This window comes from Cyclobacterium salsum, assembly GCF_010119245.1.
Classification (GTDB): Bacteria; Bacteroidota; Bacteroidia; order Cytophagales; family Cyclobacteriaceae; genus Cyclobacterium; species Cyclobacterium salsum.
Genome location: NZ_WNKG01000005.1, coordinates 1 through 115343, shown reverse-complemented (window position 1 = coordinate 115343; position 115343 = coordinate 1). Strand labels below are relative to the sequence as shown.

Below are 115343 nucleotides of genomic sequence, written 5' to 3'. Positions count from 1 at the left end.
AACCGGAAACCAAAAAGCCTGCTTACCCGAAAGGACAAGAAAGGGGGGATATTAAACCTGGAAGATTAGTGACCTTTAACCTCCCTTACACTCCCAACTAAAAAAAGCCACCCTATCGTTACAGGATGGCTTTTTGTATATATAGATTAGATAGGTTTAATTGTAGCCTTCGTTTTGAACCAATTCAGGATTTATATCCAACTCCCTTTGAGGGATTGGTAAGATGGTTTTATTTTGGCCAGCCTGGGATGCTTCGTACTGTTCATCTCCCTGCGGGCGTAACGCCCTGCCATACCGCAGCAAATCCATCCTTCGATGCCCTTCAAACGCCAATTCCTTTCTTCGCTCCTCCAGGATGAAGTCTACAAAATCTTCTTTTCCGGAAAAATCGCTTGCATCCATTGGATCCAAACCGGCCCTTTCTCTCAACTCATTTACTAAATCAAGGGATTCCTGGTTCACGCCATCCAATTGCGCCAGGGCCTCTGCCCGGTTAAGGACCACTTCGGTGGTTCTAATGATGGGTGAATTGTCGGAATGATTTACAGGATCCGGAAATTTAGTAGTGTACGTCCGTTCGTTGTCTCCCTCTTTAGAAAGCTCCGTGTACCGCTGATCATTGGCATCGTATGCTGCCAGTAAATACTCGGAAAAGGGAGCATCGCCTCTGGCTCCGTCTTCAGCAGGATTGTAGTAGGATGCCCAACCTCCAGAGCCGGTTCTACCATTATCAATCTCGGAGTTCTGAATAGAAAAAACATATTCGGAATTATTTTCACCCCAAAAATTATAATTGGAAGCCAGCTCGTACAGGGATTCGTTTTCCAAAACGTCTCCTGCCCTTTCAGCAGCCAGTTGCCACTGTCCCCGGTAAAGGTATACTCTGGAAAGTAAGGCATTCGCCGCCCCCTGTGTCGCCCTTCCGCGGGTAAAGGTAGCAGCTTCATACGAAACGGGTAGATCATCCACAGCATCGGTCAAGTCATCTAAAATGAATGCATGAACTTCTCCTACTGTACTTCTGGGGTATCCAACGATTTCACCGGTAAACGGCTCGGTCACAATTGGGATACCCGGAGTACTCTCACCACCGATTTGTATGGGTTGGGCAAACAGGTTCACCATCTGGAACATCAGAAGTGCACGCATGAATTTAGCTTCTGCCACAAATTGAGCCCGTTCTTCCTGAGTCAGGGATTCATCGGGAGATTCAGGCGTAAATTGGATGACCGCATTTGCCGCCAAAATCGCCCGGTAATGCCGTCTCCAAAGATCTCGGATCGTGGCATTGTCGGATTGTGTGGCATACAGGCGTACATCCTGCAAGGTTGGAAACGAACCAATAAAGTCCACATTGTCGGATTGAAAATCGGCAATTACCTGGGGTAAAGAGCCAAAAACTTCAAACTCCTGGGAAAGAGAGTAGACACCCAGAAGGGAGCCCTCTACGGCCTGCTTATCGGCAAAGGCCAACTCGGTCGAAAGAGATTGCTGCGGATCAATATCCAGATCTTCACAAGAAGACAAGCTTCCTGCCAGCAAGCCCATACAAATTATTATTTTTAAATTTTTCATGTCCATGTTATTTTAAAATCCTAAAGACACACCCAGCGTTACGGATTTCGCCTGGGCAGGAGTAAAAAAGGACTCTCCCTGTCGCTGGTTATTTCCTCCACCATCGTTGACTTCAGGCTCCAGGCCATCTTCAAGGCTGGAAAAGGTCAGAAAGTTTTGCAACATTCCATAGATCCTTGCGCTTCTGATAATCTTCGTATTTGCTAATACGGCGGTAGGAATGGTGTAGCTAAGGGACAAGTTCCGCAACCGGATATGATCTCCTTTTCTTAATTGCTGTGTAGAACGTTGCGCAAAGGTAGACTGCGTATCACCGTTTAATTTAGGGGCAAAACTGTTTCTGTTGTCTTCTGTCCAGTAATCCAGCAACTGAGGGTCCAGATTGAACGAGTTCAGGTTGTTTGGATTGTTTAGGAATCTCAAATCGTCATACATTATGTAGTTTCCTTCGACAAACGTAATTAAAGCCGAAAGCACCAGACCTTTGTACGTAAAGCTATTGGTCAATCCACCTGAAATTCTGGGGATAGCAGAGCCCACTATTACCCGATCATTTGCACTGTAGGTGTTGGTCGTTTCACCATCTTTGGTTAACCACTCTGCTTCACCCGTTTCCGGATTGATTCCATTATACCTCACCAGATAAAACGTGTTTACCGGATGCCCCTCAATGGCTCGCTGACTGGCAGATCCCTCGACAAACCGCCTGCCCTCACTGTCCTCGGAAGCTCCGGGCAATTCCAGCACCTCATTTTTAAGGAATCCGGCATTTAGGATCGTTTTCCATTCAAAATCCGATGTCTGAATATTCGTGGACTGCACCATTAAGTCAATCCCTCTGTTCCTCATGGAGCCCGCATTTTGCGTAAGACTGGCATATCCTGTTGTATAAGGGATGGGCACATCTAGTAAAAGGCCCTCTGTATCTTTATTCCAAACAGAAGCTTCAATATCCAAGCGGTTATCCAAAAGACTGGCATTAACCGTAAAGTCAAACTGTGCAGACTCCTCCCATCCTAGCTGTGGGTTGGCTGGCTGGCTGGGATAAATACCCGGGCTACCCGCATAGTCTCCTAAGGTCCCTGCCTGATAGAGCCCCAGGGATTCGAAGTTACTGATCCGGTCATTCCCTGCGGTACCATAACTTACATTTAACTTAAGGTAATTCAGCAGGCTACTACTCTGCAAAAACCCTTCTTCTGAAATCACCCACCCTCCGGAGAGTGCCCAGAAATTACCGTATCTGTTGTCGGCACCAAATCGGGAAGACCCATCTCTTCTGGCACTTCCTTCAAACAGGTATTTGTCATCATATCGGTAATTTACCCTGGCAAAATAAGAGGCCAGCTTCCAGTTGGTACCGGTAGCACTTGTGATCGTGGGTGTAGCGGCTGAGGCTACGTTGGGAAGCTGGTCACTGACGAATCCTGATCCCTCTACCGTAATGCTGGAAAAGTCGGCCTGTTCATAAGAATAACCCAGCAAACCTCCTATGTAGTGGTCGCCAAAATAGTTCTCGTAATTCAGGGTATTGGTGGACAACCACTTGTAATCCTGAATGATTCGCTTATACCCGCTACCGGTAGGCTCTACGATATCCGGAAACCTAAACGTCTCCTCTGTCTGAATCTGATCGATACCCCAGTCGGTTTTAAACGTCAGGTCGGGAAGAATGTCCACTTCAAAGAAGGTATTGGCAGTCGTCCTTCTGGTGATGTAATCAGTGGTAGCCAACTCTTCGATGGCGAGCAGGTTAGGCACAAATCCCAGTCGGGTATAATTTCCGTTGTCGTCAAAAGGCCTGTTGTAAGGCAAGTGCAAGAAGGCAGAAGTCAAGGGGGCGTACGTGCTATTGTCCGAATAAATCCGGTCATTATCCGTTTTGGCCAACCCTATATTCGCTCCGAACCGGGCCTTTTCAGAAAATTTGTGGGTCATGTTCAGACGACCATTAAATCGGTCCAGTTCGTTTCCAAGGGCATAGGTGTCTTGGTTGAAATACGTTCCGGAGATAAAATAAGTCGTACTTTCACTCCCTCCGGAAGCACTTACGTTCAGGTTCGAAATGGACCCTTGCTGGATCACCGCCTCCGGCCAATCAAATCCCTGTTGCGGAAATTCGGATACCGGCGTTTCAGTCCGTAAAGATCGGTATTGGTTGTACTGCTGAAGGGACATGTAAGGCCGCTCGGTAGTCGGATTCTGAACGCCCTGATAATAGTCCACGTTGATCCTGGACTGTCCACTTTTTCCTTTCTTCGTCTCGATGAGGATGACTCCATTAGCTCCTCGAGATCCATAGATTGCAACTGCAGAAGCGTCCTTGAGCACTGAGATCGATTCAATCTCATTTGGATTGATTTCCATCAACGGATTCAGCGCTACGGCTCCGGAAGTATTGGAGTAATCATCGCTACTGCCATCATTTAAAGGAACACCGTCCACTACAAACAGTGGTGAGCCACCGGCTGTCAGGGAGGCTACTCCACGAATCCGGATATTTTGCTGGGCACCGCCGACACCGGAGGTACCGGTAAGCTGGACTCCTGCCGCCTGCCCTTGCAAGGCTTCCTGGGCTGTAAATATGGGCATCCCTTCAATTTGGGAATTGTCCAGGGTGGAAATACTTTGAACGGATAATTTGGAAGACTGCGTTCCGTAGCCGACCACCACCACTTCTCCCAATGTTTTCACATCAGGTTCCATAAACACATCAATCCGGCTCTGATTTCCTACCGTCTTTTCTTGGGGAATAAACCCCACGAAACTAAACACTAGTACGTTGGATCCTTCTGGAACTGTTAAAGAGTAGGACCCATCAATATCGGTAATGGTCCCTGCCATAGTTCCTTTGATACTTACATTCACGCCAGGTATCCCCCCTGGCTCATCTTCAGAAGTAACCTTTCCGGTCACGGTCCTGCTTTGAGCCTGTAAGGAGATTACCGCCAACAGCATCAATGCGAGGCTAAGTAAAACTCGTTTCATTTTAGTAAATAGATTAAGGTTTTTTAACAATAGTTATAATGCAAAATTCCATTAATTTATTTATAATAACAAAACGAACGCTATTAGATAGTCCAATAGATAAACCTAAAAATTTTGCGTTTTACCTTATATTTAAAATAAACCAAAAAAGAGGACTTAACACCAATAGTATTATTTTTAAGTTTTATTGTTTTATCAATTTATATTTGTTAATATTAAATTTATAAATTATTTAATTGAATTAAACTAATTTAAAATCTATTTTATCAAAATAAAGGCTATTTACTTTATTCCTTAAATTGCTTATTATTAGTATTTTATTTTGCTGTACGGTGCTCCGGTAATCATTTTGCCAACTAGTCGATTTGCAAATCGGAATTCTTAAAAGTGAAAACCAAATTTTTTATAATTGATTATTGATTTTACAAAATTAAAAAAAGTAAGGATTTTTTAAAAATTACATAATTATACCGGAATCGGTTCACATTGAATTAATTGGGATATTTTTTTTCTTTAAAAATTTCATTTCAGTAAATCGAAATTATTCTGAATCTGCCAGGAGAGAGGTGATTTTTTTAATAAAGACACCCGATGTACGGTCATGGATTGCCTCGCAAACCGCGGGCGAAGAAAGGCCATTATATCTGCCAGATGCCCTTTTTTTATATCTCGAAAAGCAACGGTCAGGTGGGGATGGTAATTCATGTCACTCAGCTCAATTTGCTGCCCCAGTTGTCTTTTTCCATAGGTCACCAACCGTTGTTGCAATGCCGGTAATTCAGGCGGGTACTTCACACGCAAAAAGACCACCCTTTCTCTAAAACTACCAACACCCTCAAGTTCCAAAGAAAAACCCATTTCCTCCCCAAAAAACCCTCTCAATCGATTTTCCAGTTGCTTCTCTTTTTGCTCATTATATAAAAATGGCATTTTCAGCGTTATGTGCGGGGGGGATTTGAGGGCATACTTGCAACCAAACCGCTCCTGGATGGCTAGCTTTAGTGTAGTAATTTCCTGGCGCAACGGTTCATCGGGTACGATACCTAGAAAGTATTTTCTCAATGATTTTGCCATTCTTCCGTTATTTTAAGGTTGCTCTTGGTTCCCATTTTTACCGTTTATTTCCGGATAAACGGAAATTGAATAAAAAAACCTTTATTTAAAGTACTTCAAACGTTAATTTCATAATTTTAATCCAAGTTTTACATAATCCCAAGCTACCAAAAAAAGCGAAATACAAATGAATTACTTCAAAAAAGCAATGGTGGGGCTGGACTTGTCCGCTATAGATGAAATCATGATCACCCAGATTAAGGCCTTCGCTCCTATTTTAGGCATAGAAATGGTTTATTTTGTCCACGTCGCAAAAAATCTGATCTTGCCTGAAGAAGTCACGCAGGCCTATCCAGACCTAATCGCACCCGTGGACGAAACCATTGAATCCCAAATTGAGCATGAAATAGCGCATGTAAAACCACCCCTTGATATTCCCTATGAAATCATCGTAAAAGAAGGCAATCCTCAGGAAACCATGTTGCGATGGAGTAAAATCAAAAACATAGATTTACTGGTGATGGGTAGAAAAAAAAGCAAATCCCACTCAGATTCCCTGGTAAATAACCTTTCTCAAAAATACCCCCACCCCGTCTTGTTATTGCCGGAAAACCGTACTCAGGAAACCTTCCAAAGATTACTCCTTCCGATAGATTTTTCAAGACATTCAAAGGTAAGTATTTTACTGGCATCCGAAATTGCTGCTAAAACGGGCGGAGAAATCCTTTGTTGCCACTTGTATGAAGTTCCCAGAGGCTACACCAAAACCGGGAAATCATTTGAGGAATTTTCGGATATTATGCTGAAAAACGCTAAAAAAGATTTTGCTAGGTTTCTTTCTGAGAACAAGTTACCGGAATTGCCCTGTGAATTTATCCTCAAACAAAAAAAAGACGAAGCCGATAACATCATGAAACATGCCAAAAGCTCCGGGGCAGATCTGCTGATCATAGGAAGCCGAGGAAGGACCAAATCGGCCGCCGTTTTATTGGGGAGTGTGGCAGAAAAACTGGTCAATACCAATCACGAAATCCCCATGCTGGTAATGAAAGAGCAGGGTGAAAACATGAGTTTCTTCGAGGCCTTGTTCAAATTATAATCCCAATTGATTTGTCCCTAAGCCTCGATTATCTGGGTTTACGGAAATAAAAAGCCGCCTGATCACCTTTTTGAATGCGATTTAAGGATGCCGCCCTTTTTTCAAATTCTTTTAGAACCTCCGCTGAAGGGCTAAAATCCTGACCGGATTGATGTAAGGAGTGCCCCTTCTGGTACTTCTGGCTCGCCCAAAACTGAAAGGACGTACTATCGAATTCTGTGTGGTAAAGTTCCAACCCATGTCTTTCGGCTAACATTTTCATGCCTGCCACACTGGGTATGAAATAATGGCGGGGGGCATCCAATTGCACCCAATTTTCCCGGTATTCGTTCCAGGCCTCCCCATCCGAAACCGGTACCCTGATCAGGAGTTTGCCTCCTGCCCTCAAGATTTTGGCCAGTTGGGCAAAGGAGGCATCCGGTTGGGGCAGGTGCTCGAAGGCATGATGCAACATCACCGCATGGAAAGTGCCTTGAATTTGATCCAGTTCCATTTTATACAATCGTAGACCCGGTGCGATGGAGCGGGTAGATTCCATAAAAGGATCAAATCCTGATAAATTCCGATAACCGGAGGAATAGAGTTCATACAGCAACTGTCCATTTCCACAACCAATATCAGCAATCGCCTGGTCCTTTTCAATATCCAGTATGCGCAGCCATTTTCCATACACCGGCTGAAACAAGGTAAGCCCAAATTTTCGAAACAGAAAAAATCGAAGCCTTTTCATCCATCTTACCTGCACATTCGATAAGGACAAACCACCTAAGGAGTAATAGGCTTTAGGGTAAAAAGCACTCATGTTCTGAGGAGGATTCAGCTGCTGAATAGTACCGCATTGAGGGCATTGGGTATAGGCAAATGGTTCTCCTGAACCAAACATCATCTCCTTTACCCGGTAGGTGGGGCCCGCTATATCATTGTGGCAGATAAGACAAGAATAGCCCTCCATCAATAGACCTCACTTTTACCGGTGATTAATTTTCCCATGGTTTTGTATACAATAGTTAGGTCCAAAAAAAAGGACCAGTTGCGAATGTAAAAATGATCCAATCGCACGCGCGAACGAATTTGCCAGTGATTGGAAATTTCGCCTCGATATCCCAGCACCTGTGCCAAGCCGGTTATTCCAGGTTTGATCCGATGCCGATTATCGTAGGAGTCGATTTGCTTCTTAAATACCAGATTCATGGGCACCGCATGTGGCCGGGGCCCTACTACCGACATTTCCCCCTTTAGAACATTAATAAACTGTGGCATCTCGTCCAGGGAAAACCGGCGTAAAAATGCCCCAACCCGGGTCACCCTCGGATCATTTTTGGTGGCCTGCAGGGTATCTGACCAAGGATTAGCTACCATGGTTCGAAATTTTATACACCGAAATTCACGGTTGTTAGCACCGGTACGCTTTTGGAGAAAAAAAACCGGTCCTTTGCTTTCCCATTTGATCAACAACGCCAATAGGGGAATCAACCAACTCAGTATAAATAAAATTGCAAAAAGGGAAAAAAAAGTGTCAAAACCCCGTTTTAACACCTTGTTAACTTCTTTGTCTAAAGGGATTTCAGTTAAGCTGACTGCAACAAACAGTAACGGGAAATACTTATTAAAACGTTTTTCCATGGGCCAATCTCAAATCCTAACTGAAAGCACTGCCTTCAAAACCACTTTCCGGATTGACTCCCTTACCCATGCTCCCCTGACAGGTAGACTTGCTTTTTTCGAATTATGTCCAGTCAATTTTTTGATATTCACCTCAAAGTGTACAACTTTGTCGTAAAATTAAAAATTTATTACCATTCAGCCATAAATACCTGGGAAAATACCCCCACAAACCCGGTAGCTATTTTTGCTATGTTGGCTGAAAACATGAAAAATGAAACAAAAAATAAAAACACTTTTTGCTCCTTCAGACGAGCCGCGCTCCATAGGAGGCAGATTCAGGCAGCGTCGTTTTCGATTTTTTGAACAGTGCTTCACGAAAACTTTTGGCGACCAGAAAACGATCAAGATTTTGGATGTTGGGGGAACGGAAAGTTTCTGGGCCAACCATGCCTTTATCCAGCCTGGCAGGATTAGCATAACCTTGCTAAACCTCGAAAAAGAACGTACCCAACTTCCTCATGTGAACAGTTTGGCAGGTACAGCCACCGATTTATCCCAATTTGAAGACCAATCTTTTGACCTGGTTTTTTCCAACTCGGTCATTGAGCATTTGTTCACGTTTACCAATCAGGTAAAAATGGCCGGAGAAATTCGAAGAGTGGGAAAAAATTATTTTGTTCAAACGCCCAATAAGTATTTCTTTCTTGAGCCTCATTACGCGCTTCCATTTTTCCAGTTCTTTCCCTCCTCACTTGCTTTCTTTATTTTGACACGAACCAAGTTTAGCAGGATGCAAAAGTGGGACCCGGAATTTGCTAAAGGCTACCTGAACGAAATACGGCTGCTCTCCCTAAGCGAAATGAAGCAGCTTTTTCCGAAGTCTGAAATCTATTATGAAAAAGTAATGGGATTGAATAAGTCTTTTGTATTTCATACGCTGGAAAAAAAATAACGCCCGGGAAAACCGGGCGTTATTTTTTCAATAGTTTATTTCAACCAAATCTTCTTTGATTTTCCGTTTACAGAGCTCCTTAAATAAGGTTTCATATTCATCGGTTACGGCATCCCAATTGTATTTCTGTGTCAGCCCCTCTCTCGAATGCTTTCTCAAATAATCCATTTTGTCAGGTGAGCCCTCAGCCTTATGGATGATTTCCACTACCGATCCTGAATTTTTATCAAAATACCAGCCGAACTTACCCTTTTGAAGCATCTCCTGATTGAATCGGGTATCCATAGCCAGGATTGCACAGCCAAAGCCCAGTGCTTTCAGCATGGCGGGATTGGTCCCTCCATATTCATGACCGTGAAAATAGGCATAGCAATTATGATACAAAGCTGCTAGCTGCTCCTGGTCCCTTACATAGCCCGTAAAAACGAGGCGTTTATCCGGGATGCTTTTCATCTTTTGTGCAAAACGGTCGTGATACGGAACGTCTCCTACAATTACCAATTTTCGTTTGGAGTCGGAGTTTACGAAACCCTCCACTATCAGGTCTGCATTATTATCTGGGATCAGCCGGCCCACAATCAAATAATACGATTCTTTTTGCAAGCCCCACTCCTCTATTAAGGTGCTGTCGGAAGACAGGTTCGGATTAGCACCATAGGCAATCATCTTAGATGGTGCATTAAATTGTTCCAGGTAGATTTTCTCCATTTCATCGGAGTCGGTAATCAACTGATCGTAGAGCTTGGTAGCCAACCTGGAGGCAAAAAGGTAGTACCTTGCTCCCAATCCTTTCCATTTTGGCCGTAACCATTCCAGGCCATCCACGTTAATCGCCGAAGGCTTCCCGAATATCTTTGTGAGGATTCCAAAAGGACCATTGGCACTATTAACGACAAAGACCACATCCACCTTTGAAAAACATACGTGAATCATCGAAAGAAGCGAATTCGTCAATTGGCTCAGGGATTTGGTCTCCACACAGGGAATGTAAACCAAATTGATTCCATTCACTTTTTTTGGCTTTTGATCAAACAATGGGGCATGACAATAAACGGTCACTTCAATACCCCTTTGAACCAATCGCTCGCCCATTTCTTTTACAAAAGTTTCGTATCCTCCATATACATAAGGATAACCCCTGGTTCCTACAATCGCCACGTGCAACGGCTTGCTGTTTTTTGACATACTGTTCTTATTTACTTATCAAGAAAAAATTCCTACCATAGTCCTACCGTAAGCCGGTAATGAAAAATTTTCTAATACACTATTCCTTGCATTTAACCCAATAACTTCTCTTTGGTTTTTGTTTTTGACAAGATTACCCACTATTTCCGCTGCTTCAGACGCATTGTCCCAGGGAATATGAAAACCCGTTTTCCCGTTGGAAATCATTTCCAATGCTCCTCCCTGTGCTGTCGCCACCACCGGCTTCGCCGAAGCCATTGCCTCTAAAATCACCGTTGGGAAGGGGTCTGGCAATATAGACGGAAGCACAAAAATATCCATGGTGGCCAGTACCGGCGAAATATTCTTCCTAAAACCCAGGTTATGTATGCTATGTCTAAACTTCTTTTCCAATATCTTTTGTTCTAACCCTTCGAATAAGCGTTCTTCACCCGGAAATGCGTCTCCGACCAAAACAAAATGTAAATTTAAAAACTTTTTATTTAATTCTTCTGAAATTTCTAAAAAGTATGTTTGTCCCTTCCAACTGTTTACCCTTCCCACCATTCCGATTACACAGGCATCCTCGGGAATACCCAATTCTTCCCTCAAATCTGTTGTGTTCCAAAGATAGGGATTATAATCTATCCCATTATATACTAAATGGAGTTTATTCCTTTCAATGTACTTTTCCCAGTGCAATTTCACAGCTCCGGATACCACGATCACTTTATCCGAGGCATGTTGTACCATTTTGCCGATCATTTTGGAAAACCACACAGGGCGAAGAATGATTTCATGCAAATGCCAGATATGGACATAGCCCTTCCGTTTCGCTAATGCTGCTCCAACCCATACCGCAGCGGTATTGGAATACACGTGCGTGGCACCCATTTTTTCTGCCAGGGAGGCGAGTTTCCGGTAAGCAGCCATCATTACTTTCAACCGGTTTAACAAACCTCCAGCGCTAAAGTATTTTCTCCGCACAATTCCCAACTTGATCAACTCCACCCGAATCCCCCGTTTACGCAACTCCTTTGCTAAAATCCCCTCTTCAGAAAGTACCACCGCTACAGTAGCACCCGCCTCTTGCAAGAGGGAAGCCGTCAATAAGAAGATTTTGCTTGCTCCATATAAATCCGAGGAGCCGTGTAACATCAATACTTTAGTTTTTTTTATTGACATATACGCAGCTTTAAACGGAAGTGGTTTTTTGAAGCAGGTAAAAAGCTCCTAAGTGACCTCCATGGTCCGTAAACTCCACCTGCACCTCTTTTGAATAATCCGAAAACAGCCTGAATAACTTATCAGGTGAATAGTGATTCATCTGCATGACCGGCTCCTGGCAGAATTTACGGTGTTTTAAAGAGGAGTACAAAAAGTTGTATGGTTGAAACTTTGTCCGTAAAAAGAAATTTGCGTGGACGCTCCAGGGCAAGCGGTGACCAAACGTTACTTGCACCTGAAAAATCCCCCCAACCCGGGTTTGCTCCAGCAATTGGCGCATTAGTCGCATTCCCAGCTTAGGCTCTATGTGTTGAAATACGATATACGAATGGACGAAACCAAAGGAGGGAAGGTGTTTCAATTCCCTTCCGTTGTAAGTGGTGAATTTCAGGTGATCCAGCCCAAACACCTGCTTATGGTCAGTGGCCCGGTCAATAATATCCTCTGAAATATCTATCCCCCAGACTTCCTTTCCAGTCATTTTTGCAAAAGGGATCGCCAACCGCCCCACACCACAGCCAAAATCCAATATGCTTTCCTTCGAAATATCCACTCCAAAGCACCGGAGGACTCTTTTCCTGCTTTCGGAAACATACGATTCTCCTGTTTCAAAAAATTCACCGATGGCCTGGTCTGAAAGGTGCTGCATGCGAAATTTTTCTTCCGACAAGACCCCGTAGTAGGGATCTTTTTTTCCCCATTCTTTCCAATTTCTGATCGATTCAGATTTCATGGTTCTTTCCGGGTTTTAATAATTTTGGCTGGATTACCCCCAACCACACTGTAGGGAGGAACATCTTTGGTCACAATACTACCTGCTGCCACTACGGATCCTTTCCCTATGGTAACGCCTGCCAAAATAACGGCATTCGATGCAATCCAGCAATCGTCTTCAATCTTGACAAAAGACCGACGGACTCCTTGCGTAATCATGGGCTTGGTTACATCTTCAAATACATGGTTTTCGGAGTAAATACTTACCCGGGGCGACATCATCACATTGTTTCCGATTTCTATGTACCCGGAACAGCCTATATAGGCATAAGGGCCAATACTCGAATTGTCTCCAACCTTGAGCCCCAAACCCGGCTCTCCCCCATATAGGTTGGTAGGGCGAATGATCGCATAACTTCCCACCGTGACCTTATCCCCAAACACAATACCTTTCGTGGAAAGGCAATTAATCTCGCAATGATCCTGAGCAACAAAATTCCTGCCTGCACTCAAATAGCCTGCCTGGCGAATGGTGACTCCTTTTCCAATTAAAACCATTCCCTGGGCACTTTTCATCTGCCACTTTAGCCAATACCCGCGGCACCAGCAGGCAACCATTCTTACCAAAACCCAAAAGACCGAAGCCCGATCCCATCCCGGACCAAAACGGTCCGAAAAGTCCATTTTGGTGATATTGGAAATGATGCCTCCCAAACTAGTTGCCATGCACGATTTCTTTAAAATATGCCTGCAAAGATAGAAAAAACTTCTCTCCCCTAAATGCCTGCAGCCGTTTATACCCCAGAGCAATCAGCTTGGTACGCAGATCCGGGTCTCCGGCCACCTGTTTCATCCTTTTGGTAAAATCATCCGGGCCGAAGGAATCGCTTCTTAACACAGCAGCACCTCCCACTTCCATCAGGGCTCCCTGCGGTCCGATAATCACGGGTAAACCATAGGAAAAAGCCTCCAAAACCGGAAGGCCAAAGCCCTCATTTTTGGAAGGAAATACGTATGCGGTTGCAAAATGGTAATACCTTTCCAGGTCTTCGTCGCTTAGGTATCCGGGTAAAATTACCTGCTTCTGTAATCCCAATCGCCGGATCTCGCCCACCACTTCATCGAAGGCATCCAACGTACGTCTGGGACCGCGCTGCCCGACCAACACCAATTTGTATTCTTCATCGCACTGCTCACTAAACAAAGCAAACGCCTGCACCAGCACCGCCAGGTTTTTTCTCTTTTCCATCACCCCTACATGCAAAAAGTAGGGGCAATCCAGCGGAGAATTCTGCGAATCCGGTTTTTTCCGAATCCCCACATCCAACCCGGTAGGTATGGCCTTTATGGGAAAAGGTGTTTTCAAAAATGGTTGGATCTTGCTTTTAGCATAGTTGCTAACGGTAAGCACCCTCGTTCCCCTTTGAATACTTCCCTTCACAAAGAACAGGTAAATTTTTCTCCATAGCGGATGGTAATGTTCGGGGCTTTCCCAAAAAAACGCATCGTGAATCACCGCAATCCGTCTTCCCCGTGACCACAGCGGGGCAAGTATATCGGGACAAAAGACCAAATCTGTCTGATAGCGGTAGCTCAGCCCGGGTAGTACAATAAGTTTGTGAAAGAAATAACGAAACTGAAACAACCAATTTTTCCAGCGCGCGGTCTTCCCCTTAAAAAAATTCCCACTGCTGATTTTTCTGGGGGAAGGGTAAACAATGAATCGATATTTTGTTCCCTGATAATTTTCTATTTGACGGATCAGACTATCAATGTACGTTTTGATCCCGGTCTGGGCCAGGTGTAGAAAAAAAACATCCACCAATACTACGATAGGCTTTTCCTTCATGAACGCGTGCTAATTAAGGACTTATTTTTAAAGGGCAAAAGCTGGTTATAGATCGAGAGGGAATAACCCATTGCCCACCAGGAAACCAGTGATACGTAAGCGTATAATTCGGCATTTGCTGTAAACAAGGGTAACAGTAAGCCGAATTTGGTGCTGGCGGCTATAAAAGCCACCCGGGCATCAGAGCTGTCGGATGTATGCCGAAAAACCTGTAAAGATCTGTGAATGCCGAATCCCAGCGCTGCGATGTATAACAGCATGCCCAACACGCCCAACTGCACCCCGTAAATGAGAAATTGATTCTCTCCACCTACCCGAACTTCATCTTCCACGCTACCGGTATTACCACTCATCGCCAGGCCCAACCCTTCCGGGTTTGCCACCATCGAATCAAGGGCCAGAAACCACTCTACCAAATGGCCGAGGCTGGAGGCATTCTGAAAGGTCAGCGTGTCGTAGACGAAATAGTAGAACTCTTCGGAGGCAAAATAAAGCACATAAAGTGCAAAGCCCAGAAGCATCAGGGCTCCGAGCTGAAGCAGTCGGTACAATCTGAAAACGAAGGCAATAAAAAAAAGCATCACAAAAAAAGCTCCAAAAGCAGCCCGAGATGCCGAAAAAAACAAACTCCCTAACGCCGCCAACATCACGAGCAGGTAAAACCAGCTTTCTTCTCTTTTACGAGTCAAATACCAGATTAACCCCGTGGCAAAGGCCAATAAGCTGGAGCTGGCCATTTCCAGGGGATCAGAGAAAAAAGATGCCAGTCGCATGCCGGTAGTCTGAGTTTCAAAGGTCCAGGAAAGCCCGTAGTTGCCGGATGGCTCTATGCCATTAATCGCAAAATTAAACAACGCATATCCAGTCAATTGCTGAAAATGAACCCCCAGTCCTTTTTCCAGAATATTTAAACAAAAAGCGGCTATAGCGATGACCATCACCCAGGAAAAAATCCGGTCTATTTGGTCGCTTGCCAATCGGGTATTCCTACCAAGAAAGTAAAAGGCACCAATCAACAAGGTGTTTTTTAAGTACAGCAGCTTATTAACGAACGAGGCCTCGCCCATGGGCAAAAACAAAAACAGGGTAGCCAATCCAAAAAATGACAAGAGTATATAGTCTACCAAATTTAACCGAAACGGGTACGTCCAAAAATCTTTTTGGAACAAAAAAAATCCCCCGATCGCAAGCAGCAATAACAGTTCTTTAATGTACTGAAAAAAGGCAACGGCGACTTCCGACCCGGTAGCCTGGTACACAATGCTCAAAATGGATATGTAAAAGGGAAGGTACAGCACCATAAAAACTATGATAAACTCCCACTTCCCCTGAAAGACAATCTTTTTAACGCTGACCACCAGCAACGTCAATACATACACCACCACCAGAAAAAACAAGAACATGCTAATCATTTTCCTTTCACTATTGGCGTTTTGAACCCGGCAATTATCCCCTCTATCACTGCTTTTCGTTTTGATTTTCTACCTTTCAGGGTAAAGTAAACCAGGTAGAACCCGAATTTAAGGAAATGGAAGGGCCATGCCAGCCAATTTCCGGGTACCCTGCTATATTTTCTAAGTTGAAAGAGTTGATTCCGAACATTCAGGAAATGTACCTTCGGATTCAGAAATCCCTCTTCTCCCTCCTGCTTACTTTTAGAGGCTGCTCCTGCTTCATGGAAAATAATTGATTTAGGAACAACTTTCAGCGTATACCCTTCTTTTCTCATTCGTAAGGACCAATCTACGTCTTCAAAATAAGCAAAATAGTGCTCATCCAGGAGCCCAATTTTCTCCAATACCGATGCCCTGACTAAAATGGCACAGCCGGTAATCCAATCGGTCGGATAGGGATCGTTTGAGTAGGGGTGATGAATCGTCTGAGCCATACCAAGCCAGGATTGGTACTTACCTCCCGCATTCCATATTTTGGATTTGGGATGTAAAAAGTAGATTAATGGCTGCACGGCTGCGGTCTCCGGGTGGCCTTGCATTTCTTCCAGTAGCGGTTTCCAAAAATCCGCACCCACTTCGGTATCATTGTTCAGCAGCATGATATACGCATATCCCTGATCCAAAGCGGCCTTGATGCCCAGGTTATTTCCCCCCGTAAAACCAGCATTGACCGGGTGTAAAATCAGTTGTACCCGGGGAAACTGCTTTTTGATTTTCCGATCAGAACCGTCATCCGATCCATTGTCTACTACTATAATCGCTTCAGCAGAAAACCCGGAACGTTCCAGCGATTTCAGGCAGGCACAGGTAAAGTCCCAGCCATTCCAATTAAGAATGATAATGGCGAGAGAGGAATCCACGATAGTATTCAGTTAAAATGTGGGCTTTCGATTTCCATAATAGAGCCGAAGTAAATAAGTAGGCTGCCAGTTCGGTTGTGAGCAATGCCACGGCCAGCCCGGTCCCACCGTAATAATGGGTTAACAAAACGGAAGCAGCAAGCATGTATACACAAAAGGCCCAGGTGGAATGAAAGAGCGTTTTCTTCTCATCCGTGACTAGAATAATCAACATATTGACAATGTTAAGCCCTGCCAGCAGCGGTAAAAAAGCCAGAATTTTTAAAATGGCAACGGCATCTCCCAGATTTTTCCCGGATACTAACTGAATGATACCGGGAGCGAACAGATTCACCAATACTCCGATCGCGAGTCCCACTGCCAGGGAAGTCCATTGGACCTTACGCAGAAACTGGTAGCATTTTCCAGAATCCTGGTAAAAAAGAACACTGGCTCTGGGGTAAGCCGCCTGGGTAATTAGGGTAGGGGCTATTCGCAAGACCATCGCTACTCGCTCTGCTATCCCGTAAAGTCCCAATACCTGGGCAGATGCAAAAAAACTCAAAATGATCACCCCCCCGTTAACAGCCAGGTGAGCCGTCATGCCAGAAAAAAATAAGAGCAGGTTGTTTTTCCAGGATTGCCAAATGCTTCGGACATCGGGCCAGCGCAGGCGAATGTTTAAACCAAAATGAATGTAACCCAATAGTATGAGATTGGTTAGGATGGCGGTTGCCCCTAGAAAAAAGTTAGCCAGGTAACTACCGGAAGGGTCATTGATCAAGCCTATGATAAGTCCCAGATATAATAGCTTTCCAAAAACATTGGCCAGGGAGGCCCAATGCAAGCTTTCCTTTCCCTGAAAAAACCAGATGGTAGCAGTGGCCTCGCTAAACAACAAAATGGTAGACCAGCCCAAAATGAACAGGTAATCCTCAAAAAAGCCAAAGCCTTTTCCAAGGATAAGAATGAAAACCAGGGCCATAGCGGCTAAGAGGTTTTTACTCCAAATGATTTCCGAAAAGGTCTGGCTTAATACTTCCGAATTGTCCGCTGCCAATGCGATATTCCTGGGGCCACTCAGGTTGTAGCCATAACTAACCAGCACATTGAATAACAAAATTACTGAAAACGAAAGGTTTACCAACCCAAATTCCGAGACGCCAATGGCGCGAACAAGCACCGGCATGGCCAATAAGGAAATCAGGATATTGGAGGATTGGATCAGGAAAAGAAAAATAAAGTTTCTGATCGATTTATTTTGCAATAAATAAAAAAAAGGCAGCCTGGAAATTCTTTCTAACATAGAAACCCGGGCAACTTATTGATTCAGATGCCGAAAGTACAAGGTCTGTAGGTACACCCACACCAGGCCCAAAAGTAAAAAGAGAAATGCACCCAGCACGATTCCGGTGGCTAATTTTATTTCGGAACGCTCCAGAGGGAATCGCGGTCGATCAATGATCTGGATTAGTGGTGTGTTGTTTCGGTGATTAATTTTGGCAATTTCCAGGTTGGTAACGATTTCTTCGTAAACGGCCGCTGCCGCCTGAATATCTACCTGCAGGCTTTTGGAGGCAACGAGTCCCTCCTGTAGCAGCGGGTTTGGGTTGGGAACATTGTCCTGAAACCGGGCTAATTGTTTTATTTTCTCATCCAGGACGCTGCGGACACTATCGGCTTGTTGCTGCAGAACCGCCTGGTTTTCGGCGGTCTTTTTCGTTTTGGTTTTGAGGTAAAAATCATTTACGGTTTCCACCAATTGCTCATTAAAACTTTTCGCAAATCCCTGGTCTTTTGAGGCGACCGTTACTTTGATAATATTCAACTTGCGATCCGGCTTGTCCACAACCAGGCTTTCCTTTCGGATTTCTTTTACCACTTCCCGCAGCACGCTATCCTGTTGAATCGAAAAATCTTCCCTGGGCAGGGAAAAATCCAACGCCCCAAAATCAACTTCACTTTCCCACTTCTCATCAAGATCATGAAAACGTACGTACCGGTTTATTAGCAGTTGTTCCTCTTCTGAATCAAAGGGATCCAGCAAGGCCTGGGAAAGCATGGCATCCGAGCGATACAGTTCGAGAATATTATCTCCTTTAAATAACCCACTCTCCGATCCGATGGATCCCAGGTTCAGACCTAACATGGAAGCGATGCCCGAAATATTCCCGAGCCCTCCCATATCGGATTGTTCCAGTACAAACGTGGTATCCGCATGGTAAACCGGCTTTTTGAGTAGGGAGGCAGCAATTCCCAACAGAATCCCAACGATCACAAAAGCACCCAGAACCCTCCACTTAACTAAAAAAACATTTATCCAGCCGAAAAGCCTTTCAATAAGCTCTTTGAAGGTGATTTTATCGTCAAGTATGTGTTTGTTTTGCTGATTCATCAATTTAGTAGTTGGGTGATTACCAGAGCAAGCGTAGCCAATCCGGTGGTGATCCCCACCAGGTCGCCCGGTCGGATAGGAATTTTGGGGCCTTTGGTAGGTACGATGATTTCTGATCCAGGTGCTACATTTGGATACACATTAAATAAAATAAAATTCTTAGTCCTGGCTACCTCCCCATTGGCATAAACTACATAAGTGCTCCTCTTTTTTGCACGGGAATCAAACCCTCCGGCCCTGTCAATATAATAGGACAATCCTCTGAAATTTTCGTGCCTCACGGTAGTAGGATAAATCACATCCCCCCTCAGCCGGACCGTCTGCAGTTGCCTGGGCACACTTAAAATATCTCCCTCCTCCAGGATCAAATCGTATTTGGATCCCGGATTGGCCAAAATGGCTTCCAAATCAATGGCTATCGCCTCCGTTTCTTTGATTTTTATAGGCGCTACTCCCTCTCTGGAATCGGAAATTTCACTCAGCAACGTTTCCCTTGCCTGAATAATACGGGCTTCTGTTTCCATTTGTGAGGAATCCTTATTCTCAAATAGGTATTCACTGATCCGTTCGATTAGTTGTTGCTGCGATTCGGTGGGTACTAACTCTTCCCGATTCATCCGCTCTAAAAGATTCAGCAGGCTCCGCTCTTTTCGGAGCGTCTCGGACTCTGTTTTATAAAATTCCGTTCTCCGTATAAGCCTGGCTCCTTCGGCATAGGCGAAAGCCGTTAAGCCACCCGCTCTGTTGATCAAGTCTGAAATTCTTTCTTCTGCATGCTTAATGGCAAAGGTGCCAGGAGAATTGACCTGGCCTTCTATACTGGCCATTCTGTCCAGACCAAAATTGGTTTTCCTTCTCACGGTAAGGTGATCAAAAGGCTCCAATTCGATTGGGTTCGCCGATAAACCAAGGTTCTCCTGAACCGAAACAGGTATGATTTGAGAAAACTCCCTTCCTCCCTGGTCGGTCGCTCTTCTGGCAAGTTCCACATTTTCTACTGATGCCGCCTCTTTCAGTCCCCCCGCCATTAAAATAAGGTCTTCGGGTGTCATTTCACCGGAATAGGGATAGGTGCCTGGATAAAGCACTTCGCCCGAAACTTTGACATATACCTCTTCAGCTAATTCGTAAATGGAAGGAATCCGGATCAAATCTTCTCTTTCTAGGGGGATATCCGGCATGCTGCCATTAAAAATTTCTTCCAGATTCACCTGCAACATCCGGGTACTCAAGTCCTCGTTGGTTCTCAAGATACTTATTCTGCTCTGGTAAGCTTCCCCCCGGAGCCCTTCGGCCTTTTGTACCAATTCGGTAAGGGTAAGCCCCTCCTGGTAGGCATAATTTCCCGGCCGGTAGACAGCGCCTCTTATTTGGATCCGATTGGTATAGCGGTCCAGCACTTCCCCCACCTGATAACGATCCCCGCCCTTTACCAAAAACATACGAAACTGATCCTGGTAGATGTCCGATACTGCTTTTTGGGTATCCGTGATGCGGGTTACATTCACCTTTTCTTTAAACGCATGGTCAGTAAAACCTCCTGCAAAGGAAAGAACATCTGCAAACGTCTCCCCTTCCTTCACCTCGAAAATTTTGGGCCTTTTCACCGCTCCCTCTACTATCACTCTCCCCAAATAGGGCGGAACCAAAATAATATCCTGATCTTGCAGCAGGTGGTTTATATTGGGGTCGCCCTTCGTCAAAAAGTCATAAATATCAATTTCTGCAATTTCTTCGTTGTTGCGGATTAACCGAACCCTCCTCATGCTACCGTTTTGATTGGGGCCTCCGGCTGCATATAGTGCGTTGAAAACGGTGCTAAATGCACTAAGCGTGAAGGTACCCGGCAACCTAACCTCACCTACCAAATTCACTTTTACGGTTCGGACATTTCCCAGGTTTAATTGTAAAAAGGTATTGGGATTGTTTCCCCTCAAACCCGTATAGTAAGTCGAGAGCCTGCTTTTAATTACTTGAGTGGCTTCTTCCAAAGAAAGTCCTGATACATTTATAGGACCAATATTTTCCAGTATGATCTGACCTTCGGGACTCACGGATGCCTCGTAATACTTCTCCGACTGCCCGTAAATATCGATATACACTTCATCCCCGGGTCCTAAAATATACGTTCGGGGCGTGGCCATATTCAAATTGGGTTCAAAGGTTAGCCTCCTGTTTTTATTATAAAAGAGGTCCATGCCAAAATAGGGCTGCTCTTCCACCTCATTTTCACCTTCCTCTCCTTGAGGGGGTATGATGCCACTCGTAATCTCGTTGAACCCCATCTGTATTCTGCTATCCCTTTTGCCAAATCCAGAATCTGACCTTGCTCCATCCTGCAAGCCAAAAACCATTCCCTCCAGCCTTTCTTTCAACTTATCAATTTCAGCCGCAGGAACTCCCCTTATCTGGGCCATTTGAAGCAATTCAGTCTCCGACAATCCTGCTTCCGAGGCCCTGCTCATCAATTCCTGCAATTGTTGATCCGATAAATCGTCTACATCCAGAGAAGAAATGTCTTGTAATGATTGGGCTTCCACCATAAACGAGAAAAGAAACGTCATTCCAATAAAAAATAACCGTTTCAGATTCAAATGCCTTAAAGAAATCATGCGACTGATTTTAATGTTTGTACACAGCTTCGCCAGGTCACCCACGGCCTTTTTCAGGTCGGGTTTTTAGGTTTGGATTTCAAAAAATCCGTAAAGCAACCGTAAAGATAAGTATTCCTTTCTTTTTGGAACCGATGTTTGGTGATTAAAGCTAATGTTTAAAAGTCTTGTTCCTTTTCTTTAAAAAGTTACTTTTTAAAGAACCCTACCTTGCCAAACCCTTGTGCATAAATTATGGAACAAAAAAAAACAGGCACTTGTAAAATGCCTGTTTTTTCCACAAAAATCCAATACTATTTATGGTACGATTACCTGATCGACTACGTGAATGACTCCGTTGGTTGCGTGAATATTTAACAGTTCAGGAACCAGGCCGGAAGAATTAATTTCCAAATCTGCAAGGTTGACCGTCAAATCCTCGCCCTCAAGTAAAGTAGGAAGTGTAGCCCCTTCTCTCAGATCTTGCGAAAATGCTCTGGCAGGCACCACATGGTAGGTCAGCACGGAGGTTAATGTTTCTAAAGGAATGTCTTCGTAACCATCCACACCCAAGTCTTCATAAAGTGCTTCAAAAGCGGCATCCGTAGGTGCAAAGACGGTAAGGTTATCGTCTAAACCACCACTCACTGCATCCACTAGTCCTGCTCTTGACAGCGCACCTACAAGTTGCGTAAATTCAGGAGTTTCAGCTTGCGTATATCCCACCGCAATCTCTGCAATCGATTCCGTAGGAGGGGTGATCACATAATCCAATACGTGAATGATCCCATTATCCGCTTCAATATCTGTGTCAACTATTTGTGCATTTCCGTTAATCCAAACGTTATCGTCGGGATCTATGCTTACAAAAAACGGAGGACCTCCAAAACTAGTAACGCTTCCCGCTTCTACAGCGGAGGCTGGCACTTCCCCTTCCACCACGTGGTAACTTAATATAGAAGTTAGATCAGGAGATTGTAGCAATTCCTCAGCTGTGAGACCGTTGTCGGTAAGAAAGGCGGTCATCGCTTCATCGGTAGGCGCAAAAACGGTAAAAGGTCCTTGTTCAAGCAGAGCCTCATCCAAATCTGCTGCTAACACTGCGGCAAGTAATATTGAAAAATTATCATCAGCCATCACAATATCAGCGATAGAATTGCTTTCTTCTTCTGGCATCAGAACTCCACTAATTACATGTATTACCCCATTAGAAGCTTCAAGATCTTCTGTAGTCACCGTGACATCTTCATTAATAGTGATGGTTCCACCACTCACAACTACATTGAGATTAGCTCCCTCAAGTAAGGTTGGCACTTCTCCCGTACTCACCTGATTTGCCAAAACTTGTCCACTAACCACATGGTAAAGTAAAATGTCACGGAGGTCTTCTACCGGAACATCACTCACATCGGTAATTCCGGCGTTGGTAAACGCTTGGTTGGTAGGGGCAAAAACGGTAAATGGACCGGCAGCACTTAATTCGTCTACCAGGTCCGCTCTCTGGATAGCTGCAACGAGCATTGAAAACTGCTCATTTCCTGCCGCAATATCAATGATACTTTCCTCTTCTGGGGGCATGGGTGCCGGATCATCATCCGAACAACCAAAAGAAAAAAGCAAGCTTGCCACTATCAGCAAACTCATTAATTTCCGGTTATTTCTTATTTGGAATTCCATAATAAATATTGGTATAGTTAAAATTTAAAAACACCCACTGAACCGACAGTCCATCAGATAGTTTTGGGTTAAAAGACAAACACCTTTATGTTGTATATTAAAAGCGTCTATTTGTCAACATTTTTAAATGTATATACAAATAGATTCCAGAATGGGGCGTTTTAAACTAAAAACAGTAATTCTTATCCTGAAACCATCTGTTTTGTATCAAAAGCTTATCTTTACATTTATGAACCGATTCACATTTGCGATCTATGCCGGGGTTATTTCATTGATTTTTAGTAGATGCTCGGAATCGAACGACCCTTGTACCCTTCCGGCTGCCTTTTCGGAAATCGAAATGGAGGTGGAGATAAACAGGATGGAGGAACCGTTTTTTGAAGGACTGACAGAGGAGAAGCTTATCTACCATCTGGAAAAATATCCGGAATTTGCTTCGGTCATGTTTGACAACATGGGATTTGAAAACCAGGAACAAATGAGGGAAGAATTACTGCTCATTCACCAGGATACGGGCATGCAGGAGCTGTACCGGGAAGTAAAAGCCCACTTTGAAAACCTTGACACGATCAAAAACGAGTTGGAAAATGCATTTCGGGGTATCAAGCACCACTACCCCGAATTCAAGATTCCTGAGGTATATACTTTTGTAACCGGCTTTGGTACCGATCTGATTGTGGAGGAAGAGATCATCGTGATCGGATTGGACTATTTTCTCCCGGAAGACCACCGGTTTCAGCCCGTTGATTTGCCACAGTACATCGCGAAAAGGTATAATGTGGACCATTTGGTTCCAACCATTGTCACGGCTATATCCGCTCAGTTTAACCACACGGATTTGAGTGACCGTACGCTTTTGGCTGAAATGATTTTCTACGGCAAATCCTATCATTTTACAAAATCAGTACTCCCGTGCACGCCTGATGAATATATTTTAGGCTACGAATCCAAAGAAATACTTGGTAGTTACGCCAATGAAGAAATGATTTGGGGGCATTTTATCGAAAACGAACTGCTTTTTGACACCAACCCTTTTGAAGTCAGGCGGTATACAGGAGAGGCCCCTTTTACGGATGAAATCAGCCCCGATGCTCCCGGAAGGATCGGAAGGTGGCTGGGCTGGAACATCGTGGACGACTACCGGATCAATAACGACTTAAGTCTACGGGAAGTCATGCAGCAAGACGATGCCCGGGAAATTTTCAACTTATCGGGATACAAACCGAGATAGATTGGGATCCTATTTGCGATTCTGAATTTCCAGAATTTCCAGAATATGGCCTACTGCTGCCTCCTTATTAAATTGAGTTTCGGCTAGGAGACGTGCATTTTTCCCCATCTGCTCCAATAGGGCTGGCTGGTATTCGAGCTTTTCCAGGGCTGGAAGTAAAAGGGTACTGTCCTCGTGATAAAGGCCCATTTCATGCTGCTGAATCAACTCTCTGATCCAGCCTTTAAAGTTCACAATAACAGGCATCCCCATAGCCAGGGCATCAAAAAATTTATTGGGACTGCTGACTTCCAAAACGGGAAGGGGCAAAAAGGAAATGTAGGCCAAATCAGCTTTTCTCATTTGAGCTTTCACTTCATTTTTATTTCCGAAGGGAATAAATTCGACTTGGGAAAGTGTACGATTTGCGACCTCTTTTTTCAGGAAAGGCAGGTACTTTCCTTTGCCCATGAGTTTGAACTGCCAATTTTTCCCACTTTTTTCGGCCGCTTCCGCCAGGTCCAGGTACTTATACAGTCCGTTGACTTCTCCGACTGCCCCAGCATATAGAAGAGTCAGCGGCTGCTTTTCTAAACGCCTATTCCGGTATTTGCCGGTTTCCCACTGAAAAAAATCCACATCTGCAAAGTTGGGGATTTGCAGGACCGGTTTGTCTGGAACACGCTGCTGTATATACCGTTGCATCCCGGGAGAAAGTGCCACGATTTTCCAGGCATTTTGGTAGATCAAATACTCCACGCGGTACAATACCTTTTTCAACAGCGGGTTCCGGATCCTTTTTATTTCCAGAGGCGCTTTTGGCCAAAGGTCCCGAACCTCGAAAACATAAGGTATCCCCCATTTTTTCTTCGCCCACCTACCGATCAGCCCGGTGGAAAGGGGAGTTGAGCTGATATAAAACACATCCGGCAACCTCAGGTTGGAAACCAGCTTTTTTGCTTCTTTAACAAACAAATAAAAAGACCGAATACGTTGCCAGGTACTAAAGGTATTGTCATAATACACCGGCAAAAGATGTACTCTTACCTTTCCATCCCACCGAGTATGGTACCTTGCCTGGTTGTGAGCGGAAACCACTTCCACCTCCACTCCGGCAGCAGCCATTCCCTGAGCCAAATGATACGATCGGATGGCACCCCCCTGTTCGGGTGTACAATAATACTGATGGATATAAAGAACTCTCATAGTTGGTTTTCCTTAATCCAGTCTGCTAATACACAAAGGTTGAACAACAATAAAAAATGGCTGGCAATATACCGCTCCGGTCGCTGAACCAGAAGGCTCCATTCCTCCGGTACAATTTCCGGATACTGAATGCCCAAATCAAGGACAGATGATAAAACCCTGTTTCTAAATCCCGCATGATCTAAAAGCCACTCCTTTATCGGTAGGCCGAAACCAAATTTTTTCCGGCGGGCAAAGCCGGTCAATCCTTCGCGTTTCAGCAGTGACTTTATCCAAAATTTTGGCGCGGCATTCCTTGTTTCCATTTCCCCCAAGCTGAGGCTCCAATCCACCACCTGCCAATCCAGAAAAGGCACCCTTCCCTCAATTCCATGTGCCATACAGGCATTGTCATGAATTTTTAATAAATCGTGAACCAAATAAACTGTTCGATCCCATTTCAGCGCATTTTTAAAGGGCTGCTCACCAGGGGTGTACCTGCTTTCGAGCGTATTGGCCAATGAATCGGGTAGGTCAGAAAGGGATGCAAAGTTCATAAACGTTCTTTGAGGGGATGGATGAATGCCTGACAGAAACCGTTGAAAGCTTTTTCCTACAAAAGGAATCCTATTGGAATTGGCAGCGACCCCGTTCCAAAATACCGGATGATGCAAGTATTTTTTATAGGCCAGATGACGGTTATACCCGCCAAACAACTCGTCAGCACCAGCCCCGCTTACCAGGATTTTCACGGAATCCTTCGCTTTTCTAGCCAACGCCCAGGTAAGGTAACTGGCGCTATCGCCTACCGGATGGTCCAGATCACGGATGTAGGCAGGCCAGGTCTCTAAAAACCAATCCGGAGAAATGATCACTTCCTGATGAAAGGACCTCTGTGAGGCTACCAGTTTTGAAGCAAAGTCTGCATCTTTGAATTTTTTTCGATAAGCGTCCTGAAAACCGATTGTAAATGTTGGCAAAACCCTACCTGTCTGCCGGTACCACAACTGATATAATAAGGTACTATCTGCTCCACCACTCAATATTAGTCCAATGGGCACATCCGCATGAATATGTTTCAGGACGGCATCCATCATGATTTCCTCAAAGCCATCTTCGGTCAATGCGGGCTTGGGAGCCGGATTTTCTAAGGGGATTTTCCGGATATCCAAGCACTCTCCCTTGAGATTCCAGGTTTTCAATTCTCCGGGAAGGAGTTCCTGAATTCCTCTTATAAAAGTAGCTCCGGGCAGTACGTGACGAAGGTAAAAATAGGGTGAAAATTGCTCTTGATGTAGCTTTTTTGGAACGAGGTCGGTCCGGAGCAGGCATCTAATTTCTGAGGAGCAGGCAAACCCCTCCTTTTGCTCCGTAAAATACAGGGATTTAACGCCCAGCGGGTCTCTTCCCAGGATTATCTGATTTTTCTTTTTGTGAACGAAAGCAAAAGCGTACATGCCTTGTAGCCGCTTCACGCCTTCTCTTCCTTTTTGAATTAACCATCTCAGGAGCACTTCCCCATCCGAAGTGCTTTCGAACAGCACCCCATCCACTAGCAGCTCGTTTTTTAGCTCCTGGTAATTGTACAAAAAGCCGTTCCAGGACAGGTAGGCTTCTTCCTCTTCATTAACCAAGGGCTGGTTAGCCTGATCCCGGAGATCCAGGGTCTTCAAGCGATTGGCAGCAAGGTATACCCCTTGGGCAACTTCCATCCAGGAAGAATGATCCGGCCCGCGGTGCATACAGGCCTCCATCATGGCCTGTATGTATTCCCCGCCCTTCCCGGTGGAATTCACCAATAGGTGTACGCCACACATGCTATTTTTTTATGGGTTTGGAAACTGCGCCTGACTGCAACTCCAGCGAATCCCCAAATTTCTCAAAATACCGGCAAAGGTGGGTAATGGAACATTCCGCACATTTGGGTTTTCTTGCCAGACAAATGTAGCGTCCATGGAGTATCAGCCAATGATGGGCTTTATGGACCACTTCTTTTGGCAGGTGGCGAATGAGGTGCTTTTCTACTTCCAATGGGGTTTTGGCACTTTGCGGGACCAACCCCAACCTTTTGGAAACTCGGAACACGTGGGTATCAACCGCCATGTTGGGTTGATTCCAAATGACACTGGTAATCACATTGGCCGTTTTTCTTCCCACTCCCGGAAGCTTAACCAGATCGGCAACCGTTTCCGGTACCTCTCCATCGAATTCCTCCACTAACATTTTCCCCAGTCCCAGCAAGTGCCGGGTTTTATTATTTGGGTAGGATACAGAGCGAATATAGGGAAATAGTTGATCAAAATCACTCGCGGCCAGGTGAGCCGGTGTGGGAAAGTCTCTGAAAAGAGCCGGAGTAACCATATTGATCCGCTTATCAGTACATTGAGCACTCAGCACCACTGCCAGCAACAACTGGTAAGGGGTCTCGTACTGGAGCTCTGTTTCTGCCACAGGCATGTTTTCGGTAAAATGATCCACAAAAGCCCGGTACCTGTCCTTTTTTAACATGTTCGCTATCTTTCAATTTCTTTTTCTGTCGACGGGTAATGATACAAACTGTCCGAAGAAAACGATAATACAAAAAAAATCCTACCGCTAAGCTATAGCGGTAGGAAAATTCATTTTTTTGGTTGGTGTTACACTTTTTCCAGTCCTCTGAACCGGGCCTTTTTCTTAATGGCATTAACAATTCTTTCGGAGGGTTCCGTTTGGAGCTGATCTAAATTTTGAACGGTTTCGAGCAAGTCCATGTACTCCTGCATTAAAAAGGGTTGGTGTCGCAGGGCTTGCACCATTTCTTCACGCTCCTCCTCCATCATTTCCTGATAGACATATCGTATCAGGTCACTTTGGGTAAAAGATTTGGTCATAGGCGATATTTATTTGTTTTAGTTTTTTCCTTAAATTAATAAGAGCATAACGCATTCTACCCAAGGCCGTGTTAATGCTTACACCCGTCTGTTCGGCAATCTCCTGAAAACTCAGGTCCATATAGTGTCGCATGATCAATACCTGCTTCTGACTTTCTGGAAGCTCGTCGATCAATTGCCTGACCAAGGCATAGGTCTCATCTTTAACTTTTAATTCCTCTACATTTTCTTCAGCAAAATGCAGGGTGTTAAACACGTTTGAACCATCCTCCATCACCACCGTAGGATGCCGCTTCATTTTCCTGAAATGATCGATTGCCAGGTTGTGGGCAATTCGCATCAACCAGGGTTGGAATTTCCCCTCTTCGTTATACCGATCAGAGTTGAGTGTCTGTACAACTTTTACAAACACGTCCTGTAACAGATCCTCAGCTACTCCCTGCTCTTTCACTATCATCAGAATGGTGGTGTACACTTTGGTTTTGTATTTGTCAACTAACCTTTCGAATGCCACTTCGCTTCCATTCCTATATTGTGAGATTAACTCACTGTCTTTAGGTCCTACCCTTTTACTCATAAAACTGATATTTAGATAACGTAGAGTTTTATCCCATATTGTGGTGTTTAAGGTCAATAAATAAGTATCGCGTCATCAAATGTATAGAATAGGATAAAACAACGCAATCAATTTTGTATTTTTTTATGATAAATAGTATCGTTAAACTGATTGTTCAGAACAATATACTTTTTGTTAAATTTTTAGCCAAATACAATATGGGAATTACGGCTCCTTTTCCGGACTAGATCAATAACAATACCAAAACCGAATAAGGCACTTACTGATTTTCGGCTACGGGTGCCTTGGCAAACCCTTTTGCTAACAGACTGTAAAGGGTACCCACCAGGCCCAATACGCCACTAATATACGCAGATGTTTCATTCAGGATGGTCGGGTCGTAAAAGCTAATCAATGCGACACTGATTAACACAAAGCTGAAAACAGCTGCCTGTATCATTTTGGCGTTACCTGATTTTCTTTCGTCTTGCTTAAACCGTGCTACGTCTTGCTCACTGGCAAAAATGCAAACGAAATTTCTAAAACTATTGGAAAACAGGACCAGACGGTCTCTGTCAGCATTCATCCGGATGATTCCCTTCTGAATCAAAGCTGTCATCGTTTCCTTATTAAAAAAATTAATGAACCCTTCGGTAGCGTAGTTGTACACCATCTTTCGTTCCTTCAAGCTTAATTCCGCCCAAATATTCATGAAATAGGCTTTGTTGTACCGTTGAATGGAAAGAATGCATTTCTCATAGCGCTCCTTTGAAAGGCATTCGTCCCAATCATCTGCGGACAATTCCTCGGTAATCAGATTGGCAATTACCTCTGCATGGGGACTGCTGGCGATTTCAGCCGCCAATTCCTGCGTTTTTTCGTCGTTAAATAACTTGCTTCCCATTTTTCGTTTGAATGCCTCCCGTTCTTCCTTCTCCAATAACTCCCAATCCACTCCTGAGTAAGGAAGGGTGATGGATCGATTTTCAAAATCCAGGGGAACGTATTGAAATAGGTATTCTGAGAAAATCTCAGTAATCAACAAGTGCTTCTGTTTGGGAGTGTCCTGAAGGATGATCTCCTGAAGCGGCTTACCGGAGGTAACCAATAAGTAGACGGGCTTAATGAAATCGTATTTTCCAAAGGCCAGCATGGCTTTGAGCAATCCCTCCACACCATCCAGGCAATGGATATTTTCAAAAACAACCGCCCGATGTGTACTTGCCAATTCCGGCATATTTGCCAAATCTGTTTCCGCATTTACCAACAACATTTCCGGGGCTGAAATACCAAATTGGCTACTGATCCAATGCCGGCTTTGGGCCGCATCTACTCCGATCACAAATGTCTTTCGCTGCTTTTTCGCCTTTGTGGGAAGGGAAGGCATGCCGTGGGTAAAATGGTAATCAATCAAGTAGATTTTATTTCCCAAACGCATGATCATATGAAAAAGCCAGATCAGCACCACTGCGAGCGTCAGTAAAATGAGAAGATTCCTTTTGATTATTTCTCCACCGTTTTTCACGGAAAAAAAATTTGCCAGGTCGAAATTGGGAGGCAAATTAAAAGCGGCAATCATTACTTCGTAAGGTGGTGCTACAAAATTCCGAATCAATTCATCCTCATGATTTGAAAACCTGCCAAAGTAAGTCCTTCTGAATTCTTCATGGATTTCAATCAGGCCTAAAAAGAACTCACTTAAATCATCGACATTTTCTTTTTCAACCAATTCTTTCCGTTCTAAATTATCCCAAATGAATTTCTCCTGATTAAAAATCTGCCGGTGAATAAAATAACCTGGCAAAAAGCCAATGATCATCAACCATAGTAAAAAATTCAGGGCAAAAACCCTCTTGTCTACTTGCACACCGGTAAGTTTGTTCCAGAAATCACTTAGCCTCTTGTGAATACGCTGTAGCCCGGCATGTTGGGTCCAGCTATCCGGTGAAAGAGAGGGCAAATGATTGACCTTGGACAAATACCAACACAGTACCTGAAGCAATCCCAACACCAGCAGAAAAAACAGGGTCAGAAAAGTGTAAATGGTATCAGCTTGCATCCATGACAAATGAATTAACCCATAAGCGGCCAAAAGCCATAATGAAACCGAAATAACGAGGAAAGCCGTACTGTTTTTTAATTGCCGGTCCTTTTCAGTGGTAGAGAGCAGTAGGAAATTACAGGTACCTGATTGAATGGCAAAAAGGGCTGACCAAAGATAGATTTTAAAAATGCCTAAAGGTAAAAACAGGTAGACAGCGACAAATAGTAACAGGTCCAAAAACAAAATGCCGTTTAACCAGAGAAACCGGTTTCGCTTAGCTGAAGAAGGGCTGTACCATTCAAAGGAAAAAGGTTTATAAGCCAGATAGATACTAGATTTGCTTGTCAACAACGTTAATAATGCCAGCAGCACCAAGACCATTAAATAGGGAACAAAAACGGTGGATGCCTCTAAAGAAGACAGGGAGTGCAGGGCATGCTGTAAGTTCTGATTCTCGAGGTACAGTACCCAGTTTTCTGAAACAAATTCCCCGGAGGATATTCTGCTTAACAATGCTTCATATTCATGGCCATTTACATAGATCGGAGTTTTCCAAACCTGCTTTTCATCCGCGTGCTGATTGTTTGCGATAAGGGTTTTGATCTCATCCCATTTTTCTTCCCCTATCCCCTCTTGAAGATAATTGATAGGAATATTTACCTTTTGGCTTTTCAGTAGGACCTTTCCATCGGGTTTGAACACAAAATAGCGTTGGTTCTTACTGATTTTAGGTGCCAGGGAATCCAACCGAAACGTCAATGCGTAACCGGATCCTGCTTCCCTTTTACTGATCACTCCTTCCAGATTTCCAGTAGATTTGGAAAAATGAGCACTGATAAAATGCTTGCTGGTATCCACTGGCAACTCCTTTACATAGTCCCGGTTGGCAATTGACACGAAGGGAAAATCCCCAAAATCAATCGGACCATCCATTGAATTGGTCCCCGGAATAAGCATGGTCAGAATATTTCCATCAGGGTCGAATTCTAAAAATTCGTTGACGTTTTTATCAGGGTTGAGGGAATTCCTTTCGGTGCTGGATTTTAGTTTCCCTAGCTTTAATTCATTGCTAAAACGATCCAGACTAAACGTCAGCCGATCAATCTGTCTGGAAAAAGCCGCTTTCAAGTCATGTACGTATTGATCTCCCGGAGAAGTACTTCGGTAATTCTGAACCAGGGAAAAGGAAAAAAAACCCAGAATTAGCATTACCAGAATTAAAGAAAGGCCTAAGCCTATTACTCGCTTTTTGGTGAGTATATCTCCATTTCCCAGATTAAATATGCTGATGATGGGAATGGACACGAAAATTAATATCAATAAAGTGAGGAAGGTACTGAGGAGTCGGAAGTCTATCCGAAGGGCTACCCGGTCGAATTGTGCTTTTTCCTTAATTCCCAATAAATAAAATCCCTTATTCCCAATCAATGCCGGAGACAAAAAGCCCTGGAAATCCGTTCCTGATAGCTGTAGGTCTAGCTTTCGTTCCCCCACCGAATGCAGCCCTCCCAGTGTATCGGCAGGAATGACCGGCAACCCCGCCATATCTCTGGGGTAAATGGCCGTACCTGTACTATCCAAAACAAAGAGGCGATCAAAAAACATACTTTGGATGTTATTTTCCATTAAGGTATGGATAGGTACCACATGATCTACCTCAAATGCCCGCTCAGCCCTGGGGGCCAAGCCAAGGGTAATCCCCAGGTTTTCACCAATCTTCCGAACCAGTTCGCCTTGATTTAATTCCGGTAGCTTACCTGACTTGGTCGTATCATCCAAAGAAAAACGGAACCCGTTGACCTCGATCAGATAAAGGGAATCCTTTTTTCTCAAAGAGATACTTTGTTGATCCAGGACGGATTGATCAAAGGAGGGACCAGCTTCAAAAGCTTTAATGGATTTAATGCCGAATTTCGGAGTCCGGTCGATCATTTCCACCATTCGGGTAGCTGCATTCTCAGCTTCTCCACCGGCCCAAGTGTAGAAATTTCGTTTAAAATAGCCTTCCAATTGTATGTGGTAATTGTAAAAAGCATCCACAAAATTTTGCCTGGCCAAAAAAATAGCCTTGATACCCTGGGATTCCAGTTGCTTTTGGTTGGTTTTGGAATGTTGGTAAAGGTAGGCACCAATCAATAACATCCCGCCAAATATTAAAATCCAGATACGTAAATCCTTGAATTTCATGGTCGTGAAACCCTGTTTTAGCTAAGAAATCAAGTTAAGGAAATCGAATAACAATAAAAAATTATATTTCGGATTCTAAAAAAAAGCGGGCAGGTCTGATCTTGGTTTATCAGGCCTACCTACTCAAAATATCAAAAAGGCTGTCCTAGACGCTGCATTTATTCCTGGCTAGCGTCCTCCTGTCCTTTGTTCATCCAGGAAGGAGCAGTCACAAACCAAAGAATCGTTCCAGCCAACATGAGCTGTTTACAGGTATCGGGTGTCATCTCAGCGGAAAACACCAACATTGCCGGGACAATATTCAGCCCCAAGCCTATAAAGGAAAGTAGTTTTATCAGAAGTTTTTTCATTTTCGTTGCATGATTTTACTGGCAATGACATATACCAAAACAGCCACGAACCATCCAGGCAGTCCAAGGAAGAAGATTTCCACCCCTACCATCAGGTTGAGTAGCAAACAAAAGGCCAGGGTGACCAGCCAGGTGATGGCCACTGCGCTGTTCAGACGTTTACCACTCACTTGGGCGTAGTTGGATGTAAGCCCCATTTTTTCCAGCAGGTACACGTCAATAAATATAACGGCCCCAACAGGCATCAGGATCAAACCGTAAAGGGCTACAAATTCCAGAAGCATCATCACCAAGGCCGGAAAACAGGCCGCAATAGTGGTAAATAACCCTACAAACAAGGTAACTTTCCAGGTTTTCCAACGAGGATTAATGGATTGAATGGCGAGACCCGCCCGGTATAGCGTGGGATTGGCAGTAGTCCAACCCGCTACCACCACACAGATGGCTCCCGCAACTCCCACCGCACTGTAGGCAATGGGTCCTGGAGCAAAGGTTAGGCTCCCCTCGGATTCGATCAAAAACAAGGAATACAATATCCCGGAAGCTATCCAGGCGATAAAATGCCCCAGAAACACGCCGGTTGCAGACGAGAAGCCATACTGCCATTTTTTGGCGTAGCGCAGCAAGGAAAGGTCCGCCATACCTATGTGCATAGCCATGTTACAAAACCAGGCAAAGAACAAAATGTGCCAGAATCCAAATTTACTTTGCCCTTCTAGCGGAACTCCGGTCCAGATGGTGCTCTCTGCGACTGACCAGAACGAACCCGCATCAGTCACTCCCAACCGGGGCAATACAGCCAGGGCAGCAGCAATGAATACCATGATCATCCAGGGAGCTGCTACCATGGCAAATTTGGACACCTGATCAAAGCCAAACATCGCAATAATGGTGGTGATGGTTCCCACAGCAAAAACCGTAAGCACCCATCCCAAATTGTTGGGATAGACATCGGTCAACTGAGGCATGGCCATATCGAACGGAATTCCCACGGCTGTCGCCGCTACAGCTATCATGGATCCGGCTAAAAAGCAAAACAATCCCGCATTTACCAGATTATAAATGAGGGTAAACCTTTTCCCGGCAATTTTTTCCAGTAGGTAATAAAGGGTGACCCTGGTTTTTACGGCTATTTTCGCTGTCAAAAACGCCCAGCTTAAGACGGCCAGGATATTTCCCAGAATCAACCCCGTAACCAAATCAATGGCACTGGCACCATGTGCCACAAATAAAGGACCGATTACAAATTCGGTACCCGCCGTATGCTCTCCGGCATAGGTCCCCAGAAAGCTCCTCCAACCCTTTAATTTATTGGCGGGTATGGCTTCCTGCTCGTATTCATTTACGGAATTCAGACGCGCTACCAGACTTTTATTTTTTTCCATAGAATTTGGTTACTGAGAGAGTCAAAAGCTTGTTTTGTTACCTTGTTTGGATGTTGATTAAAAATGACATTCGGCCTGTGATAAGTAATCCGGTATAAGACATATACATCTATAACTAAACCCATTAACTACATTGGAATTACTAGTTGATTTTTAAACTGAGCCCCGGTTTATAAATTTGAAAACATTTTTAACCGATTCTTTTTTATTCTTTTTGATCATATAGGCGGCCGTCTCGCCCATTAGCCTAAAATCGGTTGAAATGACGGTAATACCCAAAAGCTCCTTCAAAGGGGTGTCATTGTAGGAAATAATCCCAATATCGACTCCTAATTCAAAATCCTGTTCACGTACCTGTTTTACCAGGTTCACCAAATCGTTTTCCTCAATGACGATGAACGCATCCTTATGCCTCAATTCCATCTCGGCATATACGGTTTCCAGGATCTCAAAATCAAAATCAAAATCACGGCAAAACTTTTTAAAACCCTCCATGATTTCTCTGGGGTAGGGGTAAACGGTATCATTTGGATATACCAACATCAACTTTTCGTAATGCTGCAACTGAAATATTCCCTCACAGAGGGCATTGTAAATATCATTTTTAAAATCCTGGTAAATGGCCGAAACCTCGTCTCCTAGTTCCGGTATTTGATTGTCCATCACAATCAATTTATCCGCAGGAATCTTTCTCAGACACTTCATTACCTCGGTATCCAAATTGTAATGACCCTGGATTTCGTCTTTGAAATGGGGCATCAGTACGTAATAATCGTAGCCTCCCCGATTTTCATTAAGAATATTCATTAGCAATTTAGGGTCGCAATGGTAAATATTTAAATCTACCTGCGCGTCCGCACCCATGCTGTTAATGAAAGAATTGTAGGTTTTTAGCTTGTAGTTGCTGAGCTTATTGAGCAAAAACAAGATGCTCACTTTGGAAGTGGAAATGTTCTTAGCTACATAATAGCCCTTCCCTTTTACAGAAAGAATAATTTTTTTTTCTTTTAATTGATTGTAGGCCTTCTCTACCGTATCCCTGGAAAGGTAATGTTCTTCACTTATTTCGTTGATGGAAGGAATCTTATCCCCTACCTGCAACTGGCAACCTTCAATATCTTCAATAATGGAATTGACAATTTGCTGGTATTTAGGAATTCGCGAATTTTCATCCAGGCGGATGAGGGTCTTTACTTCAATCATGGGATTCAGGTTATTTTAAGCAGCTACAGTCCTACACTTCTCAAACGAAGTACATTTAAAATTAATTAAATATTCCTCAATAGTAACATTTCACCTTATTTAATTGAATTTGGCAATCCGTACAACTACTATTTCTATCAAGGGTGAATTTCGATGTTGACCGGACCTGCGAGACCGGAAGGCATGATGTCCCAGCCAGAAGCATCAAAAGGCCCGTAATCAATGTTCACAAAATTGATTTCATGGTAATTTCGCCAGGTAACTCCCTGCTGGTCCAGGTAACGGATGCGGTTAGCCATAAGATTGGCCACCTCTATTTCAATTTCATTCGTCCCATTTTGAAGGTAATCGCTTACATCCAGCTTAAAGGGTATGCCAAAAGCAAAGCCAACTTCCTGTCCATTGATCCACACCCGCGCGCTTTCCAATACCTTACCCAAATTCAATACGTGTTTTGCGCCTTGACTCAGGTTGAGGTCTAATTTTGTTTCGTATAAAGCCTGTCCCGAAAAATGCAGGACATTTTCATTTTCCAAACTGGTCCAGGGCTGAATTTCCTCTAATTGTTGCGCTTCCGGAAGCGTCGGACCACCCGATGTAAAGGTTAGCGTCCAGGGACCTTCTACCGGGATAAGGTCCGGCTCAGAATGGCTATACTTCCACTCGGAAATCCCTTCGGAATCTTGCTGCAGCAAATGAACGATCAGCGATTTCCCCGGGTCCAGATTTACCCTTACTTCAAATTTCCCATCTTCTCCACGGTTTTGTGCCAACCCTACTTTTCCTTGTTCAGGATCCATCAGTACCGCCTCATTCCCCCCGTACTTCAGCGGGATATAGCTGTCTACTGCTTCAGCGGAATGGTTCACCAGGTAATAGTACCGCTCCCCATTAAGATTTCGACGGATATACTGAAGCCCTTCATCCACCAGCGTTTCCCGTTCCAGGCCCGCCAATTCCATGGCCTGAAGCAGGTCTTCCGAAAGGATTACCTGTCCACTTCCTACTTTTGCCAGTTGTAAACCGGCAGTTGCTTCAAATGCCAACGACTCCCATAATGTATTCAATGCTTCTTCCCTGGAAGTGAAATCGTTAAACCCGGGAACTTCGGTGGGCACCTGCTGAAAAACTACTTTTGCCCCTTCTTCTGCCAGCGATAGGATCCATTCCAGGGTGGCTACCGGCATATACGTAAGCTTTGGAACCACCAAAACCTGAGCGCTGTAAGTTCCATTGGCGGAGGAAAGTTGGCCATCCGAAACCTGTAAATCCCCAACCAAGGCATCGGAGACAAAATCCAATCCGAATCCCTTTTCCATTAACATCTTGGAACCTTTATAAAATGGAGTGGGATGCAACCACTCATCAATCCCATGTACGGTCAACATCTTGGATAAGCCTTCCGGATCCGCCCACACATCATACACCGGCCAGTACATAAGCAGTTCGTTATCCGGCGTTCCGGATTGCAGCACCGACTGAACACGCTGTATATACTCATTAAAGCCTCTAAAATGGGGCCATAGGCTGTTATGTGTATTCAGATTCAAAGAAGCATAAAACAGCCATCCCGGAAAATCCACCTCTTCGGGAGAGTAGGTTACTCCATGGTAAAACATATGGTTAATTCCCGCCAGAAAGGCCTGCTCCAATTCCGGTTTTGCTTGTGAGAAAGCAGATTTAAAATGCTCTCCCAGCCAGGTAAAAGTTTCGGTGGAAATCAGGTTTTTTCCGGTCAAATGTGCTGCAGAGGAGGCAAATTTCAGCATGATGGGATCGGGATCCACGTTTCGGATGTCGGCACTATCTCTTCGAATACCGGGTATGGGAAAATGACTGGAACCGAAGGTTTCCCCCTCGGGTATGTCCACCCGGGCATACAGGTCCAGTAGGTTTCCCGGTGAACCGTGCGCCTGGTTTTTAGTTAGTTTGCCCTGCCTGTTGGCCCAGTCGGTCCATTGTCCGGTAAAATTCTCCAGAAGCATGTCATTGATCGTCTCCCGGTAATCGGACTTTAAGCGGGCACTGCGTTCGTCTGGTTCTTTTGCCAGCAATTCCGGTAAATGATTCCGCAGGTCGTAGCCTCGCTTTTCATGAAAGAACTGAAAAAAATTCTCCGTAAAATCCGCCCCATACACTTCAAAGCTGTCGTTATAAAATGCCCTTATCCCGGGAAAATCCTCCTTAAAAGCCTCTTCAAAATGCGAGAGGTAATTCTTGACGGACTCTTTGGAATAATGGTCCAGGGTAAAACCCTGTCCACCGGGTGCCGCCCTTTTGACCATCTGACCGGTTTGCGCCTTAAATACCGCCACCAACTCCCATGTTCCGGAAGCGTCCCAGGACAATTCTCCGGAATCATCAATTTGGCTGGTAAGGTTTACCGGAGTCTCGTTTTCCTTAAAGGCCATTACCGTGTGCAACCCGTATTCAAAGCGGGTGGCACGGGTGTTTTCAAGCAGGATGGGCCTGTCTAATCCCTCCTGGTCGGAAAAGGTATGCTGTTGGATCACCATTCGCTGGGCGGCCATTTCCGGTTGGACCATCGGTCCGCCAAAGGGCCAGCCAGTGCCTTGCGTCAGGTCAATGCCCATGTTCAGGCTATCGGCTGTAGCCACGGTGTGATGAAGCATTTCCATCCACTCCGGAGAAAGGTAGGTCAAAAAACGGTCTTCAAATCCTTTTGCTCCATAAATCGGGGCGATTTCCAGTCCTCCCAGACCTGCGGCTTCATAGGCTCGGAGCAGGTTTGTCAGGTTTTTCTCGTCCACAGCATTGCCCATCCACCACCATCGCGTCCAGGGTTTTGCGCTGCGGGTCACTTCCGGCCATTCGCCAGCCTTTACGATTGGCGTAAACGGCTCGTCTTGCTGGCAGCCAGCATATCCAAAGAGAAAAGCCAGTAAAAACAGGGAATATAGACTTAATTGTAACGTTTTATATCGTTTCATCATCGGTGGGAGGGATCGCTTTTATTTTATAGGCTGAAGACCTTTTGGAGCGGCTGAACTTTCGGAGACTGGTCTTCATTGGTTTCCATCAAATCGGCCATATAAGCCCACCACTTTTGCATAATGGTATTTTCCGGTAGGCTATCGGTGTTGGCCCCCTGTTCGTTTAGGTTTTGAAAAGCGAAAAGGGTATGACTGCCTGGATCAAGAAAAATATGGTATTCCTGTATCCCGGCTTCCCGCAGAAGAGAAGCCAATTCCGGCCAGATTTCCCGGTGTCTACGTTCGTATTCCGCTTCATTTCCCGGAATCAATTTCATGGTAAAAGCTACCTGCTTCATAGGCTGTTTGGATGTATTGGATGGATTAAAGGTAAAATTAACGCTTAAAATAAGCAAAACTTTCGGAAAAACTTGTGCACGCATTCCTCCCGGCTTCGATGATAGATTTTAATTTCGCCTTATATATCTTACCTTTGCCCCATATATTAAGCATATGAAAATCAACGAAAATACCGTCGTAGGGCTTACCTACGAATTAAAAGTAACCAATGAGGCTTCTGAGGATCCTCCCTTTAGCGTGGAGGTAAGAGATGAATCGGATCCGTTTTATTTTCTTTTTGGCAACAGTGGCCTGCCCGAAGCTTTTGAAAAAAAATTAAAAGAAAAAACCATCGGAGATTCCTTTCAATTTATACTGGAAGTAGCCGAAGCCTATGGAAAAGCCGATGATGAATTGATCGTTTCGGTTCCCAAAGCCCAGTTCAATACCGAAAGAGGATTTCAAGAAGAGATGCTCCAGGAAGGCAATTTCCTGCCGCTGGTAGACGAAGATGGCTATCCCATGCAGGCAAAAATTGTAAAAGATCTGGGGGAAGAGTTGCTGTTGGATTTTAATCACCCGCTAACCGGCATGAACTTGCATTTTGAAGGTGAAGTCTTTGAAGTACGGGAAGCGACGGACAAGGAACGGGATGAGGGATTTATGGCCTAGATTATTTAGGTAAATGGAGCTCGCGGACTTCCTCCCAGGTCAACTGAACCGTATCTCCCTTCGAAAGACCCCGCTCCGGAAAGGCCACCTGCCAGGCTTGTTCGGCACCATCAACCTTGATGGTCAATAAATCAAATTCCGGAAAGTACCGGTTCATAAGTACTTTACCAGTTAATTTCCCATCCCTTTTTTTTACCTGAATGTGTGTAGGGCGCAGGAATTGGTTTTCTTTTCCAGGCAAGGCATTCAGTGGCCCAAAAAAACCGGCCACGTACGCGGAGGGCGGATCCTGATGGATATCCTTGATTTTACCCTTGCTGACCAGCTTTCCTCCGCTGGAAAACACACAGAGCTTGTCCGTGAGTAATAAGGCATCCTGAATGTCATGAGTGACCATCAGCAAGGTAAGCTCCAATTCCTGAAAGATCAGGTTGAGTTCATCCAGCAAGTCTCTTTTCTGCATGCTATCCAGGGAATTGAACGGCTCGTCCAGCAACAGCACCTCCGGCTCCAGGCTCATGGCGCGTGCAATGGCTACTTTTTGTTGTTCTCCTCCTGACAATTGCCGGGGGTATGCCTGCCGTTTGCTCTCAAGGCCGAACAGCTTCAATAAATTTTCCAATCGCTCCCTGGCGTAATCTTTATCGTATTGTAATAGAGGACGTGAGATATTTTCAGCAACGGTGGAATGGGGGAAGAGCCCATTGTCCTGCCTGACCAATTGTAGGGCATCGTAGCCAGCTACCAGCTTTTCCTGAGAATTCAATATTTTTTCTCCGTTCAGATGCACTTTGCCCGTATCCTGAACTTCCAAGCCGGCGATAAGTCTCAGCAGGGTGCTTTTTCCACTACCACTGGAGCCAATCACTGCCCAGCGTTCCCCCTTCCCTATTTCAAGACTTACATCCTGTAAGGCATACACTTCTCCGGGGTAGGTTTTACCCAAGCCCTTGATGCTCAGAAAAGTCATTGGGAAAGTTGCTCTTTTACCTTTTTGGGAAGACCCGCATAGACCAGTTCGTACGAATGATCGACCAATTTCAAAATCAGGGAATCAGCGATGGACCCGTCAAAGGACACTGTATTCCAGTGTTTTTTATTCATATGATAGCCGGGTTTAATCCCCTCGTGTTGCTCCCGGAGTAGCACTGCTCTTTCCGGATCGCATTTCAGATTTACACTTTCAAACAACTCAATATCAATGATCGCAAAAATTTTACCTCCCACCTGAAAACAGAGGGCGTTCTCATCAAAAGGGGTGGATTCGGTAGTGCCTGTTTTCTTCAGACAATAACTTCTGAAAAAATCAATTTTCATTAATACATGATTCGTTTGAAAATCCAGAAAATAAGTGCCGCAAGAAATACCACAATAGATATTTTGTTGATGCCATGCATCATGCGCAGATTGAAATTGCTTTTCTTGTTGGGATCCGGCTTTTTAAAAACCCGGATGAAATAGTTTCCTACCTCGCCTACCTCAAAGAACTCCTTTAATTTATTGGACATGATATTATTGATTTTAGTTTTAATGATGAGAATCGTTGGTTTCCGGCTCTATCCACTGCCCATCTTGCCGGATGATTTCTATTAGCTCATCCACCGCCCTTTCAGAGGGTACCGAGCGCTTGACGACCTCTTTCCCCTTATACAAGGTGATCTTGCCTTTTCCAGAACCCACGTAGCCATAGTCTGCATCTGCCATCTCTCCGGGACCATTCACAATACAGCCCATTATTCCAATTTTGACACCTTTTAAATGGTCGGTCCTTTTCCGGATCATTGCCGTCGTTTCCTGCAGGTCAAACAAGGTGCGCCCACAGGAAGGGCAGGAAATGTACTCGGTCTTGGACATTCGCGTCCTGGCTGCCTGAAGAACACCAAAACTAACAGAGTTGTGTAATTTGATTTGGTTCAGCAAGACTTGCCGCTGATCTAAGTTCAATCGATCCAGCCCGATCATGATGCCATCACCCAGCCCGTCGATAAGCAAGCCTCCCACATCCGTGGCGGCAAAAAGCATCGTTTTTTCAGTGTCTTCGTCCGGGTAACTCACCTTGGGCACCACGGGTAATTGAATACCGGCCTGTATCAGCGATACAAAAGCCCGTCTCAACGCCTGCATTTGATGGATTTTATTCGTAGCCAAAACAATCACTACCGGCATCTCATCGGATAGCAAGGGTATTGCCTCCTCCACCTGCTCACAGGGTAGAAAGAGGAAATTAACTTCGGGGTGAAGCTCCTGACTGGATTTCAGCGTCTCAAGGGAGATGGCCGGGCAACTATTTTTCCTGTCCGCATGCGATTTCCAGGCAGCGTGATCAATAATTTCTTTTACTCCGTTGGGAAGCATGAAGGGGACAGGGGTAGTACCCGAATACAGGTAGTCGCAGCCCTGGTCGTTCATCTTCCACTTATCCGGTTCCGGCAGGTAAAAGTGACCGGTGCCTTTTAGCTCCTTGGGCTCCAATAGGTTCAACTTAGAAATATCGGTAATCACCCTGGGCACATTTCCGCTTCCAAAATTCCCCACCTCTACCGTTTTTCTTTTGGTATAGCTGAATGGATCCAGGGGATAGGAATCCAGCCGAGGAATGCCTGATTTTTCGGGACGCTGGGCGTACCGGTCGATGAGGGTTTTGACCACCGGGGATTCAAATTCCGGATCTTCGGTAAGGGAGACCCGAACCGTATCTCCAAGTCCATCTTCCAACAGGGCACCAATACCTACGGCTGATTTTACCCTTCCATCTTCACCATCTCCTGCTTCGGTGACTCCCAAATGAAGCGGGTAAGGCTTAAAACCTCCCTCATCCAGCTTCTGCACCAGCAGGCGGTACGCCTGGACCATTACCTGGGTATTGGAGGACTTCATGGAAATGACGATATCATGGTAATTTTCATCCTCACAAATCCGTAAAAACTCAAGGGCTGACTCCACCATACCCAGCGGTGTGTCGCCGTACCGGCTCATGATCCGATCCGAAAGGGAACCGTGATTGGTTCCGATACGCATGGCGGTACCATTCGCCTTGCAGATTTTTACTAAAGGCAAAAATCGCTCTCGAATCCTTTCCAATTCTGCCTGATAGGTGATGTCGGTATATTCGAGCGTTTCAAATTTCTTTTTGTCAGCGTAATTTCCTGGATTTACCCGTACTTTTTCTACGATTTGAGCGGCAACTTCGGCTGCATTTGGCGTAAAATGAATATCTGCGACCAAAGGGGTGGTATAACCCTGCTTCCTCAATCCTTCTTTAATCTTCCGTAAATTTTCAGCCTCTTTAATACTAGGTGCAGTAATTCTAACCAGTTGGCAGCCACTTTCGATCATTCGAATGGATTGCGCGATGGATCCTTTCGTATCCATGGTATCCACTGTGGTCATGGATTGAACTACAATGGGATTATCCCCTCCTATCATTAAATCACCCACTTTTACAGGGATGGTTTTCCTTCGGGAATAGTCAGTGAGGCTATTGCAATAGCTTGTCTTTTCTTCGATGGTTTTCAGTTCCATAATTATATATCACCTAATTGTGGCCGGATCACTATCTCTTCAACAACAGAACGGGGTGAAAGGTTATAGGCAGACCAAACTGCCTCCGCCACATCACTCGCTTTTATAAACCGATCCTCCGGTAAATCCACTCCTTCCCAACTCGCAGTGTACGTAGCCCCGGGCAAAACGGAAGTTACCCGAATTCCATGAGGCAGGAGCTCCTGACGCAGGCATTTGGTAAATCCCAGCATGGCCCATTTGGAGACCGCATAGCTTCCGCCATTGGCATAGGCGGTAAGGCCTGCAATGCTTCCGATGGAAAAAATATGGCCGCTTTTTCTATTAATAAACTCGTCCGTAAAGGCCCGGGTAAGATAGTAAGTGCTGAATAAATTCGTATGCATCGTTTTCTCGAAGTTCTCTTCCGGCTCCTCGTGAAGGCTCCCGGGAATAAAAATACCGGTATTATTCACTAAAACATCAGGAACCGTGGATTTTTTTACAAAGGCAGCAAATGCCTTGGCCTCTTCCTTTTGGGATAAATCGGCTTCCATCACCTTCACGGAGGCTTCCGGATAAAGGCCTTCGACCTGCTCCTTGAGGGCGTTCAGTTCGCCGCTGTTCCTGCTGCAGGTAAAAATGGTAAACCCTTCCATTGCAAATCGGTGGATAATGGCCTTCCCAATCCCCTTGGTACCTCCGGTGACCAATATACTTTTTGACATTAGTTTGTGTTTTAATTATTAGTATGACAACCAAATAATCGGTACAAAGTTACATTTTTTCCAGCGCTATGCCTAATTAGAATAAGGCGGAAACCTGCATGCGGCCGGTATGCACCAATCGCTCGAGTCCCTGAGAATTCCTTCCTTCATAAATCATGGTTAACTGGAGCCCTTCCCCAATCTTTTGAAGCCAATTAACGCTCCAAATGGTATTATTCCCCGGTGTAAGGGCTTGTAGCATTTCGTAACCGGTAGGGCTGTTTACCTTGCCGTTGTAGTCGATGAAAGTGTAGGCCAGCTGCGCATTAAGGGTGGTTTGAATGGCCTTGGCTACCCGGACATTAAAGGTAGCTTCATGAATCCTGGCGCTTTCTTCAAACGCTTCATTGGCCAGGTTTTCCTTACTTGTCATCCGGTATTTCAAAGATGCCCTGAAGGCCGGCGATGGCTGCAGGTTTATTTCCGGCCCCACGGTCTGCTGGTAAATGGTGAAATCGCGGTTATCCAGAAAATCCGAGGCCGAATTTCGAAACCCCCGGTTCCAGTACATCAGCAGATTCCATTGGGAATTTAACGAATACCGGGCATTTACCCGCCAATCATCCCGGGAAAAATCTTCAAATCCTCCGGTAAGCAACTGTTTTTGATGGGAATTGTAAAAGGATACATCCATGCCGTAAACAGCAGAGGCCCGATTAAAAAACAGGGAAGACCGAAACGTCTGACGTAGTGATAACAAAGAAGTGTCCTTTGCATTGGCAAGTAGCGGGCTGATGCGTTGGAATATATCCCTGGAAGTAATCTTCTTTTCCACATTCCAGTTGGTCTGATTGGAAAACCGGGAAAGCCATTTTTTAAGCCCTCCCTCTTCTTTCCATTCGGAAGGGAATTTCGCATTCAGCCGGTAATTAAACAAAGTGGTATAAGCCTGCACGTATTCATCCGTGGGCACGAATAGTTTGATGTAGTTTTTTTCTTCCGGATTGATGGCCAGGTAAAATTCGTTTAGTTGCTGCACCCCATCTTCATTATCATCCCGCCAGGTGTGGGTTCCTTCGCCGGTAGGCACGGGAAGAAATACAAACTCCCTTCTCAATTCCCTCCCATTTCCCAGGGCATAGGTAAATTCATTGTTCAGGTTTTGGTCAAAGAGGGAACTCCGGTAATCCAGTTTTCCCATGACAGTCGTTTCCTCCGCCTGCTCCCGGCTCAGAAACGATAACTCCCGATACGTGAATGAGCCTTTGAGCGTATGCAAACCAAAGGTTCCGCTCAACCCATAGGTATTCACAAACGCCCGGGTATCCGGAATCAGCTCACCATCGCTAACGGCTCTATCTTCCCGTAGGCTGGCGGTGGCATAGGCATGGAATTTCAAGCTGTCATTGGTATGCAGGGAAACCTGATGTTCTTTAAAGTTCATGGCCGTTCGGATTACTTGTTCCTTTTGAGGGTTGGAAACGACGTTTCGATCTACCTGGAACCGGTAGCCCGGCACCAAAAACCGGGATCGGTATTTCAACTCGCCTTCATAACGCAGCCAATCCGAGTTTAGGGTCTGAACATCACTGCTCAGACGAAAAAAGTCATTGGTTAAGAACCACCTGTTTTTGAAATGATGGTAAAATGCTGCTTTTTGCTGCACTCCTGCTAATACACCCCTCCGCTCCCGAAGATCAAGGCTGTAGGCGATCCGATTGTTCGCATCTTTTGCCAGCTCTACTTTTGCCTGAAAGAGCTTTTCGGCTGCATTTGTTTGGTTCTCCTCAGGCCGCAGCCCCCAGTCTCTATCAAACTCAATGTAGCGCAACCGATCGATAAAAGAAAAATGAGTGGAATTGTATTCCACGATCGTTTGTCCATTGAACCGATAACCCTTCAGCGAAGAAACCGATCTGCCTTCTGAAATCAACCCGGCTTTGAGGCCATATCCTGCATTATCATCCTTATCCAGTGGAGAAAAGAGGTTTTCATCTTGGTCTGACAGGGCTACTTCTGAAAACACTTTTTCGTATGCACCCAATCGAATTTCGGTTCCTGCCGTTACCATCTGTTTTTTATTCGGAGCAGGCAAAGGAGTACGGATCGAATAATTGCCCTGAGGGACCCCATCCACCGGGGGCACAAACTCATAAACGATCCCATTCGCCAGTTGCCTTTCCCTTCGATAATTTCCCTTTCCGACCCCAGTTTCAGAAAATCCAATGGCATAAAAAGCCTCGTCCGGGTCAGTACTGTAAGCATAGTAGCTGAGGGGATCGCCCTGCTCATTTACCTCGGTCACTTTTTTATACAAAATCCGGTTTGGGTCAAAGGGGATACTATCTATCCGTGGAACGGTGGCAGCCGAGAGATCATCGCCCACTGCTGCCAATAAATTTTTATCAGCATCAGAAAACTCCATAAACAGTGGCTGGTTGCGATCATCTTTTTCCCGGTAATAATTAAAATACACCAGTACATTTTCATTTTGTTGCTGATGACTGGCGGTCAAGATGGACCTGGAAAAGTTTCTTTCCGAATATTCAAAGTCCACCCGGACCCGGGAATATTGCGTGATCAATACATCCGGAGTAAACGTTATTTCCCCCTGATTGTAATCAATGGTGTAATCATTGTTGAACCCCCTTCTTAGCTGTTTACCGTCCAAAAACACCTTTTCAGAATTCGCCATAATGATAACAAACCGCTCATTACCAGGCCCTCTCACACGGTAGGGACCGGAGACACCTTCCAACACATCGAGTAGTACAGAGGCGAATTTACCTTTCGCTATCGCAGCCCCGATTTGCGTGGATGCCTTCCAATTGGATCCGAGACTATAATCGGAGCGAAACTGAAGTCCCTGCACATTTTTATAATAACGAAGAAATTCCGACTTCCGCTGCTGCAAAACGACATCGCCCCCGGCAAGGTTGAATTGCTCGTTGTACAGTTCGATCAACACGTTGTCGAAATCCTGAATCTGCTGGGTGTTTCCCTCCGGCTGAAAAGGAACATTCTGATCGGTAATACTGGCACGGATCTGTAAATTGTCTGTCAATTCCCCATCCATCTGAAGATTCAGGGCTGAATTGACAAAGACGTTTTGGGTGTTTCCAAAGGATATTCCCCGGGTAAGACTTCCCGATTGATTGAGCTTATTGGAGGAGAATACTTCCTCTTTAAAGTCCATAATCGGCTTTTTATCCGGAGGGCTGTCTTTGAAATAGGCCAGGGAATCGTAGTCCTCGGCCAGTGAGCGATTTCGATACGTTTTGTGAAAAGAAAAAGGCAGGGGATCGTAGCAAACCTGCAAGGAATCGGGCAGCGGAGTATTTCCGCTTTCTACCCTTATTTTCCCGGTCTGGATGAGGTAGTAATGGGGTACCGGATTTCCAGCTGGATCAGCCACACGGATGGTCCTGGGACGAACGCTCATGGAATCCAATAGGAACTCGGCGGAATTCGAGTTTGGTTTGATCCAGGTGCACGTTTCCTGGAGCGATTGGGCCATTGCGGCCACTCCAAAAAACACCATTAAAAAAGTTAAAAAAAACTTCACCAACCCCATAGCACTGACGATTACCGGCCACTAAAGTAATAAATTCCGATGGAATAATTGAGCTCTTATCCGATAAGGGGGAAAAGCAAGTAAAATACAGTCCCTGAGCCTTTTGAAGTTTTAAACCATATTTTTCCTCCGGCCGTCTCTACACCGCGTTTGGCAATGGCCAGGCCTAGACCGGATCCATCTGTTTTGGTGCTAAAATTCGGAAGAAACACCTTCTCTTTTAACTCATCGTCTATACCTTTTCCATTATCCTTGATTGCCAACTGAATCATCCCTTCTTCCTCGTAGGTAAGACAAACTTGTATCATTGGCTTTTGACCATCCGGTACAGCTTGAATCCCGTTGATAATTAAATTAGATATCACGCGTCCATAGAGCTTTTCGTCCCCCATTATTTTGGAAGAACTGCCTTCCGGAACGGCATCCTCAAATTCCAGTTGCAAATCCTCACGGGTACAAAACAAGGAAACGCATTCGCTAACGACGGCCCGAAAATCCAGCTCCTGATTTTGAGGAAGCGGCATCTTGGCAAAAGTAGAAAAAGAGCTGGCAATTTCACTCAATGTATCCACTTGATGGATGATGGATAATATCGGTTTTTCCAGAGCATCTTCCTGATCCAATTTATTTTCCGCTTTCAGGCGCAATAAGTGCTGCAAGGTCAATTTCATCGGAGTAAGGGGATTTTTTATTTCATGGGCCACCTGCTTAGCCATTTCCCGCCAGGCCGACTCCTTTTCATTGGAGGCCAATACTTTTTTACTCGCTTCCAGCTTAAACAACATGTTATTGTATTCGTTGACCAACAGTCCGATTTCGTCTTTCGAAGGCCACACCATGTATTCATTATTTTCCAGGTTGGTGTCTTTCAGTTTTTGCGTCAGCAATTTAAACGGATGCGTCAGGTGCCGCGACACGAAGTAGGAGATGATCAGGAAAACCAAAAACATCAGCACAAAAATCACCAAAATATTACTAAACACTTCTGTGATCATCACGTTTAATTCCTCTTCAGCTTCAAAGAAAGGGATGGCAATGATGGCTTGCAACTGTTGGTTTTCACCATTCTTCAATGCCAGGTAGACCGTCTTGAACTGCATGGTGCCCACCTTTTCGGTTTGTAGCAGCCTGTTTTCCTGATTTTCAATAATGGCCACATAGGCACCAGGATGCAGGTATCGGGTCAGAATTTTCTTATCAAAAATAGCAGGTTGGTTACTGCCCATAAGCAGACCATTTGGCATATACAGATTGATATCGGCATCCGTAGCATTTGCAAGAGAAAATAATTCATCGTTGATTTCATCCCGGTTCAGGCCGGAAAATTGGTCGCCTCCCAGGTTCCGGTTTAAATTATCCCGAATAATCCCTGCTTTTTGAAAGTACTGCCGGTGTAAATCCTGGGTATACGAGTGGCTCAAAAACCCAACGGCAATAACGCTGATGATTAGCATGGGGAAGAAAAAAGCGAAATTCAGGTACAACTGTAGTTTGGTGGCATAGTTAAATCGCAAGGTATTAACTCCTGCCAAGGCAAGGAAAACGCAAATAGAAACCAAGGTCAATATCAGGTAACTGACGAAGAAAAAGGCCATGTCTCCCAAAATGTAATTCCCAGGGTATTGAGGAGAGGAGATGACGATGACTTTTTCATTGTATTCCACGCCATAGTGATGGTATTCGTTTTCAATTATACCCCCGGTGAACAGGTCGGGATCCACCAACATCTCATCCATCGCTGTACTTCGGTAGCTGTAAACCCCTGAACTGTAATCCAACGTTCCTTCATCAAAAATGGCAAAGTCAAAATTCGTTTCTATATAATTGGAGGCGTATTTATTGTCCATTAATAATTTAGGAAATGCCTTCCCCGACTCCAGCCGTTGTTGATTCAATTCAATGACAATGGTCCCCAGGAAATAATCCTCCCGGTGAATTTTGATAAATGCGACCAGTCGGTTTCCAGTGTTGGTTTCAGTGGTTTTTACGTAATAAAGGTTGTGAACCTGTGTCGCATAATCACTATTCATGTACGTGTTCTTGTACTCATCCAGACTTGGGCTTTCTGCACCATCCAGAATGGGTTGACCAGCTTGATTGTAGACCGATATTTTTTGATTATACTGGTCAAAATACCCGGATAGGTAGATTTTCTGTAGTTTCCTTTCAATGGGATCCTTGGAAAGCAAGGGATCGGAAATTCTGGTCTTTATAAACAAATCCTCCTCAATACGGTGCATGATTTCCTCTAACAAAAACTCCCCCATCACATCTCGATCGAGCATAATCGTGGTTGCGAATTTTTGTTTGGATCTAATTTGATCACTTCGAAAGTGTTGGTAAGATGCTGTACTCGAAATAATCGCCCCTATCAAACAGGCGAAAAAGAACGTCAGGAAGGTGTTAAATTCCAGCTTAAAGATTTTGTTATACAATCGAAAACTGACAATAGCGATTAACAAAATTAAATGTGCCAGAAAAGAAACCAACCAAATAAAATCCACAAAAAAGAGCGACACCACCAGTGGGAAAGCAAAAAGCATCAATACTTTTAAGGGAAAAAAAACGGGATCCGAACGTTTGTACAATACCATATTCAACCCGATGATGGAGAAAAGAAGGTAAGCGGCTCCTCCCAGGAAAACGACGAATAAGCTGATTGCCTTTAGGTAGTCAAATGTCGGAATGGAGGCAATATTCAGATTCCACTGTGCATTTTCAACAATGTTTACATAAAGAAAGAAAAACAGAAACATCAGGAAGGTAGAAAGCAGGTAGGCAGCCAGTAATTGGATACTATAGGCATACTTCTTTCTGAACTGAATAAAATTAAAGAGCAACCGTTTACTACCCAATATTGCTATTACCATACTCAAAACTACCAGGTAGCAAATCACATTAAGCAGCAAATCCCCCAAGCTGGGGTTAAGTTTGGACGAGGCATAAAGACTCGGGTCAAAAATGCCGGTTTGGAAAAAATCATTCGGAAAACTGAAAGCAAGCATCAATATGCGTATGCAACCTAAAATTAAAAAAGTATAAAAGGTAGCAATAACCTTTTGTCCTTTTGTCCAGAGCGTGTAAACAAAGTCACCGCCAATAATCAATACGAGTCCCAAAAGGGAAAAGAAAAAAACCAGCAAGGTGTGATTAGTAGCCTTGCCAGCTGTATCGAATCCAACCCTAAAAAAAACGGAGAACAAGTAATCCTCTTCGAAGTAAACCGCCTGATACCCCTCTTTAGGCTGGTTAGAAAGAATAAACCGGTCATTACCGAAGGTTTGCCGGTCAAATCCGTCAGGAAGGTATTCATTATCAATGGTCAATTTATTCACCAGCGGATAGACATGGAGTAGCCGGTATTCGGTACCATTTCGATTTAAGTGCCAGAGCTTTGCAAAGTAAACTCCCCGTTCATTCTCTATCAGCTGGTACTTTTTGGATAAATTCAGATTTTCGAACTGCGGCACCATTTCTATGTCTGACCAGTAATGAAGATCTCCTTCTTTTGTAAAAATATAATAGGGATAGTGATGAGAAAAAGTAAGGGAAGCAAAGGTTAACTCATCAGTTGACGGATTGGCCGTTACAAGTTGAATATAATCTTCATCAAAGTGCTGTATCACTTCGGCCATTCGCTCTTCCAGCTGGGAAGTATAAAAGGCCGTGTCCCGATCTTTTTCGCCCCCAAGAAAAAAATTCAAGGACAAGACGATCCCTAACATGAGAATAAAAACGACTAACAGTATCCTTCTTTTTTTTAGCATCGCGATTGGGGCAATCAGTAAAGCTAGGTGCAAACAAGCAAAATCTGTTCTACTTTATTCAAAAAATAACCCAATAGAGGAAAAAATCAATGCACTAGAGATTAGACCTAATCTGAAAATGGCTGGATTCGCTTTTTGCGTTAAAAGGTTAGCTTTTTCTTCCTTTTTGCCTTCCTATACCAAAAAAAGGCAATAACCGATAAAAGAAGGTATGGGGCAAGGAATAAATAAAGAATACCCAAATTCAACCCGGCTCCCACCGTAGTATCACCATTGCTAACATTATTTTCAATGGTGGCCCGACACATGGCACATTGCGCCACGACCTGCGGAAGGGTCAAAACCAACATCAGTACAGAGGCTATCAGATATTTCAAACCAGTTTTCATCATTTAAGTAACGGTATTTTTACTCACAAAGTTCTTACCCCAAAGGTAAAATATCAGTGCGAATAATAAGGACTGATCATCAAATAAACAACCACCCCACTGACGGTCACATAGAGCCAAATAGGAAAGGCATATTTTACCACGGCACGGTGCTTGTCATACTTTCCAGTATATCCGTAATAATAGGCCCACAAGATGGGAAACAACGCCACCGCAGCTAATATAATATGCGTAATCAAAAGGAAATAGTACAGCCCTCTGATCCACCCCTCACCGCCAAAAGAAGTACTCTCCGCGGAAGCATGGTAAAGCACATAGCTAACCAGAAACATCGCACCCAACACGAACGCAGCGGTCATGGATGCTTTATGCAAGCCCCTCTTTCCTTGTTTGATAAAATACACCCCTAGTAGCAAGGCAATGGTAGCCGCCGAATTGATAACGGCATTCAGATGAGGCAAAAAATAGACCCAATCTTGCCCTGTATCAATTTTGGAGGGCATGAATAGCAGTACGGCCACCAGTACGGGCACCAATACGGAAATAAAGGTAATCCAACGAAACATGGAACCATCACTTCGGTTCCCCTCAATTTTTGTCTCCATCGTGCAATAATATTTTAGTTTCCAATACCAGTAAATCCACACTCTCCCTTTCAGTCCCACTATAATATCCCCTGATCCTGCCCATCTCGTCCACCAAAACAAATTTATCACTGTGGATGAAGTCTTCCGGTTCGGATTCGCCGTCTATGGTGGGCAAAACAAACCCGCACCTGGCCAGGTCATAGATGTGTTCTTTATTACCCGTAAGGAAAAACCATTTGTCCTTTTCGGCCCGGTGCCGTTCTGCATATTCAGCTAGGACCTCGGGCGTATCGTAGGTGGGATCAATGCTGATCGAAAAAATCTGTACCTTGTCTTCCTTCCGAAACGCATCCTGAACCCGCTCCATCTCGGAGGACATTACCGGGCAAATACTCGGGCAACTGGTAAAAAAGAAATCCACGATGGTGACTTTTCCACGCATATCCTCCCACTGAACTTCCCGATTCAACTGGTCAGTCAAGGAAAAGTCAGGAATATAATGCTGCCCCGAATTGCCTTCATAGTCACATTGCTGATAGGGGTCTTCCACCCCCTGTTCATAAAGAATGGGAATGCTATATTCGTTAGAGGTAAAACCTCTCAAAAACAGAATAATCAACACCGGGATCATTAGCACACAGATCAAAACCATGATCTGAAGAAAGCGTAACATTTTCATACTATCTCATAACAAAAAAAATGGTTGAAGATTCCACTCCAACCATTCATTGATGTACAATTTTTGTCCCTTGACTACCAACGCATCAAAAAGATATCCGCTCCTTCTCTGAAAAGGGCTATAATAAGCCAAACAAGAAAAATTAATGGAACAATAATAGAATAAAATAATGGTTTCACTTCGTCACCAAGGTGCATGAATTCCATCATGATGTATTTAGCTTTGACAATCGTCAATACGATGAAAATGATGTACAAAAACATCCCTCTTTCCATTGTAAATGCAAGCAGGAATTCTACAGCGGTCACCACCAGTAAAATCAATGCTGTCATCCAGATTTTTTTAATTTTTGCCGAGTCTCTGGGAATTACTTCTAACCCGTTTTTATTTTCTTGTGCCATAATTCAACGATGCGATTATTGTTCTATATCAGGTAGAAAAAGGTAAATACAAACACCCAAACCAAATCAACGAAGTGCCAGTATAGACCAATTTTTTCAATCATTTCATAATGCCCTCTTTCCTCATAAACACCTACAGCTGCCTGATAGAAGGCAAGAAACAGGAGAAATACTCCAATGGTTACGTGGAAGCCATGAAACCCCGTGATGAAGAAAAACAATTGTGCAAAAGGGGCCGGGCCGTATTCATTTACCAAAAGATTGGCTCCGTAGACGGTTTCGCTGACGACATTACCCATCGAATTCACATACGTTAGCATGGATCCTTCATCAGTGCCATGGATAAAGTGGGACCATTCCCAGGCCTGGCAGCTAAGAAATGTAATGCCACCCAGTAGTGTCCAAAGCATCCACTTGACCACGTCTTTTTTATCATTGCGGTGACCGGCTTCTACCGCTAATACCATCGTCACTGAGCTTAATATCAAAATGAAAGTCATCAAGCCTACGAATACCAATGGAAAATGACCTCCATGAACGAATGGGATGGCATCAAAGATCATTTCCGGAATGGGCCAGTACTCATTAGAGCTCACAAAATCAGCCACTTCACCACCATAGGCAGGATAGCTCACCCGAATCGCCCCATAAGTAATCAAAAAGGCGGTAAACGTAAAAATATCGGACAACAGGAAAAACCACATCATCAGCTTGCCGTAGCTAGCTTTCAGTGGTTCGTTTCCTCCACCCCAGACGCCTCTTTTGGATTGGATTTCAATAGCAGTCGAAGACATAATCGATAAGTTAACTTAAATATTAATGATTTAATAGCAAAAACATGAACAAATACAACCAAAGGCCTCCCAGAAAATGCCAATAGGTAACACACATTTCCAACTGGGGCAGATTTTGGGAATGAATCTTATTTCTTAGCGACGAAATTAATACAATAATTAGAAAAATCACACCGCTGATGAGATGGAATGCATGTAATCCTGTAAAAACATACATAAAAGACCCTGCCGGATTACCTACAAAATAAACATCTTCTGCCACCAACGCCTCCCAGCTGTACCATTGCCCTATCAAAAAGGAAATTCCTAACAGCGTAGTAATAAGCAATCCTAATTTAAGCGTATTAAAATTATCCTTCTTTGCCGCCAGGTAGGACCAATGCATACTCAAGCTACTCAGCACAATGATCCCGGAGGTATACCAAAATACATTTGGTAAATCAAATTCCAACCAATTGCCTTCGGACTGACGGACAATATAGGCACTGGTCATGCCCGCAAAAACCATCACCACACTTACAATAAAAAGCCACAAGGCAAATTTTTTGGGGTGCATGGATAAGGGCTGCTCCGCCCCTTCTACAAATGCTAATCTCTCTTCCATTCCTACTAAATTTTATCCAATAAATAAGCTATTTGTACGATTGGCAGATACAGAAATGAACCGAACATTATCTTTAAAGCAGACTTCCGGGAACAATCCTTCATTAGCGAAAATGTCTGCGCCAGAAACAATACCCCGCAAACCGTCGCAACGATGCCCGAATTCAGACCTGTAAACCCAAAATAGGTGGGTAACAATCCCAAAGGCAATAAAAACAGGGTATAAATCATGATTTGAATGGCCGTATTCAGATCCTTCTGTCCTCCTGAGGGTAACAATTTGAACCCGGCTTTTTTATAGTCCTCATCACTCACCCAAGCGATCGCCCAGAAGTGCGGAAACTGCCACACAAACTGAATCCCAAATATGATAAGGGCTTCATAAGAAATCCCCCCTGTAGCGGCAGTCCAGCCCAATAGCGGAGGCATGGCACCGGGAATGGCTCCAACCAGTACCGCAATCGGCCCAACCCTTTTTAAAGGTGTGTACACAAACACATACAGAATCATGCTTAAAACACCTAGTCCGGTAGTAAGCCAATTGGTGAAAAAAGCCAGTAACAATATCCCTAACAAAGCGGCCACGATGGTAAACCAATACGCTTCTCTTACCGAAATCAAATGCAAGGGAAGCGGGCGGTTCTGAGTCCTTTTCATGAGCTTATCGTACTCTCTTTCCATTATCTCGTTAGCAGCACCCGAAGCCCCGCTGACCAGAAAACCTCCCGCAATCAATCCAAAAAATGTAATCCAGGAAAAGACCTGCCCGGAATGCCCCAAGATAAAACCGAAAACGGCAGAGAAAGTCACCAATGCCGAAAGCCTGACTTTCAGCAATTCCATATAGGCCCGGAAACGAACTCTCCAGGCCTCTAAAATCAATTTCTCAGATATATCAATTGTATTCATACCAAAACGTTCTCTTCGGAGTGATATTTTACTACTCCCAATTCCAACCAAATATAATATTGAAATCCAATAATCAGGGAACCAAGCAATAAATGAAGCGGCTGAACAAAAGCCGGAATGCCTAAATATGCCATAACAACCCCGGAAATAACCACCATAATCATCAGGCCTACCAGCCATTTAAACCGATTCATCACCCCCCCTTTCCACAATTCTGACAAGCTTATTCTATAAAACAAGTAAATATGTAACCCTATCAATACCAGAGAAAAGGATCGGTGAATATAGAAGGTTGTGCCCAATTCTGAAATCCACAAGCCCCTATTCTGGTATCCAAACTCAGCAGCAATTACATCTATGTGTTCCCGTACCTGCGTACCCAATACAATCTGCACAAACATAAGCAGCATCCCGATTCCCAGCCAAGCTCTAACCCATTTTCGTTCCCCAAAGGAAATAACCGGATTATCTCCTTTAGAAGCCGAAACCAACGTTCCGGAACGGAAATAAATATATAAAAGAAGACAGACTAGCAATAACGCTACGATCATGTGCAAGCTGATCATCCATTGCAACAGATTGGTAGAAACCACGATAGAGCCTAACCATCCCTGAAATACCACCGCAATCAATGCTAGTAGTGACAAAAGCGTAATCTTATAATCCAGTTTACGCAAGCGGATGGACTGAACGAATGTCAATATGATCAGAAGTCCTATAGCTACGCCAATCAACCTGTTCACATACTCTATCCATGTTTTAGTGGCGTTGAAAGGTTCGTGGGATAAAATGGACTCATCTTCTTCTATTTGTCGTGCCAGTGACGAAAATCCCAGACCACTCAATAAAGAAACAAAGCGTTCGTTTTTTTCTACCCTTTTCGCAAGGTAGATTTCCGAATAATCTTCTGGAAGTTGATCCACCGACGTCGGTGGAATCCAACTTCCGAAACATTTTGGCCAGTCGGGACATCCCATTCCCGCTCCGGTACTTCGGACAATGCCACCTACAAGGATAAGAAAGAACACCGCCACCGTGGTGATCAGGCTGATCTTACGGAAGCGGTATACCTCTTTAAGATTCTTTTGTTTCATTGGCTACCAGCACGTCACCCTCTTCCGCCATAATCTCTTTTTCTAACTGTACCAATTTATTTTCATGGGGTAAGTTTGATTCCGGAGTAGCGGACAAAGGCACTGTCTGCGGGATAAAATCTTCTTTTGCTCCAGGCTTACTGTAATCATACGGCCAACGGTAAACGGAAGGAATTTCGCCAGGCCAGTTTCCATGTGCCGGATGAAGCGGCGTGGTCCATTCCAGAGTGTTGGATTGCCATGGATTGAGAGAAGCTTTTCGTCCCTTGTACATGCTGTAGAAGAAATTGAAAATAAATATGAATTGGGCCACAAAGGTGATAATGGAGGCCACCGAAACAAACATGTTCAAATCAGTATACATGTCAGTAAAGGAGAAATTAGTCCAGCTGTAATACCTTCGCGGGAATCCTGCAATACCAATATAGTGCATGGGGAAGAAAACCATGTACACCCCGACGAAAGTTAACCAAAAGTGGACATGTCCTAATTTCTCATCCATCATTCTGCCAAACATCTTCGGAAACCAATGATAAACACCCGCCATCATCCCAAAGAATGAAGCAGCTCCCATTACCAGGTGAAAATGGGCCACGACAAAGTACGTATCGTGTAATTGGATGTCGATAGCCGAATTACCCAAGAAAATACCCGTCAATCCTCCCGATATAAAGAAGGACACCAATCCAATTGAAAAGAGCATCCCGGGGGTAAAGCGAAGGTTACCTCTCCACAAAGTGGTCAGGTAGTTAAATACTTTTACAGCGGAAGGAACGGCAATAATAAGCGTCAGGAACATAAAGATGGAGCCCAGAAACGGATTCATTCCAGAGACAAACATATGATGCGCCCATACCACAAAGGAAAGGATGGTAATCCCCAACATGGAGATAATCATGGCCTTGTACCCAAAAATTGGCTTTCTGGAATTAGTGGCTATCACCTCAGAAGTAATGCCCAAGGCTGGCAATAATACAATATACACTTCAGGATGTCCCAAAAACCAAAACAGGTGTTGGTACAATACTGCACTTCCGCCTGTATTGGGGAGTGCTTCTCCTCCAATGTAAATATCGGATAGGTAAAAGCTGGTACCGAAACTTCGGTCAAATACCAACAATAAGGCCGCAGAAAATAAAACCGGGAACGATAACAACCCAATTACTGCGGTCAGGAAGAATGCCCAGATAGTTAGGGGTAGCCGGGAAAAGGACATGCCTTTCGTCCTGAGGTTAATGACAGTCGTAATATAGTTGATCCCCCCCATCAACGATGAGGCAATGAAGAAGGTCATGGCAATTAACCACAAGGTCATACCCAGGCCAGAACCCGGAATAGCCTGTTCCAGCGCTGACAAAGGAGGATATACCACCCAACCACCGGCAGCAGGTCCTTTTTCAAGAAACAAAGACGCAAACATGATCACCCCTGAAATAAAGAAGAACCAGTACGACAGCATGTTCATGAACCCGGAGGCCATATCTCTGGCACCAATCTGCAGCGGAATCAGAAAGTTTGAGAACGTTCCACTTAACCCCGCCGTCAAAACAAAGAACACCATGATGGTACCATGCATGGTTACCAGTGCCAGGTAGAAATTGGGATCCAATTTACCAGCTGAATCAATCCAACCTCCCAAAATAGGCCTGAGGAACGACAAGTCCATTTCTGGAAAACCAAGCTGCAGTCTGAATAGCACTGATAACAACCCTCCAATAAATGCCCAAAACATCCCGGAAATCAGGTATTGTTTGGCAATCATCTTATGGTCAGTGGAAAATATATACTTCGTTATGAAGTTATCTTTGTGCTCATGGTCATGATGATCGTGATTCGAAACATCATGTGCTGAAACGTTTGCTACTGCCATGTTATATGTAATTTATCAATTAGTTTTATTCTTCGTTTATGTAGATGTCTGCCAATTCTTTTAATTCAGCAGGCAAGTCAGCAACCAATTCTGGATTCCGTTTAATAAATGGCTCTTGTTCGGCTACCCATTTCCGATACTCATCCGGCTCCACTACTTCGATCACCCGTCTCATGGAAAAGTGACCATTACCACAAACCTCCGTACAAGCGATTTCGAATTCAAATTCTTCGTCTCCCAATTCCTGCCTCATTTCAGCAGTGGTCTTATTAGGAACAAACCAAAAGCGCGTCGGCATACCGGGTACGGCATCCATCTTCAATCGCATATGGGGTGCGAAAACCGAATGCAATACATCTCTTGCCCTTATTTTGAACAAAACCGGCTCTCCTTTTGGTATCACAACTTTCTGAGCTGCGAAGTCATCAAATGAATTCTTGTCGGTAAAATCGATTCCCCTTGAGTTAGTGGCCGTTGTTAATCGGTAATCATAATCACCCAACTGGTTATCGGGACCAGGATATCGAATATCCCATGCAAATTGATACCCCATAAGTTCCACCACATGGGCATCCTCTGGTGCAGGGCTGGTAATATCAGACCATGCTTTCCATCCCGACACAACCAATACGGTCAATACGACGGCAGGAACCAATGTCCATATTACCTCCAATTTGTTATTATCGGGGTAATAGGCAGCTCTTTTATTCTCCTTGTACTGGTAATGATAACTGAACCAAAACAGCAATATGTGGGTAAGAATAAATATGAAACCAGTAACGGCCGTGGTAATCCAGAAAAGCCGATCGGTAACAATACCGTGTTCAGAGGCGATAGGCAATTGGTAATTATCAAATTCTTTGAATGAATACCAAAACATCAACCCACCTGCTCCGATAAGAAAAACCATGAATAATATGGCGTTGACTTTATTGCTGGTAGTGGCTATCTTTTTATCAGAGCCTTTGGCAACCGAAATCAGGGTCTGAATCCTGTAAACCATCCAGATCACCAGAATCAGGAGTAATACACCAATAGAAATGAGTAGTCCGTACATAATTTATAACTGTTTCGGAATGTAATTAAATGTGATGATGATAGCTTTCTTCCAACATCGGATGGTTTTTGGCAATCAGGTTATGTTTCGAGAGGTTGCTCAAGGCCACAAAAGCAAATGCAGATCCGTAAACGAGCAACATCCCCAATTCCATCAATCCAACTCCGCCATTGTGCCCGAGTGTTCCCGGCTGTACCATCAGAAAGAAATCGATCCAATGTCCCAAAATAATGAGCGTACAAACCAATTTTAGGAAGATATTGTGCCTTTTTGCATCTCTTGTCATAAGAACAAGAAAGGGTAAAACAAAGTTTAGCACAATATTTACAAATATGTACGGTCCATACACGTCACTAGAAAGCCTTTCGATAAAGTATACTGACTCCTCCGGAATATTAGCATAATAAATCAACAGGAACTGGGAAAACCAGATGTAGGTCCAGAAAATGGAAAACGCGAAAACAAATTTTCCCAAATCATGAATGTGGTTTTGATTAACCATCTCCAGGTAACCCTGGTCCTTAAGAAACACGGTCACCAGCGTAATGGCCGAGAGTCCGGCTACAAACCAGGAAGCAAATACATACCAGCCAAATAAGGTAGAAAACCAGTGCGTGTCAATGGACATTACCCAATCCCATGCGCTGATGGAAGAGGAGACGGCAAAGAAAACAAGGAAGATAGCTGACCATTTTCGTATCGTATACCAATAGGAGGTTCCTCCTTGTAAATCTTCTTCGTAAGACAGGGATTTCAACTTATTGAAAAAGAAAACCCAAAAACCAAAAAACAGCACCATTCGGACGATGTAGAAGATGGGAAAGGTCCCTTTCTCCATCGGCCAGTAGAAAAAGCTGCCTTTTCCATCAATAATTCGATCGTATTCTGCGCTGGTCTTGTCAAACACGTAGCTATGCGTCCAGTGGAAAAGGTCATGATTGGCAATGAAAAAGGTCACCAACATCAAAACAGCTGCTATAGGTAGCCAGTAACCAAAAGAAAGCATGATCCGTAACAAAGCAGTAGACCAGCCCGCCTGCGCGGCATATTGAATGGCGAAGAAGAAAACACCAATGATGGCTATTCCCGTGAAATACACATTATTGATCCAAAGATTAGCAAATAATCGCTGGGTCCAGTGGAAAGCATGCCCTCCTTCTTCTGCATGATCCCCACCCAGTGCGGCTGCAAGTATCCCAAGGACTAACAGTAGTACGCCAATGCCACCCAGAATGAAAATCACTTTTTTTACCGCATCGGTAAAATCAAATTTTTGATCCAAATTATAATTTTTTACCTGTGCCATTATTGCGTCTGAATTTCTTGTTTAACATAGTGTACAATTTTCCACCTTCTGTCAGCCGTAATCTGGGAACCGTGGGCACCCATTCTACCTTTACCATGGGTAATGACATGAAAAATATGGCCTTCAGTTAAGTCAATATAGGCGCCACCCTTCAAATTAGCAACACCACCAATTACCATTCCTACCTTGCCATCTCCTTCCCCTCCGGTGCCATGGCAGGAAGCACAATATTGGACATAGAGTTCCTCTCCTTCGTCAAGCACTTGATCGTCCAACTCGATGGGGTTCTCCACAAGAGCAGCCCCTTCCAAATCCGCTACCCTGAGCCGGTAGGGCAATATACCCTTTGGATCCCTGGGCACGGTATTGGGAACAGGCATACGCATGTTCATCTTGTGTTGATTGTTGGGGTTGCTATTGTAAAATTCTCCCTTACCATCTTCCCGGTTAGAAAGCCACATGCCTTCTTCTTCGTTCGGAATCTGGCTCAATGGCTCATAGGGTATCGAATGATACATCTGTGGGGCGTACTCAGTCCCGGGATAATCTCCTTCTGCAGCACAGGAAGCCATTCCAAGTGAAATCCCAACCACTGCCAGGCTATATATGGATGTTACTATTTTCATTTGATAGCGATTACTTAGTCAAAACTTTTACTATTCACTTCCGTGGCTCCGGATGTCTTCAATGCATCCTTGATTTTTTCCAAATCGACCGAAGCGTTCGTTGCGATATCTATGGCCATGACGTGTTTGTCATCGGTACTCCTCAAATCATAGATCCTTGGTTGCCCCCAGGGCTTCAGATTGCTACTGATCATAAATACACCAACCATTCCAAATGCTGCCAAAAGAACCGTTAATTCAAACGTCACGGGAATGAAGTCCGGAAAAGCAGCGTGGTCCTTACCTCCAATGATCATGGGCCAGTCAAATTTCATCATGTAAAACTGCATGGTCAGTGCCAATGTCGTTCCCAGTACGCCGAACAAAAAGGCCGCAATGGGTAGACTACTTCTTTTGTACCCTAATTCTTCATCCAACCCGTGAACCGGGTAGGGAGAGAACACTTCGTGGATTCGAATCCCGGTTGCACGCACCTCTTTAACGGCATTCAGCAGAATGTCTTCATCATCAAAGATCCCCAGGATAAAATGCTTGTCTCTTTCCATGATTAGTTAATTTTTTTTTCAGATGATGATTTCAAAACTGCCTTTACTTCCGCCATGTTGATCACCGGGAAAAATTTGGCAAACAATAGGAAGGCGGTAAAAAAGAAGCCAAATGTAAAGAGATAGACGCCTACATCGGTGATCGTAGGATAGAACATTACCCAGGAAGAGGGTAGAAAGTCCCGATGCAGGGAGGTCACGATAATCACGAACCGCTCAAACCACATCCCAATATTCACTACCAGTGAAAGGATAAACGTAGCAGCAATAGAGGTTCGGATTTTTTTGAACCAGAATAGTTGCGGAGAAATCACATTACAGGTCATCATGGACCAGTAAGCCCACCAATAAGGACCAAACATCCGGTTCACAAAAGCATACTGCTCAGCAGCTACTCCTGAATACCAAGCCATAAAAAACTCGGTAATGTAGGCAATCCCTACAATAGAGCCTGTGATGATAATTACGATATTCATCAATTCGATGTGCCCTATGGTAATGTAATCCTCTAGTTTGAACACCTTACGGGTAACGATCATTAGGGTGAGCACCATCGCAAAACCGGAGAAAATAGCACCAGCCACAAAATAGGGCGGAAAGATGGTGGTATGCCATCCCGGTATTACCGAAGTGGCAAAGTCAAAGGATACAATCGTGTGCACGGAAAGTACCAAAGGGGTGGCCAGACCGGCCAATATCAGGGAAACGCTCTCGTAGTGCATCCAGGTCTTCGCGGCGCCATCCCAGCCAAAGCTAAGTGCTCCATAGATGGTTTTACGCAAACCGATCGCCCGATCACGAATGGTAGCGAAATCAGGAATTAATCCGATATACCAAAAGACGAGGGAAACAGAAAAATAAGTGGATATCGCAAACACGTCCCATAGCAGCGGAGAATTAAAATTCACCCATAACGAGCCATACGTATTAGGTAAGGGTAAGGCCCATATTGCGCCAATCCAAGGTCTTCCCATGTGAATCAGGGGAAACAGTGCCGCACATATAACCGCGAAAATGGTCATGGCTTCGGCAGCACGGTTAATGGATGTTCTCCATTTTTGCCTGAACAACAATAGTACGGCCGAAATAAGGGTGCCGGCGTGACCAATTCCCACCCACCAAACAAAATTGGTGATATCCCAGGCCCAGCCTACGGTTTTGTTCAGGCCCCACATGCCAATGCCTTCCCAGAGCGTAGCTACCAGGGCCAAACTACCTATCAAAAGTGCACCTAAGGAGACCGCCAACCCAAGCAGCCACCCTACGGTGGGCTTTCCTTCTACGTGCCTGGCGATATCATTGGTAACGTCCTTGTATGTCTTACCGCCGGTGACCAGCGGATCGCGTACGGGTGAAGTAACCTGCATATTTTATCGATTTATTTTTTAAGCTTCGTTTTTGTCCTTATTTCTGATCTTGGTAAAATACCAAACATTGGGGCTAACATTAATTTCCTCCAGCACGTGATAGGCCCTTTCTTCATTGACCTCCTTGATCGCTTCCATTGAATTTTCCTCAATCTTAAGCATTTTGGATACCTTGGAATTGGAATCGTTCATGTCGCCAAATACGAGGGCTTCGGTGGGACAAGCCACGGCACAGGCTACGTTTATGTCTCCATCCTTTACTTCTCTCTTTTCACGCTTGGCAGTAAGTTTACCGGCCTGGATGCGTTGCACACACATGGAGCACTTTTCCATCACCCCTCTGGCTCTTACCGTTACATCCGGATTAAGGACCATTTTACCCAAATCATCGTTTTGGGCGGTATTCACACCCGCAAAATCTTTATTGTCGTGGTACTTAAACCAGTTGAACCTTCGAACTTTATAAGGACAGTTATTGGCACAATACCGGGTACCGATACAGCGATTATAGGTCATCTGGTTCAGCCCCTCGGAACTATGCGTAGTGGCTACCACCGGACACACCGTCTCACAAGGAGCGTTATTACAATGCTGACACATCATCGGCTGGAAAGTCACTTCCGGATTGTCGGCAGCCTCCTCTAACTCTTTATACGAATCGGCCGTTTCCGGTGAACTGTAGTACCGATCTATTCGGATCCAGGCCATTTCCCGGCGGTTCAGTACTTCTTCTTTGCCGACAACTGCCACGTTATTTTCCACCTGACAGGCCACCGTACAGGCGGCGCAGCCAATACAAGAATTCATGTCGATGGCCAGTCCCCAGTGGTGCATGCTGTATTTGTGCCCGGACCATAGGGATATTTTACTGGGTTTTACGAATTCTCCGTCTTTGTAAATTTCCGGATGGTACCTTCCGGCACTAGCATCCTCTTTGTACTCGCCCAGGGTCGCTTCCTGAATGACAAAATTCCTTCCCATGTACGTTTGATGGGTTTGGGTCTGCGCAATACGGTAGGACTCTCCGCTGAGACTAACGCTTACACCTTCCGTTACATCGTAACTAACGTAACCATTACTGCTGTTCAGCAGTGCGTAAGCATTTACGCCCAACCCATCGGCGACCCTACCGGCGGCTGTACGTCCGTACCCCAGTGCCAGACCAAAAGTGCCTTCCGCCTGTCCTGGCTGCACCAGAATGGGGACTGTAAAAGAAACGCCATTGGCCGAAACATTGGCCATTTGGGTGGCTCCTTCTTTCATTTGCAATCCGTTATCGCTGGCCCATTTTTGGGAAACGGTAAGGTAATTATCCCAGGTAGCTTTCGAAATCGGATCGGGCATTTCATGCAACCAGGGGTTGTTGGCAAACGTACCGGAACCAATACCTACTTTGGCATAAATTACCAACTCGGATCCTGAACCTTGTGCCTGATACCTCTTCCCGATCGCAGCAACCGCCGCTGAAATATCTCCTGCTGCAGAAACGGTTTCTTCTTCCCCTTCCATTCCTTCGGCTTCCGAAGCCTGATATACGCCGTCATGAAGGCAATTATCCCAAAAGGACTGAAAATCACTGCCCTCTCCAAGCCCTCCGTGCAGGGCCTGCCAATCTTCTCGGATAAAGTCGTAATAAGAATTCGAATTGCCAGCCCATTTTAAAAAGCTTTCCTGCGCCTGTCGTGTATTAAATAATGGAGTAATGGTAGGCTGCGCCAGGCTGTATAGACCCTTTTTGGGCCTGAAATCATTCCAGGATTCAAGGTAATGATGATCCGGTGCCAGGTATTGTACAAGCGAAGCAGTTTCGTTCTTCACCTCGGAGGTGGCAACGGATACCTTGGCTTTGGCAATCCCGTCTGCCAGTGCCTGTCCGCCACCAAAATCGTATACCGGGTTGCAATTATAAAAAATGACGGCCCCTACACTTCCACTATTCAATTCGCTGACCAATTGGTTCATGCGCTGATCGTCTCCCTTTCGGAAATAAACCGGATTTTGAAAATCTACCGTGGAGCCCGTATTTCCTAATAATTCGTTGATGGCATGGATGATTACCTGAACATTCGGGTCATTCGAACCGGATACCACCAGGCTGTTTCCTCTGTTGGCCCACAATTCATCCGCTGCCCTGGACAGGTGAAGTACATCCAGGTTAGCCCCGCCAGCGCTGCCAGCACCTGCCTTTCCGGCAATCATATTATAAAGCGACAACACCGCCAAACCACTCTGTGAAGGGGCAAGGGGCGTTCGGTAATCGGCGTTTGCACCTGTCAGAGACAGATTGGATTCAAACTGGAAATGCCGGGACATTTCCGGGCTTTCTTTGGAAATTTTCCTGCCTTTGCTATACTGCCGCGCAAATTCAATAGGGGAAATCCAGCTTCCCAGAAAATCTGCCCCAAAACTTGCAATTACCTTTGCCTTATCAAAATGATAAGATGGAAGCGTCCTGGAACCGTAATAGGTTTCACTCGCCCGTGTAATGCCATAATTGGAAATCGGATCGTAGGTAACCAATTCTACATCTCCATAGCGTTCTGCGAACTGCCGGATAGCCCGATCGGTACTTGGAGACAAAATGGTGTTGGAGACAATCTTAATGGACCCGGCAGAAGCAAGCTTGCTTCCCAACTCTGCATCCAATGCAGGCCATTCGGCAGGCTGTCCATTTATCTGGGGACCGGTCAGTCTCGCCTTGTCGTACAGGGAAAGCACCGAGGCTTCTACGATGGCGTTGGTGCCACCCTGAGTGATGGGAGAAAGGGAATTTCCGTCGATCTTAATCGGACGACCTTCTCGTGTCTTCACCACGATAGACGCATAATCACCACCGCTGGCGAAGGTAGATGCGTAATAATTAGGAACGGAAGGGTTGATATCTACGGGCTTGTTTACGTAGGGGATGGCCTTTCTCACCGGTGCTTCGCAAGCTGCCAGGGAGGCGGCCGCCACACTGAATCCCATCATTTTCAGAAAATCCCTTCGGGAGGATCCACCGTCCTCCGATTGATTTTTCTTTGAGGTAAAACCCGGAAATTCCTGATCGGCGTGTTTTACAAACTCGGGATCGTTTGTCAACTGCTCTAAGCCTTTCCAATATGTCTTTTTATTTTCTTTCATTGTATATTAAAGAAAAGAATGTTCGTAAAGATTTAATAGTGACACTTTGCACATTCCAGACCTCCAATGTCCTTTACTTTCAAGGCATCTTTGGATTCAGAATGTAACTGCACGAGTTTATCGTAATATTCATTGCCCCGGGTGGTGATCTCCGTGTTACGGTGACAATCAATACACCAGCCCATGGTCAGTGAACTATGTTGGTATACCACTTCCATTTCTTCGATCGGTCCGTGGCAAGTCTGGCATTCCACACCTCCTACCGCTACGTGCTGGGAATGATTAAAATACGCCAGGTCTGGCAGGTTATGCACCCGAACCCATTCAATGGGCTGATCGTTGTCCACGGCGGCATATATTTTAGCAATTTCCGGAGAAATGCCCTCCTGGCCGCCAACATTTTGTATGTGCATGTGGCAATTCATACAAATATTAGCGGAAGGAATATTAGCTGATTTTCCGATCTCGACGCCCGTATGGCAATACTGACAAGGGATTTCGTACTCCCCGGCGTGAAGCTCATGCGAATAAGCGATCGGTTGCGAAGGCGCATATCCTTCCTGAACACCAATGGTGTATAAGCCATCAACGGCCGTCTTGACTACAAAGGCCAACACAATGGTGGTTACAATCACTATAAAGCCATCACTTTTCAAAATGGACAGGTAGTCGGTCTTCTGGTTGATAAATTCTTTATCATCCGCATCCAGCTTATCGCTGTTGTTCATGTACTTGGTGAGGACCGATACGATCAAACCCAATACCACCAGCACCAAAATCAAAACAATTACCAGCACTACCAGAATAATGGTCAGGTATTCGCTGGGAATGCCTCCCCCGGATCCTCCTCCTGATTCCCCACCAGCACCAGCATCAGCCGCAGCCGCTTCAGGTTCTGCCTTGTCGCCGTATTCAATGTAGGCCAGTAGGTTCATCAGTTCACCATCGCCTAAAAAGTCCATCGGCGGCATGACGGTGTTGTTGTATTCTGCAAACAACTCCACGGCAATGGGATCCCCGCTTTGAATTAAGACCTGAGAATTGAGAATGAACTGCTTAGTCCATTCCAGCTCCCTACGCTCGGTAACGCCTCGCAAGGCAGGTCCAATTAATTTCTGGTCCAGCCGGTGACAAGTTTTGCAGTTGGCGTTGAAAATAGACTGACCCGCGGAGATAGCATCTTCGCTATCCGGTACTTCAGGGTCCACCGCATACGCCTGAAACCCCAAAACGAGGAAAAACAGGACCATCAGGTGGATAACGCGAAAGGAAACCCCTAATAATGAGCGTTTGATCGACATAGTTATATATACTTTTTCAGATTATCTCAGTGCAATTCAAATTCCCCACAAATGTACTACCCAAGTTCTATTTTTCAAACTTGGAGAAGAGGTGGGTATCTGATTGGTTAAAAATTGTAAAATGATTGTAACCTTTTGTATTCCAAAGTATTATAAAACAAGTGTTTGTGTTTTAATTAATTTAGAACCGTTATAAATAACTCCATTTCCATACAATTTTCGAAATAAAATTACCCGGTCGGGTGGTGATAAAGGATGGGTTCGAAATTTTAGTTAAAAATCCAGGCCAGGCTTGAAAATAATATTTTTTACCCGGTTGATTTGAATGGGCAGCTTTTAATTCCTAAATTTGCGCTTCAATTAATCAAAAGGTCGAGTGGCCGAGTGGCTAGGCAGAGGTCTGCAAAACCTTGTACAGCGGTTCGAATCCGCTCTCGACCTCCAAAAAGCATCCCATGGGGTGCTTTTTTTTGTTTCCCGCTTCGGTAACTTCCAGTGGGAATCAGGGTAGCTAAATGACCATCATTCAGAAATGTTGCCGTGGTAAACAAAAGCATGAACCACAGATTTATCAGCTAACCACAAATTAACTCCAAAAAATAAATGGATGCTTATCGATGTCTGTCTGTGGTGAAATAAAACCCTCAAGAACATAAAAAAAGCGCCAACCTAACCGGAAAGCGCTTTTTCAATTTTATAAACAATCTTATTTTTTTGTCTGATCCATTTTTTCCTTCAAAGCAGACAATGCGTCCAAATCTCCCAAGGTGGATTTTTCTCCTCCAGCACCACTGTCGGTCCCGCCGGTAGCTTTCTTCTTTGCTCCCGTAGTCGGTTTCTTAGCACTGGCTTTAGGCATGGCCTCTTCTTTAAAGGTAGCCGTATGCGAAAGCACAATACGCTTGTCATCTTTAGAGAATTCCGTTACCCGGAAGTCCAGGCTTTCGCCAGCTTCCGCCTGCGTTCCGTCTTCCTTCTCCAGGTTTTTGGCTGTCGCAAATCCTTCCAGTCCATAAGGAAGCTCCAACACGGCTCCTTTGTCATTCTTGGAGATGATAGAGCATTTGTGGGAAGAACCGATTGGGAACACGCTCTCGAAGGTATCCCAAGGATTCTCTTCAAGTTGCTTATGACCCAGTGCCAGTCTTCTGCTGTCCAGATCCAACTCCAGTACGATTACGTCTAGCTCGTCTCCAACTTTCACAAACTCGGAAGGGTGCTTGATTTTTTTGGTCCAGGACAGGTCGGAAACGTGTACCAGGCCGTCGATTCCCTCTTCCAGTTCGAGGAACAATCCAAAATTGGTCAGGTTACGGACGATCCCTTTGTGTTTGGTACCGATGGCATATTTCTCACCCATCTCTGCTTTGGTCCATGGATCCTCGGTAAGCTGCTTAATGCCCAAGGACATTTTTCGCTCGTCCTTATCCATGGTCAATACAACCGCATCGATTTCGTCTCCTACTTTTACAAAGTCGGCTGGATTTCTCAGGTGTTGTGACCAGGACATTTCCGAAACGTGAATAAGCCCCTCTACGCCAGGTGCCAGTTCCAGGAAGGCACCATAATCGGCCACATTAACAATTTTGCCCTTGACCTTGGAACCAACTTCCAGACTGGCTGAAAGGGAATCCCATGGATGTGGGGTCAGTTGCTTCATGCCCAGGGATATTCGCTTTTTATCATCATCGAAGTCCAGTACCACGATCTGTACTTTGTCGTCCAGATTAAGCACTTCTTCGGGATGGTTGATTCGGCCCCAGGAAATATCGGTGATGTGCAATAATCCGTCGACACCTCCCAAATCGATGAATACACCGAAATTGGTCATGTTTTTGATTACCCCTTCGAGTACCTGGCCTTTTTCCAGGTTGTTCAGGATCTCGGCTTTTTGCTTCTCCAGATCTTTTTCTATCAACACTTTGTGAGAAACCACCACGTTGTCGTTGGCATGGTTTATTTTCACCACTTTCACTTCCATCTTTTTGCCCACGTAGATATCAAAATCCCGGATAGGCTTCACGTCAATTTGGGATCCCGGCAGGAAAGCCTCTACTCCGTAAATATCCACGATTAATCCGCCTTTGGTTCTACGCTTTACCAGCCCTTCGATCACATTGTCTTCTTCCAACGCTTCCTCGATGGTCTGCCAGGCTTTCACCATTTTCGCTTTCTTGCGGGAAAGGACCAGTTGTCCCAATGAATTTTCCTGCTCCTCAATAAACAATTCTACCTCGTCTCCGATTTTAAGGTCTTCAAGGTCACGGAATTCGTTTAAAGGCACCAGCCCGTCTGATTTGAAACCAATATTGATGATCACGTCCTTGTCGTTAATGCCGACTACGGTGCCGGTAATAACTTCCTTTTCGGTGATCTCAGTAAGGGTCTTGTCGTACAGCTTTTCCATCTCGGCCCTTTCAGCCTTGGTATAGCCTTCTCCAAATCCCTTGGTTTCGAATTTTTCCCAGTTAAAATCTTCTTGATTTGACATATAATATAGTACAACCCTGATTTTCAACAGCCTTAGGGTCATCTGGCTGAGGTTTTATTTCGGATTTCCCTCCTTGGAGTGAACCGTTCACCCGAACGGACTGCAAATTTACGAATATTTTTGCCAATCGAAATGGGTAACCCACAAAAAATCAAGTTCTTTCCATTCCGGCATCCTAACTATCCCACCGGCTTGACCTCCAGAAAAGGCAACCACTCCGCTGCATGCCGTTCGGCATATTCGGCCAGAAAATGAGACAGCGTCGGACGAAAAGGCATGCTACGCAGCTGCATGCCTGCCTGCTCGGGTGTTTTATCACCTTTCAGCGTGTTACAGCGATGGCAGGCCGTGACCAGGTTCTTCCAACTGCTCTTTCCTCCTTTAGAGCGAGGTATTACGTGATCCAGCGTCAGGCTTTTTTCGCCTCCACAATACTGGCAGGAATGCTGATCCCGTTTAAACAGGTTGTTCCGGTTGAGCATCACTCCTTTATAAGGAATGTTTTTATACTCGTAAAGGCGGATTACGGCGGGGTAGGGAAACACCCGGTCTACGGTTCGGATTTCCAGGTATTCAAAATGGACCAAAGGAGTCGCTTTTTCAAGAAAAGTCAGTACAAACGCCTTTTGAGCGTTGACAATGCCGATGGGTGTATGATCCAAATTCAGCACCAGTACCTTTTTTTCCATCCGCTCCTTCATTATTTTAAAAGATTTTTAACATGAAGAACCTGAGCATTGTGGGATTTGTTTTTCGATGCCGACCAATTTTCCGGGTCAAATTCCAGGATTCGGACCTTTCCCTCCACCAGGAGTAGCTGCCTTTCTCCCATATACAGGCCGACCCCGGAGGGGATTCCGTGTTCATTGCCGAAAATCAACATATCCGCTGCCTGCATTCCCGCTAAACCCACCTCCTCTCCTGCCGTAAGCAACGCAGAAAGATAATTCGGAACCCGGTAGCCCCCGATTTTGAAAACCAGCTGTAGCCAACTCCCTCCGAACAGGCCAAAAATACTTCTCCCACCCGACAGGTAGGGGGCATCGAGGAAGCCGATTGCAATGGTTACGAGCTGTTGTCGGGTTACTTTTTCAGAAAATGGTCGGCTTTCTCCTTCGAATGAAAAGGATGCTGCCCAATCGAAAAGCTCGTTTTGATCCGCATGTAGTTGGCTTCCGGGAAGCAAATAAACGGGGGTTTTGTCCCAGATAAGTTTGCCAATGGTACCGGTGGTAACGTGGAATGTTGCCTGGCCGAAAAATAGAAACTCCCTTTCTTCCAATTGCTGGTGTTGGGAGGATAGTATCCATCCGGTTCCGGCCTGGTTTTCGCCTTCGGCAAAGAGCCAATCGCCGTCTTTCGTACGGCGGGAGATCTGGTACAGTTCCCCAAAAAGCAACTGTGAACTCATCCCGGAGCCAGGCACCGGTTCCCGGTACATGGGTAGGAGCGTTACCCGGCAAATCCCATAGGCACGCTCAGAAAGCCATTCGTTGGAGGTCCCGTTTTGCATCTTTTTCTTTTATAGATTGCCTTTTATCATGGATTTTTTTGCCTTTTGCCAGTGCTATTTCCATTTTGGCAAGGCCCCTGTCGTTGATAAATATACGAACCGGAACGATGGAAAGACCCTTTTCCGAAAACTTATTTTGAAGTTTTCGGAGCTCTTGTTTCTGTAGCAATAGTTTGCGTTCCCTTACCGGGTCGTGGTTATAATGAGTGGCCAGGGTGTAAGGGGCGATGTGCATTTGCTTGATAAACAATTCTTCCCCTTTGAAATAGCAGTATGCCTCCGTGAGAGAAACCCTTCCTTCCCGAATGGATTTAATTTCGGAGCCCCGTAAAACCAAGCCTGCCTTGAATTTATCTAAAAATTCAAATTCAAAACTTGCCTTTTTGTTTTTAATATTGATAATCTTATCAAAAGTATTTTTTTTAGCCATGGTATCCAATTTTCATTTTTGCCAACGGACTGATGTCCAGGTCGCAAAATATTCCCGCCCGATACTTGTAGTGTGCTGCCATTGCCACCATCGCGGCATTATCGGTGCAATATTCGAGTTTGGGAAGGTAAATTTGCCAGTCGTTTTCGCGGGCTGCTTCTTTTAACGCATTCCGCAGTCCGGAGTTTGCTGACACCCCTCCTGCAATGGCCACCTCCCGGATTTGTTGTTCACGGCTCGCCTTCACTAGCTTTTGCATCAGCATTTTCACAAGGGTATATTGCACCGAGGCACAAATATCTTCCAGATGAGTCGCAATAAAGTCCGGCTCTTTTTTGATATTTTCTTTCAGGAAATACAAAACGGCCGTCTTGATTCCACTAAAAGAAAAAGCCAATCCCTTCATATCGGAAATGGGGAAAGAATAAGCCGTTGGATTGCCTTCGCCGGCCAGCCTGTCCAGGTGGGGCCCTCCCGGATAGGGCAGCCCCAGGATTTTGGCAATCTTGTCAAAAGCTTCACCCACTGCATCGTCCGAGGTTTCACCAAGTACCTCCATGTCCAGGTGACCCTTTACCAGGACCAATTGGGTATGCCCCCCACTAACGGTCAGACATATAAACGGGAAATTCGGCGAGGGTTTTTCAATAAAATGTGCCAGCACATGCGCTTCCATATGATTGACTTCGATCAAAGGAATATTCAGCGCATAGGCGAATGCCTTTGCAAAAGACCCGCCTACCAACAGGGCTCCCATTAACCCGGGACCCCGGGTAAAAGCCACTGCGGTCAGGTCTTTTTTGGAAATCCCGGAGGACCGGAGGGCTTCCGCTACCACTGGAATCAGGTGTTGCTGATGGGCTCTTGAAGCCAGCTCGGGCACCACCCCACCATATTTCTCGTGGACAGATTGCGTCGCGACAATATTATTAAGTATTTTGCCATCAGAAATCACCGCTGCCGACGTTTCATCACAAGAGGATTCGATAGCCAATATAGTACAACTCATTTAGCGTCTGTTGGAAAATAAAGCGAAAGTTAAGGAAATTTTAATGAAAGCCCTCAGGAGAGTCTTTCTGATCCTGCGATACCTGCTGTTCTTCCTTCTATTCCTGACCCTATTATTGCAAATCCCCTCCATTCAAACCTACCTGGCTGGGTTTATTACCAACCGCATCTCCACAGGTACCGGCTACCTCACCGATATTGGCCGGGTAAACATCCGCTGGTGGGATGCGGTAAGTCTACGCGATGTCCGGGTCTACGATCTTCAAGACAGCCTGATGGCCGATTTGGATGAGGTCTATATTGATTTTTCGGTTCGTGGCCTTCTGGACAAGGATCGACCCGGCCTGGACGAGGTAAATCTGCGAAACGGAAATGTCAGACTGCTGACCCACCCTGATGGGGAAGGACTCAATATTTCCGTATTCCTGGAAAGACTGCGGGAGACATTTTTTGTGTCACCCAACAAACAAAAACCTCCTGCCGCTACTTTTGGCATTGCTTCCATTTCCTTTGACCAAACTTCTCTGGACATCATCGACTACACCCAGCCGGAGATGGATATTAAATTCGATTATGCCAACTTACTATTTCGGGACCTGGTGGCCAGGGCGGAAAATTTTTACGTGCGTAGAGATACCGTGGCTTTTGATCTGCGCTACATGAAAGGTATAGAGTCTAATTCGGGCATGGTATTTCAGCAATTGCGTACCAATTTCACCTACTCCGGTACCGGGATGGAGTTTAAATACCTGTACTTGAAATCCAACGAAACAGTGATCAAGAACTACCTCCGGATGGATTATGAAACGGTGGCCGATTTACGGGACTTTAACCGGAAGGTAGACCTGATTGCCCAACTGGATGAGACGGTACTCGACATTCGGGATCTGAGGTATTTTTCGGATAACATTCCTGCTATCAACGACCGAATTTCCCTCAGTGGAGAAATCATCGGTAAGATAAATTCCATTTTTTCGGAAGAATTGCTATTGCGTTTTGGGGAAAGAAGTGCGCTATTCGGAAAATTCAATATTGAAGGACTTCCGCAGGTCGATAACACCTTTTTTAGCCTCTCCCTGACAAACTCTGTGTTGCTACCGGAGGATTTGTATCCCTATGTCAGTAATGAGGCCCGAAGGGAACTGGATAAGTTTGGGACCGTACGCTTTGATTCCGACTTTGGAGGGTACCTGAGCGATTTTACTGCAACGGGTGATTTTAGAACTGAAATTGGTCTGCTAAAAGGACAGGTGAATTACCGTGATAATGGAGGCCCTCCGACCTATGAAGGCCAGCTGGAAGCGGTGGAATTCGATCTGGGTGTATTGACCGAGGATCCTGAAAATTTTCAGAAAGTCAGCTTTAAAGGTGATATAAAGGGTACCGGACTCACGGTAAACACAGCACTTATCGAACTCGATGCAAGCATTAGCAAAATCGGCATAAACCAATACGATTTTACCCAGATAGAAACCAAGGCCACTTACGGAAAGGACTTGTTTCAGGGAACACTGAGTGTCAATGATTCGAATTTGGTGATGAGCGTGGACGGCACACTTGATTTACGAAACAACAAAGACTCTGCGAATCTGATGCTTCGTCTGGACACCGCTTTTCTCAACCGTATTCGCCTTACTGAAAAGGATATTTTCCTAAGCGGAAATTTCGAACTGGATACGAAAGGGATACATTGGGATACTATAGAGGGTGTCACCCGATTCAGGGATGTGCTGATCAGCTACGATGGCAGGGATCTTTTTCTGGACTATTTTCTATTTCAATCCTTGTTTACCGAAGATTCTCGTGTCATTTCCCTCAATTCGGACTTATTGGTTGCGGGGATCAGCGGGGATTTTAAAGTGCAACAATTAGGGCAGGACATCCAGCGACTTTGGGAGGATTACTATGCCATTCTCACGAATGACTACAGCCCAGCCGCCAGGAAACAACCGCTGAACGGAGATCCCTACCACATTGACCTGACGCTGGACCTGCAAGATCCCAATCCCATCTTGAACCTGATCGATCCCAGACTGTTTATTTCCAGCAACACCCAAATGGAAGGGGCTTTTTACAAAACGGAGCGCAATACGGTATTCAATTTTTATTCAGGAATTGATACCATTTATTACAATAATAACTATTTTATAAACACTGACATTGACCTCAACACCTCCAAATACAAGAACAGTGATGAAGTATTGGCTTCCTTCTACGTGCTTTCCAAGGAGATTCAACTGAATTCCGGATTTAACTTTCACAATCTTTCCATGGAAACGATCTGGGATCAGTCACGGCTAAACCTCTCTTTTTACCTGGATCAATTGGAGACGGAAAGCTATGCGAATATTTCGGCAGGGGTCAACCTTTCCCGGGACCAGACCCAGATAGAATTCGCCCCGTCGGAAATCAAGCTTCTGGAAGATTTCTGGCAATTTGAATCCGGCAATAGCATTACCATCGGCGCAGCAGAAACCCATTTTCAAAATCTCAAGATCTTTCACGAAAACCAATACATTTCCGCAGAAGGGAAAATCAATTTAGATCCCGGGGACCAGATGGAAATAACCGTAAACGAGTTGAACCTGAATTTCCTGAATTCCTTCGGTATGCGGGATTACGAGGGTACCGCAAATGGCCGGGTCAGCCTCGCCGAAGGCTGGAATAAAGAAGGCATGCAGGGCAGCCTGGCAGTGGAAGGCATCCGGATCAATGATTTCCTGGTAGGCGAAATTGAAGCGGAAGCCCTCTTCGCTGATCAAGCGGTCAACTTATCACTTCAAAACTATCGGGAAGGAAAGAAAGTAATCGAACTTTCGGGCAACCTGGGTTCTGATACACAGGAAATGGCCCTGAATGCTGCATTTGAAAATGCGAATTTATCGGTAATCGAGCCCTTCATTTCCGATTATCTCAGCCAGATCGATGGTAACCTTAGCGGAAACCTATCGGTAAGCGGCAGCATCACCCGGCCGATCGTCGAGGGTTTGGGAAGACTGGAAGGAGCTACGTTTCGGTTCAACTACCTGAATACTACTTATCTAATAGACGGAAACGTAATTTTCGAGCCCAATGACATTAGCTTCAGGGGGCTGGAGCTAAAGGACATAAATAACAACACTGCCCGGCTGAGAGGCGGGATCACGCACGATAACTTTGACAATTTCATTCTGGATCTGGATGCCTCCATCACCAATTTTCAGGTGATGAATACCAGTGCAGCCGATAATGACCTGTTTTTCGGCATGGCCTACGCCACGGGAGACATTAATGTCTTCGGAGCTGCCAATAACCTGGAACTGACCGCAAATGCTACCTCCCAACCCAATACCAGGGTGTACATCCCCATAGGGGACACCAACGGGCAATCTCAGGAAGACTTCATCAATATCATCAATGTCCGGGATACCACGCAATCAGTTAGTTTTGAGGAAAGCGTAGACAAGCTGACCATCAATAACCTTCGCATGAACCTCAACCTGGACCTTACTCCTGATGCCTACGTGGAAATTCAAATTGATCCCAAAACAGAAGAAAACATACAAGGCAGAGGAAGGGGAGTCTTGAATCTGAATATCGATACCCAGGGGAATTTCAACATGGCAGGAAATTTCGAAATCGTAGATGCTTTGTATAATTTTTCGCTGTATAACGTCATCAACAAAAAATTCCTAATCGAGCCAGGAGGTGTCATTAATTGGTATGGGGATCCTTATGAGGGGGTGATGGACATTTCTGCGGTTTATGAGGAAAATGTTTCCCTGACTTCCCTGCAAACCACTGCCAGCCAGAATCAGTTTGAAAGCAATCAGTTGAAGCGGCGGTTCCCTGTAAAAGTGATCATGGACCTGGACGGCCCCTTATTGTCCCCGGATATTGGCTTTGATTTTGATTTTTCCGAATTTCCGGAAGACAGTGAATTGCAAACTACCATATCTGCTTTCCGAAACCGCATCGCGAATGATGAGCAGGAAAAAAACCGCCAGGTATTTTCACTCATAATGCTACGTCGGTTTTCACCTGAGGGACAATTTAGCGGATCCGGCATTGGCTTTTCCAACCTCAGCCAGCTGATTTCTTCCCAACTTAACAACCTCATCGCTCAGGTAGATGAAAATCTTGAAATTGATTTTGACCTGGTAGGATTGGATGAAACGGCACTGGAAACGTTTCAGCTGCGGGTTGCCTACACCTTTTTCGATGGCCGCTTACGGGTAACTCGTGATGGAGGTTTTACCGATCTACAGGGAAATGCCGATTTTAACACCATTGCCGGGGACTGGCAGGCTGAATACCTGCTCACCGAAGATGGTAGGTACCGCGTACGGGTGTACAACCGCAACAATTTCAATACGTTAACGGCCCTTGGCATCAATAACCGTGCGCCCAACACGTACGGGGTGTCGGTATCCCAAAACCTGCTCTTTAGTTCATTAAAAGAGCTATTCCAGAACTTTAGTAGAAAAAGAGACCTGCCCATCAGCGATTCGGATGAATACCTTCGCGGCGATTTCACCATCGATCTGGACGAAGTGGCCCCCGAATTGTTTCAACCTGATCCACCAACAGATCCTTCAGGAATTCGCATCCTGGAAAAGGAACAGCCTGAAAAACCCTAAACATTTTTCAAATACCTGACTTAATAATTTATGGATAAAATAACACTGTTTTGGTTCCGAAGAGACCTGAGGCTGGAAGACAATCTGGGACTCTATTATGCCCATCAAAACGAAAAGCAGGTTTTGCCGCTTTTTATTTTCGACACCGAAATACTGGACAAACTCGAAGACAAAAAAGATGCCCGCGTGCAATTCATTCACCAACAGGTACAAAGGCTAAGGGACGAACTAGCCTCCTATCAAAGTTCCCTGCTGGTCCGGCATGGCAAGCCATTGGCTATTTTTCGCTCATTGACCCGGGAATACGCGATTCAGAACGTGTATACCAACAGGGATTACGAGCCCTATGCTAAAAAAAGGGACAAGGAGGTAGCGGCGTTTTTGCAGGAAGAAGGCATTGATTTTTACGATTTTAAAGATCAGGTGATTTTTGAAAAGGATGAAATCACTACGGACAAAGGTGATTTTTACAAGGTCTTTACTCCCTACAGCAAACGCTGGTTGCAAAAATTCGAAGCGGCCCGAATTACTCCTGTAAACCTGGATGGAAGGAAAAAATCTTTCTACCAAACCAAGCCAATGCCCTTGCCCAGTTTGAGCGCAATCGGCTTTAAGGCTTCGGAAACCACCATTCCATCGCCAGAAGTAGACAAAAATCTGATCCGCAAATACGACCAAACCCGGAATTTTCCTGCGAAAGCGGGTACGAGCCGGTTGGGCATCCACCTTCGGTTTGGCACTATCAGCATTCGTAAACTGGCACTGGAAGCAGCAGCGTTAAACGAAACCTACCTTAACGAATTGATCTGGAGGGAATTTTACATGATGATTCTTTACCATAACCCTGAAGTGGTGGACAAGGCTTTTAAACCTGCCTATGACCGCATTCCCTGGAGAAATAACGAAAAAGAATTTTCCAGCTGGTGCGAAGGAAAAACCGGTTACCCCATGGTGGATGCGGGCATGCGGGAGTTGAATACTACCGGCTACATGCACAACCGGGTGCGCATGGTCACGGCCAGTTTCCTGACCAAACACCTGCTTATAGATTGGCGTTGGGGGGAGGCGTACTTTGCTAAAAAACTACTGGATTATGAATTGTCCTCCAATAACGGCGGCTGGCAATGGGCAGCAGGCACCGGTACCGATGCTCAGCCTTATTTCCGGATTTTCAACCCCGCATCGCAATTAGAGAAATTTGATAAAGACAGGAAATATGTCAACCATTGGCTACCTGAATTTGGTACGGATAACTACCCGGAGCCCATCGTAGACCACAAAGCAGCCCGGGAGCGCGCTCTGGCAGTGTTTAAGGAAGCTCTGAATAAATAGGACTTGGAAATCGTTTTAAAGATATACATTCCCTTTTTAGCTGAAATGGTCTGATTCTGAACACCTAGATAACCTTAAAATAAAGGTATTGGGTTTCCTGCGAAAGCTTCAGGAAATCAGGTGCTGATCAAAGCCCAGCGCTACCAATCGCTCGAATGCGGTCCACACTTCTTCCGGAATGTCCTGATGGATTTGAAAGCCTTTTTTCGGGTATTCTCTAATGCGTTGCAGATCTCCGACCATGGATTGAATAATTATTTCCAGGGAAATGGATTCGGAGGGATAATCTTCAAAGGAAATGCGCGGACTGGTTACGAGCACGGATTTATCGGGCCAGTTCTTTCTAAAGGTGGCATAGGCACGCCTCTCCATAAAAGGTTTCTGAACGATAATAAAGGAGTGGGGATCCAATCCCTTGCTTTTCAATAGTTCCTGGGTAAACCGGATGTTTTCTCCGGAATTGGTAGAGCGGCTCTCCAGCAGCATGGCTTCATCCGGTACGCCCATCCGCCGGGCAATCCGACCGAAAATAACCGCTTCCGGATCTTCCCAAACACCTGCGGTAAAATTACCCAACCCTCCCGAAAAAATCAGCAAGGGAGCCATTTCTTCCAGCCAAAGTGCTGCACCTCGTTCGGCCACTCGAGGATCATGACTACCCAACACCAGGATCGCATCGCTTTTCTGAATGGTATGGCGAAGCTGGTGGTAATCCCATAATCGCCTGGCTAATTGTCTAACTTCCTGGGTGACGGGTGGTTGCTTATCTGTTAACATTCTTCCTATCGGCTATCGTAAAAGCTATCAGGTTTATCCTTTCATCTTAAAAATTCAATATACCGTCGGGAATGGTTAAATTCAAAATTCCTGTAGAAAAACACGCCTTCCAGGCTCAAAGATGTTCAAACAAGCCCATGAACCAAGCCCAACACCAGTCCTTATTTGATCTTTTTGACCGCTATGTTCCGGTCCTTAGTATTGCCGAGCCAACCTTTCCTTTTCAGCCAAATTCCTATCGGGAAGCAATGGCAAAAAAGAATTTTCAAACCGTACTGGTGCAATCGGATGATGGTCTTCAGAAATTTGACATTGGAGATTCGAACCTATCTCCCATAAGCAAGGCCGATCTGATGAATGCCAATACGCCTTTGGTCCTGGCTTTCGAAAAACTGCTCTCTAAAAGGCGGTTCTTTATTGAGACGGAAGGGACGATTTCCCATATTGTCACGCAAAGCGATTTGGACAAAATTCCCATGAGGCTGGTGGTATTTGGTTATATAAGTGCCTGGGAAACCTTTCTCAGGGAGCTCATCAAACATACAATCCCGGCATGGCGAGCCAGCCTGTCAGAAGAGCGGTTGGCCTCTGCCCAGGAGTTATATCAACTCAAATTGCGACGGAACGAAGAAATTGACCTGATTCAGTGCTTGCAATTGGCGGACCTGGGGAGTATTTTTTCCAAGCAAAAACGATTCAAGAGCCTGATGCCCGGGGCCAGCAGAGATCAATACGATGCCATGGTCCGGAACATTGGCAAACTGCGGGACGCGCTGGCCCACTCTCAGCCCAGCCTACCCTTTTCCTGGAGGGAAATCCACACGCAGCTCGCTTTTATGCGGCAGGCCATACAATTGAACTCCTGATGCTTTAAAACCAGACTCGGATCCCGGGCAAGATATGGAAGCGGTATTTATTCATGATCCGAATTTATTAATTTTGATCTGAAATCCGGCTTCCACACTGTTTACACGTCCTAAAATTTTATTAGCGGCTTCCGTTTCGGATTTAATCCTCTCTTTCCGCCATTCTTTTATTGCCAGGACCAATGAATTTTGACATTCTATTTATATTATTGTATGTTTTTCTATGGTGAAACTACCCAACATACAGCGGGGCAAAATTTATATCATGCTGGCCATCCTGACATGGTTTGCGCTGCTATTTGTTGACCTGGTGAGACTATTCGGGGAAATCAACCAGATGGAAGGGGATATCTCACGTGAAATAACCTGGATACTGGAAATCATTTTTTTTATCGTACTCTACCTTTATTTTAGTTATTCTATTAATAAAAATGAAAACAGCAATTTCCTCAACCTAATCTGGAGGGCAGCTTCCACTGGTTTAATTGCTACCCTTACTTCTTTTTTAATTATTTATTTTTATTACCTGCTGGATGGAAGCCGTTTATCAGAGGATCCTTTACTCAGAAATTTCTTCTATCACGTCAATTTTGCCCTGACTTCTTTGTTTTTGATCTCCTCGGCACTTCTTTGGAAGCATCTGATCTTATATCAAAAAAGCAAAGCGGTGGTGCAACAATGGCAAGCCTACGAAGTCATCCTGCTCATTAGCATGTTTTTCGTACTCATCAACCAGGAGAGCTACGATTATGGCTTTATGTTTGGCCTGATATTCCTGATTATCTATGGCATCATATTGTCGGTCAACTTAAAATGGATCCCTTACCTGACTTTTCGGGAAAAATGGAAGTCCATCTTATTTCTTGCCATCATCATCGCTTGCACCGCTTACCTGCTGGTACAACTGGTTTCGTATAATCAAAAAAACATCGATTTTGTCAATCTGAGCGAAAACCTCTTTCTGCTTGGGCTCTTTGCTTTTGTTTTAATTTACGCTGTATTCAGTTTTCTGGTTACGTTATTCAATCTGCCCACCTCCTCCGTTTTTGAACAGAAACTAACTGAAGCGATTAGTTTTCAGAAATTGAGCCAATCGATCCAGCCCGGAGAAAATGAGGAACAGGTGTTGGATATATTGATGGACAGTAGCATGAGTGCCGCCTATGTAGATGCCGCCTGGCTGGAGCTCCATGCCCAGGTGGAGGAAGATCAGCCTGGCAAAATCCTTCATCAAAAGTTCATTAGCAACGGCGAAAGGCAAGATCTCATGGCAATATTGAAAAAAACAGAGCCTTTTGCCGGTTATCTAAACGAGCTGAAAGGAGGCAAGTTGGAGTATATTTACGGAAAGATACGTCACGAAACCTTTCAATCTGTATTGATTATTCCCATCCGGGCAAACAAAAAGATTTTGGGAGACCTGTTTTTGCTCAAAGAGGTGAAAGACGGGTTCAACAAAGAAATGATCAATATCATTTCTACTTTCGTGGGCCAAACGTCGATTTCCATAGAAAATTACCGCCTCCTGAAAGAGGCCATCAAAAATGAACGTTACCGTGAAGAACTGGAAATCGCCCAACGCGTTCAGCGGAGTCTTCTACCTTCGGAATTGCACCACAATGAATGCTTTGAAATAGACGGGTTTTCTGCCGCCGCAGACGAAGTGGGCGGCGATTATTATGAAACGTACCGCTTTGACCGGGATCATTTTGCACTCATTATAGGAGACGTATCCGGAAAAGGAACTTCTGCCGCCTTTAACATGTCCCAAATGAAAGGCGTATTTCACAGTCTGGTTCAACTAAACCTGGGCCCAAAAGACTTCTTGACAAAAGCCAACAGTGCTCTGAGCCGTTGCCTGGAAAAAAACAATTTCATTACCACTACGTATTACACGGTCAATACCAGAGAAAAGGAGATCCATTTTGCGCGAGCGGGGCACTGTCCCACGCTGTATTATTCCGAAGAGCGAGGAGCCTCCCGCTTCCTTGACATCAAAGGAATGGGATTGGGCATTGTACGGAACCTCAGTTTTGAACAATATATCGAGGAAGGCAAAATGAATTACCTGCCCGGGGATGTCATGGTAATGTACACGGACGGAATCGTGGAGGCCAAAAATGAAAACGGACAGGAGTTCGGATACGATAATTTGCGAAATATACTGGACGAGAATTACCATTTGAGTGCTCGGGAAATCAGAACGAAAATAATTGAGTCTGTCTTCGCATTTGTGGGGAAGGAAATCCTTCCCGATGATGATTATTCCCTATTGGCGATCAAATTTAAAGCATAAACTTAATCATTTGTAAAGCGTATAATCGAGTATGTTATCAATCAATATGACGGCTGCCCGGGAACACCTGGTCATTGCCCTTAACGGTGAGGTCGATGCGAGTAATTCGGTCGAACTGGATGAGGTGATACAAGAGGCACTTTCCGGAAGCGTCCAGAAAATTCTGGTCGATGGCAGAAATCTGGAATACATCTCCTCTGCAGGGCTGGGGGTGTTTATGTCTTATCTGGAAGACTTTCGGGAGAATAACGTAGCCTTCGTCATTTTTGGTTTGAACGAAAAAGTGATGAACGTATTTCATATCCTTGGACTAGACCAACTCATCTCTATTAAAAATACGCAGGAGGAAGCCGAAGAATCGCTTTATGACGCATGAACTAAAGCTATATTGCGAAAAGAGCCGGTTAGCTGAGCTCCGCTCCTTCATTGCGGAAGCCTTGTCGGCTACCCAACTCAGTGCCATTAGTCAAAATCAATTGATTTTAGCAGTAGAAGAGGTCTGTGCCAACCTTATTATCCATTCTCACGATTGCAATCCACTGAGTCATATCTGGCTTACGATTCATTTAAATCCTGAACGCATCATTTTTGAAATCAAAGATTCTGGAAAAGCGTTCAATATTATTGAATATAAATCACCCGAAATCAATGCGGTAGTCAAGGAGAAAAGAAAAGGGGGGCTCGGACTGCTTTTGGTCCGAAAAATCATGGATAAAATCGAATTTGAAACCGACCATGCATTCAATACTTGCCGGTTGACCAAAAAATTGAAATCCAAATAAATGTTAAATCCTCTCACATATCCCCGCCATCCTCCCGTATTGTGGGGTAAAATTCGTAACATTGCGGATTAGAAAGCATCATTTGTCCTATGAATTTAACGCATGTATATTTCCTTTTTTGGGGAATTTTATCTGCCAGTGCGGTCCAGGTTCCTGATAAATTCAGGGATGATCCGGACTCATCGGACTATCTGATCAAAATTGCCGATACCCCCTCTGACAAGGAGGAGTTTGTATACATTCTAAATAAAAACCGGCAAAATCAGGAGGGAGCCCTCAGTCGAGCGGAATTTGAAGAAAACTTCGACCTGTTTATTGACTATAAACTAAAGGTAAAACATGCCATTGATCTGGGACTGGACCAATCGGAGGAGTTCCGGACTGAATTTGAATCCTTTCAGAAACAACTCATCAAACCCTACCTGCTGGAAAACGACTTGCAGGAGGGTGAATTACGAAGGGTTTACCACCGAATGCAGGAAATGGTAAAGGCAAGTCATATTCTACTTCAGTTCCCCCCCAATGCCAGCAGCGAAGATTCCATCGCTGTTTTCAGAATGGCGGAGAAACTCAAGGCAGCGGCGGAGAACGGGGACGACTTTGCCGAACTGGCAGCCCTTCATTCAGAAGACCCTTCCGCTCAAGCCAATAAGGGCAACCTGGGATATTTTACGGCCCTTCAAATGGTACTGCCTTTTGAAGAAGCGGCCTATTCCCTGTCCGTTGGAGCAATTTCAGAACCGATCCTTTCCGATTTTGGCTACCATATTATCCGGCTGGAAGACCGCCGGCCAAATCCCGGACAGGTGCGGGTATCCCACCTGTTGCTCCGTGTTGATCCGGAAAAGCCGGAAAGCGAGGCCCTCGCCCAACGGAAAATTGCAAAGCTTTTCGAAAGCGTACAAACCAACCCTGAAATCTGGCCCGAACTGGTGAGTAGCTACTCGGAAGATACAGGAAGTAAATCCAACAAGGGACTGGTACCATGGTTTGGAGTAGGTTCCCTGGTTCCTGAATTTGAACAGGCCGCCTTTTCCCTGGACGAGCCAGGAACTATTTCCAAGCCTGTCAAGACCCAATATGGCTATCACTTACTGAGATTGGAAGACCAACGGCCGGTGCCTCCCTTCGAAGAGGTAATGCCCACGATAAAATCCCGAATACTGCGTGACAGCCGCTCGGAGATGCTCCGCAGCCAGGTAATGGCCCAGCAAAAATCAAAATTGGGGGTAGGTGAAAATGCCAGCCTTTGGAAAAAAATCGAGGAAACAGTAAAGACTAGCCAGGGAAAAGCTGTCGCCGAATGGTGGAGCAACCTCGAAACAGCCGAATGGAAGCAAGACAGCCTTGTGTGGTCCAACTGGGAACAAGCAAGCACGCAGGACTTTGCCCGGTTCCTTGAATCCCAAATTGGATTCGCTGATTCCGTGATGCAGCAACCCTTTGAGTTCTGGTACGATCGGTTTATGACAACACTGCTGAGCGAATGGGAAGCAGCGCATTTATATGCTTCCAATCAGGAATACCGGCAACTGGTAAATGAATATCGAAATGGCATGTTGCTGTTTGAGCTGATGAACAATGAGGTGTGGCAAAAAGCGGTCGATGATAGTGTGGGACAACGAGAGTATTTTGGAGAACGCCGGGAGAAATATCGCTATGGAGAACGCCAACCTGCCTTTATTTTGAAAGCGGATGCAGGTAAGGACCTGTCGGAGGTCAAAAGCTGGCTTTCTACCCAGCCCTATAGTGAAGACCTGGAAGAAAGGGTAAAAAAACAGTTTCTTGCCGATGACCCTTTAAAATTTACGCTCGAACAAGGGGTTTTTGAGATTTCCGGGAAAGAGATTCTTACCGACCTGAATCCGGCACAATCCTTCCATAGGATCTCAAAAGGTGGAGAAACGATACTGGTAGTCACCGGAGAAAAAATCCCGGCACAAGGGAAAGCTTTTGAAGAAACCAGAGGCAAATTGATTCAGGATTACCAGCAGTTTCTGGAAATAAAGCTAATGGCTACATTAAGAGATACATACACCATCCAAATCAACGAGGATGAAAAAGAAACTACCTATCGGGAACTTACGAAGTAAAGCGGCTTTGGCCCTAAGTAGTTTACTGCTGCTTAGCTCCTCCTGTGACTTTTTTCGGATCAAAACCGAAGAAGAAGACCCGGACAACCCCGTGGTGGCATCGGTTGGAACCGCCAATCTATACCTGACTGATATTGATCATATCAGCAAAGAAATGGCCTCAGGTCTGGATTCCGCAGACCTGGTAAACCGATACGTACAGAGTTGGATAAAAAAACAATTGATGATCCGGGAGGCACGAGAAAATATAACCCTGGACGAAGCCGAAATAAATCGCAAACTCCTGGACTATCGTTATGCACTGATTGCTTATGAATACGAAAAAAATTTCGTGGAGGAAAGCCTGGACAGAGAAGTCACTCCGGAGGAAATTGCAACCTACTACGAAGCCAACAAGCAGAATTTTGCCCTGAAAGAAATTATAGTCCGTACCAATTATGTCAAATTGGAAAAATCCCTGCCCCAAAAACGGCAACTGGAGCGGTTGTTGGGTAATGACCGGGAAGAGCAAGGAGATGAACTAAAGGACTTTGCTATTCGTTATGCCAACAATTATTTCATTGAGGATTCTACCTGGGTTAAATTCGATGACATTATCATCAATACGCCCCTTACCCAGAACAACAATCAGGTACAACTCCTTCAAAACGAACGATTGATCAATGTAGATGACGAAACCTACTCGTACTATTTTAAGATTCTGGAGTACCGCTTGCAGGATCAGGTTCCGCCGCTTGAATTTGTCAGAGACGAAATTTCCAAGATTATCGTTAACAAGAGGAGAGTGGAGTTAGCCGACAAATTAAAAAGAGATATTTACAACCATGCACTTGAAAATAATGAGTTTACCATTTATGAATAACTGGTCCAGAAAATTAACCGTACTATTGCTTGCAGGACTTGTATTCAATCAATTCACCTGGGCACAAGATACTGATAGCACCCTGGCGAGCAGCGAAAAACCGCCTTCTGAAGAAAAGCCTAGCGGGCAGGTGTTAGATAAAATTATTGCCAAAGTGGACAATTACATCATTCTGGAGTCCGACTTGCAGAAAGCGTATCTGGAAGCCATCTCTCAGGCACAGCAGGGCATGGAAACGCCCACGCGATGCCAGATATTTGAGTCCCTGCTTATAAATAAGCTGATGATGGCCAAATCGGAAATAGATTCTGTAATCGTGTCGGAAGCAGAAGTGATCATCCAAACCGATCAACGGTTCAATATGGTACTTCAGCAATTCGGTGGAGATGAGGAAACCCTGATTGAAGCCTATGGTAAAACCGCCGATCAGCTAAAGAGTGAAATACAGGATGCAGTAAAAGAACAGATGGTGGTACAGAAAATGCAGGGAGTCATTACCGAAGGCCTGGAAGTTTCTCCCAATGATGTCCGGAAATTTTACGGATCCATACCCAATGATTCACTTCCCTTTTTCTCGGCTGAGGTGACAGTGGGTCAAATAGTCAAAAAACCAGAGGTAAGCCAGGCGGAGAAAGACAAGGTGGTGGAGGAGCTGCTTTCCATCAAGCAACGAATTTTGGACGGGGATGCTGATTTTGCGAGCATGGCCACCCAATATTCTGAAGATCCGGGTTCTGCGGCTCAAGGTGGTGATTTGGGCTTTTTCAAAAGGGGGGAACTGGCTCCGGAATACGAAGCTACCGTTTATGAACTGAAACCTGGAGAAATCAGTGATCCCGTGGAAACCATGTTCGGCTTTCACATGATCCAACTTCTGGAAATAAGAGGAAATACCTTTAATTCGAGGCATATTTTGCGCATCCCTACGCCATCAGAAGGCGACATCGAAAAGGCCGAAAGGTATCTTGATAGCCTGCGACAATTGATAGTGGATGAAGAAATCACCTTTGCCAAAGCGGCTAAAGAATACTCAGACGACAGGGAAACTTCCGACAATGGCGGTTTCTTTACAGATCCCGGAAACGGCTCCAATAAATTGACATTACGCACCTTGGAAGATCCGGTACTTTATTTTACCCTGGACAGTATGGAGGTTGGAACACTAACTAAGCCGATACGCTATGACGACGAAGACCCCCGAACCGGCCGATCCGAGCCGGGTGTGCGCTTACTGTTTTACAAAGAGCGATTTCCTGCACACAGGGCGAACCTTTCGGACGATTATGAAAAATTAAAAGCTGCCTCCCGTAGAAAAAAAGAAGAGGAGATACTATCCAATTGGTTTGTATTGGCAAAAGAGGAAGTGTTTATAGACATTGATCCCCAATACGATCGCTGTGAAGTGCTGACAGATTAAATCAAACATTCCAAGCTGGATTGGACGGATCAGAGCTCTCACCATCAGGCCTTTCCGGTAATTTAGGTAAAATCAAGCACCCACTGGCATTAGCGAACGGTCGGTTCCACTGTTGAGTTGAGTTTTCGGTTATAAAAACTCCAATGCTATTTCCCTCGGGGTCGCAGCGCTTGCGCAGGGTTACGCGGTGCTGCCAACATAGCGTTCGGTTTTATTGCGAATCGGGCTCGAGAAAACCATCGAGGTCTCGAAGACCTCAACGGTTATAGAAGAACCCTGACCTTTGGGGTTTCCCAAACCCCGAAGGTCTCTTCTGAAACGTACACGAAAAAAACCATCGAGGTCTCGAAGACCTCAACGGTTATCAATATTGTCTTTGGGGTTCTCTGTGTTTTCAGTGAAAAAAATTACTTGGTGGCAAGCACCACTTTCTGCTTTAAAAATCGGCTAAAATCCCGGATCCTTTCCGAATCATGGTACTTCAAGGCTGTGACGGAAAATTGATACGCTACCAGCGGATTGCCTTCGTTAAAATACCGGATCGCCTGGTTAAAATATTGAAGGCCCAGGAGATTTTCAAGATTAATTTTCTGGTAAATTTCAGCAGAGGAAAAAGACGCTGCATTTTTAGATTCTTCCCACATAGTCTTATCCCCGGAATAACTACTCAGGTATTCTTCTTTTTGGTCCGGATCTGCAATAAAACCACCCTGAGGGTCGGTCACTTCCAACAGCACCTGCCTATCCTCCACGGCCACCTGTAAAAACACATGATAGGAAGTCTCGATTACTTCGTAAGAAAATTCGAAATGGTCCAGGAGGGCCGCCAAAATGAGTGAACCGCTGACACAATCGTAAAGCCCCTCGTTCAAGGCATCCTGATCCAGGGTAAATTGCCGGTACTTGTGAAATAAATGTTGATGCGATCGATAAAAAATGGATCGTACCATCCTTTCGGAATTACCAAAACGGTCAAAATCCTTTTCCAATTTCTGATACAGGGAGGCAAAGGGATCACTTTCGGCTACCCAGGTCTGAATCAGGGGCCGCTCGTTTTCTGGTAAATTGGACATCATCCATGCAGACTCATTCCCGTTCCCGGCCAACAATAGCCCCGGTATACAATACAGCCCTATACAAAGAAGAAACCAACGCATTTCTATAGATTAATCCAATGTTAACATAAGTTAACAATTTATTAACATAGAAACAAAAAAAATATCCCTTCTGTTTCGAAGAGATATTTTTTTTAGGCGTGTTTTCGCTTTCAGAGCGAATAGGAAAAATTAAAATTAATCAGTGTTCCCGGATTGAGACTAGAGAAAATCTGATCTTCTGCCTGGTAGGAACGGAATACTTCCTGACGGGATTGGTTCAGTAAATTTTGAACATTTAATCCGGCTTTTATCCTTTCTTCCAGGCCAAAGGTTTTATTGATACTCAGGTTGACGGCATGGAATGGCACGGTATAGGTATCGGTACGGTTGCCGAACCCTACGTAATTCAGCGTTGATCCCTGGACGTTGTAAAACAATCCCGCTTCCAATCCATTCACAAAGTTGTTGTAGGCAATACCTGAATTGAGGATATACGGCGCCTGTCCTGCCATATCGCGTTTCGCTGAAATTTCCTGCCCTTCCCTGGCAGTCAATTGCCGGGATCTCAACTCCGACTCCGACAACTGAATGCTGGATTCAGTAAGGGTCCCATTAAAGGTGAAAAACAGGTTTTCCAGTTTTGGGGCAAGAAAAGCCAACGATTTTCTCAATTCCAGTTCCAATCCTGCCACGGTACCATTTCCTACGTTCCGGGGCTGAAAGGCTCCCGGGTCTGACAAAAACTGCACCATCTCGATGGGTTTATCGAAGGTTTTGTAAAAGGCACTGACGGAAAAAAGCTGTCCCGCAGGAAGGAATTTCTCCCATCTCAGATCAAAGTTATTGATGCGGGTCGCTTCTAATTGCCCGTCCCACAAAACCTCTGTACCTCCATTCGTAACTTCTTCGAATAAGCCGCCAACAAACGTCCGGCCGGTAATCGGGTCAAGTATCTCGGCAAAGGACATTTCCTTAAAGGAAGGGCGGGCGATGGTACGGGAAAACGAAAAACGGATATTTTGATCCTCTCTGATGCTATTAATCAGATTGATCGTTGGAAAAAAGTCCATATCATCCAGCACTTTTTCATTATCGAAAACGATCGTTTGCGTCTGATTGGTTCCGGTGTAATGCTGGTCAAATTTTTCAGCACGTAGCCCAACGATTGCTTTCAATTTATCCACAGGCGAGAATTCGCTGTGCACGTACAGTCCCAAATTGGTTAGGTTTGCCTGAAAACTGTTCGGGTTATTGGGAATAAACAGTGGATTATATCGCACTCCGTTGCGGTTCGTCTCGGAAAATAGATTTTCTTCCCGAAGGACCTCGTTCGGGTCCCCTGTGAAGGTGGCATTGCCAGTGGAAAACTGAAAATCCTCAATCAGGAAATCTCTTTCCTTGTAAACGTAGGAAGATCCAAATTTCAGTTTTGCCACTTTCCCAAAAAGCTGGTGATTATTGGTTAAATCCAGTTTCCCTGCCAGGTTTTGCTCTTCCAACGAACGCCAGATTCGCTGCGGCAGGCCGACTTCCGAAGAAATCGTCTGGTTAGGCCTTCGAAAACGAAGGACCCGAACATCGGGATCATCGATGGTGGAAAAAGTAGGTGAAACCTTCCAATTTACTTCCCAGTCACCCTCTTTCAGGTAATGGAAGCCACTCAACATTAGATTGGTAAGCGAGCGCTGGCTGTATTCTATATTATACTGGTCCGCCTGGAATACCGCACCCAGATTCGTGTTTTCAAAGTCAAAAACGCCGACTTTGGATTCGCCGTTTTGCAACCGAATAAGATTTAGTCTGTATTTAGACAGATCGGTTTTGTATGCCAGGCCAAATAGACCTCCCAGCATCACGTTATTGACTCCAAAGCTACCCATGGATTTCTCCAGCGGTTGCAATTCCAATTCACTGTTATCCCTGGGTTTGGCATACAAATTATATTCCGCATCCTGAAAGTACTCCGAGGAGTTTTTGTAGGTAAGGGCAAAATTATAGCCCAGGGTGTTATCTCCAAGGGCGAACTGATTTCCAAGTGAAAAGCCAACCCCAAAATTCATGGCATTCTGATCTCGCATTCCCCCAAATTCAGGATTAAAATCCCGTAAAATTCGCTGGTACAACTGCCCTCTTTCCCCGGAAGGATTTCCAATGACATCCACAAATTGGGGAATATCCCTAACTCCTTTTGTAGGAATGTCCCTGTATCCATTATCAAAACCTAGAAAATCGGTGCTGCTGGTTCCGGCACGTAAAAAATCAGGGTTAAAATGCATGGAAGGATTATAACCTCCACTGAGGGAAATCCGCATGGTTTTTTCTTCCGGAAAATCTTTGGTTTCTATATCCACCACTCCTCCGGTAAAATCTGCGGAAAGGTTACTGGTAAAAGATTTGGAAACGATAATGTTATCTATAATATTGGTGGGAAATATATCCATTTGGATACTGTTTCTATCCGGATCCAGCCCGGGAATATCCACTCCGTTGAGTACCGTCTTGGTATACCGGTCTCCCAGTCCGCGAATGTATACGTATTTTCCGCCTTCGATAGAAACACCGGTTACCCGCTTGATGGCAGCGGCTGCGTCTCCGTCTCCGATTTGTCGAAAGGCAGCAGAGGAAATTCCGTCTATGAGTTGGGCGGCATTTCTCTTTACCGTCAATAGGGCCGCCTCGGTCGTGCGAATGGCTTCTGCAGAAATGGTCACGGTCTCCAGATCGGAGGTATACTCCGCCAATTTCAAATTATCCAAAACGGTCACTTCCCCCGAGGCAACGGTAATCCCCTCCAGGTTTAAGGTATTATAGGATATGAAGGAAGCCGAGAGAGTATAGGTACCCGGTGATAATTGGATTTCAAAATCCCCATCAAAGTCGGTTACGGCTCCCGTTTGGGTGCCGACTACAGACACCGCTACTCCAAATAAGGGCTCTCCGGATGCCTCGTCATAAATAGTACCCCTGATGGTACCTGTTTGCGCCACCGCCGCGCTTGACAAAACCGCCATTCCAAAGAAAAGCCAGCTTATGATTAATGTTTTCATTGAATTAATAATTTTAGATATACAGCGACATATAGATAGATAGATAAAAAAGTAAGGAAAGGGATGGGGTATCCCCATCCCTTTTAAAAAATGATTTAGTGGTTGTGATTATAAATCATCCAGTTCTCCAGCCACAGCGGCCCAAGACCAACCTGCGAAAACAGACTTATCTGCACCAACGGTATTTTCACCGAGTGCTACTTCACTTGCGTGGGCGTCCGTTCCATTTCGGAAAACAGTAGATAAAGACACTCCATCTGGCAGGGTAACCTCCAGGTTATTGAAGTTTAGGATGCCATTCTCGAAGTTGGCAAGGCTTGCATCCCCGCTTAGAGACAAATCTCCTCTTCCTTCAGTTTCGGGATCGGCCGGATCGGCAAATCCAAAGAAGTAGATATTTTCAAAAGTACCCCTGGCACCGTCTCGGAAATCTCCTAACTCAGACGCAGCATTTCCTCTTACGGTTCCATTGATCAAGGTGTGTGCATCATTATAGGAGCCTTCCGGGCCATCTATTTCTAATGCATGATCAGTATTGGAACCACAAAGTAGGATGAAATTATCCATAGTGCCGGCCCAGGATTGATCGGTATCCAGTGCATCATCAGCTGAATTCCAAACGATTGCATTCGTTACATTGACGGTACCTCCAAACCACTCGATGCCATCATCCTGATTCGCAACAACCTCAACGTTTTCAATTACTGTGGTAGAACCTACGCCTCCAAGCGTCAGGCCATTAATTTCATTACCTTCCCCGATATTGGATCCACCATGTCGGATAGAAACGTACCTCAAAATACCAGAATCATCGGCAGGATCATCTCCACCATAAAGTCCATTGCTATCAGAAGGAGGAATGCCTTCAATTTGTTTTTCCGACACATCACCTTCAAAAGAACTTGGGGCTCTTCCTAATATGATCAGTCCTCCCCAAAAGCCATTCAGATCGGCATCCAAATTAGGACTTGCGATCATACCCGGCTCAATCTCATCGGCTACGGAAGTGAAAATAATGGGTTCGGTTTCAGTTCCCTGAGCATCAATTTTCCCACCTCTGGCAATAATCAGTACAGTAGCGTTGGGTCCTGAACCTGCTTCACCTTTTACAATCACACCTGGTTCTATTTTCAGGGTAGCACCATCGGTAACCACAATTCGATCTCCCAAAATATAGGTCTTACATGATTCCCAGGTTTGATCGGAGGAAATATTCTCAGAAATTCGGATTACGGTAGCGATCTCGCCAACAGTGAGTACGTGGGTAACCGTCTGGCTGTCCCCGTTGCTATCGGTAGCAACAAATTCGAATACCACATTTTGGTTGGCATCCTCATCAACGGAGGTATACGAAAACTCGTGTGTTGCGGAAGTCTCTCCGTCGAAATTTATGGTTTCTATGGTAGAACCATCCTTACGGATAACCAGCGTGGCCAGCCCATCCGCTGCACTGATATTGGCAGTGACCGGACCTACCCTTTCGCCTGCTTCAATGACAGCAGTGGGAGGTACTCCGGAAATGGAAACAAAATTATTGGGTTCCTCCTCTTCGCTACAAGCGGACAACAAAACTGCCGCTAGCACGAAAAACATCATTCCTTTGAAAACTCTTTTCATAATTTAGGTATTAGATTTAGTAAGTCAGATTATTTTACTTCTGCAAAATTGACTTATTTAATCGTAGTCCCTTCGGAAAAGAAATTATCAAATTTTAAAATTATATTTCGAAAATTAATTTTCTGTTAACATTAATTTTAAAAATAGGCATCTAGACCTCTATATCCACTTTTCGTGTTAACTCTTCCTTCAAAAACTGGGCGGTGTAACTTCCGGGATGATCCAGCATCTTCTCCGGCGTACCGCTGTAAAGAATTTCTCCCCCCTTTTCTCCGCCTTCCGGTCCCAAGTCTATGATATGGTCGGCCACTTTGATCACATCCAGGTTATGTTCAATGATCAATACTGTATTACCTTTATCCACCAGCTTCTGTAACACTTCCAGCAAATGCCCAATATCCTGAAAATGCAATCCGGTAGTAGGCTCATCCAGTATATAAAACGTTTTGCCCGTGTCCTTTTTTGAAAGTTCCGTCGCCAGTTTTACCCGTTGTGCTTCCCCCCCGGATAAGGTGGTGGCATGTTGCCCAAGGGTAATGTAGTCCAGGCCTACCTCATGCAAGGTTTTGATCTTGCGGAGGATTTTTGGTTGATTTTCAAAAAATTCCACTGCCTGCTCCACGGTCATGTCCAATACATCCGCGATCGATTTTCCTTTAAACCTCACTTCCAGGGTTTCCCGGTTGTAGCGCTTTCCTTTGCAGGTTTCGCAGGGAATGTGCACATCCGGAAGAAAATCCATTTCTATCAATTTCATTCCTCCCCCTTCGCAATCCTCACAGCGACCGCCTTTGACATTAAAAGAAAACCGGCCGGGCTTGTATCCCCGAATCTTGGACTCTGGCAATTCGGTAAACAGTGCCCGGATATCCGTGAAAACACCGGTATAAGTGGCCGGATTGGACCGGGGAGTCCTTCCAATCGGCGATTGGTCCACTTCTATCACCTTGTCCAGATGCTCCAGCCCTTTGATCTCCTTGTACGCAAGGGGCTCTTTTCTGGAATTATAAAACTGCCGGTTGAGTAAGGGATACAGGGTTTCGTGGATAAGCGAACTCTTGCCGGAACCGGAAACTCCCGTTACACATACCATGGTGCCGAGTGGTAATTCCAGGTTTACCTGCTTCAGGTTATGTCCGCTGGCTCCTTTTAATTTTAATTTTTTTCCAGATCCCGCTCTTCTTTTATCCGGCACAGCAATGCGCAACGCGCCATTCAGGTATTGGGCCGTTAGACTACCTGCCCGTAGCAATTGTTCGGGAGTTCCGCTGGCCACAATATGGCCCCCATGCCTGCCTGCTCCCGGTCCGATGTCCACCACATGATCCGCCTCCATCATCATGTCCCGGTCGTGCTCTACCACAATTACAGAGTTTCCCAGATCACGAAGGTCTTTCAATGCCCGTGTTAGCTTCACATTGTCCCGTTGATGCAAACCAATACTGGGTTCGTCCAGAATATAAAGCACTCCAACTAACTGGGTTCCAATTTGGGTGGCCAGGCGTATACGTTGGGCCTCCCCTCCGGACAGGGTCCGCAAGGGTCTGTTGAGCGAGAGGTAATCCAGTCCTATGTCCAATAGGAATCCGATACGCTTACGAATCTCCTTCAATACTTCTGCGCCGATCAACTTTTGACGATCGGTCATCCGCTCTTCAATAGTTGCAAACCAATCCCCGAGGCTGCGAATATCCATCTGCGCCAGTTCGCCAATATGCCTTTCCGCTATTTTAAAGTGCAGGGCTTCTTTCTTTAGCCGGTACCCTTCGCAATCCGGACAGGTTCGGGTGGTCGTGAAATCGCTGATCCATTTCTGCAATTTGTCTGAGCCCCCCTCCTGCTGTTTTTGCAGAAAATTAAGAATTCCTTCAAAAGTTGTGTTCCATTTGGTCCCCGGATACTTAACGGAATCTACCGCTACCTCCATTTTATCCCCATACAATAAGGTCTCTATCACCTTTTCATCCAGTTTGGCTATGGGGGTGGCCAGACTTCCCTTGTAACGCTTGAGAATGGCTTCAATTTTTTTGAAAATCCAAATGTCCCGGTACTCGCCCAAGGGAGCTATTCCTCCCCGGCTGATACTCAAGGAAGGGTCTGGGATAATATTTTCCCTGGTAATTTCTTCAATTACTCCCAGACCATTGCAGGTGGGACAAGCCCCGTAGGGACTGTTAAATGAAAAAGAATTAGGTGCCGGTTCATCATAGCTAAGTCCTGTCTGGGGATCCATCAGGAACTTGGAAAAATGATGGATCTGCCCGCCTTCCTCAAGCAACATTACGATCCCCTTTCCATGTTGAAGGGCGGTTTTCAGGGATTGCGTAATCCGATAACGGTCCGCTTCATCTGCCAGAACCCGGTCTACCACCAATTCTATATCATGAATTTTGTACCGATCCACCTGCATTTTTGGCAACAAATCCTGAACTTCCCCGTCTATTCTGATTTTCGAATAGCCCATTTTTCGTACCTGCTCAAAAAGCTCCCTGTAGTGCCCTTTTCTTCCTTTAACCACCGGCGCAAGAATGGAGAGTTTCTTCCCGGAGAATGCCTGAAAAATCTGGGCAATGATCTGATCCTCTGTCTGTCGCACCATTTTCTCCCCAGACTTATACGAATATGCCTCCGCAGAGCGGGCATATAACAACCGCATAAAATCGTAAATCTCCGTGACCGTGCCCACGGTAGACCTGGGGTTTTTGGATGTGGTTTTCTGCTCGATCGAGATTACAGGAGATAACCCATTGATTTTATCCACATCCGGCCGCTCCATTCCTCCCAAAAATGACCGGGCATAGGCCGAAAAACTTTCCATGTAGCGCCGTTGCCCTTCGGCATAAATGGTGTCAAACGCCAGCGAACTTTTTCCACTTCCGCTCAAGCCGGTAATCACCACCAATTTATTTCTGGGTATGGTTAGGTCCAGGTTTTGCAGGTTGTGTTCCCGGGCGCCAAAAATCTCAATGTAATCCTGCGAAGGTGTTTTATCTGCTGACATACGAACGGCTTGCGCAATAATTGGTTTAATTAGACAAAATTAAGGAATCGGTTGATAAAGCCTTAACCCAAATCAAATAAACTGAAAAATGGCAGGAAGGTTCATTCAGCAGTTGCTTCCTATTGCTCCCTCATATCCTCCTCTGTTTGACCTGTAATGGTCGACTTGAGACCGCTCAGGACCAGGTTCCACCAATAATGAAAAATAAACTTATGCTGCTCTCTCTCAAAATAAACCGGTCCCTTACTCAAATTATCCGATTTATTGGGGTTTTGAGAAGGGATTACAAGCTTATTGGCCAGGAAGGCTCCAATTTTTCTTAACACATTTTGGTTATTCTGGTAATTTTTATCCAGAATCTCTATTTCCAGGTCTTCGTATTTGGGGATCACCTCTCCTGTACCCTCAGTATCATTAGCCGTAATATTGAAAAACAAATCATTCAGCCTACCGCTTTTAAGTGCTACCCGTGTCGCAGGCATGATCATATCATTCAGGGTCGGGAGGTCCATCTGTCCGATCTTGCCTTTTAGAAAAAACGTACCCTTATCGCTGCTGATTAAATGATTTGCCTGCAGGTCAATGAGCCCCTGGCCCATCAGCCGTCCTTTGGCACTCACTTGGAGCGTGTCATTTTTGGATAATGCTTCCGCCATATTCGTAAATCCGTTAATCTCACCACTCACCTGATCAAAATATATTTTACCAGCGGAAAGGGCTTTGGTATCTGGTCTTTCCTCGTAAGTTATCGTTATTTCTGCCAGAGAAATGGTCTGTAAACGCACTTGCCGGGGCAGCTCCTCCAATATTTCATGGATCATTTTGGGCCGTCTGCTGGTATCTTCCACCTTTCTTTTATCCCTAAAAACCTCCAGCTCCAGTCCATCCAGCCGCATAGTATCCACTGAAATCAGCCCCTCTCTGAAATAGGACTGAAAATCCATCCCGTCCAGTTGCAAGCGCGCATTGCTGAGTTCCATCCAGTTGGTTTCCTTCTCATACCGGTTGACGAACTCGTACTTGTCCAGTTTGTTTTTATAGGAAACCTGCTCCACGATCATCCTACGGTCGGTGGTGTTAAAGGATATATCCCTGGCCTGAATGACATTGATGGCATTATTTACGTGCAGCTGTGTTTCGGCTAAATATCCCTCGATGCTTTCTACTGAAAAAAGGGCATCGGGGTTTTCTTTGTCCTCCTTGCTTAGACTGAAGCCATCTGCAAAAACAAACAAATCCGTCATGGATAAGCGTGTCGAATCGGTTTGGCTATCCCGGTTTTCAAAAGACGCGCCATTTACCCGCAGGTGATTTAAACCAATAAGTCGATAGTCCTTTCCTTCCTTTGGATTCGTGGCTGTTTGTCCTTCCTGCATTTCTTCCAGATCCGGAGTTACCGTTTCCAATACCACCTTTTCGATGTAAGCCGAGTCCAACTGGATGCTGTTAAAAAACAAAAAATCAATCCATTGAAATCCGGTCAGGCTGGCCTCCTCAAAACTAAGATGGAACCGGATCTGATTATCGGCGTCGAGATCCTGTCCCGGTGAAATATCCACTGATTCCATCTTCAGGAACGTACCCCGGTAATCATAATCCAGGTGGATATTCCCAAACTGCACTTCATGACCAGCAAAATCGTTGGTCCTGGTAATCATATTGCTTACAATTCTCTCGGCATTTTGATTCAGGTAGCTGTTTACAAAAAGGGGCAGTAGCTTAAACAGGGCAAAAATTCCGCCTGCAATCACCAAAGAAATTATCAGGGTCTTCTTCATGAGGGATTATTTACCCTCAAGATAATCATAAAAATGCATCCAATAATTAAACAGGAAGTTTTATTACGTAAGTCCTACCCCTTCTCACGTTCAATTGCCGGTTGATGAGCCAGGGGTTGTAGGTTTTGACTTCCTTATAAGTGCTTTTCTGCTCTTTGGCCCATTCGGCCAAGTTGGAAATGCTTTCGGTCACCTCTATTTCCCTGAGGGGTGGTAGTTGGTAAAGATCGTCCTGTTGCAGTTCAAAGCCATACTTTCCGGGATTTTCGAAGATCTCTTTGAGTGCCAGGGCCCGGAAGAGGTACCTGCTGGTCTCTTCATTCAGGTACAAGTCGTAATAATCCGGACTCAATTGCTGGTTTTTTCTGCGGGTTATCCCGGCAATTCCCATGTTATAACTGGCCGCTACACTGGTCCAGTTGCCAAATTTCCCATACGAGTCGCGGAGGTATTTGCAGGCGGCCAGGGTGGCTTTCTCGAAGTGATACCTTTCGTCCACATCCCGGCTAACTTCCAAGCCAAAATCGCCAGCGGTTCCTCTCATAAATTGCCAAAAACCTTTGGCCCCTGCCGGCGAAGTCACGTTCATCAAGCCGGATTCTATCAATGCCACGTATTTAAAGTCTTCCGGAATGCCGTTTTCGTCCAGCGTCTGCTCAATGAAGGGGAAAAACTTCCCCGCCCGCTTCATCATCAGGACTGTATTGGATTCCCAATAGGAATTGACGTACAATTCCCTTTCGTAGCGTTCGTATACTTCCGGGTCTTCCATAGGTACTTTTTCCCCGGCAAACTCCGGGGAGGAGGGCAATTCGAAAATCCGCACTCGGGGCGACAGGCCAGGCTTGGCTTCCTGGATTTTCGCCTGGGAATCCAGAGCAGGTCCTACGGGCACTGTACCCGTAACCCGGTACCACAAATAACCGATAAAAAGAAACTGCAGGATCAGTAATAAATACACATACGGAAGGTGTTTGGTATTCACGGCTTAGAAATTTGGAGATAATAAATAGTTGCTGTAAAACTTGTCAATGACAGCCACGGCATCTTCGGCCGTATCTACCAGGGCAAAAAGGTCCAGGTCTTCTTCATTGACATTTCCATCTGCTGTTAGCATGGTATCCCTGATCCAGTCAATCAGGCCGCCCCAATAGGTTTTGCCTACCAACACAATGGGGAACCGGCCAATTTTCCGGGTCTGTATCAATGTCAAGGCTTCAAACAATTCGTCCAGGGTGCCAAAACCTCCGGGAAGGACGATAAATCCTTGAGAATATTTCGTAAACATCACCTTTCGAACAAAGAAATAATCGAAGGTGATTAGTTTATCCGGATCGATGTAAACATTGTTAAACTGTTCGAAGGGCAGTAGAATATTCAAGCCTACCGACTTGCCATTTTGGGAATGAGCTCCTTTATTACCTGCCTCCATAATGCCCGGGCCTCCGCCGGTAATAACGCCATACCCATGCTGTACCAATTTGGCGGCAATAGCTTCGGTCATGATGTAATAGGGATTATCTGATTGGGTTCGTGCTGAGCCAAATAGGGAGACACAGGGTCCTATTTTGGCCAATTTCTCAAAACCTTCTACAAACTCGCTGATCACCTTAAAAACCACCCAGGAATCAGCACTTTTAATCTCCGCCCAATCTTTTTCCTTGAATGCGTTGCGAATCTTGTCTTCCTCTATCAAATACACCTCAAAATTAATTTAAAAAAATCCGTTTTAATTCATTGCTATTTCACTTGAAGGTAATGGATTTAACAAAACCAACCTAATAACTCCCGAATTATTTAATTCACTTGAAAAATCATGCCTTTTATTGAAAAAAAGTAAGCATTTTTCGTTTTTTTTCTCTTAATTATAAAATGGTTTCCCTGGTCCAATCTTTTTACTGGCCATTTCTGGTGCTTATGCTCAGCGTGGCATTGGTAGCCCTTTTGATTTCCAGATGGCGGTTCCATCCCTTTATCGCACTGGTTTTAGCGGCGGTATTTGTTGGCTTGCTTAGCCCCGGAGTGGTGGTCGAGCAGGGCGTGATAGCGGCGCTCGAACTGCCCATGACCGAATTGGGGATCATGGCCGGGAAAATTGCCTGGGTGATTGCACTTGCGGCCATTATTGGTACGGCCATGATGGAAAGCGGTGCTGCCGCTCAAATCGTCACCTATTTATTAAAAACACTGGGAGAAAAACAAGCTGCCCTTGCCCTCCTGGTCGCAGCGTTTATTCTCTCCATTCCCGTATTTCTGGATACCGTTTTTTTCCTGCTAATCCCTTTGGGCATCACCCTGGCAGCAAAAACCGGCAAAGATTATGTCCTTTACGTGATTGCCATTGGAGGTGGTGCCGCCATCACCCATAGCATTGTCCCTCCTACTCCCGGCCCCTTGATTATGGCCGAAACATTGGGAATAGACCTGGGGCTGGTCATCAGTGCAGGATTGCTGCTGGGTATCCTACCGGCTATCTTAGTCATCCTGATCGGCAAAAAACTGAATCAAAAACTATCCATTCCCCTGCGGATCGCTCCCGAAAATACCGCTAAGGTTAGCAAAAAACTTTCCTTATCTGCCTCCCTACTGCCCATCCTATTGCCGATAGTTCTGATCGGATCCGCCTCCCTGGTTGAAGCCATTGCCGGAAAGGTACCCGAATGGCTCGGATTTCTTGGAAATAAAAACCTGGCCATGGGGGTTGGAACAGGGGTGGCTATCTACCTCTGGGCCAATGCGCGTGAATTGAAATCCAACGAACTTTGGCAGAAAATCGGAAAGCCGCTGGAAATTGGCGGTCTGATTATTTTGATTACCAGTGCCGGCGGTGCCTATGGTGCCATGATCGGGCGTAGTGGCATCGGGGAATCCATTCGCCTGGCAACCGAAAACTTCCACATTCACTACGTACCCCTGGCCTGGCTGATTGCAGCGGTCCTGAAAACCGCCCAAGGCTCTGGCACCGTGGCCATGATTTCCAGTGCAGCCATCATTTCTGCGCTTATTGGTAACGGTGCCACACTACCCTATCATCCGGTTTACCTGCTGATGGCTATGGGCTTTGGTTCGCTTTTTGTATCTTGGATGAACGACAGTGCCTTTTGGGTAGTGGCTCGCATGAGTGGGCTGACCGAAAAAGAAGCCTTGAAAACCTGGACCTTTTTGTTGGCCATTATTTCGTTGACAGGAATGGTACAGGTTTGGCTATTGTCCTGGTTAATACCTTTGATCTAACAAATAAACCCATCAATCTATGCATGTACTGATTATCGGTGGAGGAGGCTTTATAGGCAGCCGCCTGGCGGTTGAATACCGCCAACAACATTCATCTTCCGCTACTACCCTAACCTTATTTGACCGCCAATTTCCCGAGGCCTTAAAAAACGATCCGGGCCTGGAATTTGTTCCTGGCGATTTTGGCAACCCCTCCCACATAGATCCGCTTCTCGAAAAAAAGCCGGACCTGATCTTTCACCTCGCAGCGATTGTAAGCGGGGAAGCCGAAAAAAACTTCGACCTGGGCATGCAGGTCAATCTGAAGGGATCTTTGCACCTGCTGGAAAAATGCAGGGAACTGGGACATCAGCCGCGAGTGGTGTTTGCTAGTTCCTGTGGCATTTTTGGCGGGGAGGTGGATCAGGTTATCACAGAAAATACAGCCCCGAAACCGAGGAGTTCTTACGGAACTCAAAAAGCCATCGTGGATCTTCTGATGAATGATTATAGCCGACGGGGCTTTGTGGACGCACGATGCCTCCGACTACCCACCATCACGGTGCGTCCCGGCAAACCCAATGCCGCCACCTCCTCTTTTTTAAGTAGTATTATTCGTGAGCCGCTAAATGGTAAAAAAGCCAGCTATCCCGTCGATCCATCTTCGGAATTCTGGATCCTTTCTCCTAAACAGGTGGTGAACAACTTTATCCATGCGGCCGCTCTGGAGGCAACCCACATTGGGGACGATCGTACCATTAATTTGCCGGGGCTTACGGTCACCGTGCAGCACATGATCGATTGCCTGGAAAAGGTAGCTGGTTCGGATATAGCCCAACTCATTACCCACCAACCAGATGCCTTTCTGCAAAGCATTGTTTTGACCTGGCCTCCGCATTTTAACACCCAAAAAGCGGATACACTAGGCTTTACTGCAGACAAGGATGTAACAGAAATCATCCGAAATTACATACAGGAAGAAAACATAAAACTTTCAAGCGTATGAATAAAGATGTTAAAACCGCATTGATCACCGGTGCGGGTTCAGGAATCGGCAGGGCAGTGGCCCAGGCTTTGGCCAAAGACAATTGGCACCTGATCCTAACCGGCAGAAGGAAGGCACCTTTGGAAGAAACTGCCGAGCACTGCGAAGGCAATCAGCACCTGGTATTCCCGGCAGATATCACCGATCCGGCGGGGGTAAGACAACTTTTCTTCACGCTGGAAGAAAAATTTGGACGGCTGGACCTCTTATTTAACAATGCCGGGACAAATGCACCCGCAGTACCGCTGGAAGACCTGGCCTTTGCCGATTGGAAAACGGTAATCGACACCAATTTAACAGGTGCCTTTCTGTGTACCCAGGAGGCCTTTCGGCTAATGAAAAAGCAATCCCCGAAAGGAGGACGGATTATCAATAATGGTTCCATCTCAGCGCAGGTGCCCCGACCCTTATCAGTAGCCTATACCGCAAGCAAACATGCGGTCACGGGCTTGACGCGCTCCACAAACCTGGATGGCAGGGCACACGATATCGTTTGTGGGCAAATTGATATTGGAAATGCTAAAAGTGCCATGACCAAAAGGATGGAAGAAGGAATTCTGCAGTCCGACGGCACGAAAAAGGTCGAGCCCACCATGGACGTGGCAGAGGTGGGTCGGGCGGTCGTTTATATGGCCGGGCTACCCCTGAGTGCCAATATTCCATGGATTACCTTAATGGCCAACGGCATGCCCTTTATGGGCAGAGGCTAATAGCCCGATTTTCATCCTTCGGGGTAAAACCATTAGTAAACTACCATTCAATTACGTGATCATAGATGCCCCCTCAACCCCAATCCCATGTTTAGCCCATTTCAACCACATCATATCGTTTTTATTTTCTACCTGCTACTAATGGCTGGTTGTCAGGAACCACAGCCAAAAGATGTAGCAATCCCCGCTGAATTCAACCGGGTTAACTATAACCGGCCGGATGCTACCGCTTACCTGGGCGTTGGGCTTTGGGCCTGGCCCTTGCCCATGGACTACGACGGTGATGGAGACATGGACCTATTGGTGTCTTGTCCGGACAAACCCTTTAACGGACTTTATTTCTTCGAAAACACCAGTGGAGAGGATTTTCCTGTATTTGCCCCTCCCGTAAGGTTAGGCGATGCCATTCCTAAAGTACAGATTTCCCATACCGGGCTGGCTGATCCGAAGGTAACCATTCCCGGTGCCTTGCTTCGAGATTTCCGGACCGCACTGGATTCCCAGCCGGAAGCTTTGTTTCCAATAGAGGAGCTCACCAAAGACCTGGGAAAGAGCCCCCGTTTCAACCAATGGAAAATGGCCGATTACGAGGGGGATGGAGATTTGGATTTATTGGTAGGCATGGATGACTGGTCGGATTATGGCTGGGACAATGCCTTTGACAGCACGGGAAATTGGGTAAACGGACCCCTGCATGGATACGTGTACCTACTGGAAAACATAGAAGGGGAATACCATAATCGCGGGCGGCTTCAGGCCGGGGGAGCGGAAATCGACGTGTATGGAGCTCCTTCTCCCAACCTGGCCGATTTTGACGGGGATGGGGACCTGGATTTGATTTGCGGAGAATTTTTAGACCGGATGACTTACTTCGAAAACGTGGGTACCCGCGAAAAACCCGAATATGCAGCGGGTGTGTTTTTGGAAAACCAAGGTGGTACGATCAAGATGGATCTGGAAATGATCATTCCGGTGGCCATCGATTGGGACCAGGACGGCCATGTGGATCTGATCGTCGGAGACGAGGACGGTAGGGTAGCTTGGGTAAGGAATACAGGCAAACAGCACAATGGAATTCCTGAATTTTCCGCTCCCAGGTATTTCAGGCAAGCCGCCGATCATTTAAAATTTGGTGCGCTGGTCACTCCGGTAAGCGTGGATTGGGACAATGACGGAGATGAAGACCTGATTGCCGGAAATTCAGCCGGGTACATTGCCTTTATAGAAAACCTTAGCGGCGGCCCCAATCCAAGTTGGGCGGAACCCGAGTTATTGGAAGTCGACGGCGAAGCCATCCGTATACAGGCCGGAGAGAATGGCTCCATTCAAGGCCCGGCCGAAGCCAAATGGGGATACACCACGCTTTCTGTGGCCGACTGGAATGGAGATGGACATCAGGACATCGTTTATAACTCCATTTGGGGAAAGGTGGAATGGATCCAGAATACCGGAACAGCACTAAAGGCACCTCAACCTGTAAAGGTGGATTGGGGAAATCAGGCTCCGCCCTATCCAAGTTGGAACTGGTGGAAACCGGCAGCGGACGAGTTGGTCACCCAGTGGCGGACCACTCCCTACGCCATTGACTGGAATGAGGATGGGGTTATGGACCTGATCATGCTGGACCAGGAAGGTTATTTGGCCTACTATCAGGGCGACAGCAAAACGGGTGAAACCATCCTGCAGCCCGGAAAAAGAATTTTTTATGGAGAAAATGGAGCTACTTTTACTAATAAAAATGAAGTACAGGATACCGGAAACGGACTTTTGAGGTTAAATATCGCTGAGGCGGGAAGCAGCGGCAGAAGGAAAATCAGTTTCGTAGACTGGGACAATGATGGGGATCTGGACCTGCTGGTAAACAGCCTGAACGTATCCTTATTTGAGAACATCAGCCAAAGCCCGGACAAGGTGGTCTTCGAGCACAAAGGCACCTTTACGGATCAAATGCTGGCCGGACACACCACCAGTCCTACCTTTGTAGACTGGAATGGAGACGGAGTTTGGGAGGTGTTGGCGGGTGCCGAAGACGGGCATTTTTACCACCTGCCCCGGTAATCGAAACCGATAATCCGATCGTGGACGAATTACCCGTTTCTCTTAATGGAGGAGTTTTTTGTGCGATCCTGTTTTTTTGATTGTAATTTTGATGTGATTCGCATATCTCTATGCGTCCAAATCTTTTATTAAGGTGGTTATTACAGGCTCCACATCCAATTTAGTTCCCCTGGTGCTGCGAAAAAAAAGGGATTGGAAGGGATGCTTTGATGGTTTCCTTTTCTGAGAATTGCCGATTTGCATGGGGAAGTAAAAGCGTGAAGGTATCTCAGGTAGTTCGTACCGAACGCAGGTTAGCCGTTCGCTGGTCATTCATTCGCTAAGAACAGGCTGCGCGGATCACCATTTGCTTGTATTTTTTAACCGGCAAGTATTTTTCGTCGCAGAAATTTCCGGTTTCATCGCAGCCCCTTTCCAGTTGGTCATCTTCCCCAAAAAGGGCTGATTATTCAAGGTATGTTTGTAACAGAAATTATTTGTTACCTGTCTGTCAAACGGCAGACCTAAACATCAAAAACCATGAAAAATCTAATAAAAAGTACCGCAATAGCCGTTTTGTTTCTCGTATCGCTTACGAGCATGACTCCTGTACCCAGGCCTAACCTGGTGATTTCGGATGAGGGAAAAAATCTCTTCATTCAATTGAATTCCCAGTTACGGGGAACAACCATTTCAATCGCCGATAACTCGGAAAACATCCTGTTTTTCGCCGACGTGTACGACGGAACATACGCGAAAAAGTTTAACCTGGAGCAATTAGCCGATGGCACCTATTACTTTACCGTAGACAATCCTGAGGCAAGCCTGGTTTACACATTGAACCTGAATGATGGGAACGTAAAAATCCTGCAAAAGGAGCAGAATGCCACCCCTTCGGCCTTTAGAACAGATGGAAATAAGGTATTCTTTACGCTGGAAAAAAAGGATCTGAAAAAGGTGAATATAAAAATCATCAATAGTAGTAACGCCGAAGTGTTTTCTAAGTCTGAAACGGTCAATGGTAGCATTGACAAGGTTTTCAACTTTGAAAAGGCTGTCAAAGACAGCTACACCATTACGATTGAAGATGGACAAACCACCTATTTTCAACAGGTAGAAGTAGCTTCCTAATTCCCAGCCAGGCATCACCTGATTTGGTAAAAGAAACCGGTGAACCAATCGGTTTCTTTTTTTTGCCCGGGTAGTCCACCGACGGTGAGGGGCTTAAAAAGGGTTCAAATACTATTGCTTATATTTATAAAAACAACGGATAGAATGAGACCCGCTTTTACTTTGATTCAAAAATACCAGTCCACCATTCTACATGTGCTGACCTGGTCTATTTTTTTCTTGCTGCCCATCATTTTGGATCAGGGTTATGGCGGCAGGGGGCCCAGACCGGCCCATGAGACTGATTTTCTTTATTTGAATACCCTTACCAATTTCTTTTGGGTCATCCTGTTCTATTTAAACACAAGACTGCTGATCCCAACCCTCCTGTATAAGCAAAAATTTGCGGGGTACCTGCTGACCCAACTGCTGTTGTTTGGCATCATTCTTTTTTTCCACCGGATGCTGTTCAGTCTGCTTTTGGCAGATTTATCTTTTTCTTTTTACCGGTCTGCGCTCTACAATGGCATTCCGTTTCTATTTATTCTGATGGCGGCGATTGCCTTTAAATCCGTGTCTGACAAGATTAAATCCGACCTGGTGGCCAGCGAAAAACAACGGGAAAACCTGAAGACCGAACTGGCCTTTCTTCGTTCTCAAATCAATCCTCATTTCTTTTTAAATGTACTTAACAACACGATAGCACTGGCGCGTATGAAAAGCGAGGCCCTGGAACCAACATTACTAAAACTTTCTTCACTGGTAAAGTACATGTTTTACGAAACGGACGAGGAAAAAGTACTCCTGAAAAGTGAGCTCGAATACCTGAAGGGCTACATTGACCTTCAGAAACAACGCATTGGGGACCGGTTAAGCCTGATCATCGATTTGAACCCCCGTGAGGACTGGCATGCCATTGAACCCATGCTGCTGATACCGTTTGTGGAGAATGCTTTTAAACACGGTACCGGGCTGATCCCCGATCCTGCCATTCACATTTCCCTAACCACAAGCGGTAACGACCTGCTATTTTCCGTGAAAAACAAATACACGCTGGCAGAAGATACCCGGGACGGTGGCTCCGGAATTGACCTTGCCAATGTGAAAAGAAGGCTGGAATTGCTTTACGGTGACAAGCAAAAGCTTAGTATCCATAAATCCGATGGCTGGTACACCGTTACCTTACAACTAACGCTAACGCCATGATAAATTGCATTGCAATAGATGATGAACCCCTGGCCCTTGCCTTACTTAAAGATAATATAAGTAAGGTGCCGTTTTTAAAGCTGGTAGCTGCTTGTAGCGATGCTTTTGAGGCGATGGAAGCCTTGCGCAAAAACCCCGTGGACCTGGTATTTTCCGACATTCAAATGCCCGGCCTTTCGGGATTTCAGTTTGTTTCCAGCCTTCAGCAGAAACCCATGGTGATTTTCATTACCGCCTATAACCAATATGCCGTAGACAGTTTTGACCTGGATGTAGTGGACTACCTGGTAAAGCCCGTATCCCTTGAGCGGTTTATCAAAGCCTGCCACCGGGCCCGGGAACGCCATGAATGGAAGGCGGCAAAACCCGTAGCAGCCGATAAAAATGCTCCGGACCATTTTTTTGCGAATGTGGATTACAGTCAACTAAAAATAAGATTTGATGATATCCTGTGGATGAAAGGCTATGGAGACTATATCAAATTTCATTTAAAAGGCCAGGAGCAGCCGCTGCTGGTACGCATGCGTTTTAAGGAACTGGAGTCGATTTTACCTCCGAATAAATTTCTCCGTATCCATAAATCCTATGCGGTAGCCTTGGCTGAAATTACCGCCATCCGCAAAAACAGTCTTTTTTTGGGAGATCAGGAGTTTTCTATTGGAGAGGCATACCGGGAGGCGGTGGAAAAGTGGATGCGGAGCGGTGGTTAGCGGGGCATGCTGGAACCCCCCAAAGAAAACACCCTCTTTTGAGGTAGGATCTACTGACAACTACAGGTAAAAAAGTACCATTGATTGGCCTGATTCACCTAACTGACAGTAGATTGCCAAAAATCAGAGCCAAGCAAACGGATGTCGTTACCTTGCCCCTCTTTGTGTGTTTTTTTAATTAATTTTATAGTGAAAATTAATTAAATTTCAGTTTAAGTATATTATGTTCGAATTCGACCCTAAAAAAAGCGCGTCCAATAAAATCAAACATGGAATTGATTTGAAACAAACTAAAATTTTTGGGAAGATCCAAATGGAATATTTATTGAAGCTCGGGCAACAGATGAAAAACGCTTTTTACTTATTACCCGATTAGACAAAAGTGTCTGGTCAGCCGTATATACTCATAGAAATGAATTTGTAAGGATTATATCGGTCAGAAAATCAAGAGGAAATGAAAAAGAAATCTATTATAGCTATTGAATTTGATGAAAAGTTTGAACGACAGGAAAATTTAGTTCCTTACCTTCAAATAGATAAACGATCCAAACCTGGTTTAAAAGCCCGGAGGGTAAGTGTTGACTTTCCCGAATGGATGGTTCAGGAACTGGATCGTGCTGCCCAAAAATTAGGTGTTTCCCGGCAAAGTTTGATTAAAGTTTTTATTTCTGATAAATTAAAGGAAACTCATTAAAGGTTTAATAGAAACCCGCATGGTTTTATCACCGAAACAACCTATGCCACCGCCAGGTAAGTTTTACCATATCTTCAGCTATGGTGTAAGCTATCCGATAGAAGTAATAGCTCAGTTTTTTAAGAAAATATTAAATTCCGACCCTTCGCCCGGCCTGCTTTTAAAAGTGATCCTTCCCCCTTCATTTTCAATGATCTTTTTGACAAAATACAACCCTATGCCGGTCCCTTCCACATCTTTGACAAGTCGCGTATAGGGAGTGAAAATAAGCTTTTGTTTCGCTTCATCCATGCCCCTGCCATTATCAATAACGGAGATATGGGTGAATCCTTCGGCTTTTTCAATTTTTAAATGAATGATGGGAGGTGTATTCGGAATGCGATATTTTATGGCATTGCTTAAAAGATTATACAAAATGCTCCGAAGGTTTTTTCTGGAAAATTTAATTTTTGGTACCTGGATATCTACATGAATGATGGCTTTGCTTTCATGGATAGCGTCCCGGATAACCAATTTAACCTGATTGATAAGGCTTTCAATTTTAACCAGTTCCACTTCTTCCTTAAAATTACTTTCAATCTTAATGATTTCGGAGAGTTCGTTGATCACATGCCGCATCGAAGCGATGGATTCCAAAAGTAAGGAGTTGGTTAATTTATGGTCCTCCAGGGCTTCCTCGTTCCATTCCGTAGACGGCCCCGTATTTTTGATCAAGTTGTTTACAAGGCCTTCAATATTGGAAAGGGGGCCTTTCAGATCATGAGAGACCGAATAAATAAACGTTTCATGGGTAGCGATAAGGCGTTCCAGGTCTTTTAATACCTTGATCCGATCCGTAATGTCCACGAAGGTAATGATAACCCCATTGGACTTATTTGTTTTATCAACCAGGTAAGGTATAATATTCATCTGGTACCAATTGAAGTCAGATGTTTGAATCTCCTTCTCATAGATTTCGCCGGAGTCAATGACCATGGTCACATTTTCAACAATGGTGGAGTAGCGGATATTGTCATTTAAATCATTCAGGGATTTTCCGAGATCCTCCTGGGAAAAATTAAACTGTTTCATGGCGGGCGGTGTAAATTTTCGCAGCCTCAGATCCGCATCCACAAAGAGTTGAGGGATGATGGTATTCCTGAAGTAATTTTCCAGTTCATCGTTTAATTTAATCAGCTCATTAATTTTTTTCGTGGACATGCTTATTCTTTCGTTCGTAATTACTGGTAGGTGCTTGTAAAAAGTTGAGTGTCTACTTAAAATCCCAAATTGTTACCCTTGAGAACCAATCGGCCCCTATCCGCAGGTGATATTCACTGTTTTGGACAAGGTAGCAGCAATTTTTGGTTTGTTAGCCCTGAAAAGGGCAATGTCTATGCCATGGAGTTCTTTAAGAATAGAAATAAACCCTACGAAAAATAATTTTGAACCTTCAAACAACACAATAAACCTTCAGGTGAATATGCCCACCGAATAAATTTAAATCCATCTACCAATCCTACGCGGTAGCTCTTTCCGGAATTACTGTCGTCCGCAAAAACAGGTTATTTTTTTTTTGGGGGGGGGGGATTAGGAATTTTCTATCGGAGAGGCATACCGGGAAGCGGTGGAGAAATGGGTGCGTAGCAGGAATTGAAAAATAACGGTACCTTTTCGGTTAAAAACAGATTCGGGGCTTTACCGCCTATCTCTATCGCATAAAAATACTTTTACAGAACACCTAATCCAATCGGTTTAGTAGTCGCTCCCGCTTGATTTTGCCCATTGTTAGCACATTATTTTTTCTCTATTCAGTTTAATTTGCTGCTTCTTTCGACTCATAGAGCCTAAAGCTCTCCATGAATTCATTTATCTTTGATTTTTCCGGGATTCGGCGCAATGCGGCAAAAGCAACCGTATAAATCCGTAAATCCTTTTTTGCCAAACGGATGGATACCATAGCGTTTGCACCTCTAGTAGCAGGATATAGCTTATAACTCACGCATTTTTCAAAACCCGGGAGTTGTTCAACCGACCTTTCATTAACAGAAAAATTTCCGAAAGTTGCCGCCAGGGTCTTGACCGACTGATCGAACATAGCTTCTACTTCCCATGAGTCTACTATCGCTTGCGGCAAGTCAGCATAACTGATTATATAATGATGTTCGTCCCCAAAAGAGGTATTAAAAGTCACTGTTTCAATGGTCTCCGCACCCCAAATAGTTTTTTGAACTCTAACACTCGGTTCCCTGGGGAATTTTGCAAGAAACCTTCCATCAGACGAGCCAAACAATCCTGATTTAGTCTGTATTATATCGGGCTTTTCATCTGAGCAGGATAGGAGAAGTAAGGAAATCAGCAATAAGCATATATTGCTTTTCTTTAGTTGATTGCGCATACACTTCATTTTTTACTGTAGCTAATTCACCGGATGTACCTGGTAGTAACGTATCCATTAGCCGCTTGAGCAAAGAGTCAGTTATCATTTGTCACCGGTCTGAAACGTCCGAACGGCTGACCAACTACTCCAATTCAGGTTTTGATCGCGGTAACGAACCCGCCAATAATACGTAGTATTCGGAGCTAGCCGCTCCGTTTTTTCATCCGTTAAATCATCGTCCTTTTGCCGATTTTCTTTGTAATACCAGTTCTGGTATTGTTGCCAGCTCTCAAATTCCAATGTTTCAAAACCCATGGATGTTGACACTTGCCAATGTGAGGCTGCATGAAAGGTACCCGAATAATCGCTACTGAATTGCCCGGCTTTCAACACGGTCCCCCTGATAGAAACCCCTGATCCCGTTGGCGAGATGGCTTCGGGGGTATTCGGTTTGCGTTCTTTTCTCCATACGGTAATGCTATCTCTCAATTCGTTCTCCCGGTGCTCCATGGTATTGCCACGGCTGATTCGTTTTATGGTGAATTTTGGGTCTTTTCTGTCGCCGTCTATCGACACCATGACAAATCCGTACTCATCTTGCGTAACGGTAAACTCATCGTAATCCCTGCCTTCAAATTCACCCCAGTTATCGATGGCGCCTCCTGCTGAGGCCACATTGATCCAAAGGTGTTTGTGGTCCCTGGATTGCCCCCTGGAATATCCGTGCGTATGGCCAAAAAAGTGAATGCTGGGCTTTCCCGTTTTGGTTGAAAATTGTTCCAATTCTTTAACGATCCGCCCGGTAAAGTCTTCTTCGCCCGGAATCCAAAGTTCAGACTTAAACGGATGATGCAATTGCGCAAAAACGAAATCGATTTTATCATCTTTTTCTGTCTCAGCTAATAGTTGTTTTAGCCAATCCAATTGTTCCCGCAAATCCCTATACCCATCGTTTGAGTCCAAACCAATTACCCGGGTGTTGCCGTAATCTTTGTACCACCAATGTTCTGCATAGGCAGGCGTCCCATTCTCAGGCAAACTAAAATACTTAAAGTAGTAGACGGAATTGCGCTCATGGTTTCCGGGTACAGGATATACCGGCACTTGCGCGAATAGTTTCTCTGCCGGGTTAAAAAAGTGGTCTTTCCACTGAAAAAATGTAGCGCCATTTTCTACCAGATCTCCCGGTATCAGCACCATGGCCAGGTTATCAGGCAGGGATCCGCCAAACTCTTTTTCAAGGTAGCCGATAACCCCTTCGTTCAGCACTTCGCTAAATTTGTCGGGTTGATTGTGGTCATACTGCATGTCGCTCATGGCAACCAGCTTAAAATCCTTTCCGTCACTAGAAAAGGGAGGCGTTTTGAATTGAAAAATATCAGAACGAGCATTTCCGGTTCGCACCCGGTAATAGTATTCGGTAAACCGTTCCAACCCGGTAATTTTGACAGTATGAACCCGTACCTCGTCATAATTGATCGCTTCAGAAGTACCGGTAGCTTTTTCGCTGAGATTGGGACTGGTACCCCATTCCACGATACTTTCTTCTCCCTCGGATGTTTGCCACATGACTATCGCGGAATTTGGCTCTACATCCTGCAGGTAGGGTTTGATCTCCAGTACCTGTGCCGGGGATTGAAGGCAGATACTCGCCAACAATGCGAATAAAATTAATTTGAAGGCCATTTTCAATTTGCTCGTTACGTATTGGTTTGGTTACAAAACAGCGCGCCAAAAAAATTCCAACCAGGAATTTATTATGCACAAGGCAAGGTACTATTTTCGGAATAAAAAAAAGTAAACCACCCTTGAAATTGGCGGATAATTCTACCGGGACCTGCTTTCCCATTGGCTTCATGTTAAGTCAGATAGCATCCCTTTCTCCTATTCGTAATGCGGGTCCGCATACGGTTGGTCTGGGGTTGCGAAATGCAACAGTTAAATAGGGTAAAATAATGCTTGATGGATAGACAAGCCTGACCTCTGTTTTCGATAAAAAATCAAGGAAACCTGGGTTAAAAGCCCGTCGGGTGAGTGTTGATTTCCCTGAATGGATGGTTCAGAAACTGGATCGTGCTGCCCAAAAATTAGGTATTAGCCGACAAAGCCTGATCAAAGTTTTCATTTCTGACAAATTAAAAGAAGCCCATTGAATTACTTTTCTCGGAACATCTGAGTATTCGCTATTACTTTCTCAAAGCCCGGGTTTTTGATTTGCTTCTCCATAACTATGGCATCCGCACGGTTTTTGCCTGATTCTACGTAATGCTGATTCATGCATAAATAAAAAAAACCTGCCATTGGCAGGTTTTTGCTCCTCCTCTTGGGCTCGAACCAAGGACCCTCTGATTAACAGTCAGATGCTCTAACCAACTGAGCTAAGGAGGAATAATCGTCTTTTAAGGGCATTTCCTTAATTGAGATGCAAACATAACAGGTTACATATTTTTTTCCAAATAAGGCCGCCTGGATTTTTCATAAATTTTATTTACTGTAAATCTATAGGTTCAATACCAGCAACTTAAAGTTTACGCTGGCAAACGCTGGCCTGGGCTTTAACCTTCTTGAAACAGCTGGCCATTGCTTTTATGGGATTTTTTAAATACAAGCCTTTTTTTTACCTGAAAAAAGTATAAATTTGCCAATCCATTGAGGGAAGGAATGTCTAAGACAGCACTTCTTCTTCAATCTTGGAGAAATTTCATTTCAAATCTCGGGTTGTAGCGCAGTCCGGTAGCGTATCCTGACTGAGGTCAGGAGGGTCGTGGGTTCAAATCCCGGTTTGAAATTGAAATAATGAATAATAATTAATAGATCTCGGGGTGTAGCGCAGTCCGGTAGCGTACTTGCATGGGGTGCAAGGGGTCGTGGGTTCAAATCCCGCCACCCCGACGAGTGTTGAGCCAGGCTGGATTCC

The 115343-nt window shown here is 45.1% G+C and carries 90 protein-coding genes and 3 tRNA genes (1 of these 93 running past the window's edge); 26 read left to right on the top strand and 67 right to left on the bottom strand.

Going from position 1 to position 115343, the window contains the following annotated elements:
* On the top strand, window positions 1-69 hold the 3' portion of the coding sequence (locus tag GJS45_RS09685; RefSeq protein ID WP_235954702.1) for a DUF6702 family protein. Its footprint begins 417 nt before the window's first position; the window shows 69 of its 486 coding nt (coding positions 418-486); its start codon lies beyond the left edge, outside the window; the stop codon is at window positions 67-69.
* 87 nt (window positions 70-156) lie between these two features.
* Here GJS45_RS09685 and GJS45_RS09680 read toward each other — a convergent pair whose 3' ends face one another.
* The 3 genes from GJS45_RS09680 to GJS45_RS09670 all read right to left on the bottom strand — a co-directional run bounded on the left by GJS45_RS09680 (window position 157) and on the right by GJS45_RS09670 (window position 5637).
* Window positions 157-1575: a RagB/SusD family nutrient uptake outer membrane protein gene (locus tag GJS45_RS09680; protein ID WP_162341371.1), complete on the bottom strand. Its 1419-nt coding sequence runs from the start codon at window positions 1573-1575 to the stop codon at window positions 157-159.
* A gap of 12 nt (window positions 1576-1587) precedes the next feature.
* Entirely contained in the window at window positions 1588-4563 is a 2976-nt protein-coding gene (locus GJS45_RS09675; RefSeq protein WP_235954701.1) for a SusC/RagA family TonB-linked outer membrane protein, read from the bottom strand.
* Window positions 4564-5085: 522 nt separating this feature from the next.
* The gene (locus tag GJS45_RS09670) at window positions 5086-5637 is read right to left on the bottom strand and encodes a 2'-5' RNA ligase family protein (RefSeq protein ID WP_162341367.1); all 552 of its coding nucleotides are present in this window, start codon (window positions 5635-5637) and stop codon (window positions 5086-5088) included.
* Between the two features lie 166 nt (window positions 5638-5803).
* Between GJS45_RS09670 and GJS45_RS09665 the strand changes: the two genes are divergently transcribed.
* A complete protein-coding gene (locus GJS45_RS09665) occupies window positions 5804-6715 on the top strand; it encodes a universal stress protein (RefSeq protein ID WP_162341365.1) in 912 nt (303 codons plus the stop codon).
* A 28-nt stretch (window positions 6716-6743) separates the two neighbouring features.
* Here the strand turns inward: GJS45_RS09665 and GJS45_RS09660 are convergent, their stop codons facing one another.
* Window positions 6744-7667 (bottom strand): class I SAM-dependent methyltransferase, encoded by a 924-nt coding sequence (locus tag GJS45_RS09660; protein WP_162341363.1) that lies wholly within the window; start codon window positions 7665-7667, stop codon window positions 6744-6746.
* Window positions 7667-8338: a sugar transferase gene (locus tag GJS45_RS09655; protein ID WP_162341361.1), complete on the bottom strand. Its 672-nt coding sequence runs from the start codon at window positions 8336-8338 to the stop codon at window positions 7667-7669. Before GJS45_RS09655 ends, GJS45_RS09660 begins: the two co-directional genes overlap by 1 nt.
* Before the next feature lie 253 nt (window positions 8339-8591).
* Here GJS45_RS09655 and GJS45_RS09650 point away from each other — a divergent pair, with 253 nt between their 5' ends.
* Window positions 8592-9272: a methyltransferase domain-containing protein gene (locus GJS45_RS09650; protein ID WP_162341360.1), complete on the top strand. Its 681-nt coding sequence runs from the start codon at window positions 8592-8594 to the stop codon at window positions 9270-9272.
* Window positions 9273-9299: 27 nt separating this feature from the next.
* Here the strand turns inward: GJS45_RS09650 and GJS45_RS09645 are convergent, their stop codons facing one another.
* The 11 genes from GJS45_RS09645 to GJS45_RS09595 all read right to left on the bottom strand — a co-directional run bounded on the left by GJS45_RS09645 (window position 9300) and on the right by GJS45_RS09595 (window position 23149).
* Window positions 9300-10457, bottom strand: coding sequence for a DUF1972 domain-containing protein (locus tag GJS45_RS09645; RefSeq protein ID WP_162341358.1), 1158 nt, complete (start codon window positions 10455-10457; stop codon window positions 9300-9302).
* An 18-nt stretch (window positions 10458-10475) separates the two neighbouring features.
* Complete coding sequence (locus GJS45_RS09640; RefSeq protein ID WP_162341356.1) at window positions 10476-11621, bottom strand: glycosyltransferase family 4 protein; 1146 nt, start codon at window positions 11619-11621, stop codon at window positions 10476-10478.
* 10 nt (window positions 11622-11631) lie between these two features.
* Window positions 11632-12396, bottom strand: coding sequence for a class I SAM-dependent methyltransferase (locus tag GJS45_RS09635; protein ID WP_162341354.1), 765 nt, complete (start codon window positions 12394-12396; stop codon window positions 11632-11634).
* Window positions 12393-13103, bottom strand: coding sequence for an acyltransferase (locus GJS45_RS09630; protein WP_162341352.1), 711 nt, complete (start codon window positions 13101-13103; stop codon window positions 12393-12395). The genes GJS45_RS09635 and GJS45_RS09630 overlap by 4 nt, the downstream gene beginning before the upstream one ends.
* Window positions 13093-14226, bottom strand: coding sequence for a glycosyltransferase family 4 protein (locus GJS45_RS09625; RefSeq protein ID WP_162341350.1), 1134 nt, complete (start codon window positions 14224-14226; stop codon window positions 13093-13095). The genes GJS45_RS09630 and GJS45_RS09625 overlap by 11 nt, the downstream gene beginning before the upstream one ends.
* Window positions 14223-15629, bottom strand: a complete 1407-nt coding sequence (locus tag GJS45_RS09620; protein WP_317165098.1) for an O-antigen ligase domain-containing protein — start codon at window positions 15627-15629, stop codon at window positions 14223-14225. Before GJS45_RS09620 ends, GJS45_RS09625 begins: the two co-directional genes overlap by 4 nt.
* A 5-nt stretch (window positions 15630-15634) precedes the next feature.
* On the bottom strand, window positions 15635-16540 hold the full coding sequence (locus tag GJS45_RS09615; RefSeq protein ID WP_162341346.1) for a glycosyltransferase family 2 protein: 906 nt from the start codon (window positions 16538-16540) through the stop codon (window positions 15635-15637).
* On the bottom strand, window positions 16509-17825 hold the full coding sequence (locus GJS45_RS09610; protein ID WP_162341344.1) for an oligosaccharide flippase family protein: 1317 nt from the start codon (window positions 17823-17825) through the stop codon (window positions 16509-16511). The genes GJS45_RS09615 and GJS45_RS09610 overlap by 32 nt, the downstream gene beginning before the upstream one ends.
* Before the next feature lie 15 nt (window positions 17826-17840).
* The gene (locus tag GJS45_RS09605; RefSeq protein ID WP_162341342.1) at window positions 17841-18914 is read right to left on the bottom strand and encodes a GumC domain-containing protein; all 1074 of its coding nucleotides are present in this window, start codon (window positions 18912-18914) and stop codon (window positions 17841-17843) included.
* Window positions 18914-21526, bottom strand: coding sequence for an SLBB domain-containing protein (locus GJS45_RS09600; RefSeq protein ID WP_162341340.1), 2613 nt, complete (start codon window positions 21524-21526; stop codon window positions 18914-18916). Before GJS45_RS09600 ends, GJS45_RS09605 begins: the two co-directional genes overlap by 1 nt.
* A 297-nt stretch (window positions 21527-21823) precedes the next feature.
* Window positions 21824-23149, bottom strand: a complete 1326-nt coding sequence (locus tag GJS45_RS09595) for a fasciclin domain-containing protein (protein WP_162341338.1) — start codon at window positions 23147-23149, stop codon at window positions 21824-21826.
* Window positions 23150-23411: 262 nt separating this feature from the next.
* Here GJS45_RS09595 and gldB point away from each other — a divergent pair, with 262 nt between their 5' ends.
* Window positions 23412-24413 (top strand): gliding motility lipoprotein GldB, encoded by a 1002-nt coding sequence (gene gldB, locus GJS45_RS09590; RefSeq protein ID WP_162341336.1) that lies wholly within the window; start codon window positions 23412-23414, stop codon window positions 24411-24413.
* Window positions 24414-24422: 9 nt separating this feature from the next.
* Here gldB and GJS45_RS09585 read toward each other — a convergent pair whose 3' ends face one another.
* The 11 genes from GJS45_RS09585 to rhaM all read right to left on the bottom strand — a co-directional run bounded on the left by GJS45_RS09585 (window position 24423) and on the right by rhaM (window position 39464).
* Complete coding sequence (locus tag GJS45_RS09585; protein ID WP_162341334.1) at window positions 24423-25598, bottom strand: glycosyltransferase family 4 protein; 1176 nt, start codon at window positions 25596-25598, stop codon at window positions 24423-24425.
* The gene (gene asnB / locus GJS45_RS09580; protein WP_162341332.1) at window positions 25595-27394 is read right to left on the bottom strand and encodes an asparagine synthase (glutamine-hydrolyzing); all 1800 of its coding nucleotides are present in this window, start codon (window positions 27392-27394) and stop codon (window positions 25595-25597) included. Before asnB ends, GJS45_RS09585 begins: the two co-directional genes overlap by 4 nt.
* 1 nt (window position 27395) lies before the next feature.
* Complete coding sequence (gene nth, locus GJS45_RS09575; RefSeq protein ID WP_162341330.1) at window positions 27396-28085, bottom strand: endonuclease III; 690 nt, start codon at window positions 28083-28085, stop codon at window positions 27396-27398.
* Between the two features lie 128 nt (window positions 28086-28213).
* Complete coding sequence (locus tag GJS45_RS09570) at window positions 28214-28447, bottom strand: hypothetical protein (protein WP_162341328.1); 234 nt, start codon at window positions 28445-28447, stop codon at window positions 28214-28216.
* The gene (locus GJS45_RS09565; RefSeq protein ID WP_162341327.1) at window positions 28422-29024 is read right to left on the bottom strand and encodes an RNA polymerase sigma factor; all 603 of its coding nucleotides are present in this window, start codon (window positions 29022-29024) and stop codon (window positions 28422-28424) included. Before GJS45_RS09565 ends, GJS45_RS09570 begins: the two co-directional genes overlap by 26 nt.
* Before the next feature lie 259 nt (window positions 29025-29283).
* Window positions 29284-33234 carry a hypothetical protein gene (locus GJS45_RS09560; protein ID WP_162341325.1) on the bottom strand — a complete coding sequence of 1317 codons (3951 nt, stop codon included), beginning with the start codon at window positions 33232-33234 and terminating at the stop codon, window positions 29284-29286.
* Between the two features lie 158 nt (window positions 33235-33392).
* The gene (locus tag GJS45_RS09555; RefSeq protein WP_162341323.1) at window positions 33393-33584 is read right to left on the bottom strand and encodes a hypothetical protein; all 192 of its coding nucleotides are present in this window, start codon (window positions 33582-33584) and stop codon (window positions 33393-33395) included.
* Window positions 33581-34969 (bottom strand): purine-cytosine permease family protein, encoded by a 1389-nt coding sequence (locus GJS45_RS09550; RefSeq protein WP_162341321.1) that lies wholly within the window; start codon window positions 34967-34969, stop codon window positions 33581-33583. Before GJS45_RS09550 ends, GJS45_RS09555 begins: the two co-directional genes overlap by 4 nt.
* A 153-nt stretch (window positions 34970-35122) precedes the next feature.
* Complete coding sequence (locus tag GJS45_RS09545) at window positions 35123-36172, bottom strand: GntR family transcriptional regulator (protein WP_162341319.1); 1050 nt, start codon at window positions 36170-36172, stop codon at window positions 35123-35125.
* A gap of 137 nt (window positions 36173-36309) precedes the next feature.
* A complete protein-coding gene (locus tag GJS45_RS09540; protein ID WP_235954699.1) occupies window positions 36310-39126 on the bottom strand; it encodes a glycosyl hydrolase in 2817 nt (938 codons plus the stop codon).
* Between the two features lie 23 nt (window positions 39127-39149).
* Complete coding sequence (gene rhaM, locus GJS45_RS09535) at window positions 39150-39464, bottom strand: L-rhamnose mutarotase (protein WP_162341317.1); 315 nt, start codon at window positions 39462-39464, stop codon at window positions 39150-39152.
* A 154-nt stretch (window positions 39465-39618) separates the two neighbouring features.
* Here rhaM and GJS45_RS09530 point away from each other — a divergent pair, with 154 nt between their 5' ends.
* The gene (locus GJS45_RS09530) at window positions 39619-40116 is read left to right on the top strand and encodes an FKBP-type peptidyl-prolyl cis-trans isomerase (protein ID WP_162341315.1); all 498 of its coding nucleotides are present in this window, start codon (window positions 39619-39621) and stop codon (window positions 40114-40116) included.
* Between the two features lies 1 nt (window position 40117).
* Here the strand turns inward: GJS45_RS09530 and GJS45_RS09525 are convergent, their stop codons facing one another.
* The 23 genes from GJS45_RS09525 to GJS45_RS09415 all read right to left on the bottom strand — a co-directional run bounded on the left by GJS45_RS09525 (window position 40118) and on the right by GJS45_RS09415 (window position 68316).
* Window positions 40118-41086: an ABC transporter ATP-binding protein gene (locus GJS45_RS09525; protein WP_162341313.1), complete on the bottom strand. Its 969-nt coding sequence runs from the start codon at window positions 41084-41086 to the stop codon at window positions 40118-40120.
* Window positions 41083-41433 carry an MmcQ/YjbR family DNA-binding protein gene (locus tag GJS45_RS09520; RefSeq protein ID WP_162341311.1) on the bottom strand — a complete coding sequence of 117 codons (351 nt, stop codon included), beginning with the start codon at window positions 41431-41433 and terminating at the stop codon, window positions 41083-41085. Before GJS45_RS09520 ends, GJS45_RS09525 begins: the two co-directional genes overlap by 4 nt.
* The gene (locus GJS45_RS09515; RefSeq protein ID WP_394351321.1) at window positions 41433-41624 is read right to left on the bottom strand and encodes a DUF6728 family protein; all 192 of its coding nucleotides are present in this window, start codon (window positions 41622-41624) and stop codon (window positions 41433-41435) included. Before GJS45_RS09515 ends, GJS45_RS09520 begins: the two co-directional genes overlap by 1 nt.
* Before the next feature lie 19 nt (window positions 41625-41643).
* A complete protein-coding gene (ispG, locus tag GJS45_RS09510; RefSeq protein ID WP_162341309.1) occupies window positions 41644-43638 on the bottom strand; it encodes a (E)-4-hydroxy-3-methylbut-2-enyl-diphosphate synthase in 1995 nt (664 codons plus the stop codon).
* A gap of 2 nt (window positions 43639-43640) precedes the next feature.
* Complete coding sequence (locus tag GJS45_RS09505; protein WP_162341307.1) at window positions 43641-44345, bottom strand: SDR family oxidoreductase; 705 nt, start codon at window positions 44343-44345, stop codon at window positions 43641-43643.
* Between the two features lie 76 nt (window positions 44346-44421).
* A complete protein-coding gene (locus GJS45_RS09500; protein WP_235954698.1) occupies window positions 44422-47865 on the bottom strand; it encodes a hypothetical protein in 3444 nt (1147 codons plus the stop codon).
* Window positions 47866-47954: 89 nt separating this feature from the next.
* Window positions 47955-51623 carry a sensor histidine kinase gene (locus GJS45_RS09495; protein WP_235954697.1) on the bottom strand — a complete coding sequence of 1223 codons (3669 nt, stop codon included), beginning with the start codon at window positions 51621-51623 and terminating at the stop codon, window positions 47955-47957.
* Between the two features lie 182 nt (window positions 51624-51805).
* On the bottom strand, window positions 51806-52054 hold the full coding sequence (locus GJS45_RS09490; protein WP_235954715.1) for a hypothetical protein: 249 nt from the start codon (window positions 52052-52054) through the stop codon (window positions 51806-51808).
* A 53-nt stretch (window positions 52055-52107) separates the two neighbouring features.
* The gene (locus GJS45_RS09485; RefSeq protein ID WP_162341301.1) at window positions 52108-52659 is read right to left on the bottom strand and encodes a DUF420 domain-containing protein; all 552 of its coding nucleotides are present in this window, start codon (window positions 52657-52659) and stop codon (window positions 52108-52110) included.
* Window positions 52643-53320 carry an SCO family protein gene (locus tag GJS45_RS09480; protein WP_162341299.1) on the bottom strand — a complete coding sequence of 226 codons (678 nt, stop codon included), beginning with the start codon at window positions 53318-53320 and terminating at the stop codon, window positions 52643-52645. Before GJS45_RS09480 ends, GJS45_RS09485 begins: the two co-directional genes overlap by 17 nt.
* Window positions 53321-53394: 74 nt before the next feature.
* Window positions 53395-53721, bottom strand: coding sequence for a cytochrome C oxidase subunit IV family protein (locus tag GJS45_RS09475; protein ID WP_162341297.1), 327 nt, complete (start codon window positions 53719-53721; stop codon window positions 53395-53397).
* A 23-nt stretch (window positions 53722-53744) separates the two neighbouring features.
* Window positions 53745-54515 (bottom strand): cytochrome c oxidase subunit 3, encoded by a 771-nt coding sequence (locus tag GJS45_RS09470; protein WP_162341295.1) that lies wholly within the window; start codon window positions 54513-54515, stop codon window positions 53745-53747.
* Window positions 54516-54537: 22 nt separating this feature from the next.
* A complete protein-coding gene (locus GJS45_RS09465; protein ID WP_162341293.1) occupies window positions 54538-55119 on the bottom strand; it encodes a cytochrome c oxidase subunit 3 in 582 nt (193 codons plus the stop codon).
* Window positions 55120-55124: 5 nt separating this feature from the next.
* On the bottom strand, window positions 55125-56027 hold the full coding sequence (gene cyoE / locus GJS45_RS09460) for a heme o synthase (protein WP_162341291.1): 903 nt from the start codon (window positions 56025-56027) through the stop codon (window positions 55125-55127).
* Window positions 56024-57121, bottom strand: a complete 1098-nt coding sequence (locus GJS45_RS09455) for a COX15/CtaA family protein (protein WP_162341289.1) — start codon at window positions 57119-57121, stop codon at window positions 56024-56026. The genes cyoE and GJS45_RS09455 overlap by 4 nt, the downstream gene beginning before the upstream one ends.
* On the bottom strand, window positions 57102-58991 hold the full coding sequence (locus GJS45_RS09450; protein ID WP_162341287.1) for a cytochrome c oxidase subunit I: 1890 nt from the start codon (window positions 58989-58991) through the stop codon (window positions 57102-57104). The genes GJS45_RS09455 and GJS45_RS09450 overlap by 20 nt, the downstream gene beginning before the upstream one ends.
* A 25-nt stretch (window positions 58992-59016) precedes the next feature.
* Entirely contained in the window at window positions 59017-60048 is a 1032-nt protein-coding gene (locus GJS45_RS09445) for a cytochrome c oxidase subunit II (RefSeq protein WP_162341285.1), read from the bottom strand.
* A 25-nt stretch (window positions 60049-60073) separates the two neighbouring features.
* The gene (locus tag GJS45_RS09440; RefSeq protein WP_162341283.1) at window positions 60074-61354 is read right to left on the bottom strand and encodes a quinol:cytochrome C oxidoreductase; all 1281 of its coding nucleotides are present in this window, start codon (window positions 61352-61354) and stop codon (window positions 60074-60076) included.
* Complete coding sequence (locus tag GJS45_RS09435) at window positions 61354-61980, bottom strand: c-type cytochrome (RefSeq protein ID WP_162341281.1); 627 nt, start codon at window positions 61978-61980, stop codon at window positions 61354-61356. The genes GJS45_RS09440 and GJS45_RS09435 overlap by 1 nt, the downstream gene beginning before the upstream one ends.
* A 14-nt stretch (window positions 61981-61994) precedes the next feature.
* On the bottom strand, window positions 61995-62525 hold the full coding sequence (locus GJS45_RS09430; protein ID WP_162341279.1) for a DUF3341 domain-containing protein: 531 nt from the start codon (window positions 62523-62525) through the stop codon (window positions 61995-61997).
* Between the two features lie 2 nt (window positions 62526-62527).
* Entirely contained in the window at window positions 62528-63892 is a 1365-nt protein-coding gene (gene nrfD, locus GJS45_RS09425) for an NrfD/PsrC family molybdoenzyme membrane anchor subunit (protein WP_162341278.1), read from the bottom strand.
* A gap of 18 nt (window positions 63893-63910) precedes the next feature.
* The gene (locus GJS45_RS09420) at window positions 63911-67015 is read right to left on the bottom strand and encodes a TAT-variant-translocated molybdopterin oxidoreductase (RefSeq protein WP_162341276.1); all 3105 of its coding nucleotides are present in this window, start codon (window positions 67013-67015) and stop codon (window positions 63911-63913) included.
* Window positions 67016-67047: 32 nt separating this feature from the next.
* The gene (locus GJS45_RS09415; RefSeq protein ID WP_162341274.1) at window positions 67048-68316 is read right to left on the bottom strand and encodes a c-type cytochrome; all 1269 of its coding nucleotides are present in this window, start codon (window positions 68314-68316) and stop codon (window positions 67048-67050) included.
* 370 nt (window positions 68317-68686) lie between these two features.
* Between GJS45_RS09415 and GJS45_RS09410 the strand changes: the two genes are divergently transcribed.
* Window positions 68687-68760, top strand: a tRNA-Cys gene (locus tag GJS45_RS09410).
* Between the two features lie 262 nt (window positions 68761-69022).
* On the opposite strand, the gene rpsA is transcribed toward GJS45_RS09410, so the two are convergent.
* The 5 genes from rpsA to tsaD all read right to left on the bottom strand — a co-directional run bounded on the left by rpsA (window position 69023) and on the right by tsaD (window position 73759).
* Window positions 69023-70807: a 30S ribosomal protein S1 gene (gene rpsA, locus GJS45_RS09405; protein ID WP_162341272.1), complete on the bottom strand. Its 1785-nt coding sequence runs from the start codon at window positions 70805-70807 to the stop codon at window positions 69023-69025.
* A gap of 179 nt (window positions 70808-70986) precedes the next feature.
* Window positions 70987-71496, bottom strand: a complete 510-nt coding sequence (locus tag GJS45_RS09400) for an HNH endonuclease (RefSeq protein ID WP_162341931.1) — start codon at window positions 71494-71496, stop codon at window positions 70987-70989.
* Window positions 71497-71507: 11 nt separating this feature from the next.
* Window positions 71508-72320, bottom strand: a complete 813-nt coding sequence (locus GJS45_RS09395; protein WP_162341270.1) for an NlpC/P60 family protein — start codon at window positions 72318-72320, stop codon at window positions 71508-71510.
* Window positions 72286-72750, bottom strand: a complete 465-nt coding sequence (smpB, locus tag GJS45_RS09390; protein WP_162341268.1) for an SsrA-binding protein SmpB — start codon at window positions 72748-72750, stop codon at window positions 72286-72288. Before smpB ends, GJS45_RS09395 begins: the two co-directional genes overlap by 35 nt.
* Window positions 72743-73759 (bottom strand): tRNA (adenosine(37)-N6)-threonylcarbamoyltransferase complex transferase subunit TsaD, encoded by a 1017-nt coding sequence (gene tsaD / locus GJS45_RS09385; protein ID WP_162341266.1) that lies wholly within the window; start codon window positions 73757-73759, stop codon window positions 72743-72745. The genes smpB and tsaD overlap by 8 nt, the downstream gene beginning before the upstream one ends.
* A 43-nt stretch (window positions 73760-73802) precedes the next feature.
* On the opposite strand from tsaD, the gene GJS45_RS09380 reads away from it, so the two are divergent.
* Together GJS45_RS09380 and GJS45_RS09375 are read left to right on the top strand one after the other, a co-directional pair.
* Window positions 73803-78377, top strand: a complete 4575-nt coding sequence (locus tag GJS45_RS09380; protein WP_235954696.1) for a translocation/assembly module TamB domain-containing protein — start codon at window positions 73803-73805, stop codon at window positions 78375-78377.
* Window positions 78378-78407: 30 nt separating this feature from the next.
* Window positions 78408-79709, top strand: coding sequence for a cryptochrome/photolyase family protein (locus GJS45_RS09375; protein WP_162341262.1), 1302 nt, complete (start codon window positions 78408-78410; stop codon window positions 79707-79709).
* A gap of 108 nt (window positions 79710-79817) precedes the next feature.
* On the opposite strand, the gene GJS45_RS09370 is transcribed toward GJS45_RS09375, so the two are convergent.
* Entirely contained in the window at window positions 79818-80486 is a 669-nt protein-coding gene (locus GJS45_RS09370; RefSeq protein ID WP_162341260.1) for a YdcF family protein, read from the bottom strand.
* Between the two features lie 137 nt (window positions 80487-80623).
* Between GJS45_RS09370 and GJS45_RS09365 the strand changes: the two genes are divergently transcribed.
* From GJS45_RS09365 to GJS45_RS09335, 7 genes are all read left to right on the top strand, one after another.
* Window positions 80624-81352: a hypothetical protein gene (locus GJS45_RS09365; RefSeq protein WP_162341258.1), complete on the top strand. Its 729-nt coding sequence runs from the start codon at window positions 80624-80626 to the stop codon at window positions 81350-81352.
* A 223-nt stretch (window positions 81353-81575) separates the two neighbouring features.
* Window positions 81576-83648 carry a GAF domain-containing SpoIIE family protein phosphatase gene (locus GJS45_RS09360; RefSeq protein ID WP_162341256.1) on the top strand — a complete coding sequence of 691 codons (2073 nt, stop codon included), beginning with the start codon at window positions 81576-81578 and terminating at the stop codon, window positions 83646-83648.
* A 31-nt stretch (window positions 83649-83679) separates the two neighbouring features.
* On the top strand, window positions 83680-84024 hold the full coding sequence (locus GJS45_RS09355; protein WP_162341254.1) for an STAS domain-containing protein: 345 nt from the start codon (window positions 83680-83682) through the stop codon (window positions 84022-84024).
* Window positions 84014-84430 (top strand): ATP-binding protein, encoded by a 417-nt coding sequence (locus GJS45_RS09350; protein WP_162341252.1) that lies wholly within the window; start codon window positions 84014-84016, stop codon window positions 84428-84430. The genes GJS45_RS09355 and GJS45_RS09350 overlap by 11 nt, the downstream gene beginning before the upstream one ends.
* Window positions 84431-84519: 89 nt before the next feature.
* Window positions 84520-86523 (top strand): peptidylprolyl isomerase, encoded by a 2004-nt coding sequence (locus GJS45_RS09345; protein WP_162341250.1) that lies wholly within the window; start codon window positions 84520-84522, stop codon window positions 86521-86523.
* Window positions 86486-87385, top strand: coding sequence for a peptidyl-prolyl cis-trans isomerase (locus tag GJS45_RS09340; protein WP_162341248.1), 900 nt, complete (start codon window positions 86486-86488; stop codon window positions 87383-87385). Before GJS45_RS09345 ends, GJS45_RS09340 begins: the two co-directional genes overlap by 38 nt.
* Window positions 87363-88802: a peptidylprolyl isomerase gene (locus tag GJS45_RS09335; protein ID WP_162341247.1), complete on the top strand. Its 1440-nt coding sequence runs from the start codon at window positions 87363-87365 to the stop codon at window positions 88800-88802. The genes GJS45_RS09340 and GJS45_RS09335 overlap by 23 nt, the downstream gene beginning before the upstream one ends.
* Window positions 88803-89209: 407 nt before the next feature.
* On the opposite strand, the gene GJS45_RS09330 is transcribed toward GJS45_RS09335, so the two are convergent.
* The 7 genes from GJS45_RS09330 to GJS45_RS09300 form a co-directional block, all read right to left on the bottom strand.
* Complete coding sequence (locus GJS45_RS09330; RefSeq protein ID WP_162341245.1) at window positions 89210-89959, bottom strand: hypothetical protein; 750 nt, start codon at window positions 89957-89959, stop codon at window positions 89210-89212.
* Between the two features lie 110 nt (window positions 89960-90069).
* Window positions 90070-92946: a TonB-dependent receptor gene (locus GJS45_RS09325; protein WP_162341243.1), complete on the bottom strand. Its 2877-nt coding sequence runs from the start codon at window positions 92944-92946 to the stop codon at window positions 90070-90072.
* A gap of 108 nt (window positions 92947-93054) precedes the next feature.
* Window positions 93055-94563, bottom strand: coding sequence for a hypothetical protein (locus GJS45_RS09320; protein WP_162341241.1), 1509 nt, complete (start codon window positions 94561-94563; stop codon window positions 93055-93057).
* 151 nt (window positions 94564-94714) lie between these two features.
* On the bottom strand, window positions 94715-97564 hold the full coding sequence (uvrA, locus tag GJS45_RS09315; RefSeq protein ID WP_162341239.1) for an excinuclease ABC subunit UvrA: 2850 nt from the start codon (window positions 97562-97564) through the stop codon (window positions 94715-94717).
* 119 nt (window positions 97565-97683) lie between these two features.
* Window positions 97684-99342, bottom strand: coding sequence for a DUF748 domain-containing protein (locus GJS45_RS09310; RefSeq protein WP_162341237.1), 1659 nt, complete (start codon window positions 99340-99342; stop codon window positions 97684-97686).
* A gap of 46 nt (window positions 99343-99388) precedes the next feature.
* Window positions 99389-100327, bottom strand: a complete 939-nt coding sequence (locus GJS45_RS09305; protein WP_235954695.1) for a lytic transglycosylase domain-containing protein — start codon at window positions 100325-100327, stop codon at window positions 99389-99391.
* 3 nt (window positions 100328-100330) lie between these two features.
* A complete protein-coding gene (locus GJS45_RS09300) occupies window positions 100331-101044 on the bottom strand; it encodes an LOG family protein (RefSeq protein ID WP_235954694.1) in 714 nt (237 codons plus the stop codon).
* A 170-nt stretch (window positions 101045-101214) separates the two neighbouring features.
* Between GJS45_RS09300 and GJS45_RS09295 the strand changes: the two genes are divergently transcribed.
* The 9 genes from GJS45_RS09295 to brnA (GJS45_RS09255) all read left to right on the top strand — a co-directional run bounded on the left by GJS45_RS09295 (window position 101215) and on the right by brnA (GJS45_RS09255) (window position 110067).
* A complete protein-coding gene (locus GJS45_RS09295) occupies window positions 101215-102576 on the top strand; it encodes a GntP family permease (RefSeq protein ID WP_162341235.1) in 1362 nt (453 codons plus the stop codon).
* 19 nt (window positions 102577-102595) lie between these two features.
* Window positions 102596-103561 (top strand): D-erythronate dehydrogenase, encoded by a 966-nt coding sequence (gene denD / locus GJS45_RS09290; RefSeq protein ID WP_162341233.1) that lies wholly within the window; start codon window positions 102596-102598, stop codon window positions 103559-103561.
* Window positions 103558-104310 (top strand): SDR family oxidoreductase, encoded by a 753-nt coding sequence (locus GJS45_RS09285; RefSeq protein WP_162341231.1) that lies wholly within the window; start codon window positions 103558-103560, stop codon window positions 104308-104310. The genes denD and GJS45_RS09285 overlap by 4 nt, the downstream gene beginning before the upstream one ends.
* Window positions 104311-104397: 87 nt before the next feature.
* The gene (locus GJS45_RS09280) at window positions 104398-106368 is read left to right on the top strand and encodes an FG-GAP repeat domain-containing protein (protein WP_162341229.1); all 1971 of its coding nucleotides are present in this window, start codon (window positions 104398-104400) and stop codon (window positions 106366-106368) included.
* Between the two features lie 519 nt (window positions 106369-106887).
* The gene (locus tag GJS45_RS09275) at window positions 106888-107478 is read left to right on the top strand and encodes a hypothetical protein (protein WP_162341227.1); all 591 of its coding nucleotides are present in this window, start codon (window positions 106888-106890) and stop codon (window positions 107476-107478) included.
* Between the two features lie 144 nt (window positions 107479-107622).
* Window positions 107623-108663: a sensor histidine kinase gene (locus GJS45_RS09270; RefSeq protein WP_162341225.1), complete on the top strand. Its 1041-nt coding sequence runs from the start codon at window positions 107623-107625 to the stop codon at window positions 108661-108663.
* Window positions 108660-109373 carry a LytR/AlgR family response regulator transcription factor gene (locus GJS45_RS09265; RefSeq protein ID WP_162341223.1) on the top strand — a complete coding sequence of 238 codons (714 nt, stop codon included), beginning with the start codon at window positions 108660-108662 and terminating at the stop codon, window positions 109371-109373. The genes GJS45_RS09270 and GJS45_RS09265 overlap by 4 nt, the downstream gene beginning before the upstream one ends.
* Before the next feature lie 318 nt (window positions 109374-109691).
* Window positions 109692-109856: a BrnT family toxin gene (locus GJS45_RS24090; RefSeq protein ID WP_202928070.1), complete on the top strand. Its 165-nt coding sequence runs from the start codon at window positions 109692-109694 to the stop codon at window positions 109854-109856.
* Window positions 109828-110067 carry a type II toxin-antitoxin system BrnA family antitoxin gene (gene brnA / locus GJS45_RS09255; RefSeq protein WP_162341221.1) on the top strand — a complete coding sequence of 80 codons (240 nt, stop codon included), beginning with the start codon at window positions 109828-109830 and terminating at the stop codon, window positions 110065-110067. Before GJS45_RS24090 ends, brnA (GJS45_RS09255) begins: the two co-directional genes overlap by 29 nt.
* Before the next feature lie 111 nt (window positions 110068-110178).
* Here the strand turns inward: brnA (GJS45_RS09255) and GJS45_RS09250 are convergent, their stop codons facing one another.
* From GJS45_RS09250 to GJS45_RS09240, 3 genes are all read right to left on the bottom strand, one after another.
* Window positions 110179-111267: a sensor histidine kinase gene (locus GJS45_RS09250; protein WP_162341219.1), complete on the bottom strand. Its 1089-nt coding sequence runs from the start codon at window positions 111265-111267 to the stop codon at window positions 110179-110181.
* A gap of 595 nt (window positions 111268-111862) precedes the next feature.
* Complete coding sequence (locus GJS45_RS09245; protein ID WP_162341217.1) at window positions 111863-112444, bottom strand: hypothetical protein; 582 nt, start codon at window positions 112442-112444, stop codon at window positions 111863-111865.
* Between the two features lie 84 nt (window positions 112445-112528).
* Entirely contained in the window at window positions 112529-114112 is a 1584-nt protein-coding gene (locus tag GJS45_RS09240) for a fibronectin type III domain-containing protein (RefSeq protein ID WP_162341215.1), read from the bottom strand.
* A gap of 290 nt (window positions 114113-114402) precedes the next feature.
* Between GJS45_RS09240 and brnA (GJS45_RS24085) the strand changes: the two genes are divergently transcribed.
* Window positions 114403-114579 (top strand): type II toxin-antitoxin system BrnA family antitoxin, encoded by a 177-nt coding sequence (brnA, locus tag GJS45_RS24085; protein ID WP_394366585.1) that lies wholly within the window; start codon window positions 114403-114405, stop codon window positions 114577-114579.
* Window positions 114580-114740: 161 nt separating this feature from the next.
* On the opposite strand, the gene GJS45_RS09235 is transcribed toward brnA (GJS45_RS24085), so the two are convergent.
* Window positions 114741-114814: transfer RNA gene (locus GJS45_RS09235), tRNA-Asn, on the bottom strand.
* Between the two features lie 430 nt (window positions 114815-115244).
* On the opposite strand from GJS45_RS09235, the gene GJS45_RS09230 reads away from it, so the two are divergent.
* A tRNA-Pro gene (locus GJS45_RS09230) sits at window positions 115245-115318 on the top strand.
* Window positions 115319-115343: the final 25 nt, after the last annotated feature.

Excerpts from the sequence above, each read along its gene's own strand:
- GJS45_RS09445 (WP_162341285.1), bottom strand. The coding sequence starts at position 60,048 with ATGTACGGACTACTCATTTCTATTGGTGTATTACTCCTGATTCTGGTG.
- GJS45_RS09265 (WP_162341223.1), top strand. The coding sequence starts at position 108,660 with ATGATAAATTGCATTGCAATAGATGATGAACCCCTGGCCCTTGCCTTA.
- GJS45_RS09595 (WP_162341338.1), bottom strand. The coding sequence starts at position 23,149 with ATGAGTTTGCTGATAGTGGCAAGCTTGCTTTTTTCTTTTGGTTGTTCG.
- GJS45_RS09395 (WP_162341270.1), bottom strand. The coding sequence starts at position 72,320 with ATGCAAAACGGGACCTCCAACGAATGGCTTTCTGAGCGTGCCTATGGG.
- GJS45_RS09350 (WP_162341252.1), top strand. The coding sequence starts at position 84,014 with ATGACGCATGAACTAAAGCTATATTGCGAAAAGAGCCGGTTAGCTGAG.
- GJS45_RS09560 (WP_162341325.1), bottom strand. The coding sequence starts at position 33,234 with ATGAAATTCAAGGATTTACGTATCTGGATTTTAATATTTGGCGGGATG.
- GJS45_RS09570 (WP_162341328.1), bottom strand. The coding sequence starts at position 28,447 with ATGACCAAATCTTTTACCCAAAGTGACCTGATACGATATGTCTATCAG.
- GJS45_RS09380 (WP_235954696.1), top strand. The coding sequence starts at position 73,803 with ATGAAAGCCCTCAGGAGAGTCTTTCTGATCCTGCGATACCTGCTGTTC.
- GJS45_RS09465 (WP_162341293.1), bottom strand. The coding sequence starts at position 55,119 with ATGGAAGAGAGATTAGCATTTGTAGAAGGGGCGGAGCAGCCCTTATCC.
- GJS45_RS09525 (WP_162341313.1), bottom strand. The coding sequence starts at position 41,086 with ATGACTTTTCTGAGCATCAAGGGCTTGGGTAAAACCTACCCCGGAGAA.
- rpsA (WP_162341272.1), bottom strand. The coding sequence starts at position 70,807 with ATGTCAAATCAAGAAGATTTTAACTGGGAAAAATTCGAAACCAAGGGA.
- brnA (WP_162341221.1), top strand. The coding sequence starts at position 109,828 with ATGAAAAAGAAATCTATTATAGCTATTGAATTTGATGAAAAGTTTGAA.
- GJS45_RS09500 (WP_235954698.1), bottom strand. The coding sequence starts at position 47,865 with ATGGTGTTTTTTGGAGTGGCCGCAATGGCCCAATCGCTCCAGGAAACG.
- GJS45_RS09640 (WP_162341356.1), bottom strand. The coding sequence starts at position 11,621 with ATGTCAATAAAAAAAACTAAAGTATTGATGTTACACGGCTCCTCGGAT.
- GJS45_RS09625 (WP_162341350.1), bottom strand. The coding sequence starts at position 14,226 with ATGAAGGAAAAGCCTATCGTAGTATTGGTGGATGTTTTTTTTCTACAC.
- GJS45_RS09450 (WP_162341287.1), bottom strand. The coding sequence starts at position 58,991 with ATGGCAGTAGCAAACGTTTCAGCACATGATGTTTCGAATCACGATCAT.
- GJS45_RS09545 (WP_162341319.1), bottom strand. The coding sequence starts at position 36,172 with ATGATTGAAGTAAAGACCCTCATCCGCCTGGATGAAAATTCGCGAATT.
- GJS45_RS09245 (WP_162341217.1), bottom strand. The coding sequence starts at position 112,444 with ATGCGCAATCAACTAAAGAAAAGCAATATATGCTTATTGCTGATTTCC.
- GJS45_RS09280 (WP_162341229.1), top strand. The coding sequence starts at position 104,398 with ATGTTTAGCCCATTTCAACCACATCATATCGTTTTTATTTTCTACCTG.
- GJS45_RS09355 (WP_162341254.1), top strand. The coding sequence starts at position 83,680 with ATGTTATCAATCAATATGACGGCTGCCCGGGAACACCTGGTCATTGCC.
- GJS45_RS09485 (WP_162341301.1), bottom strand. The coding sequence starts at position 52,659 with ATGGAGACAAAAATTGAGGGGAACCGAAGTGATGGTTCCATGTTTCGT.
- nrfD (WP_162341278.1), bottom strand. The coding sequence starts at position 63,892 with ATGCAGGTTACTTCACCCGTACGCGATCCGCTGGTCACCGGCGGTAAG.
- GJS45_RS09330 (WP_162341245.1), bottom strand. The coding sequence starts at position 89,959 with ATGCGTTGGTTTCTTCTTTGTATAGGGCTGTATTGTATACCGGGGCTA.
- GJS45_RS09550 (WP_162341321.1), bottom strand. The coding sequence starts at position 34,969 with ATGGAAAAAAATAAAAGTCTGGTAGCGCGTCTGAATTCCGTAAATGAA.
- GJS45_RS09365 (WP_162341258.1), top strand. The coding sequence starts at position 80,624 with ATGAACCAAGCCCAACACCAGTCCTTATTTGATCTTTTTGACCGCTAT.
- GJS45_RS09670 (WP_162341367.1), bottom strand. The coding sequence starts at position 5,637 with ATGGCAAAATCATTGAGAAAATACTTTCTAGGTATCGTACCCGATGAA.
- GJS45_RS09345 (WP_162341250.1), top strand. The coding sequence starts at position 84,520 with ATGAATTTAACGCATGTATATTTCCTTTTTTGGGGAATTTTATCTGCC.
- GJS45_RS09645 (WP_162341358.1), bottom strand. The coding sequence starts at position 10,457 with ATGTCAAAAAACAGCAAGCCGTTGCACGTGGCGATTGTAGGAACCAGG.
- GJS45_RS09655 (WP_162341361.1), bottom strand. The coding sequence starts at position 8,338 with ATGGAAAAACGTTTTAATAAGTATTTCCCGTTACTGTTTGTTGCAGTC.
- GJS45_RS09470 (WP_162341295.1), bottom strand. The coding sequence starts at position 54,515 with ATGTCTTCGACTGCTATTGAAATCCAATCCAAAAGAGGCGTCTGGGGT.
- GJS45_RS09310 (WP_162341237.1), bottom strand. The coding sequence starts at position 99,342 with ATGAAGAAGACCCTGATAATTTCTTTGGTGATTGCAGGCGGAATTTTT.
- uvrA (WP_162341239.1), bottom strand. The coding sequence starts at position 97,564 with ATGTCAGCAGATAAAACACCTTCGCAGGATTACATTGAGATTTTTGGC.
- GJS45_RS09430 (WP_162341279.1), bottom strand. The coding sequence starts at position 62,525 with ATGGAAAGAGACAAGCATTTTATCCTGGGGATCTTTGATGATGAAGAC.
- GJS45_RS09610 (WP_162341344.1), bottom strand. The coding sequence starts at position 17,825 with ATGTTAGAAAGAATTTCCAGGCTGCCTTTTTTTTATTTATTGCAAAAT.
- GJS45_RS09435 (WP_162341281.1), bottom strand. The coding sequence starts at position 61,980 with ATGAAAATAGTAACATCCATATATAGCCTGGCAGTGGTTGGGATTTCA.
- GJS45_RS09520 (WP_162341311.1), bottom strand. The coding sequence starts at position 41,433 with ATGAAAATTGATTTTTTCAGAAGTTATTGTCTGAAGAAAACAGGCACT.
- nth (WP_162341330.1), bottom strand. The coding sequence starts at position 28,085 with ATGTTAAAAAAGGACAGGTACCGGGCTTTTGTGGATCATTTTACCGAA.
- GJS45_RS09340 (WP_162341248.1), top strand. The coding sequence starts at position 86,486 with ATGAAAAAGAAACTACCTATCGGGAACTTACGAAGTAAAGCGGCTTTG.
- GJS45_RS09505 (WP_162341307.1), bottom strand. The coding sequence starts at position 44,345 with ATGTCAAAAAGTATATTGGTCACCGGAGGTACCAAGGGGATTGGGAAG.
- GJS45_RS09495 (WP_235954697.1), bottom strand. The coding sequence starts at position 51,623 with ATGTTAGGGATCGTCTTGTCCTTGAATTTTTTTCTTGGGGGCGAAAAA.
- GJS45_RS09370 (WP_162341260.1), bottom strand. The coding sequence starts at position 80,486 with ATGTTAACAGATAAGCAACCACCCGTCACCCAGGAAGTTAGACAATTA.
- GJS45_RS09275 (WP_162341227.1), top strand. The coding sequence starts at position 106,888 with ATGAAAAATCTAATAAAAAGTACCGCAATAGCCGTTTTGTTTCTCGTA.
- GJS45_RS09585 (WP_162341334.1), bottom strand. The coding sequence starts at position 25,598 with ATGAGAGTTCTTTATATCCATCAGTATTATTGTACACCCGAACAGGGG.
- GJS45_RS09440 (WP_162341283.1), bottom strand. The coding sequence starts at position 61,354 with ATGGCACAGGTAAAAAATTATAATTTGGATCAAAAATTTGATTTTACC.
- GJS45_RS09675 (WP_235954701.1), bottom strand. The coding sequence starts at position 4,563 with ATGAAACGAGTTTTACTTAGCCTCGCATTGATGCTGTTGGCGGTAATC.
- GJS45_RS09515 (WP_394351321.1), bottom strand. The coding sequence starts at position 41,624 with ATGTCCAATAAATTAAAGGAGTTCTTTGAGGTAGGCGAGGTAGGAAAC.
- GJS45_RS09680 (WP_162341371.1), bottom strand. The coding sequence starts at position 1,575 with ATGAAAAATTTAAAAATAATAATTTGTATGGGCTTGCTGGCAGGAAGC.
- GJS45_RS09650 (WP_162341360.1), top strand. The coding sequence starts at position 8,592 with ATGAAACAAAAAATAAAAACACTTTTTGCTCCTTCAGACGAGCCGCGC.
- GJS45_RS09285 (WP_162341231.1), top strand. The coding sequence starts at position 103,558 with ATGAATAAAGATGTTAAAACCGCATTGATCACCGGTGCGGGTTCAGGA.
- GJS45_RS09415 (WP_162341274.1), bottom strand. The coding sequence starts at position 68,316 with ATGTCGATCAAACGCTCATTATTAGGGGTTTCCTTTCGCGTTATCCAC.
- GJS45_RS09565 (WP_162341327.1), bottom strand. The coding sequence starts at position 29,024 with ATGAGTAAAAGGGTAGGACCTAAAGACAGTGAGTTAATCTCACAATAT.
- smpB (WP_162341268.1), bottom strand. The coding sequence starts at position 72,750 with ATGGCTAAAAAAAATACTTTTGATAAGATTATCAATATTAAAAACAAA.
- GJS45_RS09455 (WP_162341289.1), bottom strand. The coding sequence starts at position 57,121 with ATGAAACAAAAGAATCTTAAAGAGGTATACCGCTTCCGTAAGATCAGC.
- GJS45_RS09605 (WP_162341342.1), bottom strand. The coding sequence starts at position 18,914 with ATGAATCAGCAAAACAAACACATACTTGACGATAAAATCACCTTCAAA.
- GJS45_RS09555 (WP_162341323.1), bottom strand. The coding sequence starts at position 33,584 with ATGAAAAAACTTCTGATAAAACTACTTTCCTTTATAGGCTTGGGGCTG.
- GJS45_RS09635 (WP_162341354.1), bottom strand. The coding sequence starts at position 12,396 with ATGAAATCTGAATCGATCAGAAATTGGAAAGAATGGGGAAAAAAAGAT.
- GJS45_RS09240 (WP_162341215.1), bottom strand. The coding sequence starts at position 114,112 with ATGGCCTTCAAATTAATTTTATTCGCATTGTTGGCGAGTATCTGCCTT.
- GJS45_RS09480 (WP_162341299.1), bottom strand. The coding sequence starts at position 53,320 with ATGAAAATGTTACGCTTTCTTCAGATCATGGTTTTGATCTGTGTGCTA.
- GJS45_RS09320 (WP_162341241.1), bottom strand. The coding sequence starts at position 94,563 with ATGAAAAGAGTTTTCAAAGGAATGATGTTTTTCGTGCTAGCGGCAGTT.
- GJS45_RS09620 (WP_317165098.1), bottom strand. The coding sequence starts at position 15,629 with ATGTTCTTGTTTTTTCTGGTGGTGGTGTATGTATTGACGTTGCTGGTG.
- denD (WP_162341233.1), top strand. The coding sequence starts at position 102,596 with ATGCATGTACTGATTATCGGTGGAGGAGGCTTTATAGGCAGCCGCCTG.
- GJS45_RS09630 (WP_162341352.1), bottom strand. The coding sequence starts at position 13,103 with ATGGCAACTAGTTTGGGAGGCATCATTTCCAATATCACCAAAATGGAC.
- GJS45_RS09295 (WP_162341235.1), top strand. The coding sequence starts at position 101,215 with ATGGTTTCCCTGGTCCAATCTTTTTACTGGCCATTTCTGGTGCTTATG.
- cyoE (WP_162341291.1), bottom strand. The coding sequence starts at position 56,027 with ATGAATACAATTGATATATCTGAGAAATTGATTTTAGAGGCCTGGAGA.
- GJS45_RS09335 (WP_162341247.1), top strand. The coding sequence starts at position 87,363 with ATGAGTTTACCATTTATGAATAACTGGTCCAGAAAATTAACCGTACTA.
- GJS45_RS09270 (WP_162341225.1), top strand. The coding sequence starts at position 107,623 with ATGAGACCCGCTTTTACTTTGATTCAAAAATACCAGTCCACCATTCTA.
- asnB (WP_162341332.1), bottom strand. The coding sequence starts at position 27,394 with ATGTGTGGCGTACACCTATTGGTGAATTCCACCGGGAAGGGCGGGGAA.
- GJS45_RS09660 (WP_162341363.1), bottom strand. The coding sequence starts at position 7,667 with ATGGAGGGCTATTCTTGTCTTATCTGCCACAATGATATAGCGGGCCCC.
- GJS45_RS09375 (WP_162341262.1), top strand. The coding sequence starts at position 78,408 with ATGGATAAAATAACACTGTTTTGGTTCCGAAGAGACCTGAGGCTGGAA.
- GJS45_RS09325 (WP_162341243.1), bottom strand. The coding sequence starts at position 92,946 with ATGAAAACATTAATCATAAGCTGGCTTTTCTTTGGAATGGCGGTTTTG.
- GJS45_RS09250 (WP_162341219.1), bottom strand. The coding sequence starts at position 111,267 with ATGTCCACGAAAAAAATTAATGAGCTGATTAAATTAAACGATGAACTG.
- GJS45_RS09540 (WP_235954699.1), bottom strand. The coding sequence starts at position 39,126 with ATGATGAAACGATATAAAACGTTACAATTAAGTCTATATTCCCTGTTT.
- tsaD (WP_162341266.1), bottom strand. The coding sequence starts at position 73,759 with ATGAGTTGTACTATATTGGCTATCGAATCCTCTTGTGATGAAACGTCG.
- rhaM (WP_162341317.1), bottom strand. The coding sequence starts at position 39,464 with ATGAAGCAGGTAGCTTTTACCATGAAATTGATTCCGGGAAATGAAGCG.
- GJS45_RS09360 (WP_162341256.1), top strand. The coding sequence starts at position 81,576 with ATGGTGAAACTACCCAACATACAGCGGGGCAAAATTTATATCATGCTG.
- GJS45_RS09420 (WP_162341276.1), bottom strand. The coding sequence starts at position 67,015 with ATGAAAGAAAATAAAAAGACATATTGGAAAGGCTTAGAGCAGTTGACA.
- GJS45_RS09600 (WP_162341340.1), bottom strand. The coding sequence starts at position 21,526 with ATGATTTCTTTAAGGCATTTGAATCTGAAACGGTTATTTTTTATTGGA.
- ispG (WP_162341309.1), bottom strand. The coding sequence starts at position 43,638 with ATGGAACTGAAAACCATCGAAGAAAAGACAAGCTATTGCAATAGCCTC.
- GJS45_RS09490 (WP_235954715.1), bottom strand. The coding sequence starts at position 52,054 with ATGAAAACTGGTTTGAAATATCTGATAGCCTCTGTACTGATGTTGGTT.
- GJS45_RS09665 (WP_162341365.1), top strand. The coding sequence starts at position 5,804 with ATGAATTACTTCAAAAAAGCAATGGTGGGGCTGGACTTGTCCGCTATA.
- GJS45_RS09400 (WP_162341931.1), bottom strand. The coding sequence starts at position 71,496 with ATGGAAAAAAAGGTACTGGTGCTGAATTTGGATCATACACCCATCGGC.
- gldB (WP_162341336.1), top strand. The coding sequence starts at position 23,412 with ATGAACCGATTCACATTTGCGATCTATGCCGGGGTTATTTCATTGATT.
- GJS45_RS09530 (WP_162341315.1), top strand. The coding sequence starts at position 39,619 with ATGAAAATCAACGAAAATACCGTCGTAGGGCTTACCTACGAATTAAAA.
- GJS45_RS09475 (WP_162341297.1), bottom strand. The coding sequence starts at position 53,721 with ATGGCACAAGAAAATAAAAACGGGTTAGAAGTAATTCCCAGAGACTCG.